General features: G+C 40.5%; 106 protein-coding genes, 2 pseudogenes and 1 riboswitch (2 of these 109 only partly in view). Of the genes and pseudogenes, 37 read left to right on the top strand and 71 right to left on the bottom strand.

The window, feature by feature from the left end; translation table 11 throughout:
* A protein-coding gene (locus ACTWPF_RS06235; RefSeq protein ID WP_443148698.1) for a YheC/YheD family protein crosses the window boundary here: on the top strand, nt 1-1,264 show its 3' portion. Its footprint begins 1,238 nt before the window's first position; only the last 1,264 of its 2,502 coding nucleotides appear in the window; the start codon falls outside the window, past its left edge; the stop codon is at nt 1,262-1,264.
* A gap of 208 nt (nt 1,265-1,472) precedes the next feature.
* Here ACTWPF_RS06235 and hag read toward each other — a convergent pair whose 3' ends face one another.
* Nucleotides 1,473-2,297: a flagellin Hag gene (hag, locus tag ACTWPF_RS06230; protein ID WP_443148697.1), complete on the bottom strand. Its 825-nt coding sequence runs from the start codon at nt 2,295-2,297 to the stop codon at nt 1,473-1,475.
* A gap of 295 nt (nt 2,298-2,592) precedes the next feature.
* On the opposite strand from hag, the gene ACTWPF_RS06225 reads away from it, so the two are divergent.
* The gene (locus ACTWPF_RS06225; protein ID WP_443148696.1) at nt 2,593-3,927 is read left to right on the top strand and encodes a short-chain fatty acid transporter; all 1,335 of its coding nucleotides are present in this window, start codon (nt 2,593-2,595) and stop codon (nt 3,925-3,927) included.
* A gap of 68 nt (nt 3,928-3,995) precedes the next feature.
* On the opposite strand, the gene ACTWPF_RS06220 is transcribed toward ACTWPF_RS06225, so the two are convergent.
* The 27 genes and pseudogenes from ACTWPF_RS06220 to ACTWPF_RS06090 form a co-directional block, all read right to left on the bottom strand.
* Nucleotides 3,996-4,199, bottom strand: a complete 204-nt coding sequence (locus tag ACTWPF_RS06220) for a hypothetical protein (RefSeq protein ID WP_443148695.1) — start codon at nt 4,197-4,199, stop codon at nt 3,996-3,998.
* Between the two features lie 189 nt (nt 4,200-4,388).
* Nucleotides 4,389-4,643, bottom strand: a complete 255-nt coding sequence (locus ACTWPF_RS06215) for a hypothetical protein (protein WP_036575215.1) — start codon at nt 4,641-4,643, stop codon at nt 4,389-4,391.
* 163 nt (nt 4,644-4,806) lie between these two features.
* On the bottom strand, nt 4,807-6,123 hold the full coding sequence (locus ACTWPF_RS06210) for a protoglobin domain-containing protein (protein WP_443148694.1): 1,317 nt from the start codon (nt 6,121-6,123) through the stop codon (nt 4,807-4,809).
* 344 nt (nt 6,124-6,467) lie between these two features.
* The gene (locus tag ACTWPF_RS06205) at nt 6,468-7,424 is read right to left on the bottom strand and encodes an agmatinase family protein (RefSeq protein WP_443148693.1); all 957 of its coding nucleotides are present in this window, start codon (nt 7,422-7,424) and stop codon (nt 6,468-6,470) included.
* 18 nt (nt 7,425-7,442) lie between these two features.
* The gene (putP, locus tag ACTWPF_RS06200; protein ID WP_443148692.1) at nt 7,443-8,942 is read right to left on the bottom strand and encodes a sodium/proline symporter PutP; all 1,500 of its coding nucleotides are present in this window, start codon (nt 8,940-8,942) and stop codon (nt 7,443-7,445) included.
* 242 nt (nt 8,943-9,184) lie between these two features.
* On the bottom strand, nt 9,185-10,318 hold the full coding sequence (locus tag ACTWPF_RS06195) for an endonuclease/exonuclease/phosphatase family protein (RefSeq protein WP_443148691.1): 1,134 nt from the start codon (nt 10,316-10,318) through the stop codon (nt 9,185-9,187).
* Nucleotides 10,319-10,680: 362 nt separating this feature from the next.
* Nucleotides 10,681-10,968 (bottom strand): FIMAH domain-containing protein, encoded by a 288-nt coding sequence (locus ACTWPF_RS06190; protein ID WP_443148864.1) that lies wholly within the window; start codon nt 10,966-10,968, stop codon nt 10,681-10,683.
* Nucleotides 10,945-12,201, bottom strand: a pseudogene (locus ACTWPF_RS06185) (exo-beta-N-acetylmuramidase NamZ family protein); the annotation flags it as partial. The gene ACTWPF_RS06190 and the pseudogene ACTWPF_RS06185, both read right to left, overlap by 24 nt.
* Nucleotides 12,202-12,267: 66 nt before the next feature.
* Complete coding sequence (gene ggt / locus ACTWPF_RS06180) at nt 12,268-14,943, bottom strand: gamma-glutamyltransferase (protein WP_443148690.1); 2,676 nt, start codon at nt 14,941-14,943, stop codon at nt 12,268-12,270.
* A gap of 78 nt (nt 14,944-15,021) precedes the next feature.
* On the bottom strand, nt 15,022-16,485 hold the full coding sequence (locus ACTWPF_RS06175) for a serine hydrolase domain-containing protein (protein WP_443148689.1): 1,464 nt from the start codon (nt 16,483-16,485) through the stop codon (nt 15,022-15,024).
* Between the two features lie 22 nt (nt 16,486-16,507).
* A complete protein-coding gene (locus tag ACTWPF_RS06170) occupies nt 16,508-17,095 on the bottom strand; it encodes a CalY family protein (RefSeq protein ID WP_036575242.1) in 588 nt (195 codons plus the stop codon).
* 32 nt (nt 17,096-17,127) lie between these two features.
* Nucleotides 17,128-17,688 carry a signal peptidase I SipW gene (gene sipW, locus ACTWPF_RS06165; RefSeq protein WP_161464361.1) on the bottom strand — a complete coding sequence of 187 codons (561 nt, stop codon included), beginning with the start codon at nt 17,686-17,688 and terminating at the stop codon, nt 17,128-17,130.
* On the bottom strand, nt 17,660-18,124 hold the full coding sequence (locus ACTWPF_RS06160) for a SipW-dependent-type signal peptide-containing protein (protein WP_443148688.1): 465 nt from the start codon (nt 18,122-18,124) through the stop codon (nt 17,660-17,662). The genes sipW and ACTWPF_RS06160 overlap by 29 nt, the downstream gene beginning before the upstream one ends.
* Before the next feature lie 32 nt (nt 18,125-18,156).
* Nucleotides 18,157-20,205, bottom strand: coding sequence for a glycoside hydrolase family 3 protein (locus tag ACTWPF_RS06155; RefSeq protein WP_443148687.1), 2,049 nt, complete (start codon nt 20,203-20,205; stop codon nt 18,157-18,159).
* A 611-nt stretch (nt 20,206-20,816) separates the two neighbouring features.
* Nucleotides 20,817-21,824 (bottom strand): HAAS signaling domain-containing protein, encoded by a 1,008-nt coding sequence (locus ACTWPF_RS06150; RefSeq protein ID WP_443148686.1) that lies wholly within the window; start codon nt 21,822-21,824, stop codon nt 20,817-20,819.
* On the bottom strand, nt 21,811-22,173 hold the full coding sequence (locus ACTWPF_RS06145) for a PadR family transcriptional regulator (protein ID WP_058949076.1): 363 nt from the start codon (nt 22,171-22,173) through the stop codon (nt 21,811-21,813). The genes ACTWPF_RS06150 and ACTWPF_RS06145 overlap by 14 nt, the downstream gene beginning before the upstream one ends.
* Before the next feature lie 382 nt (nt 22,174-22,555).
* Nucleotides 22,556-23,398 (bottom strand): carbohydrate ABC transporter permease, encoded by an 843-nt coding sequence (locus ACTWPF_RS06140; RefSeq protein ID WP_106897425.1) that lies wholly within the window; start codon nt 23,396-23,398, stop codon nt 22,556-22,558.
* Between the two features lie 36 nt (nt 23,399-23,434).
* Complete coding sequence (locus ACTWPF_RS06135; RefSeq protein ID WP_106897426.1) at nt 23,435-24,328, bottom strand: carbohydrate ABC transporter permease; 894 nt, start codon at nt 24,326-24,328, stop codon at nt 23,435-23,437.
* 79 nt (nt 24,329-24,407) lie between these two features.
* Nucleotides 24,408-25,763, bottom strand: a complete 1,356-nt coding sequence (locus ACTWPF_RS06130) for an ABC transporter substrate-binding protein (protein ID WP_443148685.1) — start codon at nt 25,761-25,763, stop codon at nt 24,408-24,410.
* 66 nt (nt 25,764-25,829) lie between these two features.
* Complete coding sequence (murQ, locus tag ACTWPF_RS06125; RefSeq protein WP_161464703.1) at nt 25,830-26,744, bottom strand: N-acetylmuramic acid 6-phosphate etherase; 915 nt, start codon at nt 26,742-26,744, stop codon at nt 25,830-25,832.
* A gap of 572 nt (nt 26,745-27,316) precedes the next feature.
* Complete coding sequence (locus ACTWPF_RS06120) at nt 27,317-28,171, bottom strand: MurR/RpiR family transcriptional regulator (protein WP_443148684.1); 855 nt, start codon at nt 28,169-28,171, stop codon at nt 27,317-27,319.
* 12 nt (nt 28,172-28,183) lie between these two features.
* Entirely contained in the window at nt 28,184-29,143 is a 960-nt protein-coding gene (locus ACTWPF_RS06115; RefSeq protein WP_443148683.1) for an N-acetylglucosamine kinase, read from the bottom strand.
* A gap of 211 nt (nt 29,144-29,354) precedes the next feature.
* On the bottom strand, nt 29,355-30,377 hold the full coding sequence (locus ACTWPF_RS06110; protein WP_106897429.1) for a LacI family DNA-binding transcriptional regulator: 1,023 nt from the start codon (nt 30,375-30,377) through the stop codon (nt 29,355-29,357).
* Nucleotides 30,378-30,558: 181 nt separating this feature from the next.
* Nucleotides 30,559-32,913, bottom strand: a complete 2,355-nt coding sequence (locus tag ACTWPF_RS06105) for a glycoside hydrolase family 31 protein (RefSeq protein WP_443148682.1) — start codon at nt 32,911-32,913, stop codon at nt 30,559-30,561.
* Nucleotides 32,914-32,942: 29 nt separating this feature from the next.
* Nucleotides 32,943-33,785 (bottom strand): sugar ABC transporter permease, encoded by an 843-nt coding sequence (locus tag ACTWPF_RS06100; protein WP_161464791.1) that lies wholly within the window; start codon nt 33,783-33,785, stop codon nt 32,943-32,945.
* A gap of 5 nt (nt 33,786-33,790) precedes the next feature.
* A complete protein-coding gene (locus tag ACTWPF_RS06095; protein ID WP_443148681.1) occupies nt 33,791-35,089 on the bottom strand; it encodes an ABC transporter permease subunit in 1,299 nt (432 codons plus the stop codon).
* Nucleotides 35,090-35,239: 150 nt separating this feature from the next.
* Nucleotides 35,240-36,520: a sugar ABC transporter substrate-binding protein gene (locus ACTWPF_RS06090; RefSeq protein ID WP_443148680.1), complete on the bottom strand. Its 1,281-nt coding sequence runs from the start codon at nt 36,518-36,520 to the stop codon at nt 35,240-35,242.
* A 267-nt stretch (nt 36,521-36,787) separates the two neighbouring features.
* On the opposite strand from ACTWPF_RS06090, the gene ACTWPF_RS06085 reads away from it, so the two are divergent.
* From ACTWPF_RS06085 to ACTWPF_RS06070, 4 genes are all read left to right on the top strand, one after another.
* Complete coding sequence (locus ACTWPF_RS06085; protein WP_443148679.1) at nt 36,788-38,551, top strand: glycoside hydrolase family 13 protein; 1,764 nt, start codon at nt 36,788-36,790, stop codon at nt 38,549-38,551.
* Nucleotides 38,552-38,834: 283 nt separating this feature from the next.
* Nucleotides 38,835-39,590 carry an SDR family NAD(P)-dependent oxidoreductase gene (locus ACTWPF_RS06080; protein WP_443148863.1) on the top strand — a complete coding sequence of 252 codons (756 nt, stop codon included), beginning with the start codon at nt 38,835-38,837 and terminating at the stop codon, nt 39,588-39,590.
* Between the two features lie 15 nt (nt 39,591-39,605).
* Complete coding sequence (locus tag ACTWPF_RS06075) at nt 39,606-40,037, top strand: MarR family winged helix-turn-helix transcriptional regulator (protein WP_443148678.1); 432 nt, start codon at nt 39,606-39,608, stop codon at nt 40,035-40,037.
* A gap of 59 nt (nt 40,038-40,096) precedes the next feature.
* Complete coding sequence (locus ACTWPF_RS06070) at nt 40,097-40,831, top strand: glucose 1-dehydrogenase (RefSeq protein ID WP_238020624.1); 735 nt, start codon at nt 40,097-40,099, stop codon at nt 40,829-40,831.
* 195 nt (nt 40,832-41,026) lie between these two features.
* On the opposite strand, the gene ACTWPF_RS06065 is transcribed toward ACTWPF_RS06070, so the two are convergent.
* The gene (locus tag ACTWPF_RS06065; RefSeq protein ID WP_106897436.1) at nt 41,027-41,527 is read right to left on the bottom strand and encodes a DinB family protein; all 501 of its coding nucleotides are present in this window, start codon (nt 41,525-41,527) and stop codon (nt 41,027-41,029) included.
* Nucleotides 41,528-41,662: 135 nt separating this feature from the next.
* Here ACTWPF_RS06065 and ACTWPF_RS06060 point away from each other — a divergent pair, with 135 nt between their 5' ends.
* Nucleotides 41,663-43,276, top strand: a complete 1,614-nt coding sequence (locus ACTWPF_RS06060) for an amidohydrolase (RefSeq protein WP_443148677.1) — start codon at nt 41,663-41,665, stop codon at nt 43,274-43,276.
* A 108-nt stretch (nt 43,277-43,384) separates the two neighbouring features.
* Entirely contained in the window at nt 43,385-43,825 is a 441-nt protein-coding gene (locus tag ACTWPF_RS06055) for a cell wall hydrolase (RefSeq protein WP_106897438.1), read from the top strand.
* A 411-nt stretch (nt 43,826-44,236) separates the two neighbouring features.
* Here ACTWPF_RS06055 and ACTWPF_RS06050 read toward each other — a convergent pair whose 3' ends face one another.
* Nucleotides 44,237-44,590: a VOC family protein gene (locus tag ACTWPF_RS06050; protein ID WP_443148676.1), complete on the bottom strand. Its 354-nt coding sequence runs from the start codon at nt 44,588-44,590 to the stop codon at nt 44,237-44,239.
* Between the two features lie 283 nt (nt 44,591-44,873).
* On the opposite strand from ACTWPF_RS06050, the gene ACTWPF_RS06045 reads away from it, so the two are divergent.
* The 4 genes and pseudogenes from ACTWPF_RS06045 to ACTWPF_RS06030 all read left to right on the top strand — a co-directional run bounded on the left by ACTWPF_RS06045 (nt 44,874) and on the right by ACTWPF_RS06030 (nt 48,019).
* Entirely contained in the window at nt 44,874-45,950 is a 1,077-nt protein-coding gene (locus ACTWPF_RS06045; RefSeq protein WP_443148675.1) for an EAL domain-containing protein, read from the top strand.
* Between the two features lie 222 nt (nt 45,951-46,172).
* Nucleotides 46,173-47,316 (top strand): annotated as a pseudogene (gene tnpB / locus ACTWPF_RS06040) (IS200/IS605 family element RNA-guided endonuclease TnpB).
* A gap of 132 nt (nt 47,317-47,448) precedes the next feature.
* A complete protein-coding gene (locus tag ACTWPF_RS06035) occupies nt 47,449-47,580 on the top strand; it encodes a hypothetical protein (protein WP_286162945.1) in 132 nt (43 codons plus the stop codon).
* Nucleotides 47,581-47,686: 106 nt separating this feature from the next.
* Nucleotides 47,687-48,019 (top strand): hypothetical protein, encoded by a 333-nt coding sequence (locus tag ACTWPF_RS06030; protein ID WP_443148674.1) that lies wholly within the window; start codon nt 47,687-47,689, stop codon nt 48,017-48,019.
* Nucleotides 48,020-48,210: 191 nt separating this feature from the next.
* Here ACTWPF_RS06030 and ACTWPF_RS06025 read toward each other — a convergent pair whose 3' ends face one another.
* Nucleotides 48,211-49,035, bottom strand: coding sequence for a DUF817 domain-containing protein (locus ACTWPF_RS06025; protein ID WP_106897442.1), 825 nt, complete (start codon nt 49,033-49,035; stop codon nt 48,211-48,213).
* Between the two features lie 262 nt (nt 49,036-49,297).
* Between ACTWPF_RS06025 and ACTWPF_RS06020 the strand changes: the two genes are divergently transcribed.
* Complete coding sequence (locus tag ACTWPF_RS06020; RefSeq protein ID WP_443148673.1) at nt 49,298-51,358, top strand: thioredoxin domain-containing protein; 2,061 nt, start codon at nt 49,298-49,300, stop codon at nt 51,356-51,358.
* A gap of 272 nt (nt 51,359-51,630) precedes the next feature.
* Here the strand turns inward: ACTWPF_RS06020 and ACTWPF_RS06015 are convergent, their stop codons facing one another.
* Both ACTWPF_RS06015 and ACTWPF_RS06010 read right to left on the bottom strand, forming a co-directional pair.
* Nucleotides 51,631-51,870 (bottom strand): indolepyruvate ferredoxin oxidoreductase subunit alpha, encoded by a 240-nt coding sequence (locus ACTWPF_RS06015; protein ID WP_036575320.1) that lies wholly within the window; start codon nt 51,868-51,870, stop codon nt 51,631-51,633.
* A gap of 99 nt (nt 51,871-51,969) precedes the next feature.
* Nucleotides 51,970-52,296, bottom strand: coding sequence for a CHY zinc finger protein (locus tag ACTWPF_RS06010; protein WP_161464039.1), 327 nt, complete (start codon nt 52,294-52,296; stop codon nt 51,970-51,972).
* 89 nt (nt 52,297-52,385) lie between these two features.
* Between ACTWPF_RS06010 and ACTWPF_RS06005 the strand changes: the two genes are divergently transcribed.
* Together ACTWPF_RS06005 and ACTWPF_RS06000 are read left to right on the top strand one after the other, a co-directional pair.
* Entirely contained in the window at nt 52,386-52,583 is a 198-nt protein-coding gene (locus tag ACTWPF_RS06005; RefSeq protein WP_161464038.1) for a DUF2188 domain-containing protein, read from the top strand.
* Between the two features lie 64 nt (nt 52,584-52,647).
* Nucleotides 52,648-53,157 carry a hypothetical protein gene (locus ACTWPF_RS06000; RefSeq protein ID WP_161464037.1) on the top strand — a complete coding sequence of 170 codons (510 nt, stop codon included), beginning with the start codon at nt 52,648-52,650 and terminating at the stop codon, nt 53,155-53,157.
* A 148-nt stretch (nt 53,158-53,305) separates the two neighbouring features.
* Here ACTWPF_RS06000 and ACTWPF_RS05995 read toward each other — a convergent pair whose 3' ends face one another.
* A complete protein-coding gene (locus ACTWPF_RS05995; RefSeq protein ID WP_161464036.1) occupies nt 53,306-55,477 on the bottom strand; it encodes a DNA topoisomerase III in 2,172 nt (723 codons plus the stop codon).
* Nucleotides 55,478-55,626: 149 nt separating this feature from the next.
* On the opposite strand from ACTWPF_RS05995, the gene ytaF reads away from it, so the two are divergent.
* Nucleotides 55,627-56,229, top strand: coding sequence for a sporulation membrane protein YtaF (gene ytaF, locus ACTWPF_RS05990; protein WP_161464035.1), 603 nt, complete (start codon nt 55,627-55,629; stop codon nt 56,227-56,229).
* Between the two features lie 240 nt (nt 56,230-56,469).
* Here the strand turns inward: ytaF and ACTWPF_RS05985 are convergent, their stop codons facing one another.
* Nucleotides 56,470-57,366 (bottom strand): AEC family transporter, encoded by an 897-nt coding sequence (locus ACTWPF_RS05985; RefSeq protein ID WP_443148672.1) that lies wholly within the window; start codon nt 57,364-57,366, stop codon nt 56,470-56,472.
* Entirely contained in the window at nt 57,363-57,626 is a 264-nt protein-coding gene (locus tag ACTWPF_RS05980) for a hypothetical protein (protein ID WP_443148671.1), read from the bottom strand. The genes ACTWPF_RS05985 and ACTWPF_RS05980 overlap by 4 nt, the downstream gene beginning before the upstream one ends.
* A 123-nt stretch (nt 57,627-57,749) precedes the next feature.
* Here ACTWPF_RS05980 and ACTWPF_RS05975 point away from each other — a divergent pair, with 123 nt between their 5' ends.
* Genes ACTWPF_RS05975 through ACTWPF_RS05960 form a run of 4 tightly spaced genes read left to right on the top strand, consistent with a single transcriptional unit; the run spans nt 57,750 to nt 60,300 of the window.
* On the top strand, nt 57,750-58,124 hold the full coding sequence (locus ACTWPF_RS05975) for a GntR family transcriptional regulator (protein WP_443148670.1): 375 nt from the start codon (nt 57,750-57,752) through the stop codon (nt 58,122-58,124).
* 4 nt (nt 58,125-58,128) lie between these two features.
* Complete coding sequence (locus tag ACTWPF_RS05970; protein ID WP_443148669.1) at nt 58,129-58,983, top strand: ABC transporter ATP-binding protein; 855 nt, start codon at nt 58,129-58,131, stop codon at nt 58,981-58,983.
* Nucleotides 58,980-59,621, top strand: coding sequence for an ABC-2 transporter permease (locus tag ACTWPF_RS05965; protein ID WP_443148668.1), 642 nt, complete (start codon nt 58,980-58,982; stop codon nt 59,619-59,621). The genes ACTWPF_RS05970 and ACTWPF_RS05965 overlap by 4 nt, the downstream gene beginning before the upstream one ends.
* Nucleotides 59,622-59,634: 13 nt before the next feature.
* Nucleotides 59,635-60,300: an ABC-2 transporter permease gene (locus ACTWPF_RS05960; RefSeq protein ID WP_443148667.1), complete on the top strand. Its 666-nt coding sequence runs from the start codon at nt 59,635-59,637 to the stop codon at nt 60,298-60,300.
* Between the two features lie 114 nt (nt 60,301-60,414).
* Here ACTWPF_RS05960 and ACTWPF_RS05955 read toward each other — a convergent pair whose 3' ends face one another.
* A complete protein-coding gene (locus ACTWPF_RS05955) occupies nt 60,415-61,857 on the bottom strand; it encodes a serine hydrolase domain-containing protein (protein WP_443148666.1) in 1,443 nt (480 codons plus the stop codon).
* 581 nt (nt 61,858-62,438) lie between these two features.
* Here ACTWPF_RS05955 and ACTWPF_RS05950 point away from each other — a divergent pair.
* Nucleotides 62,439-63,293, top strand: a complete 855-nt coding sequence (locus tag ACTWPF_RS05950) for a CvfB family protein (RefSeq protein WP_119577441.1) — start codon at nt 62,439-62,441, stop codon at nt 63,291-63,293.
* A 345-nt stretch (nt 63,294-63,638) separates the two neighbouring features.
* Here ACTWPF_RS05950 and ACTWPF_RS05945 read toward each other — a convergent pair whose 3' ends face one another.
* The gene (locus ACTWPF_RS05945; RefSeq protein ID WP_106897455.1) at nt 63,639-63,923 is read right to left on the bottom strand and encodes a hypothetical protein; all 285 of its coding nucleotides are present in this window, start codon (nt 63,921-63,923) and stop codon (nt 63,639-63,641) included.
* A 100-nt stretch (nt 63,924-64,023) separates the two neighbouring features.
* A complete protein-coding gene (locus ACTWPF_RS05940) occupies nt 64,024-64,218 on the bottom strand; it encodes a YwbE family protein (protein WP_182858811.1) in 195 nt (64 codons plus the stop codon).
* 108 nt (nt 64,219-64,326) lie between these two features.
* Here ACTWPF_RS05940 and ACTWPF_RS05935 point away from each other — a divergent pair, with 108 nt between their 5' ends.
* On the top strand, nt 64,327-66,024 hold the full coding sequence (locus tag ACTWPF_RS05935; RefSeq protein WP_443148665.1) for a M3 family oligoendopeptidase: 1,698 nt from the start codon (nt 64,327-64,329) through the stop codon (nt 66,022-66,024).
* Between the two features lie 127 nt (nt 66,025-66,151).
* Here the strand turns inward: ACTWPF_RS05935 and ACTWPF_RS05930 are convergent, their stop codons facing one another.
* A complete protein-coding gene (locus ACTWPF_RS05930) occupies nt 66,152-66,649 on the bottom strand; it encodes a hypothetical protein (protein WP_443148664.1) in 498 nt (165 codons plus the stop codon).
* A gap of 159 nt (nt 66,650-66,808) precedes the next feature.
* On the bottom strand, nt 66,809-67,507 hold the full coding sequence (locus ACTWPF_RS05925; protein WP_443148663.1) for a Crp/Fnr family transcriptional regulator: 699 nt from the start codon (nt 67,505-67,507) through the stop codon (nt 66,809-66,811).
* An 89-nt stretch (nt 67,508-67,596) separates the two neighbouring features.
* Here ACTWPF_RS05925 and ACTWPF_RS05920 point away from each other — a divergent pair, with 89 nt between their 5' ends.
* Nucleotides 67,597-68,367: an HAD-IIB family hydrolase gene (locus ACTWPF_RS05920; RefSeq protein ID WP_443148662.1), complete on the top strand. Its 771-nt coding sequence runs from the start codon at nt 67,597-67,599 to the stop codon at nt 68,365-68,367.
* A gap of 144 nt (nt 68,368-68,511) precedes the next feature.
* On the opposite strand, the gene ACTWPF_RS05915 is transcribed toward ACTWPF_RS05920, so the two are convergent.
* On the bottom strand, nt 68,512-68,970 hold the full coding sequence (locus ACTWPF_RS05915) for a hypothetical protein (RefSeq protein ID WP_443148661.1): 459 nt from the start codon (nt 68,968-68,970) through the stop codon (nt 68,512-68,514).
* A 383-nt stretch (nt 68,971-69,353) separates the two neighbouring features.
* Between ACTWPF_RS05915 and ACTWPF_RS05910 the strand changes: the two genes are divergently transcribed.
* The gene (locus ACTWPF_RS05910; RefSeq protein WP_443148660.1) at nt 69,354-70,139 is read left to right on the top strand and encodes an HAD family hydrolase; all 786 of its coding nucleotides are present in this window, start codon (nt 69,354-69,356) and stop codon (nt 70,137-70,139) included.
* A 46-nt stretch (nt 70,140-70,185) separates the two neighbouring features.
* On the opposite strand, the gene ACTWPF_RS05905 is transcribed toward ACTWPF_RS05910, so the two are convergent.
* The 3 genes from ACTWPF_RS05905 to ggt (ACTWPF_RS05895) form a co-directional block, all read right to left on the bottom strand.
* Complete coding sequence (locus ACTWPF_RS05905; RefSeq protein WP_036575376.1) at nt 70,186-70,713, bottom strand: chromate transporter; 528 nt, start codon at nt 70,711-70,713, stop codon at nt 70,186-70,188.
* A complete protein-coding gene (locus tag ACTWPF_RS05900) occupies nt 70,710-71,285 on the bottom strand; it encodes a chromate transporter (RefSeq protein ID WP_443148659.1) in 576 nt (191 codons plus the stop codon). Before ACTWPF_RS05900 ends, ACTWPF_RS05905 begins: the two co-directional genes overlap by 4 nt.
* An 85-nt stretch (nt 71,286-71,370) precedes the next feature.
* Nucleotides 71,371-72,984: a gamma-glutamyltransferase gene (ggt, locus tag ACTWPF_RS05895; protein ID WP_443148658.1), complete on the bottom strand. Its 1,614-nt coding sequence runs from the start codon at nt 72,982-72,984 to the stop codon at nt 71,371-71,373.
* Nucleotides 72,985-73,141: 157 nt separating this feature from the next.
* Here ggt (ACTWPF_RS05895) and ACTWPF_RS05890 point away from each other — a divergent pair, with 157 nt between their 5' ends.
* A complete protein-coding gene (locus ACTWPF_RS05890; protein WP_036575383.1) occupies nt 73,142-73,591 on the top strand; it encodes an Lrp/AsnC family transcriptional regulator in 450 nt (149 codons plus the stop codon).
* Nucleotides 73,592-73,857: 266 nt separating this feature from the next.
* Here the strand turns inward: ACTWPF_RS05890 and ACTWPF_RS05885 are convergent, their stop codons facing one another.
* The 9 genes from ACTWPF_RS05885 to ACTWPF_RS05845 all read right to left on the bottom strand — a co-directional run bounded on the left by ACTWPF_RS05885 (nt 73,858) and on the right by ACTWPF_RS05845 (nt 85,183).
* Nucleotides 73,858-75,261, bottom strand: a complete 1,404-nt coding sequence (locus tag ACTWPF_RS05885; protein ID WP_443148657.1) for an SLC13 family permease — start codon at nt 75,259-75,261, stop codon at nt 73,858-73,860.
* A 4-nt stretch (nt 75,262-75,265) separates the two neighbouring features.
* Nucleotides 75,266-76,753 carry a tripartite tricarboxylate transporter permease gene (locus ACTWPF_RS05880; protein WP_443148656.1) on the bottom strand — a complete coding sequence of 496 codons (1,488 nt, stop codon included), beginning with the start codon at nt 76,751-76,753 and terminating at the stop codon, nt 75,266-75,268.
* A gap of 12 nt (nt 76,754-76,765) precedes the next feature.
* Nucleotides 76,766-77,224 (bottom strand): tripartite tricarboxylate transporter TctB family protein, encoded by a 459-nt coding sequence (locus ACTWPF_RS05875; RefSeq protein WP_443148655.1) that lies wholly within the window; start codon nt 77,222-77,224, stop codon nt 76,766-76,768.
* 78 nt (nt 77,225-77,302) lie between these two features.
* Nucleotides 77,303-78,313 (bottom strand): tripartite tricarboxylate transporter substrate-binding protein, encoded by a 1,011-nt coding sequence (locus ACTWPF_RS05870; RefSeq protein ID WP_161464549.1) that lies wholly within the window; start codon nt 78,311-78,313, stop codon nt 77,303-77,305.
* A 318-nt stretch (nt 78,314-78,631) separates the two neighbouring features.
* Entirely contained in the window at nt 78,632-79,309 is a 678-nt protein-coding gene (locus ACTWPF_RS05865; RefSeq protein WP_058949198.1) for a response regulator, read from the bottom strand.
* Nucleotides 79,310-79,326: 17 nt separating this feature from the next.
* Nucleotides 79,327-80,913, bottom strand: coding sequence for an ATP-binding protein (locus ACTWPF_RS05860; RefSeq protein ID WP_443148654.1), 1,587 nt, complete (start codon nt 80,911-80,913; stop codon nt 79,327-79,329).
* A 213-nt stretch (nt 80,914-81,126) separates the two neighbouring features.
* On the bottom strand, nt 81,127-82,578 hold the full coding sequence (locus tag ACTWPF_RS05855) for a carbon starvation protein A (RefSeq protein WP_161464483.1): 1,452 nt from the start codon (nt 82,576-82,578) through the stop codon (nt 81,127-81,129).
* 137 nt (nt 82,579-82,715) lie between these two features.
* Nucleotides 82,716-83,441: a LytR/AlgR family response regulator transcription factor gene (locus ACTWPF_RS05850; protein ID WP_106897472.1), complete on the bottom strand. Its 726-nt coding sequence runs from the start codon at nt 83,439-83,441 to the stop codon at nt 82,716-82,718.
* Nucleotides 83,438-85,183, bottom strand: a complete 1,746-nt coding sequence (locus ACTWPF_RS05845; RefSeq protein ID WP_443148653.1) for a LytS/YhcK type 5TM receptor domain-containing protein — start codon at nt 85,181-85,183, stop codon at nt 83,438-83,440. The genes ACTWPF_RS05850 and ACTWPF_RS05845 overlap by 4 nt, the downstream gene beginning before the upstream one ends.
* Nucleotides 85,184-85,316: 133 nt before the next feature.
* Here ACTWPF_RS05845 and ACTWPF_RS05840 point away from each other — a divergent pair, with 133 nt between their 5' ends.
* The 3 genes from ACTWPF_RS05840 (at nt 85,317) to ACTWPF_RS05830 (ending at nt 86,366) form a co-directional block, all read left to right on the top strand.
* On the top strand, nt 85,317-85,568 hold the full coding sequence (locus ACTWPF_RS05840; protein ID WP_443148652.1) for a hypothetical protein: 252 nt from the start codon (nt 85,317-85,319) through the stop codon (nt 85,566-85,568).
* A gap of 120 nt (nt 85,569-85,688) precedes the next feature.
* Nucleotides 85,689-86,168 (top strand): GNAT family N-acetyltransferase, encoded by a 480-nt coding sequence (locus ACTWPF_RS05835; RefSeq protein ID WP_443148651.1) that lies wholly within the window; start codon nt 85,689-85,691, stop codon nt 86,166-86,168.
* Between the two features lie 12 nt (nt 86,169-86,180).
* Nucleotides 86,181-86,366 (top strand): hypothetical protein, encoded by a 186-nt coding sequence (locus tag ACTWPF_RS05830; RefSeq protein WP_443148650.1) that lies wholly within the window; start codon nt 86,181-86,183, stop codon nt 86,364-86,366.
* A 278-nt stretch (nt 86,367-86,644) separates the two neighbouring features.
* On the opposite strand, the gene dhaM is transcribed toward ACTWPF_RS05830, so the two are convergent.
* The 15 genes from dhaM to ACTWPF_RS05755 all read right to left on the bottom strand — a co-directional run bounded on the left by dhaM (nt 86,645) and on the right by ACTWPF_RS05755 (nt 104,247).
* Nucleotides 86,645-87,019, bottom strand: coding sequence for a dihydroxyacetone kinase phosphoryl donor subunit DhaM (gene dhaM, locus ACTWPF_RS05825; RefSeq protein WP_443148649.1), 375 nt, complete (start codon nt 87,017-87,019; stop codon nt 86,645-86,647).
* 3 nt (nt 87,020-87,022) lie between these two features.
* Nucleotides 87,023-87,643: a dihydroxyacetone kinase subunit DhaL gene (dhaL, locus tag ACTWPF_RS05820; RefSeq protein WP_443148648.1), complete on the bottom strand. Its 621-nt coding sequence runs from the start codon at nt 87,641-87,643 to the stop codon at nt 87,023-87,025.
* Between the two features lie 30 nt (nt 87,644-87,673).
* Nucleotides 87,674-88,669, bottom strand: coding sequence for a dihydroxyacetone kinase subunit DhaK (gene dhaK / locus ACTWPF_RS05815; RefSeq protein ID WP_443148647.1), 996 nt, complete (start codon nt 88,667-88,669; stop codon nt 87,674-87,676).
* Between the two features lie 188 nt (nt 88,670-88,857).
* A complete protein-coding gene (glpK, locus tag ACTWPF_RS05810) occupies nt 88,858-90,351 on the bottom strand; it encodes a glycerol kinase GlpK (RefSeq protein ID WP_443148646.1) in 1,494 nt (497 codons plus the stop codon).
* A 12-nt stretch (nt 90,352-90,363) separates the two neighbouring features.
* A complete protein-coding gene (locus ACTWPF_RS05805; protein ID WP_443148645.1) occupies nt 90,364-91,194 on the bottom strand; it encodes an MIP/aquaporin family protein in 831 nt (276 codons plus the stop codon).
* 470 nt (nt 91,195-91,664) lie between these two features.
* Nucleotides 91,665-92,306 (bottom strand): queuosine precursor transporter, encoded by a 642-nt coding sequence (locus ACTWPF_RS05800; RefSeq protein WP_443148644.1) that lies wholly within the window; start codon nt 92,304-92,306, stop codon nt 91,665-91,667.
* 43 nt (nt 92,307-92,349) lie between these two features.
* Entirely contained in the window at nt 92,350-92,838 is a 489-nt protein-coding gene (gene queF, locus ACTWPF_RS05795; protein WP_238019872.1) for a preQ(1) synthase, read from the bottom strand.
* A gap of 78 nt (nt 92,839-92,916) precedes the next feature.
* Nucleotides 92,917-92,963, bottom strand: a riboswitch (PreQ1 riboswitch).
* Between the two features lie 47 nt (nt 92,964-93,010).
* Nucleotides 93,011-93,292 carry a YciI family protein gene (locus tag ACTWPF_RS05790; protein WP_058950853.1) on the bottom strand — a complete coding sequence of 94 codons (282 nt, stop codon included), beginning with the start codon at nt 93,290-93,292 and terminating at the stop codon, nt 93,011-93,013.
* 69 nt (nt 93,293-93,361) lie between these two features.
* Nucleotides 93,362-95,794, bottom strand: coding sequence for a penicillin acylase family protein (locus ACTWPF_RS05785; RefSeq protein WP_443148643.1), 2,433 nt, complete (start codon nt 95,792-95,794; stop codon nt 93,362-93,364).
* A gap of 475 nt (nt 95,795-96,269) precedes the next feature.
* Nucleotides 96,270-98,117: an asparagine synthase (glutamine-hydrolyzing) gene (gene asnB / locus ACTWPF_RS05780; RefSeq protein WP_443148642.1), complete on the bottom strand. Its 1,848-nt coding sequence runs from the start codon at nt 98,115-98,117 to the stop codon at nt 96,270-96,272.
* A gap of 289 nt (nt 98,118-98,406) precedes the next feature.
* Nucleotides 98,407-100,254: an oligopeptide ABC transporter substrate-binding protein gene (gene opp4A / locus ACTWPF_RS05775; protein ID WP_443148641.1), complete on the bottom strand. Its 1,848-nt coding sequence runs from the start codon at nt 100,252-100,254 to the stop codon at nt 98,407-98,409.
* Between the two features lie 154 nt (nt 100,255-100,408).
* Nucleotides 100,409-101,317 carry an ABC transporter permease gene (locus tag ACTWPF_RS05770; RefSeq protein ID WP_443148640.1) on the bottom strand — a complete coding sequence of 303 codons (909 nt, stop codon included), beginning with the start codon at nt 101,315-101,317 and terminating at the stop codon, nt 100,409-100,411.
* Between the two features lie 27 nt (nt 101,318-101,344).
* Nucleotides 101,345-102,307, bottom strand: coding sequence for an oligopeptide ABC transporter permease (gene opp4B, locus ACTWPF_RS05765; protein ID WP_443148639.1), 963 nt, complete (start codon nt 102,305-102,307; stop codon nt 101,345-101,347).
* Between the two features lie 7 nt (nt 102,308-102,314).
* Entirely contained in the window at nt 102,315-103,244 is a 930-nt protein-coding gene (locus tag ACTWPF_RS05760) for an ABC transporter ATP-binding protein (protein WP_443148638.1), read from the bottom strand.
* Nucleotides 103,231-104,247 carry an ABC transporter ATP-binding protein gene (locus tag ACTWPF_RS05755; protein WP_443148637.1) on the bottom strand — a complete coding sequence of 339 codons (1,017 nt, stop codon included), beginning with the start codon at nt 104,245-104,247 and terminating at the stop codon, nt 103,231-103,233. The genes ACTWPF_RS05760 and ACTWPF_RS05755 overlap by 14 nt, the downstream gene beginning before the upstream one ends.
* A gap of 608 nt (nt 104,248-104,855) precedes the next feature.
* Here ACTWPF_RS05755 and ACTWPF_RS05750 point away from each other — a divergent pair.
* The 8 genes from ACTWPF_RS05750 (at nt 104,856) to ACTWPF_RS05715 (ending at nt 113,420) form a co-directional block, all read left to right on the top strand.
* A complete protein-coding gene (locus ACTWPF_RS05750) occupies nt 104,856-106,010 on the top strand; it encodes an acyl-CoA dehydrogenase family protein (protein ID WP_106897495.1) in 1,155 nt (384 codons plus the stop codon).
* Nucleotides 106,011-106,409: 399 nt separating this feature from the next.
* Nucleotides 106,410-107,336 carry a glucose-1-phosphate thymidylyltransferase RfbA gene (gene rfbA / locus ACTWPF_RS05745; RefSeq protein ID WP_443148636.1) on the top strand — a complete coding sequence of 309 codons (927 nt, stop codon included), beginning with the start codon at nt 106,410-106,412 and terminating at the stop codon, nt 107,334-107,336.
* Complete coding sequence (gene rfbB, locus ACTWPF_RS05740) at nt 107,333-108,370, top strand: dTDP-glucose 4,6-dehydratase (protein WP_443148635.1); 1,038 nt, start codon at nt 107,333-107,335, stop codon at nt 108,368-108,370. The genes rfbA and rfbB overlap by 4 nt, the downstream gene beginning before the upstream one ends.
* Complete coding sequence (locus ACTWPF_RS05735) at nt 108,346-109,311, top strand: glycosyltransferase family 2 protein (RefSeq protein ID WP_443148634.1); 966 nt, start codon at nt 108,346-108,348, stop codon at nt 109,309-109,311. Before rfbB ends, ACTWPF_RS05735 begins: the two co-directional genes overlap by 25 nt.
* 263 nt (nt 109,312-109,574) lie before the next feature.
* Nucleotides 109,575-110,264, top strand: a complete 690-nt coding sequence (locus tag ACTWPF_RS05730; RefSeq protein ID WP_443148633.1) for a GNAT family N-acetyltransferase — start codon at nt 109,575-109,577, stop codon at nt 110,262-110,264.
* Nucleotides 110,265-110,266: 2 nt separating this feature from the next.
* Nucleotides 110,267-110,623 carry an EamA family transporter gene (locus tag ACTWPF_RS05725; protein WP_036575453.1) on the top strand — a complete coding sequence of 119 codons (357 nt, stop codon included), beginning with the start codon at nt 110,267-110,269 and terminating at the stop codon, nt 110,621-110,623.
* Between the two features lie 6 nt (nt 110,624-110,629).
* Nucleotides 110,630-111,763: a dTDP-4-amino-4,6-dideoxygalactose transaminase gene (gene rffA, locus ACTWPF_RS05720; RefSeq protein WP_443148632.1), complete on the top strand. Its 1,134-nt coding sequence runs from the start codon at nt 110,630-110,632 to the stop codon at nt 111,761-111,763.
* The gene (locus tag ACTWPF_RS05715; protein WP_443148631.1) at nt 111,723-113,420 is read left to right on the top strand and encodes a DUF6044 family protein; all 1,698 of its coding nucleotides are present in this window, start codon (nt 111,723-111,725) and stop codon (nt 113,418-113,420) included. Before rffA ends, ACTWPF_RS05715 begins: the two co-directional genes overlap by 41 nt.
* Before the next feature lie 333 nt (nt 113,421-113,753).
* On the opposite strand, the gene ACTWPF_RS05710 is transcribed toward ACTWPF_RS05715, so the two are convergent.
* Together ACTWPF_RS05710 and ACTWPF_RS05705 are read right to left on the bottom strand one after the other, a co-directional pair.
* Complete coding sequence (locus ACTWPF_RS05710) at nt 113,754-114,203, bottom strand: hypothetical protein (protein WP_443148630.1); 450 nt, start codon at nt 114,201-114,203, stop codon at nt 113,754-113,756.
* A 79-nt stretch (nt 114,204-114,282) separates the two neighbouring features.
* A complete protein-coding gene (locus ACTWPF_RS05705) occupies nt 114,283-115,053 on the bottom strand; it encodes an SDR family NAD(P)-dependent oxidoreductase (protein ID WP_443148629.1) in 771 nt (256 codons plus the stop codon).
* Nucleotides 115,054-115,291: 238 nt separating this feature from the next.
* Here ACTWPF_RS05705 and ACTWPF_RS05700 point away from each other — a divergent pair, with 238 nt between their 5' ends.
* Nucleotides 115,292-115,343 carry the start of a TetR/AcrR family transcriptional regulator gene (locus tag ACTWPF_RS05700; protein WP_443148628.1) on the top strand. Its footprint extends 560 nt past the window's final position, so 52 of the gene's 612 nt are visible here — the first part of the coding sequence; it begins with the start codon at nt 115,292-115,294; its stop codon lies off the right edge, out of view.

The following is a 115,343-nucleotide window of genomic DNA, read 5'->3' as shown; positions in this document are numbered from 1 at the left end:
TCTCGACGAACTGGGGTTAGATATAGCCTTGGATAATAACGACAGGTTTTGGTTGCATGAAGTAAATAATGGCCCCCAAACCACTTACCATGAACAAGAAAGAGCAGTAAATACTATAGCCTACGCAAAATATATTGCCAAAAACGGTATTGTTTTAACAAACCAATTTAGTAAGGTTAACTACAGAAAGGGCCAATTTAATGCAAAAAAATCAAATTTAGAAATGGCTAATTTAGATAACAAAACCCAAATTGGAATGCTAGTTGATAAGAGCGAAATAAACAATTTGACAGTAGCCTGCGCTTACGTTTCTAATTATGAAAATGTGCATTTCTTCTACTTCACCCCATTAGACATAGACTTTGAGGAAATGTTAATCAGAGGCTACTTTTTTGAAGGAAAAGAATGGGTTCCTAAAATTGTTAAATATCCAGATGTAGTTTATGACCGACTAAGACTTCGAGGTATAAAAGGCTATTCTAATATATATGAGGAGCTAGAAGGTATACCTTTCACCAATGAATTTTTTGGCAACTCAATAAGTAAACTAGAAGTATATAACAAACTAAGTGAAAATAGCTCTTTAAATGAAGTAATTATACCTTATAAGAAAGTTGAAACGCTGACTGACACTATTCACTATATTAATGAATATGGAAAAATAATTCTTAAGCCAGAAATTGGTTCTTTTGCAAAGGGAGTAAACTTTATTTCAAAAGAAAATATAGATCAATACTTTGTCGCCGAAGGAGAACTTGAAAATAGGTATACAGAGTGGGAATTGAGAAAATATCTTAGCGATCTTATAAAGAAAAACAATTATATAGTGCAGCAGTATATAGAAACCAGAACAATTGATGACCAACCATTTGATATCCGAGTTCATATGATGAAAGATGGTAACGGCGAATGGTCCTTTATTAAGATCTATCCAAGAGTAGGTGTAGATCATGCAGTCATTCTACCTTTGAGAAGAGGCGGTTATATTGGGAAGTTGACCAATTTCTTAGATCGGAACTTTGGTGCTGAAAAACAGTCAATCATTGTAAAAGAAATCAAGAAAATTTCACTTAACATTGCAACAAGTTTTGAAGGAACATACTCAACAAATCTTAGCGAAATAGCGTTAGATCTTGCTATAAACAAAGACCTCAAGTTGAAACTTATAGAAGTCAATGTAAACAAACCTGGTTATATGGATTATGATTTTGAACTAGCACAACATGCAATTCCCTATGCTGTTTTTCTAGCAGATAAACGTTAATACTTCCCAGGTTTTGTTAACTAACCAATTTAGTACTTAAGAGAAATAAAATACGTTAAATAAAGGCTATTACCTCAAGTTATTAAGAGGGTAATAGCCTTTATTTTCGTTACTAACTATAAATGAATAGCATAAAACCCCTTGCTGGTATCATAAAAAATGCACCATAAAGGGGTTTTAACAAGACTATAAGTACTGTCTTAATTGATTATTGAAGTAATTGTAGTACTCCTTGTGGCTGTTGGTTAGCTTGAGCAAGCATGCTTTGCGCTGCTTGGCTAAGAATGTTGTTCTTCGTGAAGTTCATCATTTCTTTTGCCATGTCAACGTCACGGATACGAGATTCAGCAGCAGTTAAGTTCTCAGAAGAAGTTCCAAGATTGTTAATAGTATGCTCTAGGCGGTTTTGAGTTGCCCCAAGTTTAGAACGTTCAGCAGAAACTGTGTCGATAGCTTCTTGGATAGTAGTAATTGCTGTATCAGCAGCTTCTTGAGTTGAAATATCAATTCCTTCAGTAGCTGATCTAGCAACGCCTAGTGATTCAGCATCCATTGCGTCAACTTGAATTTTTAAGTTTTGACCTTCATTTGCACCAATATGGAATGTAGCTTCAAACTCTCCACCAAGTAAGTTTTGCGTATTAAATTCAGTGTTGTCAGCAATACGTGTGATTTCTTGAGAAAGTTGATCTACTTCTTTTTGCAATTCTGCGCGGTCTTTGTCTGTGTTAGTGTCGTTAGAGCTTTGTACAGATAATTCACGCATACGTTGAAGGATTGAATGAGTTTCATTCAATGCACCTTCAGCAGTTTGAATTAAAGAAATGCCGTCTTGAGCATTTTTAGATGCCATTTCAAGTCCTTTAATTTGTCCACGCATTTTTTCAGAGATTGCTAGACCTGCAGCATCGTCTCCAGCTTTGTTAATTCCTAGACCTGAAGAAAGTTTCTCCAATGAGTTTTGTGTAGCACCTTGGTTTGCTCCTAATTGGCGGTGTGCGTTAAGAGCTGCAATATTGTGATTGATAATCATAATTTTCTTACCTCCATGTAAGTGTATTTTTTGGGCACGTCCCTGTGTCCCATCTATAACAACACTTGGTGAATATCACCTTGCGTTATTAACTTTGTCAATGTTCGGCCAAAACATTTTTATCATCATGATGACTACATTCCTTATATCGACCGTTTTATAGAATGTTTAAATGTTTTTATAAAAAAAGATAAATATTTTTCTTTTGTGACAAGCATAGGATTCTTTAACAGCGCGTTAATAATCTGTTATCCTATTTGAAAGCGTTTAAAAAATTGAAAGGAGAGTAAAATCTATGAAAAGTATTACGCGGTTTTGTGACCGTATGGTTCAGCGTTATTTGCCTGATGCGTTCTTATTTGCCATTATTTTAACGCTTGCTGTCTTTATTCTTGGTATGATTTTTACGGATAGTTCCTCTGTAGACATGCTGTTTTATTGGGGCGATGGATTCTGGGACCTTTTAGCGTTTGCGATGCAGATGTCCCTGATTGTAGTAACAGGTTATATCCTAGCTAGTACGCCTGTTGTTCGGAATCTTCTTAAGAAAACAAGTACCCTTGCAAACACACCATCTCAGGCCATTTTGCTTGTGACATTTATTGCTTCACTTGCTTGTATCATTAATTATGGGTTTGGTTTGGTGGTTGGGGCATTATTTGCTATCCATGTGGCAAAGCGGGTGCCTACAGTAGATTACCGTGTTCTGATGGCGAGTGCCTATAGTGGCTTTCTTCTGTGGCATGGTGGATTGTCTGCTTCCATCCCTCTATTAATTGCGACACCTGGTCATTTTATGGAAGATACGATGGGGACGGTGCCGGTCACAGAGACATTATTCAGTAGCTTTAACTTGTTTATTGTCTTCTTCCTTTTATTCACACTTCCTTTTGTAAATCGCTTCTTAATGAAATCACGTGATCCGCTAACACAAGGGGACGCACGTCTATGGCGACCAGAGTCAATTGATGGCTCGAGTGAAGAGACTGGGGAAGAGAAAGTAGCTGAAACACCTGCAGAAAGGTTGGAAAACAGTCAGGTATTATCCGTTGTTATTGGAATACTTGGCTTTGCATTTGTGGTTTACTTCTTTATGCAAAATGGGTTTGATCTAAACATTAATATTGTGAACCTCATCATGTTATTTTTGGGAATTCTATTCCACCGTACACCGAGAAGGTTTTTAAACAGTGTGACAAATTCTGTGAAAAATGTAGGCGGGATTATTGTTCAGTTTCCGTTTTATGCAGGAATTATGGGGATGATGGTAGCATCTGGGTTATCAGAACAGATGTCGATGGCATTTGTAAACATGTCTAATTCTTTCACTTTTCCGCTATTTTCCTTCTTGAGTGCAGGACTGGTTAATTTCTTCGTTCCATCCGGTGGTGGGCAATGGGCTGTTCAAGGGCCGATTATGATTCCTGCTGCACTTAAGCTAGGCGTCGATACTGCGAAAACTGCTGTTGCCGTTGCTTGGGGAGATGCTTGGACCAATATGATACAGCCATTCTGGGCACTGCCTTTACTCGCGATAGCCGGGTTAAAAGTACGCGACATTATGGGCTTTTGTGTCTTAATTCTCGTGTATAGTTTTATCCCAATTTCAATTGGTCTTTTATTCTTTTAAACAGAGAATCCTCGGGCAACCGGGGATTTTTCTTTTAAAGCAAAAAAATAAGCCTGCACATGCACGCTTTAATGTTGGTTTTGTTTTAATAACTTCATATCAGCCTTTGTTTCGACAACACTATCACTAAGCACAGAAAACTTGGCATCCAATTTGCGAATGTCTTGCTTGAGTTCTTTTTCTAGATTGGCAACTCGTGTATCTAAATCGGATACCTTTTGTCCCAGCTCTGTAATAGCCTGCATAATATCTCTGTTTGAAATATCCTCCATACTTCTCACCTACTCCTGTTTAGTCTATAACTTAGCTTACCATGATTGAGGGTTCCCAACAAAAAAGCAAAAATTGAAAATAGGCATAATAATCGGGGGCATTTTTCTTTCTCTCTAAGAACAAAATAGGATTATATAGACAGTATTTCTATGAAAAAAGCAAAAAAAATAAGCCTGCAGACGCACGCCCTATTGAATAATTCCTTGGGATAAAAATTTATTAGTGCTTTTTTCAAGCTGTCTCTCTACCACTGTTGCGATTCGTTGGTCTAATCGTACAACATTTTGCTGTAAACCGTTTAATGTAAGTTCTATGTTATTGGCCCTGATTTCTAAACTTAGAAACAGTTCATCCATTTGCTTGCTTTTTGTCTGCAATTCGTTGATTTCTTCTAGTAGCTTTGTGACACTTCGCAACAGATCTTCCATCATTTCTTTGGTCAATCTGTCCCCTCCTTGTATGCATAGAATAGTTTGTAATACAATCGTAACATTTCAACTTATGAGCAACAAGTGTATATAGGAGGATATTTCTATAGGAAGAAAGTAGGTCTATTTATCTGGGATATGAAAAAGGAACTCTTCTCATGAAGAATTCCTTTTCAACTTATCTATCTCGATCTGCCAACAAGCGATTTAATGTATCTGCTGATTCAGATATGGTTGTTGCAGACTGCTCAATTCCACTGATTGCTTCATTAAATACTTCTAGATCATCCTGGATCGTTTCATTACTGCGTTTGGATTTATCCATGCTCGCATCAATTTCTCCAAAAGCGTCTTCTGTATTTTTTAGTTCACTTTTAATTGTATCCAAAAATTCCTGTGCTACTTTGATATTAGAAGAACTGTTGAAGACTTGCTCTCCTGTTTGGTTTACAAGGTCGGTAACATTTGTTACAGAGCTGCCTGTTTGTTCAGCAAGCTTACGCACTTCTTCTGCTACAACGGCAAAGCCTCGTCCATGTTCGCCTGCTCTAGCAGCTTCAATGGATGCATTTAATGCTAACAAATTGGTCTGGTCCGCGATTGATTTCACAATCTCGATGATTTCTTTAATTTTTATAGATGTCGTTTCCAAATTGGTCATTTCCAAAACGATTTTAGCTGTGCTATCCTCTAGCTCTTGCACAGAGGAGCGCATATCAGAAAGTCTGGAAACCCCTTTGTCGGCGGCAGTTTTTGCATTTTGTGCCAGTTCCGTACCACTTCTTGAGCTTGTTGTGATGACGCCAATTTTTTCGGTCATGTCACCAATTGACGCATTTGTTTGTTCAGCTAATGCTGCAAGCTCTGCAGAAGTATGTTCAACTGAATTCAAAATTTCCATCTTGGCTTGTTCTTGTTGATCCCGGAATTCTGCAACTTCATCATCGTATGCTTCCAACACAACCTGTTGTTCCAGGTTGAGTAGTTTATTGACAAGCTTTATGCCAAGTAAGCGATCATCCTGATGTGGGAAGTTTGTTACGATTAAATCAATCAAACCGTCAAATAACTTTTGGAACGAAGCAATATACCATTTCTGGGTAAGGCCAATTTTCACATGAATATGGGCGATTCTCTTCCGGCGTTGAATAAAGGCTTCACTAATTTCTCCTGAAAACATCTCAATAATATGTCTTTCTAATGTCAGTTTCAATTTATCAATAGAACTGTATTCTTCAATTATCGCGATCAGCTTTGGATTTTGTTCAATGCTACCATAGAAGCAGTCTATAATGGTTTTATTATCTGCTTCCACATATGGCTTTAATGCCATCGCTATTGCAAAGTCTTCTCGTTTTAAATCAAGCATTTTTAATTGCTTTTCTAAATCAGATTCTGGTGTTATTTCAATCGTTGGGTTCATTTCACTTGCAGCTTGCTGAAGTGTTTGCTTGTTCTTTTCACTTTTTTGCTTTCTATGTATGGATAATCCCAATATGGTTCCCCCTCTTTGTTCCCTCTACTTTTTATATCGGCATAACTTGTCTCAATTTATAGGTCTATAGACGGATTACTGCATAATTTTTTGATTTCATTTTTGGGGTGCGTGATGCTATTTGCCTCGAGTGGGCTTAGGGGGCGCTGCGTCTCTTTCCAAGGTCGGTGCGTCTTTTTGCAGGAGTACAACGTCTCTTTCTGGGTTTACTGCGCCTTTTCTCGGGGTTACTGCGTCTCTCACCAAGTTTGCGGCGTCACTCTTTAGGATTAATGTTTCATTTCGAGCTTACACGGATTCCTTTACCAAAAAACCACTCCCCCTTAAGGAAGTGGTTCAATTCATTATTTCGCTGCTTTTTCATGCAATATATTCCCTGCTAACGCATAGAGAACAGCATATGTGACGAAATGGGAGGAGTTGTCATTGGGATCCTGTTGTGGGTAAACTTCCACATAGTCCATTCCGCGAATACCCATCTTGGCGAACTCGTGCACAAGCTCCAACAACTCATATGAAGTGAGGCCATTTCCATCTACGGGTCCTCCTGGATTAAATGCAAAATCCAGAACATCACTGCAAATGCTTAGGTAAACAGCTTCTGTTCCTTCGCTGGCAATTTTATATGCTTTCTCTGCTAAAGCTGCAAGATCCTTTGCTTTGCGTACCTCTCTAACAGAGATAGTAGTCGCGCCGACTTCCTTCGCATATTTCCCAGTTTCGGGCGCGTTCCTCGGTCCGTGGATTCCCATATGGACAATGCTTTCATTTCGCACACTTTCACTTTCATAAATGCGGTGAAATGGTGTACTTCTTGCATATAGGTCGCCTTCATATTCTTTATAGTTGTCATAGTGAGCATCCAGATGAATGACTCCCACTTTGCCGTCTACTTCTTCACTTAATGCTTTTACAATGGGATAAGTGATACCATGATCACCACCGAAAGCGACAGGGAATTTCCCCGTTTTCCAAACACCTGAGGCAAAGTCCTCAATTCGTTTCATCGTCTCGATTGTATCTGCTGGCACCACATCTACATCCCCAAGATCGCCAATTGTATAATGGGAAAGCACATCGATGTCATCTAATTCCGGCAAATAGCCTGAATACCGAGCAGAGTTGAAGCGGATAGCCTTTGGTCCGAGCTCACAACCAGTGTAATCTCCCCAGGTTACGGCTCCCTCCCAAGGGACACCGTAAATGAGGACATCGCGATCGGTCACATCATCTTTTCCTAATTTCACTTTTTTTCCATTAAGATAGCAAGGTGTATTGCCGTATAATTTATTTTGACTCATGCTGTATCACTCCTAACGTTATTTTACGCCTGCAACTTTATCGTATTCTTCTTGCATCTCCTTGGAAGGTCCTTTGCCAATCAAACTGAATAAAATAATCGCAATACTTGATAACACAAAACCTGGTACGATCTCGTATAAAGCAGATCCAGTCAATGGCCATAGGAAGACTGTTACGCCACCCACGATAATTCCGGCGACCGCACCGTTTCGAGACATCTTTCTCCAGAATAAGGAAAACAGAACAGCTGGCCCAAACGTTGCACCAAATCCTGCCCATGCATAGCTTACAAGATCAAGCACAGAGCTTGTTTCATTCCATGCAAGCATGATTGCGATAATCGCAATGACAAGAACGGAAATCCGTCCAACCCATACCAGTTCTTTATCAGATGCATTTTTGCGGAAATATCTTCTGTAAAAATCCTCCGAAAGGGCACTGGAAGAAACAAGTAATTGTGAGTCAACCGTACTCATAATGGCTGCAAGTACTGCTGCGAGTAAGATTCCGGCAACCCATGGATTATAAACAACTTGCACTAGCTGTATGAAGACTTGCTCAGAATCGGCAAGAGGCTCATTAAAGGTTACGATACCAAGCATCCCAACAATTAACGCACCATATAGCGGGATAACAAGTCCAAAAGCTACACTGATCAAACGTGCTTTACGAACTTCCTTATGGGAACGGATTGCCATAAAACGAGCTAGGATGTGTGGCTGACCAAAATACCCAAGACCCCAGGCAAGTGCAGAAATAATTCCCACCGCTCCGATCGCCCCTAAAGGCTCCCAAAACACCCCTTCTGATTGGTTATAATCTGTTGCTGAGAACGCATCAATTAAATTGGGGGTTATTTGTCCAAGCTGATTAAATAATTCCCCAAATCCACCAATCTCAATCAAACCATAAATGGAAGTAAATAAAAGTGCTGCCGACATAAGTACACCCTGGACAAAATCTGTATAGCTAACTGCAAGGAATCCACCCAAAAAGGTATAGGAAACGATAATAATGGCACCAACTGTTAAAGCAAAATGATAATCCATATCAAAAGTTCCCTGGAATAATTTTGCACCAGCCACGAGTCCTGAAGCTGTATAGAATAAGAAAAACGCTAAAATAAATGCTGCGGAAATCACGCGTAATAAATGTGACTTATCTCGAAATCGATTTTCAAAAAACTGTGGTAATGTAATGGAGTTATTGGAGTATTCGGTGTAAACACGTAGACGTTTTGCGACATATTGCCAGTTAATCATGGCACCAACTGCCAGACCAATTGCAATCCATAAGCTCCATTGTCCAAGACCTGCCGCATATGCCGCACCAGGCAAACCAATTAAGAGCCAGCCACTAAAATCACTCGCTGATGCTGAAAATGCAGCAACCCAGCTATTTAACTTCCTGCCACCGAGTACATAATCTGATAATGTGTTTGTCATTCTGTACGTAATAATTCCGATGACAATCATTCCAACAAGGTAAAAAATAAATGTTATCAACGTGGCGTTCATTTCGAGTCATCCCCCTTTTCCGTGAAAAAGGTAATCACTGCCCAGACTACCAATAGCGGCATGGGAACGACAAACCAAAATAATGTCCATCCACCAATTGCATATTCCATCGTATTCCTCCTTTGTCTTTATCTATATCATATTAACATAACAATTAGAAAATTTCATTTAATCGGAAATGAGTGTTAATTTATGCAACAAAAAAATAAGCCTTGCTGTTATGCAAGGCTTATTACGTTTCGTTATTGATTCCATTTTTCTGTAAAATAACCTATATCGCTCGACAGTTCTTCCCAAGCTTTATTGGAAATATTCCCTTTTTCTTTTTCATAATCAAGCAATACCGTCATACCCTGCAAATGCTTTACTAGTTTTTCATTCTTCTCTTGCTCTTTATAATAGTTCAGTGCCCGCAAATGGTTGTGTAATAGGGTAGAAGTTTCTGTACCTTGAATATCGCCATGCTCTATAAAGTGGTCAACTAGCCATTCCGTACCTTCTAGATTGTAAGAATGACTTCCTTCTATTAATGAAACCTCGGCAATGACTGGTAGATGATCCGCTGCTTGGCTAGACATCTTAGTAGCAGAATGGACTTCGATTCTTGGTGAAGCAAATACATAATCAATTCTCCGGTCAGGCGAAGCAGCAGGATACGTATACCCATCTTCTTCTACACTCCATTTCCAAGCATCCGCATATTTCTGAAATAATGGTTGAAGTTCAGGTGCTTCAGGTCTCGCGTTCATATCTCCAACGAGAATACTATAGGTATGCGCTGCCATGATTTCTTTCATGTCCGCAACCTGCATTTCTCTTACAATAGGATCTGCCCTGTAGTCTAAATGTGTCACATAAAAAGCCACTTCTGCGCCATCCACATTAATCTGTGCTTCAAGGAATCCTGGTGCAGGTTTAGGTACAGGATCCGGGTCTTGGGTAGATAATCTTGCAATCTCTCTATTTGCAGCGTCGGTAATTGGATATTTACTCAATACCGCTACACCAAATTGCCTGCGTGGTTCCCCTTCACCTGCTGGGTCAAAGTCATAGATTGGGGCAAAATAGTAATCCATATCTAAACGTTCAGCAAGTAACGCCACCATATTATCATTGTTGCTGCGGTCTCCCCAGTGGACATCTACTTCCTGCAAGCCGATAATATCCGCACCTGTATTCTCAATGGCTGTAGCAATTCGATCCAAATTATACGTCCCATCAGTCCCCCTACCCGCTGCAACGTTATACGTCGCCACCTTCAAAGCAGTTTCTTCCAACTGACTTGACCCTTGCACCGCATACGTTTCATAAGAAGGAGAAAGAGATACCCACAGTAATGCCACAAATCCAGCAACAAACAACATCGCCTTTTTCATTAAATCTACTCCCCTCTATTATTTTATAAAAGACAGTATTGGGACAAATGCATCCCCGCTAAATAATAACCCGAACTATAATGCAAATTCTTGAGTAAAGGTTTGCTTAGTTCGGGTTTTGTATGTTTATAAACTAATCTTAGCGTAGGCAGAACACGTAGACTCCTCGAAAATCCAAAGCAATTTTCTTCGTGCGAAGTGAAGCTGTCGGAGCTCTCCTTGTCCTACGGGAAAAGCACGAGCTGAAGACCCCGGAGTGGTGCCCTTTCCACGAGGAGGCTGAGGCCGTGCCCGTGGAAAGCGTAGTGTTCTGCAGAAGCGATGCTGAAAATTATTATCTTTATTGAGCACTGACAATTCTATTAATTCCACATCGCTAACATATCCGTTGCGTCACTATAAAGGAATTCGTAAGCGCTTTCGGAAATGCGTTCAGCTTCTAATTGCTGATCCAATAATAGTAGGAAGCTTTCCATATGCTTTGCCACTTTAGCGGCATCTGCACTTTCCTCATATCTTTCAACAGCGGTAAGATGCAAGTTTAGCTTACGAGCTGCATCATTTTTGAGTTCCTCCGAGTCAACAAATGCTTCAATCAAATTTTTCAAATTAGCTGTGCTGACAGTGTATACAAGATAGTCTCTACGCACTTCTTTAAATGCTTGCAGATCTCCTTTCCACTGATCAACCATTGATTCCACTGTTTCTCCATTCTCTATTGCTTCCCGTACCCAGCCGTTACCAACTAGGTTATCAAAGAATGACACGCCTGCACTGCTTTCAGCACGAAAAGCAAAGTCATTTGGATACATGTCATGTAGTGTTTTTACGATATGCAATCCAGTCACAACAGGGTCGTATGCCTTTTTATCTGTTACATGAATCTGTACCCCATGGCTTAAAGTACCACTATGCTTGGAAAACGTCGGAGTAAAGGAAGCCGCACGGAAGGTCACACCGTCTAGTTCAAGGTTGTTTAATGCCGCTGCATAGTCTGTACTATTTACAAACGGCGCACCGATTAATTCGAATGGCTTTGTAGTCCCTCGTCCTTCTGACACATTCGTTCCTTCTATTAAGGCAGCCCCTGGATACACAAGTGCCGTATCAAGTGTCGGCATGTTTGGTGATGGTAGCACAAACTCAAGCTCTGTATCATCATAATATTGTCCCCGCTTCCAGCCATCCATTTCAACGACTGTCAGATCTGCTCCAATATCAAATTCTTCATTAAATAACTTGGCCAATTCCCCTACTGTCATGCCGTGTCGTAATGGAATTGGATAGTTCCCAACAAAGGAAGCATATTCTGGATCAAGGACAGGGCCTTCGACGCTGTTACCTCCAAGTGGGTTTGGACGGTCAAGCACGAGAAATTCCACATCGTTTTCCTGTGCTGCTTCCATTGCATATGCCATTGTGTAAATATACGTATAGAATCTAGCACCAACATCCTGAATGTCAAATAACAAAACATCCACATCTTCTAGCATCTCTGGTGTCGGTTTTCTAGTCTGGCCATACAAGCTATATACTGGCAAACCTGTTTCTTCATCAATATAGTACTCTACATAATCTCCTGCCTGCGCATCGCCGCGCACCCCATGTTCAGGACCATAAAGGGCTGTAAGTTCAACGTCTGGATCATTATGCAATGTATCGACAATACTGTTTAACTCTTGATCAACTCCTGTTGGATTGGTAATCAGTCCAACCCGCTTCCCTTCGATTAAATCTTTATGCTGTTCAAGCAATACTTCCACACCGAGCTTCAACTCATCACCACCAGCATTGTTATTGTTCTTTAGCTTATCTGCCACTACACCTGACAATGAACCGAGAACAAAGCATAGACTTATTACCAAAATAATCGTCTTCTTCAAGGTTAACGCCTCCCTTATTTTTTTAATAAAGGCTAGGAGGATACAGAACTCCACCCTGCCTTTTGCTTAATTTTGTGCTTTTTGCCAAATCAGCAAAAGAGCCTCTGCATGTTGTGTTATCTCCTCTTTTGCCTGTTCGGAAATTTTTCCATTATCATGTTGAACTTCAAGCAACTGAGTAAGCACCTGCATATGTTTACTTGCTTTATCTAGGCGATCTTGATTTGCAAATCGCTCCACTGCTGTTAAATGGGTAAGCAGGAGTCTTTCTGTTTGCTCATTATTGATTTCTCCATTGTCAGCAAACTGCGCTACTAATTGCTTCAATTTCGATATGGATGGAAGGTCTTCAGCTGAAATGCCAATTGCTGTGCCTTCTCTGGTTGAATCAGCAGCACCACTATACGTTTCATTATGAAGTAAAATACTATTTACATTGCCAATCTCTCTTGGCGTTTCTTCCCAGGAATGTCCCATTTGCTCTAATAGATCACGAATGTTTTCCGGCACCCCATACTCCCAACGAATGCTTGGATAGCTGCTACTGTAAATACGTGGTTCTTCAATCGCATCTTTTAACTCCATTTCATATCCAAGTACATTAACAAGTGTCTGGGTTACGGACGTAATGATGGTGGCGCCACCTGGTGAGCCAACCGTCATATAAGGTTCTCCGTCTTGTAAAACGATAGAAGGTGTCATGCTACTAAGTGGTCGCTTATTAGGCTGCACTTCATTTGCTCCACCTGGAATGGCATCAAAGTCGGTTAGCTCATTATTCAGCATAATGCCATAGCCTGGTACCATGATGCCTGATCCAAACACCTGCTCAATGGTCGTTGTATAGGAAACAAGATTTCCCCATTGATCGGCAACCGTAAAATGCGTTGTTTCTCCATCTACCTTGTCATCTACCTGTGTGACAACCTCTGGTGCTTCCCCGCCCTGATAGTCCCACGGATTTCCTGGCTCTACGTTCGGGTTAGCAGCTTCTGGGTCAATGGTTGCCACTCGTTCTGCTACATAGTCTGGATCAAGTAATCCTTCTCTCGGCACCTCCACATATTCAGGGTCTCCCATATAAGCACCCCGATCGGCATACGCAAGGTGCATTGCTTCCGCCATATAGTGGTATTTCATTGGAGATTTTACGTCATGCTGGGTAAGATCCAATTGCTCAAACATTTTTAACAGTTGAAGCATGGTTAGTCCTCCAGAGCTTGGTGGCGGCATGGATGCAATGTCATATCCTTGGTAATCGCCCCATACTGGTTCGTCCTCCGTCACATCATATCGACTTAGGTCTGCAGTATCCATGCTCCCGCCAAATGCTTGAACCTCTGCAGCAAGCGCTTCGCCAATTTCCCCGTTAAAAAGAGCATCTGATCCTTGATCGCGAATTAACTTAAATGTTTTAGCCAAATCTTCCTGTACAAGGGTATCTCCTTCTTTCAGTGGATTGCCACCTGGTAAAAACACATCCCCAGCAGCTGTTCGGGCTAATTTACTTTCATTACTGGCAATTGCATTTGCTAGTACCCAATTCACAGGAATACCCTGTTCCGCCATATCAATCGAAGGCTGAATTAAGTCTTCCATCGGAATCGAACCCCAGTTATCAAGAGCAGTCTCTAGACCCTTTAAGGTCCCAGGCACGCCAACCGATTTTCCGCTTTGTACACGCTCAGAAAAAGGAATTACCGTACCTGCAATGGCCTCTATATCCCATTCCTCAGGCTCTTCTTCGTTTTCTTCCCATTGACGAACCTTCAGTTCATCATCCTCTACACGGAAACGAAGTGATTGCCAATCTGTTGTACGGTCAAAGGAAACGGTGTCCAACGTAGAGTTTTGACCGTCTTTAGCTTGAATTAATTTTAGTTCACTTGTATTTGTATTGATTTCTACCCCATAACCATTGCGAGCATAGGTAGACCCCGTGGAACGGAACGCGTCTGCACGCAACCATAGGCGAAGTCTTCTATCGTCTCCTGGGTCATCTGTGCGAAAACGAATAAATAATTCGCTATCTTCTACTGACTCCATCACAGAGGTAGCTTGACCGAATGAAGTGGAATTGCTGCCATATGGTGCTCCAAAATGAATGTTTCCTCCTGTTTCATTTAGGCGAAACGCCGTGCCCCGCTCCAACAACTTAAATTTATCAGCGTCCCACGGTGCACCATTCTCTCCTGTAAAATCAGAGCTAAATACATGCTCCCCTGTTACGACATCTTCCACTTGCAGGTCCGCAACATGGAATTCGTTGCCCACTTCATCACTCAGTTCATTTGCCCCAAGTAGAAACTTACCTGGTTCTTCCACGATATTGCTTTTATCAATAAACATATCGGGTGTAGCCCCTTGTGGTGCACGCTCTCTACTATTAATGATCGAGACATCTTCGCTCTGGGCATCATAATACATCATAAAGCCACCACCGCCGATTCCCGACATCATCGGTTCTGCCACATTCAAAGCAAATTGCATGGCGACTGCAGCATCTACCGCGTTACCTCCGCGTTTTAAAACATCTGCTCCGATCTCAGAAGCTAGCGGATGTGCGGAGACGACCATCCCTTTGTCCCCAACATCAATTTGTTCGGGCTGAACCCCTGGATTCTCCGGTTCATATTCCGTATTATCATCAGGACTGCTGACAGCAGAAACCGCAGACACCGGGATACTAAACAACATCCCAATGATAAGCAGGATCGATAATAATCTTGACTTCTTTTTCATGTTTCCCCTCCTTTTCGCGCTTAAAAGGAAACAGTGAGGGGTATCATTGTGCTCCTCACTGTTGCTTATAGCGGATATCTATTGCCACTTCACATTCAAATAAGTTGCTGTACGGACGAGGTCCTCATAGGTTGAGTCATTAAATGCATCTTCCTCGTGTAAATAATCGACTAACTGTTGGAAACCGGCAAGATGCTTTAATACTTTTTCTTGATTCCCTTGCTGCTCATAGCGACTAATTACCGTTAAATGCAAGCCGAGGGATCTAGCTGAGTTCGCATCTATTTCCTCCCTTGTAAGCAATCGTTCTACCATGTCCTGCATGCTTTCTGCACTCCATGCATAAATAGCATCTGCTGTCTTTTGCGATACTTTTTTCCGAATACCGTTGGTAGAAACTGTTTCTCTTGTTGGATGAACACGGTTTGTTAGCAAAATTGTCACTGTCTCGTGATTCGGGCTTACTACAATCGATGTTCCGGTATAACCTGTGTGGCCCAACGTATTATGTTCAGCCAGATCATCCATGTACCATGATTGATTTAATTCCCAGCCCAGTCCTTGGTCTTGGCCAGGATAGGCTTCATTCCAGTTTGTTTTCATCAGTTCAACTGCTTCCTCTGAGAGAATCTCTTCCCCAGCATAGGTGCCTTCTTCAAGCATCATTTGTGCGAAAACAGCTAAATCTGCTGCACTACTGAAAATGCCAGCCTGTCCTGCAACGCCATCCAATGACCAAGCATTTTCATCATGCACACTTCCCCAAACGACACCACGATTTGTCCATGGCTGATATTCGGTAGCAGCAATGCGCGATTTAAGTGATTCTGGTGGATTATACATCGTATCCTGCATCTGTAGTGGTCCCGTGATTTTCCTTTCTACAAAAATATCCTGGCGCTCACCACTAAGGCGTTCAATGAGCACGCCTAGTGTCAGGTAATTCACATCACTGTAAACATAATCGGCACCTGGCGCTTGCTGAAGCGGCTCGTGCAATACAAAATCTAACCTTTCAGCGCGATCCCCTTCCACTTTATCAAGGCGTTCACTAGGACTTGGGGCAAATCCAGAAGTATGTGTGAGTAGTTGCCTGATCGTAACTTCTTCTTTGCCTTCCCCCGTGAATTCAGGAATATACTGTTGTACCGGGTCTTCTAATTCAAATAATCCTTCATCCCATAACTGCATAACAGCTGTTGCTGTAAAAAGTTTGGAAATCGAGGCCATATCAAATATAGTATCTTCCTGCATTGCTACAGGATCTTCCATTTCAGTAAATTGATCATCCGTGTAACGAGCAGCATAACCATAAGCGTCATGTTTAACGACTTCGCCTTGTTTGGCGATATACACGACCGCCCCTGGCATCACCTTATCCGCAATCGCTTGCTCCACCTCTCCGTCAAGATCATCCAAAGGTTGTTGGAGCATTTGCACCGCATTACTAGCAGCCTCCGCCTTCACGGGCGCTACGGGAACAAACAGTGTCAGACAGAGCATGAAAAGGAAGAGCATGGATAGCGCTTGTTGTTTTCTCATCTATAAACGCCTCCTTGTTTAATTACTTATCTTCTCCGGCTGTTTGCTGTGCAGTGAATGTCCATTCTAGGCTTAACGTGTCTCCTTGGAATTCGTTTTGGTCCTCTCCGTTATCTACAAAATTAAATTGCACGACAAGATCATCAATAGTTCCAACTGGTAGTCCATTTTCACCAAGCAGTGGCAAGAAGACATTTTCATTTACTGCTTCAGGTGTCATGGTTTTTAGTTCTGCCAATGTCGTCTGGTAAATTACTTCATCAAGTTTGTCGGCATTGTATAGGAATTCGACCATAATATGTTCGCCGAAATCTCCTGTATTATCTCCAGCAGCATCTGTGACAGTATAATCTGTATCGAGTAATACCTTTTCAATATCAAGTGTGCCGTTATTTTGTAATTCAAAATCACGTACCATCGTATCGCCTGGTTTAATATTATCTACTTCAATAATTTCTGTTGGCGCTGCAGCGAGATCCAGCGTCCCTGCAGCAAATGTGTTACTTGATGTTTCGGTATCACTGAAATACGCAAATGTTCCCCCACTAACTAATGTAAGACCTAATGCTGCTGAAGCAATTCCTAACCCCAATTGTTTTTTAATATTCATTTATAACTTCCTCCCCAATTTTTATATGGTTGCTATTTTGCATCCATCGTTTTTTCCTGTAGCAAATGTTTTACCTGTTTCAATGTCCTTCTAATGGTTATAAAAGCATATCCGAGCAATAGAAATCCTGGCAGAATCATGAGCAGTGCCGCTCCTTCAGGTGACGTGGCAAACTGAAACACATAGCCAACATATGGAATTGTAAACCCGGCATATTGCCCCACGACATTCTCTGATAATACTGGGCTTACATCAGGGCCATTATTAGCATCCCCTTGCGTTATATACTGTTGCCCATTGTTTTCCACCTCTATAATTCGGTGAGTGATCAGTATGTTGTCCTCCGCACGATAGGTGATAACATCGCCTTCTGAAAAGCGCTGCATATCTCCACCGGTTTTCACCGCAATAACGGAGCCAGTCTGAATCCCTGGTTCCATTGACCCGGAAAGAACGGATTTAATTTGATAGCCAAACACATTAACCTCATTACCGGAAGCTTTGGAAAGGCCCACGACGAGTAGAGCACAAAGCAGCACAGCGATGACAATCGTATACAAGATATTACTCATCGTTTTTAATGTCATTTTCATTTTCATTCTCCTCCCCTTCGCTCATCGCGTCCTCTTCCACCGTTTCAGATTCTGTCGTTTCGCTCTCTTCCTCTTCTTCATCAACAGGCTTTTCATTCTCCAGGTTACTTTCCTCTGCTTCTTTTTCTGTATTTTTTTCAGAGGTTTCAGATGTATGATCTTCTTCTGATTGTTCGTCTATGTTCTTCTCTTCAAGCGTTGACCCCTTATCCGTCTCTGCTTGTGTTGTATCATCCTTTTGTGTATGCTCTTCTGCGTGTTGTTCCTCCCCCTCAATCGGTGCTTCTTCAGCATAGGTACCTGCTGTTACGGCACCTTCCACAGTTGAGGTTGCCGTAAAGAAAGCAGACGTGGGAGAATGAACCTGGGAGACGAGCAGAAAGAGCAAGTATAGGATAGTGAAAAAACGCCCCATCACTAGCACAAATCTATGCATACGCATCCCCCTAGTTTGATTAAAAAGTAGATTTATTCCTGCGTAGTCCAGACTTCATGCAATTTCAAGCTTTCTGTTTCTAGATAGCTGTATGCTTTGTCGGTAATCTTGTCGTTATCATGGAAATGAGCAATCAAGTCTTGGAAGCTTTCTAAGTGCTTCACGACCTTATCTCCAAGCTCACGCTCTTCAAATCGTTCTATAGCTGACAGATGTGTTGTAAGCGCTCTGGTCGTTTGGCTATCTGTAATTTCATCTTGTTGTGCCAACTCATCGACAAGCTGCTTCATCCCCTCAGCACTGAGAGAAGTATCTGTATAATCCAGGCTATGCCCGAGGTTATATAGATCTGGAATCGTAACAGGCAGTTTTCCATATGGATTAATATCGCCTACCAGCACGCCAGCTACCGCATTAATTGACACGTCGAGATAGCTATAGGAAGCAACATAACCACCTACCTCTGGAAATACCATCACATCATATGGATTACGATGTGCCGAAACAATTACAGGTTTTCCTGTCTGTTGAAGCGCTTCCACAAATTCACGCTGTCTTTCATTTGTATTCGCCGTATAGGTCGTAACAATAATTTTATCGGCATCTGCTGCGTGCTCTACAGCCTGCTCAATCTGACTGTCTGTCGGACTTGTACCCGTTGCATAGCTACGTCCATCGACACCCTTTTCCTCTAACAATTGATAAAGCAAGGATGGCTTGGCTACTGATGGACCAGTAACAAGTACCTTTTCATCGTTTTGAACTGGTAACACGTCCTCATTTTTAACTAAAGTAATGCTTTTGTCCGCAATATCTTTTGCTGCCTGTAAATTGGCTTCTGTTCCAATATTCTCTAACTTGTCAGGGCTAGTCTGCGTTTCTTCAAACAAGCCATTTTCCATTTTTGCCCGAAGAATGCGATAAACCGACTCTTCCACACGCTCCTCGGAAATTTCCCCGGATTGGACAGCTTCCAGCATGCCATTATATGCCACTTCTACATCTGGTGGATTTAATAAAATATCCACACCAGCTTTAAAGGATTCTACCGGAACACGGTCTGGTGGTACTACGTTGGCACCTGACATACCAAGGCTATCCGTGATAATTAAGCCATCATAACCAAGCTCCTCACGAAGTAAGTCAGTAATGATTGGTTTTGACAATGTTGCCGGAAGTCCTGAGTCATCCAATGCTGGCACGACAATATGTCCTGTCATAATTGAACCGACTCCAGCATCAATTGCTTCTTTAAATGGTTTTAAATCCACTTCATGTAATGTTTCCAAATCATGGTCAATGACTGGAAGCCCATAATGGGAATCTACATCCGTGTCACCATGTCCTGGAAAATGCTTTGCCGATGCGATTACATTCTGTTCTTTATATGCATTAATTTGCGAGACACCAAGCTTCGAAACCAGTTCAGGATCTTCACCAAAAGAACGAATTCCGATAACTGGATTTGCCGGATTCAAGTTCACGTCAACGGTTGGTGCAAAGTTCATGTTAATCCCTAAACTGTTCAGCTCTTTGCCGATGATGTTTCCAGATAGGGCAGCGAACTCCTCAGACCGTGTTGCTCCAATTGCCATGTTTCCCGGAAAAACCGTCCCTGGTTCTGTTACACGTTGGACAATCCCGCCCTCCTGGTCTGTCGAAATAAATAAGGGAATGCCGGAATCCTGCTCGACCGCAATTTCCTGTACACCGTTAGACAGGGACTGCACCTGTTCTGGATCCAAAGGTGTGCCAATGTTGTAGGACCAATTAAAATAAATTAGCCCACCGATATGGTAGTTTTCAATAACCTCTTGAAAGTTTTTCCCACCGCGGTTGTTATTTAAATTGGTGTTCTCGTATCTTGGGTCAGTTGGGGTTTGGCCATATACATGAACAATAAACAGCTGCCCAATTTTCTCTTCTAATGTCATGTCATCTATGATGGCGTTAATCTCATCCTCGTTTACATCCTGCTTTTCAGCAGCTGACACATTTTTCATTCCCCCTGGTATGGGAAGTGTCAGAAGTAGTAAAGCTGCTGACAAAAACGCGATTACCTTTCGTAGCTTCAGCTTCAAGTAAATCCCTCCTTCATTCATTTATTTGATTTCGAGGTTCATTTCCTGGCTCAACATTTCCAAGTCATGAAAACACCGCCCTTCAAAATTTGTCAAAGGTAGGATCCCCCTTGTCCTTAATAGGGTTATCTAGACAATAGCAAAAGCTGTTAAAAAATGTTGTTTAATTATGTCTTAATTTTCTATGTTTTCAAAATTGATATATTGGGACTAGTTATTACCCGAAATGCTAGTAGAGAGGGCGCATCTATTCTTACCAGGAAAGTTTGTCCGTACTATCTCACTAGGTATTCCTACACACTTTTTGCAGATTGATGTCTTTGTGTAAGATTTTCACTTTGGATTTACATATTATTCCACGCGGGGATTCGACAAAATTAGCGTGTTTTTGATGAAGTGTGGCATTTGGTTAGAAGAGAGGATTTTATTGGGGTGGATATGGGTTCAGTTTGATGTGCTGTCGATTCACTTTGATGCGCTCTCGATTCACTTTGATGTGCTCTCGATTCACTTTGGGCGGTGACGATTCACTTTTAATACATGATTTCACATTTTGTAAAAAAAGCCTATTGCTACCTGCTTGAACAGGTAGCAATAGGCCTACAGCGTTATCACTTATTTTTTCTAGCTTTTAAAAATCCATCGATCCCATTCCAGACTAGGCTGAGGATAAGTATGACAATAGTCCAGAATGTTACCCGACTCCAAATCCAATTGACGGTATCATAGCCTTCACTGCCCGCAATAAGGACATTTGCCTCTACCAATTCACTCATGAACGTTGGATTCCAAAAGTCCGTAGCCGTTACCATGAATAGAATGACAGCCATAGAAAGTGTATTTGAAACGGTTGTATATAAAACTAACTTATAGCTCCATTTTCCAAAAGCTAGTTTTAAACATTCGTTTAATATTCCAATCCCTAAGATTAAAATAATGAATACGAGGTAGGTCCCATAATTCTGTTCATTCAAAAAGGGGACAACCCCATTAAATCCATCATGAAAAACCCAAACACCTAAATAATCACTTGAAAAGGAAAACAGAACGATAAAAAACACATAGAAAATAATACTCGTTACGGCTTCACCGCGTTTAACTCGACTATGCTCAACTGGAATCGGTGGCAAGTTAGTTGGTTTCCACTCTTCTTTTTCCCATTGTAAATCTTCCTTTTTCACATTACCCATTAACTCTCCCATAGCAAATCCAAATGTCGTCCACCCGAAAGCCATTGGCAATGCAGTAACAGCTGAAACAATCATATCAACGAAGTGATCTAAAATATTTACTGGATTGATAACGACCTGAATGGCGAATCCAATGCCTATAGAAATTCCTACTACTGCCAATATAACCTTCAATATATATAGGTACGAGTCAAAAAGTTCTGGTCCTATCAGGTATTTTTTGGTGTTGCGATACTTATCGGCTAATTCTTTCGGCCTGCCCAATTCCAGCAGTACTTCTTCTATATCCCTTTCCGTGTAGTGATTTTTTCCGGACCGATCTTCCAGCATGTCTTCAATTAAACCGCGAAGTTCAATAGCAATATCTTTCCTCTGTGATTGTGGCAGCTTTTGCGTAACTGCAAAGATATAACGTTCAACCATCTCCATCGACATCATCTCCCTTATCCTCGATCACATGATTTAAACTTGTCACAATACTTTTCCATTCAACAACGAGCAGATCATATACCTCTTTCCCTGTCTTGCTGAGTAAATAATATTTTCTAGGCCTTGCTTCGTTGGTGTCCCACTTACTTTCCAATAGGCCTTGTTTCTCTAACCTCCTTAAAAGTGGGTATAATGTGCCAGGTTCTACATGGACCCCATTTTCGCCGAGCATTGTCACGAGTGAGTACCCATACTGCGGTTCAGAAAGCTGGCTTAGTACCCCAATCGTAATGGTTCCCCGTCTCAGTTCTTGCATTAGTTTATCTAAATGCTCATGTGCATCTTTCATATGATCAACTCCTGTATTTATTATAGTGTATGAGACACACTATTGTACAGTACATAATAAAGTTTATTGTAAACTATTGTGTTGATAACTATTAGAAATAATGATTTATATTTTATGTGTCCAGTTGGCAGATGGAGAAAAGTTTTGAATGATTAAATGTACTGATTATGTGCGGCATTCGGTGATTTAATGTTGGTACCGCGACTTTTTGGGCTAGCTGCGTGTTTCCAGAGTCCTCACGCTAGTTCGGCAGCTTCTCACGCGGCATTTTCGGATACTCAAGCGTTTCTTCACTCCCCCACGCGACTTCTCCTCATCGTCACGCGCACCCACAATCCAACCATCAAAAAAACACCAATCTCATTTGGATTGGTGTTTTCTATTAACCTTTGATTGCACCTTCTGTCATGCCCTTGGATATACGCCTTTGGAAGATTGCGTATAAGATGATGACTGGTACGATGGCGATGACAAGGCCGGCGAATAATGTCCCCCAGGCATTCGTATATTGTGCTTCACTACTAATAAAATCAATGGCTAACGCAAGGGTATAGTTTTCGCTGGAATTCAGGAATATGAGTGCCATGAAATATTCGTTCCAAAATTGAATGGCGTTCATAATGGTAACGGTGATGATCCCTGACATACTGAGTGGTGTGATGATTTTCCATAATACTTTGTAAGGTGACATGCCATCCATTGCTGCTGATTCCTCTAAAGATTTTGGAATGGTACCAATAAAGCTTGTTAGAACAAAGATGGAAAATGGCAACTGACTTACCGCATACACAATCGCCAGTCCATAAATATTGTCTAATAATCCTAAATCTGATAGTAGGAAAAAGAGCGGGATCCAGCCAAGCACCATAGGAATCATCATGGCGGACACGTAAACGGTAAATAATATTTTACTACCACGGAAGTTAATTCTCTCAATGGCATAAGCAGTGGGGATTGCTAATACAAGCGTTAAAACAGCACCCACTACAGTTACGATTAAACTGTTGAAGACACTAACATCAATATTATAGTTCGTCCAAGCAGTAACGAAGTTGTCAAAACTAAAGGATTCGGGGAATCCCCAAGGGTTTCGATAAATTTCTGCATTGGATTTAAAGGCTCCTAGAAACATCCAGAAAATCGGATACAATACTGCTAATGACCAAAGGATCAACGGAATCCGTATCCCTGTTCTACCAAGGATCTGGCCGACGCTTCGTTTCACAATAAATTCCTCCTCTTTATCGGTAATCCGTGCTAGTTAGTACTCTACTTTATCTCGGCGCATAATGAACTGAAGGATTAAGACAGTCAGCAAGGAAATGATCAAAATCATTACACCGATTGTGGCACCATAGCCGAAGTTATATTGTACAAAGGCCTGCTGGTATAGATAAGAGCCCATTACATGTGTAGCGTTATTTGGCCCACCACCTGTCATGACCTGTACAATAATAAAGGAGCCATTTAATGTGGTAATCACGATATATAGTATGGAGATTTTCACCTGAGGCCAGATAAGTGGGAGTGTTACCTTCCAAAATTGCTGCCATTCTGATGCTCCGTCCAATTCTGCTGCTTCATAATAGCTTTTTGAAACATTGGATATTCCGCCCATTAGCAAGAGCATAAATAACCCAATCCCTGCCCAAACCGATGGTAGCACAAGACTTGGCAATGCCCAATCCTCGTCTCCTAGCCATGGTTTTGCTAAGCTTTCTAAACCAATAAATTCAAGTCCTGAGTTAACTAGACCAAGGTTAGGATTGTAAATAAACGTCCAAAGAATCCCGATAACGACGACACTCATTATATTTGGGAAAAAGAAAACAATACGATAAAATGGCGCTTCCTTTATTTTAAGTTGGGTTAGGGCTACAGCAAAAAACAATGCCATAACCATAATGCCAATTACTTTTGTAGCAACAAGGAAATAGTCATGGATAATCGTATTTGGTATGATTGCATCTTTCACAAGCTTTATGTAGTTCGCCAAGCCAACAAAGTCCTTGTTTTGCGAGGAGCCTGACCAATCAAAAAATGAATAGTACAGACCACTAAACAGCGGATAAAGCGTAAATATGGCAAACAAGACAAAGGTTGGGATTAAACAAAAAGCCAGAAATAGGTATTTTTGCTTTTTTGACTGTACCATCTTATCCCTCTTTCTTTAATAGTTATTTCGAAAAAATGGATCAGCAGGAGAGATGAGACTCCTGCTGATACCTGTTTTCCTATTCGTTACTGCTGCGATACTCGGCAGCTGCCTTTTCTGCTTCTTCTACAAATTCCTCTGCTGTTGAATTACCCAGCATTAGTGACATAAGCGCATTTCCAACCGGTGTTTCTAGATCAGCACTCATTGGATGTGGCTTGTTGTAAATTTGTACTTGTTCTGGATCATTGATCATTGCATTTGCTTCTGTTAAATATGCTGGCACCTTGTCGCTTTGCGTTAGGTCAACCTCTGTAAGGTTCATGATCGCGCCTGTATGCTCTGAGAATGACATTGCATATTCACGTGTGAAAGCAAACTCTACAAATGCTTTTGCAGCTTCTGGATTTTCCGCATTTTCTGCAATAGCAAGTGGACGTAAATCTGGTACAATTGCATACGTCTCATCAGGCGCTTGCATAGGTGATGGGATAAACCCAAACTCGTAGCCTTCTGGAATATCATTTTTCATTTCATTTGGTAACCAGAATCCTACTGGAATAAAGGCATTATCACCTAAAAGAAAATTCATTTGTGATTGGGTATGGTTTAAAGCACCAAGCCCAGAATCAAACATTCCTTCGTCTGCCATTCTTTCTACTCGCTTCATTATTTCAAGAACTGGTTCACTTGTCCAAGCTCCCTCAGCACCTTGGATAACATCTGTTAGCAACTCTTCTCCCCCAGCTGCCCCAAATGCAGGATAAAGTGCTCCACGTAGGAAGTAGTATGGATGCTGACCACTTGTTACAAATGGATCGATTCCTTCACTTTCCTTAATTTCTTCCATCGAACTCATTAGGCTTTCAAAATCTGTCGGAACTTCATAGCCTTTATCCTCGAATTTTGCTTTGTCATACCATGTTCCCCACGTATCAAATACAAGTGGAAGCGTGTAGACATCGCCATCATAATTCGCTGGCTCAACAATAAAACTGTCAACAAGTTTATCTCCGTTTTCTAGTTCAATATCTTGAAGCCAATCTGATAGATTCATAAGCTGCCCATCTTCTACCATTTGTGCTTCACTAGATCCTGCTCCGTCGATATACACGACATCAGGTGGATCATTGGATACCCAACGCGACCGCATTTCTTCGTTAATATTCGGTCCGGCATGCTCGATAACATTTACGTCTGGGTACTCTTCTTTAAAACCTGCAATTACTTCTTTCCACCAAGAATCCCCATATCCACCTACAAAATACTGAAGCTCTAAATCTCCTGAAATACCACCCTCGCTACTACCTGAATCATTACCATCTGAATCTGCCTCTCCACCTGCATCTTCATCGTTCGAGCAGGCGACAGTGAATGCGATTAGCAGCATGGCAACAAACAGAAACAAGATGCGGCTTTTCTTTATTCCCTTCATCCTAAAATCCCCCTTTGTTTAATTACTATTATATGAAACACACGAAGGCTAAAAATGCCGTTCATGTTATTCCCCTATTAAGGACTTGATTGCTTCTCGTACATTACCATCTGTTGCAATTAAGGCAACGTCTATTTCTTGGAGGCTCTTTCCTGTCTTCAACATAATAATGGCTGGTTTTACTTTATAATCGGTTTTTTCCAATGCTTCCTCAGCTGATTCATAACTTGCCTCCGTAATGGCAATCACATTTCTCTTTGCCCTTTCCTTCAGCTTATAGTTGCTTGCATGGACATCGACCATGAGATTCTCATAAACTTTTCCAAGTTTCACCATAACGGCTGTACTAATCATGTTTAATACCATTTTATGTGAGGTTGCAGCTTTCATTCGGGTAGAACCAGTTAAAATTTCCGGTCCTACGATCACTTCCATTGGACAGTCTACAAAACTGCTAATCTCAGAGTCTTTATTGCTAGTAAGCGAAGCTGTAAATGCACCAATTTTCTTGGCATATTTTACAGCACCAATTGGATATGGTGTTCTTCCACTAGCAGTAATCCCAATCACAACATCTGCTGCTGTCACATTGCGTTCTGTAATATCGAGAGCTCCTTGTTCTTCTTGATCCTCTGCTCCCTCAACCGCTTCGAAAAAGGCACCGTTTCCGCCAGCCATGACCGTCTGGACTAATTCCGGTGGCGTCATAAAGGTTGGTGGGCACTCGGATGCATCCATAACACCAAGTCGTCCACTCGTACCAGCACCGACATAGAATAACCTTCCTCCACTTTTTAATGCATTGTATACCTGTGTGACGACTGTCTCGATTTGTGGCAGGACTTTTTCCACTGCTATGGCGACCTGTTTATCTTCCTCATTTATGAGTTGTAGGATGTCGCGAGTTGGCATTCCATCCAGGTTCATAGAATTAGGATTTCTTTGCTCCGTAACCAATCCGGCAAGATTAGATAGGTTCATATGTATATAATCTCCTTATCTGCTAAAAGCTGAAATAAAATTTTAATTGGTGGGGCACTAAATAGAATTAAAGCGCTTTCATACATTTTCTATAAGGAAGCCCGTAAAAAAATTCTTTAATTCTACCGACTTCTTTCATCTGCCAGCGTACTCCATTTTGTCCTAGGTGTCTGTGCAGCTCTTTGTTAAGTTGTTTATAGGTTGTTCAAAAAGTCCAGTAAAAATGACGCATCGAATTTCTTCGTTGGCAAAGGTGAACTTCTACTAATATCGCCCACGTCCTGTGGGCAACGTCGAAGTCAGCACATCCTGTGCAAGCCCGTTCCTCACGTATTAATGCATACGTTCTGGTACTCAAAACTACACCGCCTCGAACTTCTTGGTCCTTTTTATCCTCCTTTTGAATACAATTTTATTATAGGGTGAATGATATTTTTTGTCAATTTTATTTTTAAAATAAGAAATAAAATTTCACACAGCATATAAAGCGTCCTGTTTCTTAAACTTCTTCAGTAAAACTTATCTCTACCTAGCTTAAGTTGGAATCGTTGGACGCTGCTGGATTCTCTTGGTTAATCACGTAAAAACATGACCGCTTCTCTTGATGCATCAAGGTGTTGGATTGTTTCTTCATAATGGTTGGATGCAAGACACATCAATAACATATCAACGACATGTAACTGGGCAATTCGAGACGAGGTAGCCCCACTGCGAAAGGTTGCTTCCTTTGCTGCAGACGTATGTAATAATATATCAGCATATTGGCTAACTAGGGAATTTCCATATTTCGTTATCCCTATCGTTGTAATGTCACGTTGTTTTGCTAACTGAAGTAATTTGGCAACTTCCTGTGTGTCCCCAGAAAAAGATATCCCGATCACGACATCTCCTTTTCCTTTGTTTGCAATCAGTGTTGCTGCTAAATGAATGTCTGAAAAGGAATAGGCATTTTTATCGATTCGCTGAAACTTTTGCTCTCCATCCTTGGCGGCAATATAAGACGCACCCACCCCTGCGAGTACGATAGAATTTGCATTCGCTAATGCTTCTACCGCTTTTTTCAATTGATTCTCATCAATAATGTCCACTGTTTCCTTCAATGTTTGCACTGTGTTCGCTGTCACTTTATCTATAATACTTTTATAAGTTTCATTCGGCTCAATATCCCGGTAAACGGTTGCGTCATCTGTCTGTAGATCCCCGGTTACCCGTATTTTTAATTCCTGAAATCCTTTAACGCCAAGTGATTTACACAACCGGATCACTGCTGCACTGCTTGTATTACTTTTTTCCCCTAGACCGAGTGCCGTGAGATGGATCGCTTCCTGTGGATGGTCAATAATATATGTTGCAACCTTACGCTCTGATGGTGACAGACTGTTCACCATTTCTTTCAAAATCACGAGTCCGCCTTTAACATGCGCCATGACTTCACCTTCTTATTGTGTATTTTTCATCTGCTCTAACATGTTTTGGCTTACTTGAATAGTTGCTTGTTTGTATGCCCCGATTAGCGAACCAGCCACTGGTGGAAATTCTGGTTGCACGAGGATAAGTGGAATATTTTTCAAATAGTCTTTTAAAAGTACTGGCATGACTGCTTTCTCTTGAAAAACACCACCACAAAGCACGACCTTTGTTTTCTCATCACTAGTAAATAGTGTACGATATAGTGACATAATTTGGGAAGCAATGTCTTTGGCAGCCTGTTGTAAGATAGCTTGTGCCACGACATCTTCTTGGGCATATGCTTGAAATACAATGCGGGATAATGGCGCAATAATCGTTTTCGGCTGTTTGGCATTATAGACTTTCTTTATAAGCTCCTGAGGTTGCAATACTTGAAAATGCTCGTAAAGCATTTCAAGCAGAATGGTAGGTTCCCCTCTCCCATCAACCGATTTCAACGCCTCCGTTACGCCTGCTCTGCCTATTGCATAACCACTGCCCTCATCACCAAATAAATAGCCCCATCCGCCAACTCTTCCTTGTTCACCAGCTTCATTCATCCCGTATGTAATGGAACCTGTGCCAGCAATCTGAACGATCCCCGCTCCCCCATATGTCCCCGAATACAAGGCGCAAATAGCATCCGGCTCAACAAAAACAGTTGCATGTGGAAGGAGCTCGGAGAGGATGCTTTCTAATAGGATATGGTTTGCTGGATTGGCTGACCCTGCAATGCCGGCATATACCAATTTCACATTCTCTAGCCGTGTTTTTCCCTCGTTATCCAGTTCTAGAAAAAGAGTTTGAAACACTTGGATCAGCTGTTTTTCGCCGACAGCATTTGGATTACTTGCTCCACTAATAGCCCGCGATAAAATGTTCCCGTTCTCATCAGCCAATACGGCTTGGGTTTTCGTACCTCCGCCATCTATTCCCATATAATACGCCATCTATCTCCCTCCCCTTGATTGCATACTTTACTTTCTTAACAAAATTTTATTTTAAATCCATTAGTAATTATTGAAATATTATTATAACATAAAATTTCATTTACTTTTATAGCAGACAAGTTGAAAATATCAGGAAAGTTTTCAATAGAGAACTGACCTCCCTATCTACCTAAAAAAATAGCTCCATTCCTGAGAACAGAGCTATCTTCCACTATTTTTCTATTTTACTTACCGAATCCCTGTAGACAATTTGATGTGGGATAATAATTCGCTTAGCCGGTTCGTCCTTATTCAGTGTCAATTCAATCAGCGCTTTTGCTGACTGTGCTCCAAGCTGATGGATTTGTACATCCACCGTCGTTAAAGCAGGCCTGGTTATTTCCGATAAATAAACATTATTAAAACTTACCAACGACATATCAAGTGGAACATGGAATCCTAACTCCTCCAACGTACTTAGCACACCTAAACTCATCAGATCATCTGTTACGACAATGCCTGTTGGTTTCACATCAAGTGACAGGAGCTTTTCCACCGCTTCCCTACCACCAGATTTTAAAAACTCAGTGTGCAGTTTATACGCCGGATTTTCTGGAATGCCCGCCTCTCGCATTGCCGCCTCATAACCAGCTTCCCGGTCAACTGTCACAAATAAATCCTTCGCACCACCTATGAAAGCAATTCGTTCATGCCCTTGCTCAATTAGATAGGAAGTAATGTCTTTACCTGCTTTAAAATTATCATTGTCCACATGTGTAATATTGCTTACATTGTCATACGGCTTCCCGACAATAACAAAAGGGAAGTTTGTTTCGATTAAGAAATCCGTAATCCGATCGTTTACACGGGAATATAGGAGAATAACCCCATCAACGTAGCTACCATAAACCATACGTTCCACTTCATTAAAAATTTCTTCCTCTGTATCTCCACTCGATAATGTCATGGAATACTGCATTTTATGTGTAATGGAACCAATTCCCCTTAGTACTTCTGGGAAAAAAGGATTTTGTAAAGATTTATCAGCAGAAGATGGCAGAATTACGCCAATTGCTTTTGTTGATTTCACGACAAGATTTCGGGCGTTTACGTTTGGGTGGTATCCCAGGTCCTTCATTGCTTTGCGAACCTTCTTTTTCGTATCTGGACTTATTCTTGGATTATCGGCAATCACTCGTGACACAGTAGAAGGTGAAACCCCTGTTGCCTTTGCTACATCTTTAATTGTTACCATATACTCACCCACTACTTTTCATTATAGAGGTTGCTCAAAAAATCCGGTAAAAATGACACATCGAATTTCTTCGTTGGCTTGCTTTTCCGTACCTCACGTATTAATTGCATACGTTCCGATACTCAAAGCTACGCCGCCTCGAACTTCTTGGTCCTTTTTATCCTCCTTTTTGAACACGCACTTATAAAATTATCTTCAATTGTTGTTTGTCTTCGTATGTTTTTCCATTTAGTATAACATTTTGATTCGGTTTTAACCCGGCTAGATTAACGTCTACTTCCTTATATGGAGGCGTATAATTTCCTTCTTTATCTAAAATGGTAACATGGATCGCATCTTCCTCTGATTTGATCTCAATATTCCATTTTAAGTATTCGCCTTTTTCGTAAGCAAACGTCTCGCCATCATCATCATAGTACGTGAAGGAGTAGACATCACCTGGGTTACCTGCCACTACATGCATGCTGCGTTGTTTTGTTTCTTTCTCTTGATTTGAAACCCACTTTGTTTGCATAACAGCCGTTCCCTTTTTAATGAAAAGCGGAAGATCCACAAGCTCAGCGTGAACCAAATGGGCACGTTTACCTTCATAAGTTTCACCTGTCGCCCATAGTATCCATTCCCCTTCAGGCAAGTACACCGCACGATCTGTTACTCCTGGCGAAAGAATTGGCGCCAATAGAACATTATCGCCAATCATGACCACATCATTCAGATTGTACGTTCTTTCATCAACCGGGTATTCCATAAATAGCGGGCGCATGACAGGAAGTCCTGTTTGGCTAGCCTTAAAGAATAGACTGTAAAGCTGTGGAAGCCATTCATACCGCATCTGCATATATTTTTTCATGATCGTTTCGTATTTTTCACCAAATTGCCATGGCTCTTGATACGTTGTATTCAGTGCAGAGTGGTTACGGAAATACGGTGTAAATGCGCCAACCTGTGTCCAGCGTACAAGCAGTTCAGGGTTGGTATCATGAGCAAATCCACCAACATCAGGTCCTGTAAATGCTACACCAGACAAACCGAGGTTCATGACCATTGGTAAGGACATTTGTAAATGCTCCCAGAAGCTTCGGTTATCCCCTGTCCAGACAGCTGCGTATCGCTGCACTCCTGAATAACCTGCCCGTGTAAGTAAGAAAGGGCGTTTTCCTTGAAGCTGATCCTTCATCCCCTCATAAGTTGCTTTCCCCATTAACAGCCCATACACATTATGGAGTTCTTTGTGTGTAGTTGGACGGCCATCATTTCGGTGCATGACCGAAGTATCCATCGTTTTCGTTTCGTTAAATACAGCAGGCTCGTTCATATCATTCCAAATTCCCTCAATGCCCATATCTGTATAGAATGCATGCTTTTCGCCCCACCACTTCCGAACTTTCTCTTCCGTGAAATCAGGGAACGCACTTTTACCTGGCCAAACATCGCCAAAATAAATGTCACCTTCAATATATTTACAAAAATTATCCCCTTGTACACCTTCTTGATAAATCGGGTATTCTGCATCCTGCTTTACCCCTGGGTCCACAATTGGAACAACCCGTATACCCATTTCGCGCAGATCTGCGATTAGCTTTTCCGGATTTGGAAAACGATCTCTGTCAAAGGTGAATACCCGGTATCCATTCATATAGTGGATATCAAGATGGATCACGTCGACTGGAATATCACGTTCTAAGAAATTGGCTGCGAGCTCTCTTACTTCCGCTTCTGTTTCGTAACTATAACGTGATTGGTGATAACCGATCGCCCATTTCGGCGGAATCGGCATTCTTCCTGTTAAGTACGTATACTGTTCAAGTACCTTTTTCGGATCCGGACCTGCTAGGACATAATAATCAAGCTGTCCCCCTTCTGCTGAAAAGGAATATCTATCAATCTCTGACTTCATATCAAAAAAGGTACGGAATGTGTTATCAAAAAAGATACCGTGAGCTTTCCCATTCCGTAATGTCATAAAATAAGGAATAGACTCGTATAATGGATCTGTTTCGGGATTATGTGGTGCATATACATCCGTGTTCCACATTTCATATTTTTCACCACGTTTGTCAAGAAAACCACTCTTCTCTCCAAATCCATAGAAATGGTCTGATTCCTCCATTTGTTTCCATACACGTATTTCCCCATTTTGGTCGTATGCCATTCCCCGCTCTTGTTCTTTTACAAGAATTCGAGAGTTTTCATCTTTGACGGTGATCCGCAATGGGTTTTTCTCTATCTTCACTTCAAGTTTCTTTGTTTTAAGAAGCAACACCGCTTCAGAATCCTCTTCTGAAACGGAAACATCTAATGGTGTTACATGTACTGATTTGGAAAGATCCAGCACAGGCTGTGATGTAGGGTTCATCACAACTCTGAGAATGGCATCCGTATAAAAACAAAGTGTCACAAACCCATTCGTACATGCTAGTTGGTACATATTCTGTTGTTTTTCAATGGAAAGAACATTCCCTATATCGAGATAATGTTTTCCAGTCGTATCTTGTTTATTCTCTGGTAGTATGGCAAAGCTTGTATCTTCAAGCATATGGGTTCCTCCTGTTTTCTTTTTGATGTCTACCCTTTTGTAGCTCCTGATGTTAAACCAGATATTAAATAACGCTGTAGGAGTAAAAAGACAAGCGCAATTGGTATTGCGATCAAGATAGAACCGGCAGCAAATCGGGTAAAGTTGGTAGAAAACTGATCATTAATAAAGTTATATAAACCAAGCGCTAAAGTGAAGTTTTCCGGACTTGTTAATACGATTCTCGGCAACAAAAAGTCCATAAATGGCGCCATGAAATTAAATAACGCGACAACAGCTAGGATTGGTTTGGCGAGTGGTAGCATAATTGTCCAAAAGATTTTTAAATGTCCTGCGCCGTCTATTTTAGCTGCTTCATCTAATTCTTTCGGAATCGTATCAAAATAGCCTTTCACGAGCCACGCATTAAATGGAATCTGACCACCTAAGTAAATAACCATTAAGCCAAACAGTGAATCAGTTAATCCGATTGTGTTAAGCAAAATATATAAAGCTACCATTCCCATAAGCGCTGGAAACATTTGCAGTAATAGGAACATATACAAACCATATTTTCTTCCCACAAATTTATATCTGGAAAAAGCATAGGCTATCAATGACGTAATAATGACCGAACCTACTGCATTAACGACTGCGACATACAAACTGTTTCGATACCATATTAAATAGTCACTGTTCGGATCTGTAAATAGCCATTTATAATGTTCCAAGGTCGGTGCTTTGGGAAACAGATCTGTTACGAGCATATTAGATCCTGGGTTAAGACTCATCATGAGAGCCCAAAACAAAGGGTATCCAATAATGACAAACATAATTAAAAAGAATAAATAGATGAACGCTACTTCAATTCTTGATTTCTTTTTCCTCGACATTGCCATTAGTAACGTCCCTCCTCTTTAAATGATGCGGTTTTTCTAAATTGGAAAAAGGCAAAAATAGAAATGATTAATCCCATAATAATCGTTATTGCAGCTGCCATATTATAGTTATTTGTTTCAAAAGTTAACTTATAGACCCAGGAAATTAAAATATCTGTTCCCCCTGCGTTTTGACCTCGAACGGCAGGGTTTCCTTCGTTAAACAGGTAGATTATGTTAAAGTTATTAAAATTCCCGGCATATTGCATAATTAATAATGGAGCTGTCGCAAACAATAAATGTGGCATCGTAATAAAACGTAATTTTTGAAAGCGTGTGCCACCATCCACATCTGCTGCTTCATACATATCCTGAGGAACACTTTGGAGTACCCCAGTAAAGAGAGCAAATACAAATGGAAAGCCTAGCCATGTCTGAATCATAATCAACGCCATTTTTGCCCAATACGGATCTGACAACCATGGAATCATGACTTCAAATTGACTAAGTAGATCACGATTAATTGCCCCAAATGTAGGGTTAAATAGCGCAGAAAATATTAAGATGGAAACGAAAGCGGGAACAGCCCATGGAAGTATTAGTACTGTACGAATTGTCCGCTTAAATTTAATTCTTTTATCGTTTACAAGTAGTGCTAAAAACAAACCTAATACAATTTGCATTGTTGTAGCTACAACCGTCCACACAATTGTCCAAGAAAACACACTCAAAAACGTGTCTTTCCAAATTCCAACGTTTGCCAAGTCTACGAAATTATCAAAGCCAACCCAACTTAATAGATTACGTGGGGGTGCGTTATATTGATTGTAGTCCGTAAATGCTAAAGCCAACATAAATACGAGTGGAACAACTACAATAAATAGAAGTAAAAGCAGTCCAGGTAAGATCATGAAGTAAGGAAAACCATTGTCATAAAAACTAGTCATCCCTTGTAGTAAGGTAGGATTCGGTTTGTTATCCTCCCTTGCCTTTGCATCTTTTCTAGCATCCCGAATGTTATATACATAGATTGCAATTCCGAACGCAAGTACAATTAATGAGATAATACCTTGAATTAATAACTGTATGGAGTGATGATCACGTGGGACCGTACCAAGCGTAAACAACCCCCAAATTCCAATATCGATATAGTTCCATGTTGTGACTAAGAAAGACACTGCTACAAGGAAAATAAGAATACCTTTTAGGAATCTTCTATTATATAGTTGCCCTAGTCCAGGCAAAAGGATAGATAGAAGCGTTGCTAGATTTCGCAGCCGTGTTATACCGGTTTTTCCCTTTGGTTGTTTCGTTGCCATTTGAGTTCCCCCTATATTTTCAACCCGTATGTAAACAACTGTATGGAAAGACGTGAAACCTCTTTCCATACAGTCAATTAATCCCAATTCGTTCAACTAACAATCAGTGGAAGAACGAAACCCACCATTAATTGAAGCTTCACTTTATATTTAATTTGCTCCAGAAGCCTCGATCTGCTCATGAATTGTATCTACTGCTTCTTGTAAAACTTCGTCTACAGGCTCACCTTTAGAAATAAAACTCAATGCATCGTTAAACGGATCCCACACTTGCTGCATTGCCGGAATGCTTGGCATTGGTTCGCCATATGTTGTTTGTTCAGCAAACGCAGAGAAAATAGGATCTTCTGCGATAATTGGATCTTCCATTACATCATCCCTAGCAGGAATCTCACCAGCTGTTTCATAGTAAATCTTCGAGTTATCATAGTTTGTAATGTATGCCATTAGATCTTCTGCCCACTCTTTATTTTCAGAGTAATAGGAAAGCATATAAGATTTTACCCCTACAAATGATTTCGGGTTTTCACCATTATCTAAAACAGGTAACGGCATAGCTGCCAAGTCATCACCTAAAGCCTCTGAATAATCTCGAACCATCCATGGACCATTGATTACACTTGAAACCTTACCTTCTTGGAAAAGACCATTCATAATATCTGGTGTTAAATCCTGCGGAATATATCCATTGTCGAACCAAGATTTAACAAGTTCGCCACCTTTTACTGCGCCTTCATTTGCAAGGCCAATATCTGAAATGTCATAATTTCCGCCTTCATTTGCAAACACGTATGCACCGTTACCTGAGAAGAACGGATACACAAAGTAGAGGTTAGCAGCTTCCATCAAAAATCCAAATTCGTCGTTTGCTGCGTTCGTATCACGTTCTGCAATTGCCATGATATCCTCCATTGATTCTGGAGCTTCTTCAACAAGCGATTTATTGTAGTACATTGCATATGTTTCAATTACAGCCGGATATCCCCAATACTCTTCCTCAAATTGGACAGCCTGCAATGCAGTATCTGTGTAATCGCTTTCTAAATCACCAAAATTAACTGGTTCAACTAAGCCTCTAAGTGCCAAATCTCCAATTCTATCATGCGGCTGGAAAATAATATCTGGTCCATTACCTGCAGGACCTTCCACATCAAGCTTTTCTACTTGTTCAAGCATATCTACTGGAACCATTTCCACTTCAATTCCTGTTTCTTCTGTATATTTGTTTGTAATTTCTTCGACTGCTTCTTGTTGTTTCTCTTCAGCGTTCACCCAAAGCTTCAAAGACTCTGGCTTTTCTGGCATTTCACCTTCTACACTTTCCTCTTCTGAACTTGAACTACTTTCCTGATTTACTTCATCAGGTCCACAAGCTGCTAGAATACTAATGAGTAACACCATTGCGAATAAGTAAATAAATCTTTTCTTCATCTAATTTACCTCCCCTATATCAGCGCGTTAAGTATATTTATGAAATCGTTTGCACAAACGCTGTATCTTTATTATACATTTTTTTAAGGAAAGAACAACAACTTTTTTAAATTTTAAAAAATACTGTAGTATCAACTAAGTTATCGCTTACATTAAACCCAGTTTTATGCTATGCTCTCTACAAATCTACTTCTCTATCAGTATAAGTGTTGTAAATAATTTAGTGACTTATGCGCAAACGTTTGTTCAAAAAGGAGGTTACAACCAATGATAAAAGAAGCAATCTATCATCGCCCCAAAAATAATTTTGCCTATGCATATGATGCGGAAACGCTTCACATTGTTTTGCAGACGAAAAAAGGTGACATGCAAGATGTTCAGCTCATCTACGGGGACCCCTATGATTGGAAGGATGGAAAATGGCAAACTGAAACAAATTCCATGACCCGTTCCGGTTCTACAGACTTATATGACTATTGGTTTATTGCAGTTAAACCAACATTCCGTAGAATGCGATATGGCTTTTTATGCTCAGATGGTGATGAAGAATGCTATGTTGCGGAAGATGGTATCTTTTCTACTCTTCCAACTGAAATTAGCCATTTCTTCTGTTTTCCATATTTAAATAAGGCTGATGTCTTTCAGGCGCCAAATTGGGTAAAAGACACTGTTTGGTATCAAATTTTCCCAGAGCGATTTGCTAATGGGGATGCCTCTATTAATCCTGAAGGCACTCTTCCATGGGGATCTGAGGACCCAACACCTTCAAACTACTTTGGCGGCGATTTTCAAGGGGTTATTAATAATCTTGATTACTTAGAAAGACTTGGCATTAACGGGATTTACTTTACCCCTATATTCAAGGCATACTCTAACCATAAATACGACACCATTGATTATATGGAAATTGATCCGCAATTTGGTGATAAGGAAACCTTCCGTACGTTGATTAAGGAATGTCATAAACGTGGTATTCGAGTAATGCTCGATGCCGTGTTTAATCATAGTGGATACTATTTCCCTCCATTTCAGGATGTTCTTGAAAACCAAGAAAACTCCCAATACAAGGAATGGTTTCACTTATGGGATTACCCAGTTGTTACAGATCCTGCACCAAACTATGATACATTCTCTTTTGTTTCGTCGATGCCAAAACTAAACACGGAAAACAAAGAAGTCCGTGACTATTTACTCGAAGTGGCCCGTTATTGGGTAGAGGAATTTGACATTGATGGCTGGCGACTTGATGTTGCCAATGAGGTGGATCATACGTTTTGGCGTGACTTTCGCCGAGTCGTAAAAGAAGTAAACCCTGAAGCATACATTCTCGGAGAAATTTGGCATGATTCCATGCCGTGGTTACAAGGGGATCAGTTTGACGCGGTTATGAACTATCCATTCACCAACGGGGCAATTAATTTTTTTGCAGAAAACGACATGCAACCAACCACGTTTTCTTATGTTATTAACCGGGTCATGCATATGTATCCGCAAAACGTCAATGAGGCAGCCTTTAATCTTTTGGATAGCCATGATACACCGCGCATTCTAACTTTGGCGAAAGAAAGTGCAGCAAGAGTGAAGCTACTTTATTTATTTCAGTTAACCTTTACGGGAACTCCTTGCATCTATTATGGAGATGAAATTGGAATGAGCGGTGGGCAAGACCCTGGATGTCGTGCATGTATGGAGTGGGATTCAAGTAGGCAAGATCAAGGGCTGTTCCAATTTGTCCAAGAACTCATCGCTTTACGTAAGCAGAATGCGTTATTTGGAAATAAAGCAACATTTCGCTTTCTCCATGCAAATGATGAGAAAAATGTGCTTGTCTATGAGAAGAGATTGGGTAACCAGCAGTTAGTCGTCATGCTAAATAACAGTGAATCTGTATCGCATGTTTCGAAGACTATTTTTGGTAGAGAGCTAAACAATGAGATTTCCCTACCTACGCAAAAAATCGAACATCAAGACAGTGCTTCGGAGTTTGAAGTCCCCCCTTTAGGATGGCGAATTTTTGAAGTGATAGATTAATGAGTAAAAAACTGTCTTGATATAAGTTCTCTAATTAACGCTTCGGAAATACAGAAGAAATTCGAACTAGATTGAATGAAAGACAATCCAAGTTCGGATTTCTTTTTTACTTAAACACTTCCCCCTCTTTTCTTCTTTTTATTTTCAATTGCTTCTATCACCAATAAATTTTATTGATTTTATCTAGTAGTTTTATGTATTTAATTTTCATAATAATCTATACAGTTTACTGCCGAACCTTTATTGTTTATAATGGCATTAAATCTTAGGAAAGGAAGTAATAATCATGCGTTTAGAGGATAAGATTGTGATTATCACTGGCGGTGCTGGTGGTATTGCTACTGGTATGGCCACAACCATGGCCAAAGAAGGTGCCATTTTAGTATTAATTGATATTAATGATGAAGCTGGAAAAGTTGTGGAAGCAAAAGTTAGAGAGATTTCTCCTAAATCAATGTTTATAAAAGGAGATCTTTTTGATGTTGAAAACTTACCTACTATTATTGAAACGGTTGTTGCAAAGTATGGTAAATTAGACGTACTAGTTAATAATGCGCATGCGTCGAAACAAAAGCCGTTCGAAGAAACAACCCAAGAAGATTTTGATTTCTCATTTGGTACAGGCTTTTACCCTACTTTCTACTTGATGAAAGCAGCATTTCCTCATTTAAAAGAGACAGAAGGCACCGTGATTAACTTTGCATCTGGTGCTGGCTTATCGGGCCAACCAACGCAAACCTCTTATGCAGCAGCAAAAGAAGCAATACGTGCTATTTGTCGCGTTGCAGCTAATGAATGGGGGAAATTTAATATCAATGTTAATCTAATCAGTCCTATTGCAAAAAGCCAAGCTGTAGAAAAATGGGCTGAGGACTTCCCTGAAATGTATGAGACAAGCCTTTCCTCAATCCCATTAGGCCGCTGGGGAGAACCTGAAGAAGATGTCGGGCGTGTCGCTGTGTTCTTAGCCTCTGAGGATGCTCGTTATATTACAGGACAAACGATAATGGTAGACGGTGGTTCGATTCAATTGCGCTAATCAAAGGAGAAGCCAATGAATAAACCAACATTTTACGAATTAATTAATATGGTCGAACAGGTAAACAACGCAAATATTATCCAATTTACAGAAGGATTGACTAAACCAATTGGCATTTCTTCGCTTATTGTATTAAGCGAAATTCGCAAACTTGAACAATGCCAACCCATAGAATTATCCAATAAACTCGGATATTCAAAAAGCAGTATTTCTATCATTACTAAAAAATTATTAGATGCTGGCTATATTGAAAACACATTTGATCCACATGACCGGAGAAAAATTTATTTAAGCTTAACAAGCGCAGGCAATGATATGTTACGCGAAGCCGAATATCTTGGTCAGCAATACTATGAAAATATATATAGTGTACTCACTGATGAAGAGTTACTTCAGTATATTGATATTCAAAAAAAGTTACTGAATAAGTTGAAGGGTTCAAAATAACTATTATCATTCCGTTCTGCATAGTTTTTAGCTAATCTAAGACACGGAGGCAAATATAAATGAATCGTTTAGAGAATAAAGTTGCAATCATTACTGGTGGAGCTCAAGGCATGGGTGCTGCCCATGTAAGATTATTTGTAGAACAAGGTGCAAAAGTGGTACTAACAGATTTAAACGAAGAAAAAGGCCAAGCATTAGCTGCTGAATTAGGTGATAATGTGATCTTTGTAAAACAAAACGTTACAAGTGAAGAAGACTGGAATAATGTACTTGCAATTACGGAAGAGAAGTTCGGTCAAGTGAATGTATTAGTTAATAATGCAGGAATTACGATGGCCAAAAGTATTCTAGACATTTCGCTTGAAGAATATCGTCGGATTGTGGATATTAACCAGACTTCCGTATTTATTGGCATGAAAACTGTTGCACCGTTAATGGCTAGATCGGGCGGTGGGTCCATCATAAATATCTCGTCAATGAATGGTTTAGTTGCAGGCGCTGTAGGTTATACAGATACAAAATTTGCGGTACGTGGTATGACAAAAGCAGCAGCCATGAATTTAGCGGCTATGGGTATCCGGGTGAACTCTGTACATCCTGGGGTGATTGCTACCCCTATGGTAGTACAAGAAGATACTAAAGCTGCTGTGGAAACATTTTCTGCACAGATCCCATTAAAACGTGTAGCGCAACCAGAAGAGGTATCAAACATGGTACTATTCCTAGCTTCAGATGAATCGAGCTATTCAACTGGTTCGGAATTTGTAATCGATGGTGGATTAACTGCACAGTAATTTATTTTATTAGAAGATAACCCCCTAATTTAAATTACATTATGGTTATTCAATATAAAATGCCAAGGGTAGCACAGAAAGTAATTTTCAGTGCTACCCTTATAGTATAATCTTTTCTCCCATTTCTTTTCTGCAATGTCTTTGTATTGCGATACAACGGGGTCTTCCTAATGAAGTGTCCCATTTAATCATTCATTAAACGGATTGGTTCTGCTCATCTAAGAAGTTTTCTATTTGCTTCCTGTGATGGTTGTCATGCCAAACAAAGCCGCTAAAGTAATTAAACGCGTTGTGCGGATAGCCAGAGTGCTCGTCAAGCGTTTCGCCATTTAATTTAAAAGTTGTTGTGAAAAATGATTCATCTTTCGCTTTCAACGCTGTAAGTAAAGCATTCCTTGCTTGCTGCTGTTCCTGCAAAATTTGTTTCTGGCTGATTCCTGATTTCGCGTGGGTGGCCGCTTCCTTGTTAAGTTTTTCAATATCGATGCTTTGAATGTCCGCATCTTGCTCCATTTTGGGTAGCATAGCAGTAAGAATATATGTATCCCAATAAGCAATATGTGTCATAATCTCCGCCATTGCCCATTTGCCCTCAGCAATTGGGGTGAAGAAAAGATTCTCCTCAATCTTATATAAGGTTTCCGCCCATTCATTGAATTGCTCCATATCCTGGTAAAGTTCGTTTATTGTATACATACATGTCCCTCCCTTTCTCTTTAACTATTCTATAAAGGGAGAGACAATCCTTCTTTCTAAATAATTATATCTATGTACCATGTTAGGTCCTTCCTTCTTATGGGTATACGGCAATTAGAAGGAGTGTAATGGAATATGAAAATAATCAATAATGTTCGCCTATATAGACCATATGATAAGGAAAACACAGAGGATATTTACCACATTGGTGTGGAAAACGGAAAAATTTCCTTTATTAAAAAGGGATTATCGCAAGAGCAGGGCTCCAATATAGTAGATGGCAAAGGAAAAGTCCTTACCGCTGCTTTTAATGATTCTCATATGCATTTACTTCGGTTCGGCTTTATGAAAAAAGAGATAGACTTAAGGAAGGTCACCTCTTTCAGTGAAATGAAAAAAATTGTCCATAACACCTATGAAGAGGAGAAAATGGAAGAACATGACTGGTTGGTTGGACGAGGATTAATTGACAGCCATTTAAAGGATAAAGACAAACCACTAACAGCAGAGGATCTAGAGGAATTGGAATATAGTAAACCAGCCTATTTCCTCCATGATGATGGACACGAATGTGTACTAAATAAAGAAGCGTTAAACATTGTTAAAGAAGAACCAGATCTTCTCAGAAATCATGAACAATTCATTGAAAAAGATAAAGATGGCCAATGGACAGGAAGATTTAAAGATACTGCCGTTCACTTTATTAAATTTCATTTCCGAAAGAAAGAACAGGAAGAAATTTATAAAGCATTAGAAATGGCAATCCCTCCCCTACTAGAAAATGGTATCTCCTCTGTCCATACGGATGATCTTAACTTTGCTGGAGATTTTGAGAAGCTTTGGAACACATATAGAACCCTGGAAAATGAGGGAAAACTCCTAATCGATGTCTGGCTTCATCATTACATTTTTAACAAAAACGATCTAGCTGACTATTTAAATAAGTGGAAACTCCGGACAGGTGACGGTAGTGACCAAGTGAAAATTGGGGCCGTAAAAATTTTCCTTGATGGTACACAACGCTTGCATACTTCTGCGTTAAGAGAGCCTTATTCAGATAGACCACATACACGAGGTACGTTAATTTATTCGCAAGAGGAGCTTCGTGACATCGTGCAATTAGCTGACGAAAACAATATGCAAGTTGCGATGCATGCTATTGGAGATCGCGCGGTAGAGCAAGCACTTGGCGCTCTAGGTAACGTCGATACCAAGAAACGCAGGCATCGTATTATCCATGCACAGGTTTTAGCACCAGATTTACTACAAAAGCTAGAAGAAATAAAACCATACCTTGAGACCCAGCCCGGCTTCATGATGGATGAACATGATCAAACGTTAAACTGGGTAGGGACAGAAAGAGAACGCTATTGTAATCCATGGAAAACCGTACTAGATAGAGGTATCCCTTTCACATGCAGCTCTGATACACCAATTGGTCCCCTCTCCCCTATACAGGAAATATACGCGGGAGTTAACCGTATGGATTTAGATGGGAAACCAGAAGGTGGCTGGATCCCTGAAGAAAAGTTAAGTGTCGATGATTGCTTCTTTGCTTATACGGTCCGAGCAGCCGAACTGGAACATCGCGAAAACGAAAAAGGAAAAATAGAAACTGGGCATAAGGCTGATTTTATTTTACTGGATACCCATCCTAAAGACATAAAATCAAGTGAACTATATAAACTTCAGGTGTCAGAAACGTGGATAAATGGCAAAAAGGTCTACGATACGTTGGAGCAAAAATAAATATATTACAGACCTGACTAAAATTTCTACTTGTCCATTCGTAAAATTTGTAAAAAGCCTACATTTTAGTAGGCTTTTTTTAATACACTGCTTTTAGAGGTGATAAAAATGGCTAGAGTGAGATACACGGATAGTGATGTTGATTTAGTAGCAAGAATGATGCGAGCAGAAGCAGAAGGTGAAGGTAAACTGGGAATGCTGATGGTTGGGAACGTTATCGTTAACCGTTTAAAGGCCGACTGTTTAGATTTTCAAGATTTAAGGTCCATTAACGATGTTATTTTTCAAATTCAAGGTGGAAATTACTCCTTTGAAGCAGTACAAAAAGGAAACGTCTTTTACAACAGAGCAAGGACTGTAGAAAAAAGATTAGCAAAACAGACCTTAGATTATTGGCGACAACACCCTTCCAAATTTGCGCTTTGGTATTTCAATCCCTATGGTGAATGTCCACCTACTTGGTATGACCAACCCCTCACAGGGCAGTACAAACAGCATTGTTATTACGAGCCAATAGCCGAAACATGCGAAAGTGTTTATAGCTACTAAAAAAATCCCCACTCTACATTTCTACTTTTCTATTGAAGGGAGAAGAAGGTTGGTAAAAATCCTTTCCTCCAAATCAACCCCTTAAAATTTTAAGAGGCTAGGACATAACTAAATTGTCAGTTTTTAAATACAAATAATACTTTATAGCACCGCTTTGAAATAACACTATGCTTTCCACGGGCACGGCTTCAGCTCGTGCTGTTCCCGTAGAACAAGGAAAGCTTCGACCGCTTCACTTCGCAAGAAGAAAATGGGTTTTGATTTTTGAGGGGTCTCCATGTTCTGCCTAAACTAAATTATATTAAATTCATACAAAACCCGAACTAAGCAAATCTTTATACAAGGCTTTGCATTATAGTTTGGGTTATAATCTCTCAGCGATACTTTTGTATGTCCCTCATTTAACTAACATCAACATTTGCAAATCATTAACATATTTCCATCAGGGTCTTGAAAATTAAAATAATGATCATGTTCAATCTCCGTCGTTAGGTTAACACCCTTCTTCTTCATAAATTGAAATGCTTCTTTAATATCTTTCGTATTCAGGTGAAATGCTGGAGTTTTATATACATGGTCCTCTGAATAAATCTTGCTGTCTAGCACAATCCCTGTACCCTCCATTGGTAACACATAAAGATGACCAAACTGTATTTCTCCCACAGTTTTTAAACCTAAAATATTACTATACCAATCTCTTGCTTTCTCTATATTGCTTACCGGAATGAATACAGCTCCAATTTGGTTTTGAATGGGATGAGTCATGAAAACACCTCTTATATTTAAATTTCTACCATCACCATAGTTTGTATATAGACAACTCTTTAATTAACTTAAAATATAGCATATTCCTATAATTTAGCAAACCAAAATAAATGCTGGACTTCTTGCCTGTTTTTTGGCTAGATGTGCCTACAAGTAGATCTTTATCCAGCATCTTCTTAACCATAAAAATCCCCTGAAAAATCCTCTCTCTTTAATAGTAATGGGTCTTCTTATCTGGTATAAATAGACTAGGAAGAAATAGTTTAAGAGAGGTGTACTAAACATGTTTTGTGATATTTGTCAGCCAAAACCAAAAGGTTATACTGTTTATTTTGCTGATGATCAAGATGCACAACCACTTATACATTACATAGAAGGAAAACCAGAGAATACGTGGAGTGCAGTAAATGAGAGAATGTTTTGGGTTATGGAACCTATTTTATTCGATATGATCGATTATGTAGAAGCCCATTTGAACCCTAAAAGCATTTATGCTGTCGAGTCAAACAGAGAAGATCCACTTAAAACGTTATATAAAATGAAACAAATCCATGAGTTTCATATAGAACGGGAGTCAAGCTGGATTGATGAGGTTATCGAGGAAAGCCAACTTCGCACCCATTTCCAACCTATTATAGAAAGAATAAATGAAAGTTCTGAAATTGTAGGGTACGAGCTTCTTTCAAGAGGAGTAGATCAAGATGAAAACATCATCCCTCCTTTCAAGCTATTTGAAGCAGCAAGGGTGAGAAATCGGACGTTTGCTCTTGATCGTGCCTGCAGGCTACAGGCAGTTCGGAACGCTGCTACTTTACCTACTGATAAATTAATCTTTATTAATTTTATTCCAACCGCTATTTATGTTCCGGAGCATTGTCTTGCCACTACCTTTGCTTTGATTAAGAAGCTTAAGATAAAGCCGGAGCAGGTAGTATTTGAAGTAGTGGAAACAGATGAAGTAGAAAATATTGAGCATTTGAAATCCATCTTAAATTATTATCGTGATCACGGTTTTAAATATGCCTTAGATGATGTTGGAACAGGCTTTAATGATCTGCAAAAATTAGCCGATCTAAGACCTGATATTGTGAAGCTTGCCATGGAATTTTCTAGTGGCGTGAGTGAAGACAAAGCCAAACAGGAAGTTGCAGCATCCGTAGTAAAACTCTCACGTGAGATGGGTGCAAAAGCACTTGCAGAAGGTGTCGAAACAGAAGCAGATTATCACTATCTTACTAAAATGGGATATGAATTATTCCAAGGTTATTATTTTGCCAAGCCGAGTCCTACACCCTTGGAAACACTCAACTCAGAAAAAGACGGAAGGCCTGAACACCTACATGATAACAGCAGAATATAATAACACACCTAATATAACTGAGATATAACTCTACCAAAGTGACTCTCTTTCAGGAGCCACTTATTTTTTTATCGGTTTTGGACAAGAAGACTCCATCCTCAAGCTTAGCTAGGGTGGAGATGAATTGTCTGGGTTTCATGTATTACATACAAATAACGAACATTCGTACGTGTTTTTCTGATATAATAGATATAATATTCATATAAGAAAGTTGTGAAAAATATGTCTATTCACAAAGCCTATAAGTTTCGACTCTATCCAAATGCATCACAAGAAGTCTTCATTGCGAAGACGATTGGTTGCTCCCGTTTTGTGTTCAATCATTTCCTGAACCAATGGAATGAAGCTTACACGAAGACAGGAAAAGGCTTGACATACAAGGCTTGTTCCGCCCAGCTTACACAACTCAAAAAGCAATTGGTATGGCTTCAAGAAGTGGATAGCATAGCCGTGCAGTCAGCGCTTAAACACTTGGCTGATTCATATAACCGCTTTTTCCAAAAACAGAATAAAGCGCCACGGTTTAAATCAAAGAAAAACCCGGTTCAGTCTTATACGACAAAGTGCACCAATCATAATATTGCGGTTGTGGGGAACAAACTCAAATTACCAAAATTAGGTCTTGTCAGGTTTGCCAATAGCCGTGAAGTGGAGGGACGGATCCTGAGCGCTACGATAAGACGCAATCCAAGCGGCAAATATTTTATCTCGATCTTGGCTGAAATAGAGGGAAAACCGTTAGCCAAAACTGGTTCTGCTGTTGGAATTGACGTTGGACTAAAAGATTTTGCCGTGCTTTCGGATGGCACCGTATATAAGAATCCGAAACACTTTCGTACATTAGAGTCCCGCTTGGCAAAAGAACAGCGTATTCTTTCCAGGCGTAAAGAGCTGGCGCTAAAGCAAAAACGAGCCTTACAGGACGCCATGAACTATCAAAAACAAAAACGAAAAGTAGCGCGTCTTCATGAGCGTATCAGCAATGCACGGCAGGATTACCTGCATAAAATTTCTACTGTTATTATCAAAAACCACGACATTATTGGTATCGAAGACTTGCAGGTGTCCAACATGCTGAAAAATCATAAATTGGCAAAAGCCATCAACGAAGTGAGCTGTTCACCAGATGCTGGAATACAAAGCGGCTTGGTATGGGAAGCGCGTGATAGCCGTTGCCAGGAATTTTCCGTCCAGTCAGCTTTGCTCCACACCAGATTGTGGCTATCAAAATAAAGCCGTTAAAGATCTCGGATTGCGCCAATGGGTTTGTCCCCATTGCGGCGCACATCATGACCGGGATAAAAACGCAAGCTTGAATCTTAAAAACGAAGCGTTACGACTTCTAACTGCGGGGACGCAGGGATAGCCTAATAACATAACTTTCGGTTGCGAAGGTGTTCTTAGGAATCCCCCACTTCAAACGTTTGTTATGTGGGGTTCATTCAAAGACTTATTTCCTGTATACTTGGGTTATGCAATGAATTGGAGGAGAACAAAAATGAAGGTAAAAATGAATGTACAAACTGCATACCATGGGGATTTGCTCCGTGCGGGGAAAATATATGAAATTGATGAAGCGACTGCAGAACGTTGGATCGCCAGTAAAATTGCGGTAGCGGTAGAGGAATAAAGTGTCTTTTGATTTAGACACACAGCACCTCAGGGTGGGAGAAATTTCCCCTGTAGATACCTTATAGATGCTACGTTATAATGAGTAGGACAAGGAGGTGATTAGATTGAGTGAGGAACGATTTGATCGGATGGAGAATACTCTATCGCAAATTATTACAATGCTAGGTAATGTTATGGAAGAACAAACTGCTATGAAGACTGATCAGGCTACTATGAAAGAGGAGTTAACCACTCTAAAAGACATGCAAGCTGCTATGAAGGCCGATCAGGCTACCATGTGGAAAGAGATCACCGCTATGAAAGAAGAAAACAAGGAGCAACATACTGAAGTAATGGACAAGCTAAAAACCATCGAGGCGGACCAGGAGCATATTTGGGAAAAAGCCGCTCGTAATGAACGAGAGTTTGCGCGATTTAAGAATCAATTCCACTTTTAAAAATCCACAACTAAAAACAAACTACAACTGGAAAACCTCATTTTTCACCCGTTACAAGCTCCAAGCCTGTAACGGGTTTATTTTATCCACAAATAATATTAAAATGTTTTCTAGTTTTCATAGCTAGCAGTTAATTTCTCAAAGAATTTGGTAAAGAAATATATGCCAGATGAACTCGGAATTAAATTATACTAATTTACTTCTTTCCTCTCTTTTACCTGCTTTAAAGTTGCTACGATAAGGAAGCTAACGATCACTAATAAGACCCATGAACTAACCTTTCCTAAATGAACAAGGCTCCATACATCCGTTTGATTTGGATATTCCCAAGCCCCAAAGAACGTTGCTATATTTTCAGCAATCCATATAAAAAATCCAATGAGTACAAAAGCAAGTGCAAGTGGCATACGATAACGAATTCTATTAACCTCGTAGGTAACCCCTGATTTCAAAAAGACAAGAATGATTAGTCCAGTTAAAAACCAACGAATGTCAATTAAAAAATGATGGGTAAAGAAATTCAAATAAATTGCAGATGCTAATGGTATCACTACGATAAACGGTGGCCATTTAACTAAATTAACCTTTAATCTTCTCCACGCTTGGCATAAATAACTTGCCACACTTGCGTACATAAATCCGCTATACAAAGGAACACCAAATATCTTGAAATACCCTTCCTCAGGATAAGACCATGACCCCATGTGCACCTTGAAAATCTCTAAAGCAAGACCAATTAGATGAAACAATGTGATAACTTTTAGCTCATCTCGTGTTTCAAGCCCAGAATGTACCATCCACCACTGCATTAAAAGGAATATAATGAGAAGCCAGTCATACCGTGGCAGAAAAGGAAGTGGAATAATTTGAGTGATTGCTAAAGAGGCAAAAATGACGACTGGGAATAAACATGAAAGTGCTTGTTCCCACCCAAAATGAAAGAGTTGTTTAAAAGAACTCGTAAATCGTACCTTTAACGTCTTATTTTGAAACTCATTTGGATTAATTGAATTCATAATTAGCTCCTATCCTATTTATTCCTAATTGATTTGATTTTAGCATCATATTTATCGATTATCAATATATATTTATTATTTTACTATTATTTATTATTGTTTTCATATATTAAGAGTTGGGGATTTCCATACCTTTTAATAAAAGCATTTTTAATGTAACGCTATGAGAGAAGTATGTAATTATTTACATTACCTCTGAATTAATATAGTGAACTGTGGTAAAGTAACCATAAATATCTAACTGAGGGGAAGATGATGACCTATGACAACTAGCAGCAAACCCAACGGATTAATTAATGAAAAGTCTCCTTATTTATTACAGCATGCCTATAATCCAGTCAATTGGCTTCCATGGGGTGAGGAACCCTTTGCTATAGCAAAGCGGGAAGGAAAGCCAATTTTTTTATCTATTGGATATAGTACTTGTCATTGGTGTCATGTTATGGCACACGAATCCTTTGAAGATGAAGAAGTTTCCGACCTTTTAAACTCACATTATGTCTCGATAAAAGTGGACAGAGAAGAACGACCAGATGTTGATTCGATTTATATGAAGGTATGTCAAATGATGACGGGGCATGGTGGCTGGCCATTAACCATTATCATGACGCCAGATCAAATCCCCTTTTATGCAGGTACATACTTTCCAAAAGAAAGTAAATACGGAATGCCCGGTGTAATGGAGATGCTGACACAGCTGCACAGAAAATATGAAAACGATCCTGCCCATATTTCAGAGCTTACGGAAAGTGTGCGTGCTGCACTGAAGCGAACCGTCATGGCCAAAAGTGAATCGAGACTTACGGAGAAAAGCTGTCAGGAGGCATTCCACCAACTTTCCGGCCAGTTTGATCTTACGTATGGGGGCTTTGGGGATGCTCCAAAGTTTCCTATGCCACATGTGCTTACCTTTTTACACAGACACTTTCAAACAAATGGGAACAATACTGCACTCGATATGGCGAAGAAAACCCTTTACTCTATGGCTGATGGTGGCATTTATGATCATATTGGATTTGGTTTTGCGAGATATGCTACAGATGAAAAGTGGCTTGTCCCCCACTTTGAAAAAATGCTGTATGATAATGCTTTACTCTTAATTTCATATACAGAAGGATTTTCACTTACAAAGGATGAACATTTTAAAAAAATAGCTACTGAAATCATCACCTTTTTACAGCGGGAAATGAAGGGATTAGATGGAGCCTATTATTCGGCAATTGATGCCGATTCTGAAGGTGTGGAAGGAAAGTACTATGTTTGGGGCTATGACGAAATTCTTTCTATACTCGGGGATGAAGCAGGCTCTTTATTTGCAGATGTCTACTCCATTTCCCCTCAAGGTAATTTTGAAGGGGAAAATATTCCGAACCTCATTGGCAAAGACTTAGGGATAGAAGCAGCAAAACGAGGCATCAAGCCTGTGCTGTTAAGCAAGCAGATAGAGGAATCACGACAGAAACTGTTAGAGGTAAGGGAAAAACGTGTATACCCACATGTCGATGATAAGGTCTTAACCTCATGGAATGCCATGGCTATTGCAGCTCTGGCAAAGGCTTCAAGAGTATTTGATCAGGATGATTATTTAGGTTATGCCAAGGGGGCAGTTGCCTTTATTGAAGAAAAACTTATGGATGATGACCGTTTGATGGCTCGGTATCGTGATGGCGAAACGAAGTATAAGGCATATATTGACGACTATGCTTATCTTTCCTGGGCTTACCTTGAATTATATGATGCAACGTATTCATTAGAATACTTGAAAAAAGCGAGAGCTCTAGCAGATAACATGTTGGCATTATTCTGGGATGAGGAAAATGGTGGATTCTTTTTCAGTGGGAATGATAGTGAAGAACTCATAGCTGTTGATAAAGATATTTACGATGGAGCACTTCCTTCTGGAAATAGTGTTGCAGCTGTAATGCTTGCAAGGATTGGGTATTTAACTGGAGAGTCTCGTTACCTTGATAAAGTGGATGAAATGTATTATAGCTTTTATGATGATATAAAGCGTCAAGCCTCTGCAGCGCCGTTCTTCCTGCAAGCTCTGCAGCTTACAGAAAATCCAACGAAGGAAGTTGTGATTATCGGTGCGGAAAACGATTTTGACAGACAGCGTTTAATCCGACAGCTGAACCAGCATTTCCTCCCTCATATCACATTATTGGTTGCTGAAGATGCGGAACGTTTGGCACAGGTAGCCCCATTTGCAGCAGATTATAAGCAAATGGGCAATAAAACGACTGTCTATATTTGTGAAAACTTCGCCTGCCAGCAGCCGACAACAGATGTGGAGAGTGCTTTAGAGGAGATATTGAAGTAGTTTAGGATTGGTGTGTCTCTTTCGGGTAGTGACGCGTCTCTTTGGAGGCAGGTTGCGTCTCTTTCGGGTGATGGTGCGCCTCTTGGGATGGAGTCTGCGTCTCCTTCGGGTGGTGGCGCGTCTCCTGGGATGGGGGGTGCGTATCTTTCAGGTGGTGGTGCGCGACTTTTTAGGATTGACACGCGACTTCACGTAGCTCCCGCGCGACTTTTCAAGAACTACAACAGGCACAAAAAAACCGCTCCATCAATAGATGGCGCGGCTTTTTTTATCTATTTATTCGCAAAGAATTTCTCTGCTTTTTCTAGGAATACTTCTTGTTCTGGTGTTATATCGTATTCTTCTTCTATTGCATCTACTGGGCAGACGGCTTTACATGCTCCACAATCGATACAAATATCTGGATCTATGTAAAACTGGTCTGGACCTTCCTCTATACAATCAACTGGACACACACTGACACATTCGGCTGCTTTCTCCGGTCCGCATGGATCCAATATAACGAATGCCATTTAAGTTACCTCCCTTATCACATAAAAGATAGCTAGTATCTCTTCTATTATGATACATGAGAGGGCAATTGCAAGTAAACAGCTTAGAGCAAATTCCCGTTATTTTTCGAAGTAAAGCTCGTAATGTAGTGCACATCCTGGGTTAAAAGCTGCTTGACAGGAAGGGCAAGCATAGCCTGATTTTAAATAGTCACCAATATTTAGTTCTTTACCACAGGATCCGCAGAGAATAGCTTTATGATCGAATTTCTCCTTTGGCCATACTTCTTTTTTGCCACAACCATATTCCTCATGGCATTTATAACAAGGATAATATTCCTGACAGCAATAAAATTTAATTGCAATCCGGTCTGTGGGACCATGGTAGTGCGTGCAACGTGTTTCTTTATCCAGTGAACCTTTTATCGTAAATCCATGTATATTCAAGAAATTACCCCCTTTATCACGTTTTACTTACTCTTTCAGTGGGAAAAGCTTAGATATAATCATTATAAAGGATAAAGGAGTTTGTCAAAATGAAAACATATAGTGTCGTACCGAATGTAGATGTGTCAGGCTGGTTTGTTAAACTAGAGAATGTGGCCCCAGAAGATGTATACGAGGCAAAAGATGATGCCATCGCCGCCGCAGTGCAAATGGCAAAAGAAAACACACCAAGCATGGTGGAAATCATGGACAAGAATCATAACGTCATAGAAGAAAAACGATTCTAGTAGTTTACATTTCTATAGCGAGGGTACTAGTATACTAAACAATAAAAGGCAGGAGAGATGAACAATGGAAAAAACAAAGAATAACAAAGTTGGATTACTAGTAGGTGCTGGAGCTTTAGCAGGTATTTCCTTCATCCTTCTGAATCCAAAAACAAGAACAAAAGTAAAAGATTCATCCATGAATGCGAAAGATTCTGTTGTAACGTACACTCAAAAAATTAAAGAAGATCCAAATGGCACAAAACAATCTCTTGTTGAAAATGCCAAACAAACACTATCAAGCGCACAGCAAGCACTTGAGAAAGTACAAAACGTTTGGGCTAACGAAGGCCAGGAAATAAAAGAAACAGCTAAAAATATTGTGGATGAAACAAAAGAGCTTGGTGACCAAGCGAAAGATGTAAAAGAAGGCGTGAAGGATGCCAAGTCTGATATTGACGATGCAAGAAACACTGCAATGGATGCTGGTAAAAAGGTGAAGAAGGAAGCAAAATCTACTAATACTTCATCAAAATCCAGCAATTCTAACGAAACGGATCATCATGTATTAGATGAACCAGTAAATAAAATGTAGAAAAGAAGCGCTAAGGGCGCTTCTTTTTTTGTGGCATGTTTTCCCAGCTACTTGTGCCCCTATTTCCCTATTCTAAAAAAGCCTCGTTTCTCTCTTTACTAGAAAGAAACGAGACTTTTACATAACGAGTGTTTCGAATTTAAATTTCTTACTTCTTCAACTTAGCCAACTGCTCTGCCAGGGCATTATTGGTAAAACCTTCATCCTGCTTTTTCAGATACTTGTTAACATCTTTTTTGGAGACTTTATGCTTTTTCTCTTTTTGTTTCCGCTCATTAAAGGTAGACAGTTTTTCTCTGTGGCCACATTTACAGGTAAACATTTGGCCTTCTCCTTGTCCGCGCAGTTCTAAGCGTTTATGACATTTTGGACAGCGGGCATTTGTTTGTTTGGCAATGTTTTTCTTATGCCCACAGGAACGATCCTGACAGACGAGCATTTTGCCGTTTTTATTCTTGATTTCCAACATTAATTTTCCGCAGTCAGGACACTTCGTCCCTGTCATATTGTCATGCTTGAACGTTTCCTGCGTGTTTTTAATCTGCTGTACGACATCTTTGGCATAATCCTTCATTTCAGCGATGAATTTATTTTTATTAAGTTTTCCTTCTGCTATTAGACCAAGCTTCTGCTCCCACTCTGCTGTAAGTGCAGGGGATTGCAGGTCATTCGGAACAAGATCCAGCAATTGACGCCCTTTTGATGTGATGAAAATATGCTTTCCCTTCATCTCCATGTACATACCGTTGAATAGTTTTTCAATGATATCAGCGCGTGTTGCAACAGTACCTAGGCCACCTGTTTGATTAATGGTTCCAGCAAGATGCTTCTCATCTGGCTGCATATAGCGAACAGGGTTTTCCATTGCTTGTAGGAGCGCACCTTCCGTGAAACGCTCTGGCGGCTTCGTTTCCCCTTGTGTACGGGATAGCTGCAGATTGGCGAAGGTATCGCCTTTTTCCACTGCCGGCAACTTCTCTTCGTCCTCTTTGTCCCCATCATCAAAACGATTGTTGTACACTTCTTTCCAACCTTGTTTTTTCACTGTTTTTCCTCTTGCAGAAAAACGTTCCCCATCGATCGTGGCAACTAATGTTACCTGCTCGTATTCAAATGGATCGGATAAAACGGCCAAAAAGCGTTTTACAACAAGATCATAAATCTTGCGTTCTTTATCATCCAGATCAGCCAAAATTACATGCTGTTCGGTTGGAATGATGGCATGGTGATCGGAGACTTTCTCATTATTAACTACAGATTTTGATAGCTTAAATTGCTTGTTTTGTAGCTTTCCAGCAATCTTCGCATACTCATCTACCCCACATGCCTTTAAGCGATCCTTTAATGTTGGCACGATGTCTGTCGTGAGTACTCTTGAATCTGTACGTGGATAAGTTAGAACTTTATGGCGCTCGTAAAGACGTTGCATCAGGGATAGTGTTTGCTTACCGGAAAAGCCAAAAATTCGGTTGGCATCACGCTGTAGCTCCGTTAAATCATATAGCTGAGGTGCATGTTTTTTCTTGTAGGCTTTATCTACTTCCACAATTTTAGCCGGCTTGTTTTTTAATTGCTTATACAAGCCATCTGCTTTTTCTTCTGAAAAGATGCGGGTGTTATTTTTATCATCTTGCCACGTAAGCTTAAATCCTTTGCCAGTCTTTGCTACAATTCCATAAAACATGCGTGGCTTGAAGTCTTTAATTTCCTTTTCCCTAGCTGCAATCATTGCAAGTGTCGGTGTTTGAACTCGCCCACTGGACAGCTGTGCATTGAACTTTGTTGTCAAAGCACGTGTAGCATTAAGTCCAACATACCAGTCTGCTTCAGAACGAGCGACCGCTGCATGGTAAAGATTTTCAAATTTCCCACCGGGCTTCAATTGATTAAATCCATCCCGAATTGCTTTATCGGTTACAGAAGAAATCCACAGACGCTTCACGGGTTTGGTGTTCCGTGCTTTTTCTAGGATCCAGCGTGCTACTAGCTCCCCTTCTCTTCCAGCATCTGTTGCAATGACAACAGATGAAACATCATTTCGGTTTAGAACCGATTTTACCGCATTGAACTGTTTTCCGGTTTTCTTCATTACTACAAGCTTTAGCTGCTTTGGCAGCATCGGCAGGTCATCAAGCTTCCATGTTTTATATTTATCATCATAAACTTCAGGGTCGGCAAGTGTTACCAAATGCCCAAGTGCCCATGTCACAATATATTTTGAGCCTTCCATATAGCCATTGCCTTTTTTATTGCAATTCAGTACACGGGCAATGTCTCTGCCAACAGAAGGTTTTTCTGCTAATACAACCGTTTTACTCATACACAAAAATCCTCTCTTTTTGTTAAAGCGCTCCTTCTACTTTACCACAGAATCAATTGTTCTTGCAGAGCCACTTTGTTGGACAGGAACAGAGTAAGCCACCTCTCCATAAGCTATGGATACAACGAACGTGTAAAGGAATTGGTCGTATGCTTTTCTATACAGGATTATTACTATTAGTTGTTGCAGTAAGCCTTGACGGCTTTGGTGTTGGGATTACGTATGGAATGCGAAAAATACATGTACCTGCTGTTGCTCTATGTATTATTATGCTTTGTTCAGGCGGGATCGTGTTACTGGCCATGACGATCGGGACTGGGATTACCTCCCTCCTATCACCAGATATAACGAGGTTCATCGGTGGCGGGATATTGATTGCGATTGGTTCGCTTACCTTTTATAATAACGTCCGCTCTGGAAAGACACAGCAACAAAACCACAACGCGATTACAACGGTTTTGACTGACCCAAATAAGGCTGACTTAGACAAATCTGGGAATATCTCCTCTACAGAAGCCTTATTACTAGGTGCAGCGCTGGCTTTGGACGCCTTTGGTGCAGGAATTGGTGCATCAATGCTCGGCTATCCATCTGTTTTCACAGCCATTCTTGTTGCCTGTATGAGTGGAGTATTTCTCTTTAGCGGAATAAAACTAGGGCTTTACTTGGCCAAAAATAAACAAATGCAGCAAATGTCACTCCTCCCATCCCTTCTTTTAATTACCATTGGTGTATGTAATATTTTTCTATAAAGCGAAACTTCATTTGGTGGCGGTTACTGCAATGATGGCCAACTAAAAAATCCCGAACGCTTTAGAGGCGTCCGGGATTTTTGTTTTTTTTTACAGCATGGAGATGATCCAGCCTATAACAACGATTGCTCCGATAATCATTAAAATGGTACGTAACATACATTTCATCCTTTCAGTGTAACGCTTAGTTTCTTTTTGTCTCCTGTCTATAGGTTACCCTGTATTAAACGGTAAGAAACATTACGAAACAATGTTAAGGAGTAATGTAATGGTAACAATACTGACGAGCGTTGCTGCAAAGGTGATGCTGGAAACAAGTTCTGGCTCTGTATCAAACTCAATAGCGTACATCGTAGTGGTAGCCGCTGTTGGCATTGCCGAGATGATGATAAGAACAGATGCAATGATCGGATCCATATCCACAATCGCTACAAACCCGAAGGCAATCAGTGGTGCGACAATCATTTTTAATGTGACGGCGGAAATCAGCACGTGCCAATTAAGCTTTAGACCTGTTATGGACGCAAGCTGCATTCCTAGCATCACCATCATGACGGGAATGGCTGCGTCTCCTACCATCGAAAGAGTAGAGTGGGCAGCTTCAGGAACCGGTAAGCTAAATTGCTGAAAGACAAAGGCCAGTATAGCAGCATAGGTGGTCGGCATTTTCAATACATTCAACACCGCTCGCTTCATTCCGCTCGTACTCCGAGAAGCATAATAAACACCGAAGAAGTTATTTTGCAGCGCCTGTACTACCATAATAAAAATCGCAAACGGTACTGCTTCCTGTCCCACACTGAAGAGCACAACAGGCAAACCATAGTTACCAGAGTTCATAAATCCTGTAGCTAGAATAGATGCACTCTCCACTGATGGTGACCATTTAAATACACGTGCCACTATTTTATTTAGAAGAACCATTATAAAAAATAGGACAAAGATATAAATGAATATAATTAAAAAATCACGATCAAACGACGCATCGTACAATGAAACGAAAACAAGTGCCGGTGACAGTATATAAAGCGACACAGCTGAAACGGATTTCACATCAAGTAATCGAATTCGTTGTAATACATACCCTGCTGCAAAAACAGCCATAATTGGCAAAATAACATTTAAAAATAAACTCATGATGACATCCCCACTATAATTTTGTATTTTCCTAGTTTACCATATTTGATTCGTTTAGGACGGGCGATTTGGATGGTGGTGGTTTCACTTTGTGGTGGCTGACGTTTCAGTTCCCATAGCTGATGTTTCACTTTTGGCCTGTTTGGTTTCTCTTCATGCCGCTCACGCTTCACTTTTAGCTCCTCTTGCGCCACTTTTTCTTTTGCTGCTTCTCTTCTCCCTTCCATCGCGTCACTTTTTCCTATTCCTGCGTCAATCACTCCTCCCTTTGCGTCTGTTTAACTTATTCCGGCGTCTTCTCTCCCACAGTAGTTGACAAAGGAACCAAATGTGTATATATTGTATATAATGTATATACACAATAACAAAATGAGGTTTTGTAAATGAATATTCTAATTGCCAGTACGAGTAAAGAGCCATTGTTCCAGCAAATCAAGGAACAGATTAAACAGCATATTTATTCCGGAGAGCTGAAGGAAGGCGATGCGCTCCCCTCCATGCGTGCGCTTGCCAAGGATTTGAAGGTAAGTGTGATTACAACCAAAAGGGCATATGAGGATCTGGAAAATGAGGGATACCTTATATCCTCTGTTGGCAAAGGAACCTTTGTTGCTGGTCAACAGCCCCATGTTTTGAAAGAATGGCAGGTTCGCGAGCTAGAGAATGAGCTGGAAAAACTCACAACAGAAGGAAAACGGCTTGGACTTTCTAAAGATGACTTAATCGAACTGTTGGAGATTTACTATGAAGGAGAGTAGATGCATGAATGCTGTAGAGTTTCATGACGTGACAAAGAAGAGAAAAGATTTTACGCTGGATACAATTAATTTAACGATTCCTCAAGGCTATGTTACCGGATTTATTGGCCCAAATGGCAGTGGCAAAACAACGACCATTCAAATGCTGATGGACCTCCTCCCTCCTGACAGTGGAGACATCACACTATTTGATGAGAGCAATAAAAACCATCGAATGAAGCAACGAATTGGATTTGTCTATGATGAACTTTATATGTATGAGGAATTTAACATTAAGAAAATGAAGTCGTTTATTGCCCCACTTTATGAAAATTGGAATGAAACGCTGTTCCAACAATATTTAAAAGAGTTTGATTTACCATTAAAGAAGAAATTAAAGCATTTTTCCAAAGGTATGAAAATGAAGTGCTCGCTACTTTTCGCGCTAGCGCATGAGCCTGAATTCATTATTATGGATGAGCCAACTTCAGGTCTTGACCCAATATTTCGTAGAGAGTTGCTTGATCTATTACAGGAATTAATGCTGCGTGATAATCAAACGATTTTCCTGTCCACACACATCACCACAGACCTTGAGCGAATAGCTGATTATATTGTTTTCATATATAAAGGCGAAATTATTTTTCAAAAAAGCATGCTCGAAATACAGGAACAGTTCCATATTGTGAAAGGGAAGCGGGAAATGATTGATGCAGATACAGAAACCCTCTTCTCGGGGATAAAAATGAGCCAGCATGGATTTTCAGCACTCTTTGAAGGAGACCCCACTGTTTTTAATGCTTATGGTGATGATTTAGTGATAGAGAAAGCTAGTCTGGAAGATATTATGTACTTCCTGACAAGGGAGGAACCTGAATGATTGCGCACTTGATGAAGAAAGATTTCCATATTAATAGTTTCTATTACGGATTTAATGGGCTATTAATCCCATTATTTTATGTGATGGGATTTACAGAAAGTTATTTTTTCTTTGTGATCATTATTCATTTCCTTTTTAATCTATTCTATTTTGATCATCGTAATCATGTAAATCGATTTATCAGTAGCCTTCCTGTAAAGCTTCATCATGTTGTATTAAGCAGGTATCTGTATTTGCTTTTATTTCTAATCGGCTTTCTTTCATACGTATGGCTTATAGATAGCATTGCTTCTAAGGGGTTGCCTTATTTGACTTCCCCACCTATTGATGCCATAAGTATAACGTTATTGTTTACTACGATTTGTATAGTTGTATCGTTATCTATGCCAATCTACTATCTCGTAACATCTTTTACTAAAGCATTTGTAATTCAGATGGGGCTACTAGTTTTTAGTACCTTTGCTTTCTCAGTCACGCTTGGAAATGATCTCATTACTTTTCACGAACCGATTTTATCTTGGTTTTCCAATTTAATTGAAATCCAACCAATCATTATCCTTGTGGCAATTTCCCTTGTATTCTTATACTTGTCCTATCTTTTATCTGCCTGGATATACACAAAAAAAGCGAAAGTTTGAGAGGAGGATTACCATGCTACACTTTGTTAAATACGACCTAATTATGCCAACTTGGGGAACTTTGCTTACTTTTCTCCTAACCATACCATTGTTCTATGCTGTTATGCTTCCGTCATTCTTTGTTTTCAATGTATATGTTATGACCACCTTGATCGGCTTGTTTTATACAGACCAGCGATCAAAAAGCAGGCTCTATATGTCTAGCCTGCCTGTTAAAAGAGCATCCATTGTGCAAGGTAGATACGTTTCTATTTTAATGGTAGGTATATTCTTTATCTTTTATCAAGGACTATGTGGAAGAATCCTTAGCCTCCTATTCGAAAATAACTACTATGTTTATAGTTGGAAGGATATGCTGGTACTTTTATGTATGGCTGCATTGATAGAAGCAGTGGCTATTCCACTATATTATGGTCTTACTTCCTTCTTAATGGCTACTGGAGGGCTTGCATTTTTATATTTTTTCTCCATTATTTTCTCCCTCCCACCTTTAACAAATGTTTTAGGAATGGAGCAGGAAATCATCTTTAATGACCTTGACCCGGGGTTTGTGTTGCTCGTGGAAAAGTACATTCCTTTCCAGCCATATGTAACACTTAGTTTGGTAACAGCTATCCTTTTTTATCTTTCTTTAAAGCTTTCCGAACTGTTGTTTGTAAAAAAAGCTAAGGTTTCTTGAAAACAATTTGTTCTCGAGAGATTATGTGTTAATTTTACAGATAGAATTAAAAACAGCCTAGAACCTTGTAATTACTGGTTCTTCGGCTGTTTCTGATTGTCAAAAGGTTGTAGTCTAATTCATCGATTCATTACCTTCCTCTACCTTTGAAATTTGTCGGAATGCAACTTCAACCCGATGAATATTTCTATTCTCATTTCTTCTAAAACGAATGGTGGTATTCTGGTCCCTCATGGATGTTAAAAACTGGTCATTCCCAATTGGTTTAAGTACTTTAGTAACAAAGCCAGGAATTGCCACATACAACTCATCATTTTCTAAATAAAACGAGCTTGTCATGCCATCGTTTGCCATGAAAGTTCCTTCAAACTCTTTTAAGCTTTCACATGGTATGTCGACAATCTCGACATCTAAGTGTGAAGCATCAGCAAGCTTTCCTAAGTAACTAGCAAATGCACTAAATAGAAGTTTGGAAGACGGCGCTTCTGCAAGATTTGCAAGCGATATTCCGGTTAATCCGCGTTCTGGAAGAATACCTATTTGAGCTGTTACCCCTTTTATATCACCCCCATGGTGAATGAGCTTATATCCAAAGAAATCTGGAATAATCATGACGCCATATCCGTAATAAGTGTCATGTGAGCATTGCATGTACGGCGTCGTCATAACCTTCACACTTTCAGCGGATAGGATTCTTGCACTTCCAACTTTTCCTTCATTCCGTATGATTTCCATAAATTTGAGCATATCATTCACTGTCGACTTTATAAAACCTGCCGCACGCATTGCTGGTGCATCCCATGGATGATTGGACCTCGCTATCATTTTTTCATCCTCATTAGTTTCCAAGACATATAAGACGGCTATATCTTCATATCCCTTCAAGTCCTCATATTGAAAAACACTATGGTGCATACCAGCAGGGTTGAAAATATTTTCTTGCACATATTGTTCGTACGACATACCACTAACCGTTTCTATAATTGCACCTAAAAGGGCATAACCGTCATTGGAATAACTGAATTCTGTTCCTGGTTCCCCTAGTAATGTGAATTCAGTTTTAGCAATAGCATCCATTAAATCCCCATGCGTATCAATTGTATGAATCGAATCTAATGGATTTCCTTGCTCTGGATCTACTATAAAAGTTGGATCACTTTCCATACTTTTCTTTACTGCGCCCATTAAAGTAGCTAATGGTGGAATGCCTGATGAGTGTGTCAAAAATTGGTGTAGACTTATTTTTTCGGATTGTTCTTCATTAGGCGTCTTAAATTCAGGTAAATAGTTACTGACAGGGTCATGTACGTTAAGCTTCCTCTTCTCCTGTAACTGAAGAATAGCAATCGCTGTAATGGCTTTTGTTATAGAACCTACCCCAAAAACAGTATCCAAAGATAACGGTAGCTTCTCTTCACTGTCGCGGAATCCAAACTCTTTCTTATAACCCAATTCACCATCTTCGGCTATTCCCATTGCAAACCCAGGTACGTTGTATCTTTTCAAAATGTCATCAAAATATTGTTCGAATTCGTGTATCTCCGTTTCTTGTTTCATAAAGTAATCCCTACTCTCTTTTTGTTTGAATGTCTTTAGATACACTTTAATCCTCTCAGGTCGTTTATACACCCTCCGCTAGTTTGGTATTATCTACGACTTCAGACCGATATTCTTATTTGTTATATTGCAAACGAAATTCTTCTTGACAACGTACAGCATTTATGAGATTATAAACGTTGGTAGTAAAAGAAGTAACAGATAAGTGATCTGGCATTCTACAATGTTTATCGAAGATGCTTATTCACACTGGCGCGACTAAGGGGTCGCAAGGACATAAGAGCAGGTAGGGCTTATGTTGCTTAAGTTAGAGAACACCCAGTGGAACACGTACCGCGGTTAAGTGAAATTCTAAAAAACCTTATAAAGGTTTTCGAATTATAAAGGAAGAATATATGGCTTGTAGCCTAAATACGCCTGGAAATCGTATGTTTTCCGAGGTTATAAAAAGAATTTCCCACCCGATCTATTCGGGGTTAATAAAAATTTAAATCTTATGTGTTACTTTGTAAATCAAAGGGGTACTCTTACTAGTGAGTACCCCTTTTCCAATCTTACATAAAATGAAAGAAGGTTTGCTAATGAGTGATTTACCTATAGGTACTATCCAAACAATGGTAGTACTTCGAAAAATTGATACGGGTTATGTCCTGCAAAAAGATCTAGAAGAAGCATTGTTGCACCACAATGAAACGGAAACAGAGCTTGAAGTTGACCAAGAAGTAGAGGTCTTCCTTTACCAGGATAAAAAAGGAAACACGATAGCTACAACAAAACTCCCTTCTATTCAAATGGATGAGTATGGCTGGGCTGAAGTGGTAGAAGTGCTTGCTAATCTTGGAGCTTTCGTTAACATTGGTACAACAAAGGAAATACTTGTTTCCAAAGATGATCTCCCCCTGTTTGAATCCGTATGGCCCGAAAAAGGAGACAAGCTTTTTGTTACACTTGGCAAAGACCAAAGAGACAGATTACTTGCCATCCCTGCAACAGAAGGTGTGATTGCTCGTGAAGTGGAGCTTGCTCCCGACGAATTGTTAAACCAACAGGTTTCGGGAACGGTGTATCATACAAGCAGAGAAGGAGCAGCTTTCCTAACAACTGAAGATTACCGTGGATTTATCCATTACACAGAACGAAAAACAGAGCCGCGCCTAGGTGAGTTTGTAACCGGTCGTGTTATTGAAGTAAGACCTGATGGCACATTAAATGTTTCGCTTCGCCCGTTAAAGCAAGATAGCATGGGCGAAGATGCGGATGCAATTATGGAGCGTCTTGAGCTTAGTGGTGGCGTCATTCCATTTGGTGATAAAAGTGATCCAGAAGATATTCGTGGAACCTTCCAAATAAGTAAAGCAGCATTTAAGCGGGCGCTTGGAAAGCTTATGAAAGAAGGAAAAGTTGAACAGCGTGACGGTAGTACGTATTTAAAATAATGTAGAAAATCCACCTAGCTCTATTGCAGGTGGATTTTATTATTCTAAGGCAAGTATTTCTTTAACTTTTCATCCCATCCAGTAAAAAGCATCACTGCGGTTATCGGCAGTGCTACTGTTACGAGGAAAGGTACTGATGTGGCATTAGAAGACCCGAGGAGGAAAGTAATTAACAGTAAGATCAACACGAATCCGATGTAATGCTTTAAGAATAGCTTGAAGCAATTTTCTTCATCCTTATAACCCCTCTTCCATTTAGTATCGGGATATCAAACTGGTTTTCTTCTATAAAAAAAACCGTAGAAAAGCATTGCTCCTCTACAGGTTCCTTGGTGCGATCATTTTCTATGCCTCTGCGTTTGCAGACGAATCTAGTATAGTTGTGATAAGGATGCCAGCTGCTGCTGCAAATAAGAATGCGATTCCCCATCCACCATAGCCTAGTCCCATAATGTCTGCTTTACCAGCAAGTGCGGCTAGCACGATAAATACCCCACCAGCAAGTGCAACAATAAAGCTTGGGAAATATCCAATATATTTATCTTTTGATACCGCTTTAGAAATAAACAAACTAATCGCGACAAGGATTGCAGCCGTGACGCCTCCAATAGTTAGAACAGTTTCTATCATCTTTTCACCCCATGATTTATGTATAGTAAACTACTTACAGTCTACAAGTGAACAGTTGGAAAGTCAATTGCCGGAAAGATAGTCTAGTTAACTATCTTTCTTAATCATACACTACTCTTCCTACCTGTCCATCTTCTAAGCGAACCTTTATTCCATGTGGATGAAACGAGGATTTTGTTAATAAATCTTTTACAATCCCTGCGGTTCGATTTCCTGATCTTTGATCCTTCTTTAAAATGACCTCAACTTCAAGTCCTGGGTATATATTTTTACGATGTCTTCCATCTATTTGCATTTTAATAGCTCCTCCTACTGACTTCGCTCCATTATATAATAATTTTATTTAGAGAAAAAGGATTCTCCCCTTTTATGTCGAATATTAATAGGATAAAGGAGGGTCATCATGCAAACTTTTGAAAATTACACTTATGAGCGACCAGATATGCCAGCAGAAAAAGAGAAATTCAACGTGTTATTAAACAAATTCAAAGAAGCTTCTTCCTATAAGGAAGCTACAGAAGCGATCGAAGCAATTAATAAGAGAAGAAATACATTAGCTACCATGTTCAATCTTGTCTACATACGTGCTTCGATTGATACAAATGATGCTTACTATCAAAAAGAGCGGGACTTTTTTGACGAGGTAAGTCCAGAGATATCTGAAATGGCAACAGCTTTCTATAAAGAATTGGTCTCCTCCCCTTACCGAGAAGAGTTGGAAAACCAATGGGGTTCTCAGCTATTCCAAATTGCCGACTACCAAATTAAATCCTTCTCACCTGAAGTTATGAATCTATTGCAGGAGGAAAACAAATTATCATCCAGCTATTCCAAGCTTGTCGCATCTGCGGAAGTAGAATTCCAAGGTGGAACGTATACCTTAGCACAGCTGGGTCCTTTTGCAGAGCATAAAGATCGCGCTGTACGTAAAGAAGCAATGAATGCGAGTGCTGGTTTCTTTTCAGAACACGCCGATAAATTTGATGAGATTTACGACAAATTAGTAAAAGTACGTCACGAAATCGCCGTGAAATTAGGCTATAAGAACTTTGTTGAACTTGGCTATGTACGGATGCAGCGAATTGATTATAATGCAGAAATGGTAGACGTCTTCCGTAAACAAGTTCGAGATGTCATTGTACCACTTGCTTCTAATCTTTATAAAAAGCAGGCCGAGCGAATCGGAGTAGATAAGCTGAAATTCTACGATGTTAATTTTGACTTTAAGACAGGGAATGCCACACCAAAAGGGTCTCCTGAATGGATCATCGAAAACGGGAAACAAATGTACAAGGAATTATCTGATGAAACCAATGAGTTTTTCCAATTCATGCTTGATCGTAATTTGATGGATCTAGAGGCGAAAAAGGGAAAAGAAGCTGGTGGATATTGTACCTTAATCGAGGACTACCAAGCACCATTTATCTTTGCTAATTTCAATGGCACATCTGGTGATATCGATGTCCTGACACATGAAGCAGGCCATGCATTCCAAGCGTATTCCAGCAGAAATATCGGAGTGCCAGAGTATTTGTTCCCAACATATGAATCAGCGGAAATCCACTCCATGAGCATGGAATTCTTTACATGGCCATGGATGGAGTTATTTTTCAAAGAGGATACGGAAAAATATAAATATGCACACCTGGCAAGTGGACTACACTTTATTCCATACGGTGTTGCTGTAGATGAATTCCAGCACCTTGTTTATGAGAACCCAGAGTGGACACCAGATGAGCGCAAGCAGGCTTGGAAAAAGCTAGAGGAAACATACCTTCCGCACATTGATTATGATGGAAATGCTTATTTGGAAGCTGGCAGCTATTGGCAACGTCAAGGCCATATCTATGATGTTCCATTCTATTATATTGATTACACATTGGCACAAATTTGTGCATTCCAGTTCTGGAAAAAATCTAGAGAAGACCAAAAGCAGGCATGGGAAGATTACCTACATCTTTGTAAGCTTGGTGGATCTAAATCTTTCCTTGGTCTCGTCGAAGCTGCTAATCTAAGATCACCATTTGAGCAAGGTACAGTGGAAGATACAGTTGCTGTTATCGAGGATTGGCTTGAAAGTGTGGACGATAAAGCGTTATAGGTTATAATGTTTCAGAAATAGTTAAGCAAGAGCCGAATGGTTATTTTCTATCCATTCGGCTCTTGCTATCTTTGAAAAGCCTATTAACTTACAGACAGCAAGTAGAAAGCTTCCCCTTCCATATTTATTAATTCACCGTTCCTGTCATATTTACAGGTGTGTTTTGCTTAACAAATTTCGTAAATACATAACGTACGATCGGGCCCATGATGATAAGCTGTAACGGTAACGCCATGATCAAATTCTTTAAAGCAATCGAAGCATAGTTTACCCATAAGGATGTTTCGCCTAAGCTGTCCATGACCGCCGCCGTTATTAACCCGTAAAGCGACATACATAACACCATTCCAAATACCATCAAGACAGTCATCGTCAAAATTTTATAAATGGGTTTGTCTTGTTTGATAGGTAGTGAAAATGCGATTTTCCGCGCAACAGGCCCCACAATAAATAAATCTAAACTGAATGCAACGATAAATCCTAATAGAAGATTTATAATAATTCCAGTCACTGGTATGGCGCCAAACAGTTCCTGTAAGAATAAATTATAAAAGGTCATCACAATAACCATCCCAGAACACATCATTAAACCAAAATAGAAGCTTTCTTTTTTTGTTGTCGGCATTCTTTCCTCATCCCTTCTCTATAAAATGTCTAGGTTCACGCTCCAGAAACGCTACGCTTTGCCAAGAACACTTCGTTATTATATAGGTTTTAAAATTTCTTCATAAGTGAACATTTTGTGACAGTTTTATATTACCAAGAGAAGTGATGTTTGCCTGTCTCATTCATAACGTATATCATTGGACAATTTCTCTAGAAGTGACCAATCTTGTATTTGAATAAAGTGCCTGTCTTTTGTGATAATCTCCCTTTCAATAAGAGAATGAACTACTCGGTTAAGATGGCGATAGGTTGTACCAAGTAAACCGGCTATTTCTTGCAGATTTGTAGTCTTCAATTCTAAACCAAAGGGATGATCTGCATCAGCAGCTAGGGTGGACAAAAGATAACTCGCAAATCTATTTTCCACAGATGCTAATAAATTCACACGCGAAGCTGTCGTACAGGTTTGTAGCTTGTAAGCTACATGATCTAATAATAAGTGCAGAAGCTTCGGGTTGTCCTGCTCGTACTTTTTTATATAGTCTCGTGGTAAGCCAATTAGCAGGGTTTTCTCCACTGCCTTGATCTGTGATTGAACAGGTACGTTTCGAATGAGTTCAATGTCGCCAATAATAGAAAATGGCTGAACAAACCGCAAAAGCAATGATTTTCCTGTAGCGACACTCGAAGTTACTTTCACTTTTCCATCCACTAAAAATAATAGTGATTCTAATTCTGTACCTTCATGCAAAATGACTTCATTTGCATCATAATATTGGAGAGAAAACGGTGGCTTTTTTTCCAGGTCCACTATTTTGTCTAGCTCATAATTTTGTAAGGCTGTTTGCAGTAGCTTTTCGTCTTGAATATTTTTCATTGTAAACCCCTTTTTAGGACATATGTCCTTCCCATTATAATACAACCTGATATGATGGAAACATTAACATGATTATGGGGGAAAATTTTATGAAATATGTATTTGATTTGGATGGAACCATTTGCTTTAGGGGGAAGCCTGTTTCAGAGGCCCTTTTGGTTGCATTGGAGAAATTAGTAGAACAAGGGCATGAGGTGATTTTTGCTTCCGCAAGACCAATTCGAGATATTCTCCCCGTCTTACCGGCACGTTTTTCTCACTACCCTATGGTCGGTGGCAATGGTTCGCTCGTTGCCAGAAACGGGGAAATCCTTTCAGCTGTGTCGTTTAGTGAAGAAACACTTGCTAAAATCCTAGCCATTATTAACATTAATCAGGTTAGTTACTTAATAGATGGAGAGCGGGATTACGCTTATACAGGACCTGCTAACCATCCCATCTTAAAAAATTTAGATACACAAAACCGCGCAGAAAACGTTCCTTTAAATCAGCTACTATCTATTGTAAAGATTTTATTGTTCGCGTCTGCAGATATAGAGACTATGGAAGAAAAGTTGAACTTATCAGATGTGGTGGTTAACAAACATGGAAATGAAGGAATTTTAGATATTAGTCCTAGTGGTGTTAATAAGTGGCGTGGATTGCAACAGCTGGGAGTAGCAGACGGAGAGTACATTGCATTTGGGAATGATGTGAATGACATTACGATGTTCCAACATGCTTTACATACCGTAATGGTTGGCGAAAATACGCAACTAGCCCCGTTTGCATCGGAAAACCTGTTGGTGCCAGAGATCGAAATCCTGTTGCCGAAAAAACTACAAGAATTAAGTGAGAAGCAGACAACAATAAACATATAACCAATTCATGTTAATAAAGCTTCTTTCTGTTATTCTGCGGGGATTATCAACGTTATTCACATCTTCACACTAGAAAAAGCTTAGAGAAGTTTTTCCTCTAAGCTTTTTATAATTCGTTCCACTTTTAATTACAACAATACTTTATCACTCTTTTACTTCAATAAATTCAACATAAGTATCGTTATTTAATGCAGAAAATAGATTTTTAAAATGACTTACTGCATCCGCATTCGTCATTTCAAAATCAGCATCACTAATTTCTGCTGCGTACGTACTGAACTCTTTCTCACTTTCTTTAACTTTAAAGCTTAGTTTTAATATTTCATTGTCATTTTTAAAATGAAGCAAAAGTACATTGTCATTTAGTTCATATGTTCCCTCTCCGTTTTGAATAGAGCTCGTGAACGTATTTCCATCTAAAAATTCTACTGTCAAAAGAGACGCATATTTATCAGGATCATCAGCATCCCCCTCTGTTGACATGTTTGGATCCAGGGATGGATAACCAAGTTTAAAGGTTTTTCCAGCTAATTCGTCGTTACCGTTACAAGCTGAAAGTAAAAGTACAAGAAAGAGTGATATTAAAATGAATCGCTTTTTCATCATGATCGCCCCATTTTTCTTAATATACAAAATAGTTTTATTACTTTATATACGAACGAAAACAGGAGAAAGTTTCACTCTATTGAACATTAGTTAAAAGAATAAGTAAAAATGTGATTTAGTTGCTCTACCTCTCCAGTATAATCGTTATGTTGGGATTGGAGATGTTTAATTTCCTCACCTATATGAAAAACTATGGTAGAATTTCCTATATAAAGTGAAACTTTAATTAGTGGGGATTTTCATTCTTCCCCCAATGATTGTTAGTTGAACGAATCGGGTTGTTAGCGTCCGTTTATTCACACTTAAAACATCTCTGTTTTACCTAGGAGTTTTACGGACGGTTGCACCGAGATAAACATGTATAGAAGAAGGAGAGCCAGATGACATATAAACTATTATTCCTCGATATCGATGGAACCATTTTAAAACCAGATCACACATACAGTGCATCTACTAAAGAAGCAATTGCAGAAGTAAAAAAACAAGGGGTGGAAGTATTTCTGGCAACAGGAAGACCACTCCATGAAGTAAGAGAGCTTGCAGAAGAATTGGACGTACAATCTTTTGTTGGGTATAACGGTGCTTTTGGAATATACCAAGATGAAATCATCATCAATGAACCTTTAAAAGAAAGTACAATTAAAGAATTCCTTAGACTAGCCAAAGAGCATAATCATGAGCTTGTTTGCTATACGTCCGAGAAAAATTACTTTACATCTCTAACCCATCCAAAGGTGCAGCAATTCATCGATATTTTTAATCTGAAATGGAATGAAGCTCTAACAGAAGACGTAGTAAGTGGTATCCTTGGTGCTACGGTCATGAATTTGAAACCTGCAGATGTAGCATTATATGAGGAAGAAGCAGATATCCACTTGTCCCAAGTTAATGTGGAAGACGTTAAGCATGGCTATGATATTATTCGAAAAAGTGTTAACAAGGGGGTTGCCGTACAACGTATTATGGACCGCTTAAATATAAAAAAAGAACAGACCATTGCATTTGGGGATGGGATGAACGATAAAGAAATGCTCCAAGCGGTTGGTGAAGGTTTCGCAATGGGAAATTGTGCGCCAGAACTTCTACCCTATTCGAAACATCAAACTACCACGGTAACGGAATCAGGGATTGCAAACGGACTAAAACAACTTGGATTGCTGAAATAACAAAACGGGGCTGTGTCATCATTGACACTCGCCCCGTTTTACTTTGCTATAGCAGAAAACCACCATATATCAGTGCCCCAGCAATAACAAATGCCGGATGGACTTTAAGTCGTTCAATCAGGATATAGCTAGCTCCAGTTAAAAATACCGTCTGCCAAATGCCGACTCCTTCATACGATTCGAAGAAAAAACGCCAAGCCATGACCCCTAGTAAAATTGCGATAACTGGCCTCACAAATAAGGTAAGCCTTTTTACCTTTGGGGAATCCTTGTATTTAAAAAGGATGCGCAATAGGAGGATCATTAAAATTAGTGATGGTGCAACAGCTGCAAAAACGCCCACCACTGCACCAAGTATCCCCCCTACATCATAGCCAATATAGCCGGCGAGCTTCGTGGCAATCGGCCCCGGTAATGCATTCGCAAGGGCGAGCATTTCACTGAATTCCTGAACACTCATCCATGCAAAACGACCGACCACTTCGTTTTCAACTAGTGGAATAGATGCAGGTCCGCCGCCATACCCTAGGATACCTGGTATGAAAAAGGCAATAAAAATTTCCCAGTAGATCATGAAGGATCACGCTCCTTCGCACCAGCGCCTTGTTTCGGTTTATCTTTTATAAGCAAGGCAATCGCAAGCAAGCTGGCAATGATAATACCAGGGTGCAAGCCAACGACCTGAATAAGTACAAATAGGATAACTATCATGATCGCCGTTTTCACCCAACCCAGCCCACTGCCTGATTTCGCAATAAACTGCCAGGTGAGAACTGCTAGCATCATACCTACAACAGGGATGACCGCTGCTGTCATTCCCTGCACCCAATCATAGCCTTTAATAGAGGAAAGCGAGCCAAGTAATATGATCATGAGAATAATCGTCGGCACTATAGTCGCCACCACAGCATTTAGCATCCCCCATATACCTGATACTCGGTAGCCAATATAGCCTGCCAATTTCGTAGCAATTGGTCCAGGTAGTGTATTTCCCAATGCAAGCAGATCACCAAACTCTTCATTATCCATCCACTTATATTTCTCAATTACTTCCTTTTGGATTAAGGGAATGGAAGCAGGTCCGCCACCATACCCAAGAATCCCCACTCGAAAGAAAGCTATAAATAAATTCCAATGTGTTTTCATACGTCACGAACCTTTTCAACATAATAAAGTTACGTTTCTCTTTTGTCAGGCCTGGTTTACTCCCAGTCCCTTTCGCATTCTATGCTTACCAGGCGGAAACACTGCCGTCTGTACGTGATTCTGTACCGCCGATTAAAATACCGGTCTCTGGATCACGCCAAATAATTTGCCCTCTTCCAAAGCTATTTGGCTCAAGCTGTATGTGTATTCTGTGTCCCTTATCTGCAAGCCCTTGTGCGAGATGGTGCGGGAAGCGATTTTCGACCTCCACTTGCTTTTCCTTTAACCACTGCCAACGAGGTGCGTCCAAAGCCGCCTGTGGGTTCAAATTAAAGTCAATGGTATTCATCATCACTTGCACATGGCCCTGCGGCTGCATAAATCCACCCATAACACCAAATGGTCCAACAGGCGAATCATCCTTCGTTAGGAAGCCTGGAATAATCGTGTGGTACGTTCGTTTTCCACCTACCAATGCATTTACATGGTCAGGGTCCATGGAAAAATTATGCCCGCGATTTTGCAGTGCTATTCCCGTTCCTGGTACCACAAGGCCGGAACCAAAGCCCATATAATTACTTTGTATAAAGGAAACCATATTTCCTTCCGCATCTGCTGTTGCTAAGTAAACAGTACCGCTGCTGTTCGGCTCCCCCGCTTCAGGTAACAGTGCTTTATCTGTAATGAGCTTCCTGCGTGTTTCCGCATAAACTTCACTTAGAATGTCTGTTGTAGTATGATGCATCGCATCCTCTTCTGTCACGTGTTTTTGACCATCAGCAAAAGCCAATTTGATTGCTTCAATTTGTTTGTGATATGTATCTACAGATTCTTTTTCGTTAAAGGTAAAACCTTTAAGTATATTTAGTGCTTGCAGGGCAATAATTCCCTGGCCATTTGGCGGGATTTCCCATACATCATAGCCTCGGTAATTCACTCGAATTGGATCTACCCAATCTGGTTTATATGCAGCTAGGTCGTCTGCTGTTAAAAAGCCTCCATTTTCCTCAGAGAAAGCTGCAATTTTCTCAGCAAGCTCTCCTTTGTAAAAAGATGCTCCTTTTGTTTCCGCAATAGCACGAAGCGTATTGGCATGATCAGGCGAAGACCAGATCTCTCCTATTTTTGGAGCACGGCCTTTAGGCGCAAAGGTTTTGAACCAATTCTCAAATACTTCATCCGTTAATCTTTCTTTAAAAACTTCATATCCACGGGCCCAAAACTTTCCTAAAGTTGGCGATATTGGAAATCCTTCTTCGGCGTACGTGATGGCTGGTTCTAGAACCTCGGTTAAAGGTAGCTTACCAAATCGCTCTGATAGCTCAGCCCAAGCGCCTGGAGCACCAGGTACTGTAACAGGAATCCAACCATGTGTAGGGATTGTTTCATGCCCCTTCTCTTTTACTGCATCAATTGAAATATTTTGTGGCGAACGCCCACTGGCATTCAGTCCGTGTAGCTTCCCTTTTGTCCAAACAAGGGCAAAAGCATCTCCGCCTATTCCGTTTGAAGTAGGTTCTACAACAGTGAGACATGCTGCAGTGGCGATTGCTGCATCAATGGCATTACCGCCTTTTTTTAATATCTCTAATCCAGCCTGTGAAGCAAGAGGCTGTGATGTTGCCACCATTCCATTCTTTGCATATGTCGCATGCCTTGTAACAGGATACGGGTAGGATGGGTTTGTGAATGAATCCATTTTTTTCGCTCCTTCGTTGTCTGAATTATAAAAACATCATACGTAATGCACAGCAATTTGTCAACACAATAAGAAGGTGATAATATGTTTATACTTACATTTAGATTTATGATTTTAACATATACTTTCATAATGTGGATACAATGGAGGTTCAATGATGAAATATGATGATATTGATAAAAAGCTTTTGGAGGAACTAACTGAAGACGGCAGGTTATCCTATGTCGAACTGGCAGAAAAGGTCGGCCTCTCCCGTGTAGCTGTTAAGGACCGTATTCAAAATTTGAAAGACAAGGGCGTCATTGAAAAATTTACTGTCGTCATAAACTCAGAAAAATTTGGTAAGAATGTTTCTGCCTTCTTTGAAGTAGATGTGGAGCCCAAACAGCTGCAGCAAGTCGCACAAAATCTTGCGGATAATCCACACGTTGCAAGCATTTACCAAATGACTGGACCGAGCACCTTACACATGCACGTCCTCGTGGAAGACTTTCAAAAGTTGGAAGTGTTTATAAATGAAGAGCTATACGCCGTTACAGGCATCACCCGTGTTGAGAGCTCTGTTATCTTGAAGCGATTTAAGAGCAGGACTGGGTTTAAGCTTTAGAGTTGGTTGAGTTGAAGCTCGAGAATGGTGCGGGCGCGACTTTCTCTGGCTGGCGCGCGACTTTCTTGGCTGGCGTGCGACTTTCTCTGGCTCTCGCGCGATTTTTCATGGCTGACGCGCGACTTTCTTGTGCTGGCGCGCGACTTTTCATGCTCTCGCGCGACTTTCTCTGGCTAGCGCGCGACTTTCCTTGCTGGCGCGCGACTTTTCCTTGCTCTCACGCGACTTCCTGTCCTGACGTAAAAAACCAGCATTCAGCTGGTTTTTTACCAATAATAGAGTGTAGAAAGAATAGCGATCCCCATGAAAAAAAGGCTAGAAAATATACTAATGGTGTAGTGTTCCTTTTTACGAAGAATACCTGTGTCATAAGCCAAATAGGTTGTTGTCGTATGTATTGGCAGAACCATCATGCTGCCAATGATTAAAATGATAAGAAACGCAAGTTGAATTGGCGGCAATCCGATCAGCTCCGAGTACGACATGACGATCGGGAAAATCACAATTACTGCAGACGATGGGACGACAAAGAAAAAACGAAGTACAAATACAATGAGTGCAATGATCACTACCTTTATAACAATCCCCGCATTATCAGGAATCAGTTCAACCAGCATCCCTGCCAGCTGCTGAGCAGTACCATTTGCCTCAAGAACGTAGCCCAGCGAAAAGGAAGCACCGAGTAGTAAAAAATTTTCCCAATCAAAGCTGCGTATTGTACGATTGGTGATCAGCCCTATCCTAGGCAACGAATAAAACACAATTAGCAACATAGGTGGAAGTAACAGGGGAACTCGATTTTGATCGGTTACAATCCACGTCAGGATCATAAGTACAAATGCACCTGTCACAATCCAGAATGTACTATTAATTCCCTGGGTCTCTATTTCTTCGTGCTTGGGTATTGGTTCCTTATCTTCTGTATTTCCAACCCTCTTTAAGTAGTTCCAAACTAAAAATGCAAGGATAAATGCCCCAATCCATAATGGAGGTGCAATAAATAGAAACCAGTCCATCCACCCAAGGTTCGCAATTTGATAATCTCGAATTAACTGTGAGGCCAGAATTGGAAAGCCACCACCAGTATAAATGATCATGGTAGCGTTCTGATTCATCATGCCTATTACATAAATACAATACTTCTGGAAAACACTCTTTTCTCTGAATCCGTAAAAGCGATTTAAGCTTACCGTTACTGGCAGCAGCATCTTAAAGCGGGCTACTGCTGAGGGCAGAAAAATAGGCAAAACTGAAATGAACAGTGGCATTCCAATAATGACAAATGACGGCCCTCCTCTGCTGACTTTTAACAAAAATCCCGCAATAACACGATCCATTCCTACTTTTACAAGAGACTTGCTGATCAACGATAGCATGAAAATAAAATACAGCGCAGGTGAAAGAAATCCGATTACGGCTTCTTCCATGGTATCGACCAAGCCGAGTAAAAGTAGCATGGCGAGAATAAGGATACTGCTGGCGCCTGTCGGGATCGGAGCTGCTACCCATAAATAAATGGCGAACAGAAGCAGTAACAATGTTCGCAGTTGTTCTGGGGTGAACTCTCTCCATATCCCTGCATTCAACAAGCCGAACAGGGCAATCGCGGTGATGCATAACAAACTGTAACGAACGATATTTTTAAACAATAGCATTTCTCGTACCCGCATATACTTACGCTCTTCTACTTCGGATAACACGAATCAATGGAAAAACGAAAGAAAGCATGGCAACAATTAACAATGTTAACGCAATTGGATCTTGGACAAATACCGTAAGACTACCATTGGAAATGGTTAGGGACTGCCTAAATGCCTGCTCCATCATGCCACCAAGAATAAACGCGAGAATAAACGGTGGTGCCGGAAATGAAAACAATCTCATTACAAAGCCGACGACCCCAAAGAGCAATAACATATACAGATCAAATGTATTAAAACTAATGGCATAAACGCCGATGATACTAAACATGATCACAAGGGATATCAATAACGGCCGTGGTATTTTTAATATCTTTGCGAAATACGGAATGAGAGGCAAATTTAAGATCAGCAAGAAGACATTCCCTATGTACATACTTGCAATAATACCCCAGAAAATCTCCGGCCTATCCGTCATTAACAGTGGACCTGGCTGTACACCTAGCACAAGAAAGGCACCGAGCATCACTGCAGTTGTACCAGACCCAGGAATCCCCAAGCTCAATAACGGTACAAACGCTCCACTGGTTGCCGCATTATTGGCTGTCTCTGGGGCAGCCAGTCCTTTGACGGATCCTTTGCCGAATTCTTCAGGATTCTTTGATAGCTTCTTCTCCGTAATATAAGAGATAAAAGATGCTATCGTAGCACCAGCACCTGGCAAAACGCCAAGAATAAATCCTAGAAAAGAGTGGCGTGTTACCGGGCCGCTCATGTCTTTGAAATCCTGTTTACTGAGACGCATACTTCCCAACTTATGTGCATTTTCCTGTGAAAGATCTTTTCGTTTAATAATTAGCGTACAAACCTCCGCAAGTGCGAAAAGTCCGAGTGCAATGACTAAAAAATCAATTCCTTCTAATAGGTTTACATTCCCAAACGTAAACCGCTGTGTTCCTGTTTGTGCATCAATACCAATTGTGACAATCATAAATCCCGCCACAGCAGATATAAGTGCTTTAATCGTACTACCTTCAGACAAACTTGAAATAGCTGTAAGGCCCATCAGCATTAGGGCGAAATAGGCAGGTGGACCAAACGAAATTGCCACACTTGAAAGCATGGGAGCTAGTAGCATAAGCAGAATAACACTAACCGTACCACCAATAAACGAACTGATCGCCGCTATGGCCAATGCTTTTCCGGCTTTTCCCTGTTGTGCCATCGGATAACCATCAAATGCGGTTGCCACTGCTCCAGACACACCTGGGGCATTTAATAAAATCGAGGATGTTGATCCGCCAAATATAGCTCCATAGTATACACCTGCCATCATAACTAACGCAGGCGCCGGGTCCATTCCAAACGTAATTGGAATCATGACCGCGATGGCACTTATAGGGCCCAACCCAGGCATCATTCCAATAAAAGTACCTACAAAAACACCAATCATAACAAACAACAAGCCTTCCAAACTGAAAGCCACTTGAAACCCTGCTATAATTCCTTCTAATGAACCCATCTAGATTCCTCCTTAAAACGGCCATAATCCTTGTGGCAGACTTATGTTAAGAAACTCTGTAAACATCCCATACATACATAACGGAAATAGGATAGACACAAGGGCATTGCTTAGATGTTTTTTATACCCTAGAAACCACGAACAAAAGAAAATAAACAACATTGTCATTAAGACGAAACCCATTAATTCCAAAAAAAGAATATACACAAAAATAAAGGAAAAAACAGCAAGCAGTGCTCTTATATCCTTCATAGGGATTTTTCTTCTCGCCTTCTGCTCTTCTGTTTCCGAGTCTTTCGAAAAATAGAGGCAAGATGCCAATAGGATTAAAAGAATGCCAAGTGTGATGGGGACTATATCTGCATCAACTGGCACATAGGCATACGAAGGAAGCTGAAATGCGAGAATCAAATAACCAATCCCAACGGCTATTAAAACTAAACTAATTCGTTGATTCACTGTTTTTAACATGCTTACACCACCTGGTTTGTGAAATAGATAGAAGTCAATGATCTAAAGACAATCACTGACCTCCCTTAATATGAATTGCTACTCGCCAAGTCCTAATTCATCAAGTAATGATTGTATTTCTCCCTTTTTTTCATCAAGGAATTGCTGGTATTCCTCACTATTCATGTACATTTCGTCCCACCCGAACTGTTTGCGTATATCTGCAAAGGCCTCTGAATCGCTCAATTCTTTAAACTTTTCTTCATAGTAGGCTACCGCCTCTTCATCCATGTTTGGTGGTCCAAAGAATCCTCGCCAGTTAACAAACGTCGCATCAATCCCCTGTTCTTTAGCTGTTGGGAAGTCTTCCAACACTTCACCTTCCAGTCTTTCCTCTGAGGTTACCCCAAGAACTTTGATTGTCCCCGCTTTGACTTGCTCTACTGTTTCAGAAACGCCAGTGGAGAAAACATCCACACTTCCATTTAAAAGTTGAGTCAAACCGACTCCGTCTTGGTCTGATACGTATTTAATTTTTGTCACGTCAACCCCTGCTGCCTTGGCAATTTGAACAAACTGAATGTGATCCATACTTCCTGGTGACGATGTTCCAACCACTGTTATACTGGAAGGGTCTTTCTTCATATCATCAAATAGTTCATTTAAGTTGTCCCATTTGGCATCTGCCGCTACTGCAAATGCTGCATAATCGGCTATCACGTTAGCAATCGGAGTAAAGTCTTCATGACCATATTCCGATTGTCCATTTAACGGGATAAAGAGAAGTGGCGGGGAAGCAACAAACATATTGTATGGACTTCCCTCTTGCCCAGCTACATAAGCCCAACCGACTGCACCGCCACCACCGGCTTTGTTAACCACACCAATATCACTGTCTATGATTTCTTCTTCCGTAAAGACCTTTGCTGCCATTCTGGCTGTAGTATCCCAGCCCCCACCTGCCCCAGCAGGTGCGACTATCTCAATTGGCTTCTCAGGTTTCCATTCTTTGGACCCCTCTGTTCCACTTGCCTCTTCATCGCCTCCAGAACAGGCTGCTGAAAAGATAAGTAGCATGACAAATACGACGCCTATAAAAACCTTCTTCATAAAATTTCCTCCTCTTTTAATCAAAAAATTCACATAATTATTACTTACCACTCACTATAAAGTAGGATGATCCTAATGTAACCGTTTCCAAAATAATGGGTAATAAGTTTTTTCTATACGTTTTGGTCATTTTGTTCATGGGTCTGTGAGGGAAAAATAAGTCCTGGTGATGCAACATAAAAAAAGCGAACACGATAGTATTCGCTTCAGGGTTAGCTTAATTAAGCCAGCCAATATAATAAGCTTCCAACGGACTGTTAATTAATTTGAGTGGTAAGGTAAATATTCTTCGGCGTGATGATTGTTCCTTTCTAATGACTACTTTTTAACATGATATTTTCTTTCTGGCCTTCCTACTACGCCATATTCCAATTCTGCTTTGATCTCTCCCTCGGTGATAAGGTATTCGAGATAGCGCCTTGCAGTCGTTCGGGAAGTGCCAATTTCCATACCCATTTCTTCTGCAGTTACCCCGTTGTTTAAAGTATGTATGCGTTGCTTTATCTTTTCTAGTGTAAGAGGGTCAATACCTTTTGGTGTTTGCTTTTCCATAATTGACACGCTACTTCCATAGCCGAAATAATCATCAAGAAAACTCTGGTCCAACTCCTTTTGTGCTGCAAGTTTCCCCTTTACTTCTTTGTACCGTTCCATTGTCTCCATGAATCGCTCCAGTTTTACGGGTTTCATAATATAGTCAAATACCCCGTTGCGTAACACTTCCCCTACGATTTTCGCTTCGGTAGCGGCAGAAATCATAATAATGTCCAATTGTTTGTTTAAGGATCGAATGGTTTGTAGCAGTTCTGACCCTAAAATATCAGGCATATAAATATCTAGCAGTACAAGATCTATTTTCTCTCTTTCTATGATTTCCAAGGCTTCTTTCCCATTTAGCACTTTTTCGACTACTTGTACCCCCTCTACTTTCTCTAAAAATTCTTCATGGATACCGGCAATCCGGTAGTCATCTTCCACAATAAGTACATGTATCATACGGCTCCCCCCTTTTTTCAACGGTGAACACTAGGAATGAACACAGTAAATACCGCTCCCCCATTCGGTTGCGTGTGCACTTCCAAATGCCCTCCCAAGTCTTCTACTGTTTCTTTTACGATGGCTAGCCCATATCCATGTGCCTGTTCATGATGTGTTTTTGTAGTGTATCCCTGCTTAAAGATCCGGTCTATATTTTCGTCAGGAAGACCTGGTCCATTATCCGCAATCTCAAATACGATGTCTTCTCCCAAATCGGTTGCAAAGAAAACGATGTGTTTTTCTGTCTGGTCTGCTACCGCTTCCAGGGCGTTATCGATTAGGTTTCCCAATATGGTTATAAGCTTAGCAATATCCACCTTTTCGGGCAATGGTTCGAGATAACTGTTTTCATCGATTTCAAACGTTACCTTTTTCTCTGAAGCTTTTCCGATTTTCCCAAGTATTATGGCTTGTACGGTACGATCATTTATCTGGTCAAGCAGTACTTTATGCTGGTTTGCAGCGAGCTGTGACTCTTTTTGAATAAGTTCAATTGCGTCCTGGTAGTGACCAAGCTGTAACAATCCTGATATAACATATAATTTGTTAGTATATTCATGGGTTTGCGCACGAAGATCTTCAGAGTATTGTCTGACCTCTGATAATGTATTAATCATCTCATTTAATTCTGTCTTATCCCGAAAACTGGAAACTACTCCTACCACCTCATCACCATCTATGATAGGGGTGCGATTAACAATGACCTGCCGTTTATTCAGTACAAATTCTTCATCTTGCCCAGTATTGTTGGAAAGCAACACATCATACATTTTCGTATTTGGAAAAACATCCTCAATTTGCCTACTTTCCATATCTGCTTGTAAACCTAATATTTTCTTTGCTGAACCATTCATCAAGCTTATTTTCCCTGTCTTATCCATCGCAATAATCCCTTCTCTAATACTGGAAAGAATTGCAGTTCTATCTCGGTACAAGGAGGCAATTTGATGTGGCTCCAGTCCTAGCGTATCCTTTCTTATGTTTCGAGCTAGCGCGATACCTCCACCTATACCAATGAGAACGACGAAGAGAGAAGCTCCGCTTATTTTCACCAATTTGCTAAATATCATGGAACGAATATCCTCCACCATAAAGCCAACTGAAACAATTCCTACAACTTCTCCCTCGTCATTAAAGATCGGTGCTTTTCCCCTTAATGATGGACCAAGACTTCCTATTGCTTTTGAGGTATAATACTCTGCATCTATTAAGGCCCGGTCATTATCGCCCCCGACCATTTTTTTGCCAATCTTTTCGATATCAGGATGAGCGACGCGGACACTTTCTTTATCCCCAACCACGATAAACTCTGCCCCAATAAACTTCCTAATTTCTTCTGCTATGGGTTGGATAATGTTCGCGGGGTTTTCGTTAGCAAATGCAGCTTTGACGGAAGGCATAAAAGAAAGAGTAGTAGCAACTTGTAGCGCACGCTCTCCTACTTGCTCCTCCACATCCTTCGATTCAAAATAGGCATTAATCGCGGTTAACAAAAGTGTGACCAACATAATCAGAGTGATAATAAGCACTAGGACCTTTGTTTGGAGAGAAAACCTAGGCATAGACATTCCCCTTTCTATGAGTCTATATCTACTTGCAATTCATCTATGTAATCGCTTTATCATATCATGGTGAATGTATACTGAAAAGTGACTATTTTAATGAAAAATAGTCTGGTAGTATTGGCTGGAAACGACTAGAATTTTTTAGAGAAAACGAGTTTTCAGTGTTTTTTTATCTAAAAAAAGGTATCAGGTCTCCCTGATACCTTTTCATTATGCTGACTTTTTCCAGCTTGTAATATCTTCTTCTAATGGTATGTTGTTTCTCCGAGCCTTTACTGCTGCAAAGAAGAAGGTTATGACAAGTGCGATCGTAATAATCGTTGCGCCGATATATGAAATATTCATCGGTAAGCGGAAGCCTATTGGAGCATTTAGTATATAGGTCATGGTTGCCATTAGCATAAACGTACCTGGAATTAAGGCAATCCAATAATTCTTCTTGGCAATGAACAAATACATGGATCCGACAAACAAGGCGATTACTGCTGTTGACTGGTTTGCCCAAGAGAAATAGCGCCATAACAGGTTAAAATCAATTCGGGTAAGGGCAATCGATATAGCGAATAATGGAAGTGCGATCCACAGACGATTGATTATTTTTTTCTGTGGGAAACGAATATAATCTGCAATAATCATACGTGCGCTGCGGAATGCTGTATCTCCTGACGTGATTGGCAGGATAATAACTCCAAGTACTGCCAACGTACCACCAATAGCACCAAGCATTAAGGTAGAAGCTTCACTTACAACAGCTGCTGTTCCGCCATTTGCAAGCAGTTCGTTTAGGCCAACTGGTCCGTCGAAAAGACTCATGGCTGCTGCTGCCCAAATCATGGCGATGATTCCTTCTGCGATCATCATGCCGTAGAAAATTTTACGACCTTGCTTCTCCCCTTTTGTGGTACGAGAAATGATTGGCGTTTGTGTTGCATGGAATCCAGAGATAGCTCCACAGGAGATTGTTAAGAATAACAATGGAAAGATTGGTGCATTATCCGGATGGAAATTTGCCAATGTAAGTTCCGGGATTGGAGCACCTGTTACAATCATTCCAACTGCCACGCCGATTGCACTAATTACGAGCAAGGCACCAAAGATTGGGTAAACTCGTCCGATAATTTTATCAATTGGTAGCAGAGTTGCCAGTAAATAATAAACAAAAATGGCGCCGATAATATATCCTAGTGCAACCCAGCCATTCATTAGATTATAAAGTAAATCTGCTGGTGCGGTTACAAAAACAGTAGCAACTAATAATAGCAACAACACAGCGAAACCGTTTACAATATGTTTCATAAATCTACCTAGAAATTTTCCAGCAAGCTCAGGTAAATGGGCTCCCCTGTTTCGGATGGAAATCATTCCTGTTAAGTAATCATGTACAGCTCCGGCAAAAATACAGCCCACCACGATCCATATGAAAGCAACTGGTCCGTATAATGCGCCCATTATTGGACCAAAAATCGGACCAACACCAGCTATATTTAATAATTGAATCAAAGAATTTCGCGGTGTACTCATTGGCATATAGTCTACACCATCACCACTTGTGTAAGCAGGTGTAACCCTCTCCTCTTTCACTCCAAATATCTTTTCTACTATTTTTCCATACGTGAAGTACCCTATAATTAAAAGTAAAATACCAGCTAAAAATGTATACATAATATTTCCCTCTCTTTCCGATGTATGCGATTACATACAGTGTAAGACATAAACCAGTGAAAGGGCTTTATTCAGCGTAAGATGTTACAAAGGGAGGTTGAAACGCATTAGCGGATAATCAAGATGCACAGCTAGTCTCACAGTTCCAGCTTACTGCGAAGTGCTTTAACATAGTTACGACTCACCGCTAATGCTTCTTCTTTCCCTTCTAACTTTAATTGGTAGGCACCATTAAACCATGGTGTCAGCATTTTTACATAGGCAAGATTCACCACATAGCTTTTATGTATACGAAAAAATTCAAAACCAGCAAGCCTTGCTTCCAAATCTTTTAAGGTGGTACGAACGTGGTATTCCTTATCATCTGTTAAGATCTTGGTAAACTTTTCTTCACGGGACAAATAAAGAATATCGTCTGGATTAAGATAATGAATTTCCCCATTCGTTTCAATCGACAGCTTTCCTTTCGCTACTATGGTCTGCTCATCGGCAGTAAACAACCGCTTTTCCACACGGGAAATCGTTTCCTGTAGCTGCTCTTCTTCATAGGGTTTTAATAGATAATCAAGCGCCTCAAGGCGAAAAGCGTCTGCCGCAAACTGTGGGTATGCTGTTGCAAAAATGATGAGCGGTGCTTTCTTTAATTCCTGTAATACTTTGGCCGCTTCCATCCCGTTCATTTTCGGCATCTCGATATCTAGAAAAACAACGTCTGGCTTCAAGGTAAGACTCTTCACAATCGCATCCTCTCCCGATTCCGCCTCCCCTACTACGCGAATATGTTCAAAGTCACCTAACAGGTGGACTAGTTCCTCGCGTGCGTAGCGCTCATCATCCACAACGAGTACATCAATTTGTTTCATTCATTCATTCCCCCCATTCCAATTGGCAGATTTAAGCTAATTCTAGTACCATGACCTGGCTTGCTATCTATTTGAATGCCTGCCCGCAACCCAAACGTCATCGTTAATCGTCTGTTGACATTATACAAACCAATACCTGTCCCTGTTTCGGATTCAAGCTGTGTTTCGCCTAAGTTCTTTAGCTTGCTCTCTTTAATCCCTACCCCATTGTCTTCAACTATAATGACGATCCTGTCCTTTTCTCGCTTAATGGAGATATGGACAAGTGCGTCTTTTTCCATTTCCTTAATTCCATGCTTGACCGCATTTTCGACTAGTGGCTGCAGTGCTAAAGGTGGAATATTGTTATCAAGTACCGATTCGTCGATGTCGTAGGTGACGTGTAATTTGTCTACAAACCTCGATGATTCGATTTCCAAGTATGCCTTCACATGCTCCAGTTCTTGTCTTAAGGAAACAATCTCAGCGGTCGTTCCAGCTAGGTTTTGCCTAAAGAAATGGGAAAGAGACATTAAAAGCTTTCGTGCCTTTTTTGGATCGGTACGAATTAAGGATACAATGATATTTAAGGAATTAAACAGGAAATGTGGGCTAATTTGCGCCTGTAATGCTTTAATTTCTGCCTCTTTTGCTAACTGGTAAGCTTTTTCGGTGTCTGCTAGCTCTACCTGTGTACTTAACAAAGAGCTGAGACCAGAGATAAGCTCCAAATTTACATTGGTGATGTGTTTTTCCGACTGGAAATAGACCTTCAGTGTTCCGATAACTTCATTACGGCTTTTTAATGGCGCCATGACGACGGCACCGAGCGGACAACCTTCCACACTGCAATGAATTGTTTCATCATTGGCGACGACAAGTTTTCCATGCTGAATTACCTCTTTTGTGAGTTTCGTGCGAATCGGTGTATTTGCTACATGGTGATCACTTGCCAGTCCGACATGCGCCAAAATAAGTTCCTTGTCGGTAATCGCAACGGCACTCGGATTTATTTCTTTATATAAAATCGAACAGACAGCTAATGCCGATTGGTTGGTCATCCCCTGCCTCAAGTAACCGATCGTCTGCTCAGCAATGCGCAACGTTTTTTGAGCCTGCTCGGCGCTTGCATTTTCTTTTTCTTTTACAACATTTTGCACAATTAACAAGAAAATTGCTGTCCCAAGGCCGTTTGCCAATATCATGGGAATTCCAATGATCTGTACTAGTGTCCACGCCATCTCAAATGGTTTGGAAAGAATTAAGATAATAAGCATTTGAACCGACTCTGCAAGTGCGCCAATCAAAAATGCTGTTGGGAGCTTTAAATATTTCCCTTTCTTTCTGAAGTAACCAGCCATAGCGCCAGCAATGACACTGGCTAAACTACAGGAAATAGCAGTAAAACCGCCGAGCGTTAGGCGGTGGATCCCTGCTATAAGTCCAGCTCCTATTCCTACTCGATAGCCTCCTAAAAGGCCAGCAATGACTACCCCTATCACACGAGAATTGGCGATTGCTTCCTCTGCAGCGAGATCCATTGTGACACTATTAAATAGTAGAGTCCCTGTGTTAAGGGCCACACCATAATACGTTCCCATAATGCCAAATAACCCAAAAAAGAGAATGGCAGTAAACTGCTTTCTATTATTTAGCTGATCTTGATGAATCATGTCCTGGAAAAAGCGAAAACGTGTCAGCACAAAAGCAACTGCTACCAAAATACCAATTCGCTCTAGCATCGTTATGAGTAAATCAATCAATGCTCGCACCTCACTAAACATCCGTAAAATAAATTCTTAGCTTATCATATCACATTATCAAATACGATCTTAACAAGCAGCGACAAAATGGTATCATGGCATTAGGAAAATTTATCCGAGGAGGTGTAATTGTATGAAATTATTTAGCGCTATTTTTTTCAGTAGCATTTTAGGGTGGATCTTAATCCCCTTTAATGTATTTGGTATCGCAATTGCATTTGGCATTATCGCAGGGTCGCTATTCTATGGTAATAGTCAGTTACTATCTATTAAAGAAAAACTAACAATGATTAGTAAACACCTTGATTTAAAAGAGGAAAAAGTTGAGGTGAGTGATGAAGAGATTGAGAGAGAATTAGAAAGTTTTTCTAAGAATAGAGGATGATTGATGAAGTGTTTTCCTCCAGAAATCTAATGATGCACTATACCATTCAATTAATTTGAATTGTAGAAAGAAAGTGAATAGAATAATACTATAAATTGCATACGCTGGGGGAGCATTTTCATGATCATTCGAGAAATAGAAGTAAAAGATAACCAAAGAATAGAACATATTATCAAACGTTCATTAGAATCATTAAATTTAGACATTCCGGGAACAGCCTATTATGATCCACAACTAGCAAGCTTGGCGCAATTTTACCAGCAACAGGCAAAGGCTAATTATTGGGTTGCTGTCAATGAACAAGACGTGGTCGTCGGTGGTGTTGGCATTGGTCCATATGGACAGTCCGCAGACGTGTGTGAACTTCAAAAGCTTTACATCGCACCAGAAGCTCAAGGAATAGGACTCTCAAAAAAGCTGATGGGCGTGGCCCTTACATACGCGAAGGAACATTATTCATATTGTTACTTAGAAACATTAGATAAGCTCGAGGTAGCGAATTCCTTATACAATAAATTAGGCTTTGAGCTACTTGATAAAGCACTAGAGGGATCTGATCATGATGCAATGGATGCTTGGTATATAAAAAAATTGAAATAAGAGGGATGAATAATGAATAAGTATTTAAAAAATGTGCTGGCTATCGTAGTAATTTCTGCTTTGTTACTATTTGTATTTAATTACTGGCTTGGTATTAATCTAATTGGACAAGTCATTATTCTGTTAGTTGGGATTTATGCAACTTATCTAAATATACACGCGCTAGTGGTGGAAAAGAAAGATTCCAGAATTGGATAGGATCCAATAAGAAACATGTCATTTTTGGGAAAGGATTTTTTACTTTCCTGTTCGTGCCAATATCCTTATATTTGATAGAAACGCTTGAACTAGACCCAAAACTTCTTTATATTTGGCTAGTAATTATGGCTAGCATAACCATTATAAATGGTATCCAGGTTAGAAAGTTTATGAAGTAAGGTCAATTTCACATCCTCTTTTTTCCCTTCGCTAATCCATTTTATCAAAAAAAACAGCCTCAAGGATTTCCTCCCCTGAGGCTGTTACTCTATTTTATTTTAAAATGCTTTCTTTACAGCGTCATGCACTTCTTGCAAGGTTTTCCCCATGCCTGACTCCACTGCTGCTACATAAGCCCCTTCAACTAAAGGACCTTCGACAAGGAGAGCCTTCTCTGTCTCGTTCATTTCGATTGCCATTTCCGCATTCATCTTCGCGCTACCGATATCGTAAAATAACAGCACGCCTTCTCCCTTGTCTGCTTCCGCTATCGCCTCTGTGATTTTCTCAATGCTAGTACCAATCTCATCGTCATCCGTACCACCGGCTGTTTCAATTGGTACGTCTGTCATTACCTGGCGAATTAAATCTTTGAGACCTTCCGCTATTTTAGGGCTATGAGAAATCAGGACAATACCTACATAAGAACTCATCAATTATGCACGCTCCTTCAGTACATCACTTAATGCATCGAATAAATAGAAGGAAGAGGCAGAACCTGGATCAATATGCCCCTGTGACTTGTCTTTAAAATAAGCGGCACGCCCTTTTGTGGCCAGCATATCCTTCGTATTCTCCATTGCCTGCTTTGCTGTCTCTGATAAAACCTCTGCTGTAAAATCTTGCTCTTCCGTGAGCGCTTCGGAAACCGGGTACCACACATCAACCATGGTTTTTTCTCCAGCTTCTGCCTTACCACGTTGTTTTACCCCTGCGACTGCCTGTTCTATCCCGTTAACAAAAGCCTCATATGAGACCGTTTCGGCACCTTTCACGGCAGTCGAGAGTTTTAAAAAGGCTGTTCCAAATAATGGGCCAGACGCACCACCCACTTTTGACATGAGCGTCATGGCAACATCTTTTAGCACATCTGCAGGTGTCTCATAGGTTTCCTTTGTTACCTTATTTTCGACTTCTTGAAAGCCCCTTGCCATATTAATCCCATGGTCGCCGTCCCCTATCGGTTGATCCAATGTCGTTAAATAAGGTTTGTTTTCCTGCATTTTTTCATTTGTTTTTTTCATCCAGTCTACTATGAGTTGTACGTCTAATCCCATTGCGAATTCTCCTTTCTTTGTTGACCAATATTAGCTACGAAAAGCAGGAGCATCTGAATCGGCATCCAGCAATGTTTTTAGCTCATCATCCAGCTTGAGTAAGGTGACAGAACATCCTGTCATCTCAAGTGCTGTCATGTACTCTCCGACAAATGTCTTGTACACGGTAATACCTTTCTCTTTCAGTATTTCCTGTACCCGTTTATTTACAATGTACAGCTCCATTTCTGGTGTAGAGCCCAGCCCATTGATCATCACAGCAACATCTTCGCCTGTAGTATAGTCAAGATCTTGTAAAACTTTTGCGGTTAATTCCTCTGCTATTTGGTCTGCGCTGGCTATTTCCTTTCGCTCTATCCCAGGCTCGCCATGGATTCCAATGCCGATTTCCATTTCATCGTCTTTTAATTCAAAGCTTGGACTCCCAGCTGCCGGGACAGTACATGGTTTTAACGCCATCCCCATGGAACGGACGTTGGCAACCACCTTTTCTCCAACCTGTTTTACTTCTTCTAAAGATCCACCAGACTCTGCTTTTGCGCCTGTAATTTTATGAACAAAGACTGTTCCAGCAATTCCTCGTCGGCCAGTCGTAAACGAACTATCTTCTACTGCAACATCATCATTGACGACGACATACTGCACATCAATACCTTCAGCTTCTGCTAGTTCTGCTGCCATTTCAAAGTTTAAAACGTCTCCCGTATAATTCTTTATAACAAGAAATACGCCTGACCCACCATCTACTGCTTTGATCGCTTCCAATACTTGATCTGGTGTTGGCGAGGTAAACACTTCACCTGCTACTGCAGCATCAAGCATTCCTTTTCCAACATACCCAGCATGTGCTGGCTCATGGCCGCTTCCTCCGCCACTGACAATCCCTACTTTTCCTTGGACAGGCGAATCTTTTCTAGCAAGAACCATTGTCTCAGGTACTTGCTTTAATGCTTCTGGGTAGGCTACTACCATTCCTTGCACCATGTCTTGTACAACTTGATTTGGATCGTTAATAATTTTTTTCATTATCTTCTCTCCTCTTCCATTAAAATTTGCAATGAATCAAGCAATCATGCACGTTAGCTATTAATGTGCTTCTTTTCGATTTCTTTTACTCAGTCAATTTCCATTGGAGATGAGAAAGAGGAAGACTCTACTTACCTTTGTTTATAAAGATAAATGGAGCTTCCCCTTTCTTTTCCCTTTACAGGTTTCTATTTAAACGTTCTTGTAGCCTCGACCGCTTTCTCCCAACCAGCATAAAGGCTATTACGCTTTCCTTCTGTCATAGCTGGTTTAAATGTTTTCTCGATATTCCATTGTTTTGCGATTTCCTCTTTATCTTTCCAATACCCTACAGCTAAGCCAGCTAGATAAGCTGAGCCAAGTGCGGTAGTTTCTTGTACATCTGGGCGTTCAACAGGTACATCCAGCATGTCACTTTGGAATTGCATTAGGAAGTCATTTTTTACTGCTCCACCATCTACACGCAATGTTTTAAGATCAATACCGGAATCTTTGATCATAGCATCCAATACATCTTTTGATTGGTAGGCAAGTGATTCTAGTGTTGCACGAACAAAGTGATCTTTAGTCGTACCACGTGTCAATCCGAACATAGCACCCCTTGCATCACTATCCCAATAAGGTGTACCAAGTCCTACAAATGCTGGCACCATATAAACACCATCAGTAGAATCTACATTTTTAGCAAGCTGCTCCGTTTGTGGTGCGCTTTCAATAAGTTTTAGACCATCACGTAGCCACTGAATAGCAGAACCTGCGACAAAGATACTTCCTTCTAGTGCATATTCTACTTTTCCATCAACACCCCAAGCAAGCGTTGTTAACAAGCCATGCTCTGATTTAACGCCTTCTTCACCAGTATTCATTAACATGAAACAACCTGTTCCATATGTGTTTTTCGCCATTCCCTTTTCAAAGCACGCCTGACCAAATAATGCTGCCTGTTGGTCGCCCGCTATACCTGCAATTGGCACCTCATGGCCGAAGAAATGGTAAGAAGCAGTATGTGCGTAAACTTCAGATGATTGCTTTACCTCAGGTAGCATGCTTTTTGGAACAGTTAAAATATCAAGCAATTCATCGTCCCACTTTAGATCATAGATATTGAACATAAGGGTTCTTGACGCATTAGAGTAATCGGTAATATGTGTTTTTCCACCGGAAAGCTTGTAAACAAGCCAGCTGTCGATCGTTCCAAATAACAGATCGCCATTGTGTGCTTTCTGTCTTGCGCCTGCCACATGATCAAGGATCCATTTTACTTTTGTTCCAGAGAAATACGGATCAAGTAGTAAACCTGTTTTCTTATTGAAAAGTTCATTGTGTCCTGCTTCTCTTAGTTCCCTACAAATACCTTCTGTTTGTCTTGATTGCCAAACAATCGCCTGATAGATTGGCTTCCCTGTGTTTTTATTCCATACAACTGCAGTCTCACGCTGGTTCGTAATTCCAATTCCAGCAATGTCTGTCGGCTCTGCGTCTGCTTTACGAAGCACATCCGCGATACAAGCTAGAACAGATGTCCAGATTTCATTGGCATCATGCTCCACCCAGCCTGGCTCCGGGAAAAATTGCTGAAATTCCTTTTGTGCTGTTTCTACGATTGCTCCGTCATGATTAAATAAAATAGCCCGTGAACTCGTTGTCCCTTGATCAATGGATAAGATATACTTTTTACTCATTATAATTCCCCCTTAAGAAATTTTTTGTTCTACTTTGTTTGCTGTACTTTTTCCTTTTTTCAATTCAGCATTCGCTGCACCAATGAATAGGATTGCTACCAATGCGCTCATTATCCAGAAAAGAGCACCGAAGTTTCCTAGAAACATAGCATTATAGAATGCTGCTCCGTAGATACCTCCAAGAATTGGTCCTACAACTGGAATCCAAGAATACCCCCAGTCAGAACCGCCTTTTCCTGGTATTGGAAGAAGCGCATGTGCGATACGTGGACCCAAATCCCTTGCAGGGTTAATCGCATAGCCTGTAGCTCCACCAAGTGACATCCCAATGGCAATGATAAGTGCACCCACGATAATTGGATTCAACCCTTCTGTGAATTCGTTTGCACCAATGAATAAAAGTCCCATTAATAAAGCAAATGTTCCAACCATCTCACTAATTAGATTCGAGAATGGGCTACGAATTGCTGGATCTGTAGCAAATACGCCCAGCTTAGCACCTTGATCTTCCGTTTCTTTCCAATGTGGTAAATAATTAAAGAATACTATTGCTGCCCCTATCATGGCACCAATTAATTGTGCTGTAATGTATAATGGTACATCGGCCCACGGAAATTCACCAATTGCGGCAAATCCGAGCGTTACGGCAGGGTTTAAATGTGCTCCTGAAAAATTCCCAACGGCATAAACACCTAAAGCAACAGCAAGACCCCAGCCAATTGTAATGACTACCCAGCCAGCACCTTCTGCTTTGGTTTTCTTCAAGACGACGCCACCTACTACACCGCCACCAAAAATGATTAAAATCATCGTACCAATAAGTTCTGCTAAAAACTCGGACATGTAAAACACCCCTTTATGTTCATTAATAGTTAATCGCCAACGGTAAAAGACCCACACTTTAACAGACATACTCCTAGCAAGGAATATCTATTAAAGTGTGGGTCTCCATATCTCCGCCACATAATTAACTTGTGCTTTCATCATAAACCAAACTGAAAGCGGTGTCAATTAAATTTAATAAATTATTCCTAGATTATTAGATTTCTTTCTTACTAACCTCATACCTTTGTACCGTATACCAGTCTTTACAAGCAGAAAGTCTTACATGGACTGCCCCCCTTCTATCTCAAATAAGGTACAAGCGTTATTAGTTTATGTAACTAGATTAAAAATAATACCGTAGCTATCTCATGATTTAAGTGGTGTTTTCCCGCAAATAACGACATATATTTCCCGGGAAATGAAACATTTTTGTAGTGCAAGTTTCCTAGATTGTCTATGCTCCAAGGCATAAAAAAACCATTCCAATGTTAGGAATGGTTTACAAGTAAATCGCTCGTTTCGGCTTTATCTTTGTCACGCTTAGCTAGTCTGACAAGAAGATACACAATAGGAGTATCTACAATGGCAACAAGCAGTTTAAAACAATATTGTGTGGCAATCATTCCAAGTAAAACGGCAGTTGGCACTGTTCCCCAGAATGCAATGGTGATAAAGATGCTCGTATCCACCAGCTGACTCGTCATTGTGGAGAGATTGTTACGTAGCCATAGCTTACTATTACCATGCTTCTTTTTTAGGCGATGAAACAAGCTGACATCCAAGTGCTGACTGGCCAAATATGATAATAGACTCGCTAGCATCACACGGAAGCTACCACCTAGAATGGTTTCGAATTCTGTCTGTACTGTAAAGACTGGTGCCGCTGGTAACTCGATTGCAATAAATACAAAAACGAGTACGAGGATTTGTGTCAGAAAGCCTGCCTGAACTGTTTTCCTTGCAGCTTGCTTCCCGTATACCTCCCCAATAACATCCGTGATAATAAAAGTAATTACATATACAATAACCGCTGCCGGTAAAATAAACTCTCCGATTGCAAAGAGTTTTACACCTAGAATATTTGACACTATTAATAGTCCTGCAAATAAAGCATTTAGATATAAATACATTTTTTTCTCTCCTCTTTGATGAGAAGAACTTAGCAACCCTCTATTATCGATTGTCTACTTTTTCTGGATAAAGATCATGATTCATTAGTCGTTGCTCTGCCATTTTTTCATACTTTGTTCCTGGCTTCCCATAGTTACAATAGGGATCGATCGAGATGCCACCACGAGGGGTGAATTTACCCCACACCTCAATATACCTAGGATCCATTAAGTTAATCAAATCGTTCATGATCACATTAATACTGTCCTCATGAAACCCACCATGGTTACGAAAGCTGAACAAATACAGTTTTAGAGCCTTACTTTCTACCATTTTCACATCGGGAATATAGCTTATGTATAAGGTAGCGAAATCTGGCTGTCCTGTCATCGGACAAAGCGTCGTAAATTCAGGACAATTAAATTTCACAAAGTAGTCTCTGTCCTGATGGTTGTTTTCAAAGATTTCTAGCACATCAGGATTATAGTCAAACGCATAAGTTGTTCCCTGACTTCCAAGCAGTGTTAGTTCGGAAAGATCTTGTTCTTTCATCGTATTTACCTCCTCTTACTATTTTTCACATCAAAAAAGCCATGTACCTACTAAGGCACATGGCTCGATTCGCATCATCTGTCCTTAGTTTTTTATAGAGGGTTTAAGCTAAGAACCTCTCGCATTGTTACCTGACATATTATATCGATTGGCCATAACACTGTCAATGCAATTATGATTGTGGTTTGTCCCCTACAAGCACCATTGTCCATTCATGCACTTCATAATTTCGTGCACCTTTTTCAACATACGGATCTGCTTTAACTAATGCTTCTGCTTCTTCTAGACTATCAGCCTGGTAAATGACAAGTCCACCAGCACCGTCTGTAAATCTACCTTTGGCAAATACCTTTCCCTGTTCCTCCATCTCTTCCAAATAGGCTAAATGGTCAGGACGATACGTTTTACTTTTTTCCTCATCTTTCATTGGCAACGAAGCCGCATAGTAGTTCATTATGTTCTCCCTTTCTCTTTCTAGCATATCTCTTATTTTGTCGTTTTTCTCTCCACATAGCAAGTGGAATTATTCTGGCTTCAAAGTTAGTTCCTCGCCATTGAATGACTTAAGATTTGTTTCATGATAGTTTCCGTACACCCAATCTTCCAACTGGTCATCATACCAGTCACTTTTAAAATGCCCGGATTGCCCTGGACCGACGATATGATAGCCTTTCTCCATGTCATTGGAATCAATCACAAATCGCCAAGAAGCCCCGTGATCGACCATCCCTGTCTTTTTCTCATAGCTTGCTGCCATTGGTGTAACACTACTTCCCCCGACTTCCATCGGCTTTTCATTATTGAAGAAAAAGGCCAGGACAGGATTGATTCCAAAGAGTGGATGGACAAATTGAATCTGGTGATAGTCTCCCCATCGCCATTCATTTATCGCGTCCCCATACTCTTCCTTTAGCTTCTCTATCGTTTTACTAAATGTTTCTCCCAATAGTCCTTCTATCCCGCCCTCCTCCTCGACCCAAATAGAAGTATCTCCACGAAGCGCGGTTCGTAACAATTCATCTGTTGTTTGTCCTTTACCAGAAAACATGCCCATCATGTTGCGTGGTATATCTTTATATAATCGGTTTTCGATCTCCTCCATCCAGTGGTGATAAAGGAGGGCTTGGGAACTTTCGACATCATCTTCATAGTCCCATTTTCGTAACAGCTGGATAGCTTGTTGCTCAGTGTCCGTAAGATCTGTTCCACTTAAAGTCTCTGCGAAAAGCGGGACAAATTCTCTTGCTCGTAAATTTTTAATATCCATCTGTAATGCCATCATGTCTTCTGCTGTTAGGTTTGTTCCTGCTTCTAACACTTCAGAAATACGTTCATACCTGTAAGGTTGTGCCCAAACGTTGCTTATATGGTACGGATAACCGTCTCCAGTAATTTTATTGTTCGCTGTGGCAATATAGCCTTTTTCCGGATTCACTACACGAGGCAGCTCATCAAACGGAATAAATCCTTTCCAATCATTTTCTGCTTCCCATCCGGCTAATGGAAGCAAAGCATCTTCCCCATCCTCATAAATGGGAATGTTTCCGTTAGCCTTATAGGCAATGGTGCCATCCTTGTCGGCAAACACAAAATTCTGTGCTGGAGCAAGGAACTTCTCTAAACCTGTTTCGAATTGCTCCCAATCAGCTGCTTTATTGATAGACAAAATCGCTTCCAGCTCTGTTGTCGCATCCAAGGCTGTCCATCTTAAAGAAAGAACGGTATCTTTGCCTGTGTCCTCAGTAAATTCGGAAATAATTGGACCGTGCCTTGTTTCTATCACGTCATAATCGATTGTTTCTTCATCTTTTACCTTAATTGGTTCTTCAATAACATTTGCTTCTTCCCAGCTATCTTCATAAAGAAATGCTCTGTCGTTATCCGGGCTACGCTTTTCGACATATAGCTGTTGTACGTCTGGTCCTGTATTGGTTACGCCCCAGGCTATATTATCGTTATGGCCAAGAATAATACCCGGTACTCCAGCGAAAATCACACCACTTACATTCATTTCCTCTGCTTGTAAATGCATTTGGATCCAAATCGAGGGTGTTGCTAATCCCAAATGCGGGTCATCCGCAAGCAGGGGCATGCCTGAAGCTGTTTTATCACCGCTAACCACCCAGTTATTGCTCCCATTAAACGTATGAGGGATGACTGCCTTCTCAAAACTACTAGCAATATCCAGTTCCCCTTCCCCGATAATAGTCGGCTTATCTTTCGGGTATGCTGGGAAAAGTTCTAATGCCTTCTCCTCCTCAAATGTTTCTAATAGGTAGTGATTAAAGGCTTGGCTTTCCCAATGTCCGCCTAAATCGAATGCCATATACTTTCCAATCGTTAGGGAGTCTAATGGTGTCCATTCAGCTGGCTTGGACCCCATCAAGGTAAACTCAATTGGTAAACTGTTTTCTTCAATTGCTTCTTCAATATAGGCATTGACGCCATCTGCAAAGCTCTGGAGCACAGCTTTGGATTCGTCGGTATATAGCTCATATGATTTCTCAGCCGCTCTTCTTAGACCCAAAGTACGGAAGTATTTATCATTGTCCACTGCTGCTGAACCTACGATTTCACTTAATGTCCCTGAAGCTTGACGACGCGACATTTCCATTTGAAAAATCCGGTGTTGAGCCTGCACATAGCCTTGAGCCATATATAAATCATGCTCTGTGGTTGCGCTAATATGTGGCACTCCTTGTTCATCTGTTACAACTGTTACCTCATTCTGTAATCCTGCCAGGTCAATTTCTCCATCAACTTGTGCCAGAGAACGATTTATGTATGCGTTTACAAAAAATAAGGTAATAAGTAGAATAATTATGATTATGCCAGTAGTTATCAGGACGCGCTTTTTCCATTTTTTCTTTTTTGTTTCTTGGATTACTTCTATACTTTGTGCCTCCACCGTCATTCCCCCATTTATATTTTCTCTATGATATAGCTTATTCGCCATAATTTAGAATAATCCTGCTCACTAGAGGTTTGGTCGACTGGAGATCTTGTGTAGTGATATGAGGAGAGTCTGTTTGATTGATTGGAGTGCGCATGTTGATGATTGGCGCTCCTGTTTAATTGACTGGAGTGCGCAGACCGTTGATTGGCGCCCCTGTTTAATTGATTGGAGTGCGCAGACCGTTGATTGGCGCCCCTGTTTAATTGATTGGAGTGCGCAGGCCGTTGATTGGCGCCCCTGTTTAATTGATTAGAGTGCGCAGGCCGTTGATTGGCGCTCCTGTTTAATTGATTGGAGTGCGCTGGCCGTTGATTGGCGTCCCCGTTTGATTGATTGAAGTGCTCGCGCCGTTGATTGGCGCTCCTGTTTAATTGATTGAAGTGCTCGTCTTGTTGATTGGCGTTCCCGTTTGATTGTAAGCCACGCTAATACCTCTCTATTAAATAAAACCCTGCACTTATGCAGGGTTTTAAACTTATTCGGATACAGTCACGTTATACTTCCGCAGCCAATAATCAATTTGACATAAATGAGCAATGAGTTGCGGCCCTTTCATAAGCTGACCATACCATGGATCCTTAAATTCCTTACCTTCACTTTCCAAAATGGCTTTCACTTTCTCTCTATCCATGAATTCAAAAAGCCGGGCATTTTCATCATCTAAAATTTCTTCCATCCAAGTAACGACTGCCTTCGTGTACTCTGGTTGAAATGTTTTAGGATATGGGCTTTTTTTGCGATATAGCACTTCATCAGGTAATATGCCCTCCATGGCTTTTCGTAAGATCCCTTTTTCTCTATCTCCAACCATTTTTATATCCCATGGAATGTTCCAAACGTATTCTACAAGCTTGTGATCTGCAAAGGGTACTCGGACCTCTAGACTGGCTCCCATGCTCATCCTGTCCTTACGATCAAGCAGCTGTGCCATAAACCAGTGCATGTTCAAGTAAAAGAGTTCTCTACGATGTGCATCCTCTTCCGTCTCTCCCTCCAAGCGTGGGGTCTCTGCGATCGTTTCCTGATAGCGATTTTCTACATATGTTTTAAGATCAAGCTTTTCCTGCCATTCTGGGAGTAATAGATCCACCCTAGAATCAAGGGAGCGCATCCAAGGAAAGCTTGCTTCTTCACTACTAGGAGGGTTATGAAACCATGGGTAACCACCAAAGATCTCATCAGCACATTCTCCTGATAAACTCACCGTTGTATGCTCTTTTATTTTGTGGCAAAACCATAACATGGATGAATCAATGTCTGCCATGCCAGGTTGGTCACGCAAATAAACAGACTCCTTCAAGTGGTCCGCAAGTTCCTTTCCGCTTATCACTTCATCATGGTGATCTGTTTTACTATAAGCAACCATTTTCTTTATCCACGGTTGATCACTTGATGGTTGGAACTTACTTGCAACAAAATGCTCGTCGTTTCCCTCATAATCTATCGAAAAAGTAGTAAGCTGTTCTTGTCTCAGTTTTTCAAAATGCTCTGCAGCGATTGCTGTAATCGCGCTGGAGTCTAGCCCACCTGATAAAAAGGTTGATACGGGTACATCAGCAACGAGCTGACGTTGCACTGCATCAACGAATAAATGTCTTACTTTTTCTGCTGTTTCGTCCAATGAATCGGTATGTTGTTTACTCGTTACATTCCAATAGCGCCATACCTGTAATCCTTGTTTAGAATAGGTCAAGGAATGACCTGCTCGCAACTCCTTACAGCCTTTAAATAGGCCATGCCCTGGTGTACGTGATGGTCCTAGTCCAAATACTTCTGCAAGACCTGATTTATCCACTTCCGGCTTTACATCCACATGTGCCAAAATTGCCTTCAATTCTGACCCAAACACAAATTTTCCTTCTGCTTCATAGTAAAAGAGCGGTTTTACACCAAGACGATCACGGCTCATAAAAAGTTGATTTTTTTCTTCATCCCAAACTCCAAAGGCATAAATTCCATTTAAGTGGTCTACACACTTTTCCCGCCAGGCAATGTAGGCAGTGAGCAGAACCTCTGTATCAGACGTAGTCTTAAATTGGTACCCTTCTTTAATTAAGTCGTTTCTCAATTCTTCCGTATTATATAGCTCTCCATTATAAACAATTGTAAATTGGTAGCCATTTGCCTTTCTGGTCATAGGCTGTACGCCACCTTCTAAATCCACAACAGACAAGCGTTTATGTCCAAAGGCAGCATGAGGATGGAACCAATACTGCGTATCATCAGGTCCTCTAAGTGACAGGGTATTTGTCATATTTTGTATTATGGTTTTATCTGAACGTGCAAATGTATGCCAATCTACATAGCCGGCAATCCCACACATAGTGCGTCATCCTTTCTCGTTGCAAAAATCTATACAGACCATCCTATGCATGTGGGCAAAAAAGTATGCGTGCCCTTAAGTTATCATGCTATGTAGATACGGCTACGAAATATGCATATATGTATAAATTCGCTTAGAAAAACTCGGTTCGTCCTTTAGCTAATGTGTATGTTTTTCTTATACTCGGTAACTCAAATCTTCAACTTCGTCGATTTTACTTCCTTGCTGAAATTTTATACTTTCTCAATGTACAAAAAAAGAAGACCCGTAAAGGATCTTCTTTTTTATGTTATTCAGCTGTAGGTGCTTCTTCAGCAGTTACAGTAATTTCGTGTTTATCAGGAACCCCATCGAAGGCAATAGAGTAGTTTTGAACACGGTTATTAACAGGCACTAACAATGCACGGTATAATGTAGGGAATACCGGTACTTCCTCAACCATGAACTCCTGCCATTCGTTGTAAACTTTTTTACGATGTTCTACATCAAATGATTTCTCAGAAAGTCCTTCTGCAAGTAACTCGTCATTCTTCTCACTAGCGTAACGAGAGAAGTTAAAGAGAGCATCGCGACCGTAAAGACCAGCTGGACTTACATCATTCCCAACGCCCCATGCACCTTGGAAAATGTCTACTGCTGGATCATCGTCACCATTTTGTCCAACACGATCATAGAAAGTATTGAATTCTTGTAAGCGACCATCTAAAAGTTGAACATTTAGACCAACAGCTTCCCAAGATTGAATATAATAGTTAGCTAGTGGTTCAGCAGTGTCTCCACCTGACATAGAAGCAAAGTTTATTACCAATTCTTCGCCTTCAGGATTTTCACGCATACCATCGCCATCTACATCTTCATAACCAGCTTCGTCAAGAATCTGTTTTGCTTTTTCAGGATCATATTCTACACCAGGATTTTCAGCATCATGGAATTCAGGATGAGATGGTGGAATTAATGTAGTTGCATTCCAACGTAACCCGTTATAGAATTGCTCTCCTACTGCGTTATTATCAACAGCATGCCACATTGCTTTACGCAAGTTTACATCTGCCATTTTTTTACTATCATCTGGAGCCACTTCTTTTGCATCAGCGTCCCAAGTACCTAGCTTGAAGCCAATATACGTATAAGCCATATCAGTTTGTCCAAGGTATTCAACATTAGACATGTCTGCATTATCAGGGTATTGATCTACAGGGAAGCTATCTACTGTATCTACTTCACCTGTTTTAAGTGCTTGAACTACAGTACTTGGATTAATAACTTTTACTGTAACACCATCAAGCTTTGGTTCTCCTGCCCAGTAATCGTCATTTTTTACCATTGTTACGGACTCACCAGGTACGATACTCTCTACTTTAAATGGTCCAAACCCAATTGGATTTTCACGTACTTCTGGTGCTTCGATCATGTCAGCAACCGGAATATCTTTAAAAATATGTTTTGGTAGTGCATAAGCCCATATCCCACCAGTTAATAGCGATGGTGTAGACTCAATGTACGTAACCTTTAATGTTTTTTCATCTACTACTTCTACACCGGAGATACTATCAGCTTCACCATTGTGGTAAGCTTCCATTCCTTCAATGTTAGTGAAATCTTCCCCATAACGTACGCCTGGGTATTCCGGGTCACCAATTACTTCAAAAGCAAATGCCCAATCTTCTGCAGTAACAGGCTCACCATCATGCCAATTTACGTTATCACGAATGGTGAAAGTGAAAACTTTCCCGTCTTCATCTACTTCATAGGTTGCTGCGCCATCGTTTGTGTACAGGAAGTTTTCATCCCATGATAGTAATGACTCATCAAACCAACTAATGATTTCTGCATCATATGTTCCAGAATAGAAATTCCAGTTAAGCGTTCCTTCAAAAGCGGTGTCTGTAACAAGACCAAAGTTTAACTTTCCGCCTTCAATTGCTTCCCCTTCACTTGTTTTTTCGGTAGTGAAGTCTTCGATGGAGTATAGCCCATCATCTTCTTCTGCTTTTTCCTCTGATCCACCTTCTTTGCTTCCACCTTCTGAGTCAGAGCTTCCACTCTCCTCAGAATCGCCACCGTTACATGCTGCAAGCGCAAGCAACAAAACAAGCATAAGTGCAAATAGCGCCTTACTCCAACTTGCTTTTGTCATCCTAATACCCTCCCTTTTTTTGCCTTTCTTTTGTGCAACAGGCCGATAAGATAAATCGGCCCGCTACAATATATACTCAACATTTCTATGTTTAGTCATAGAAACGCAGGTAACAATGTTTAAATATTGCGAATATACGGTGTAACTAAGTGACTTACCCTCTTCTTTGCCTTGCATCTGTGGCACGCTTCAATGCCTGTCCCACGTTATTTACAGCTAACATCAACACTAATATTAGTATTGCAGCTGGAACCCAGATCCACCATCTAAATTCAAGTGTTTGCGGGTTTGTAGCATAGCTTAACAGTGTACCTAAACTAGGCGTACTCTCTGGAAAACCAAATCCTAAGAAGGATAAACCAGATTCTAGCCCAATGTTTGCAGCAAGGTTTAGCGTCATTGTTACAATAATTAAAGAACTTAAATTTGGTAACACCTGTGTCATCATGATTTTAAAGTTTGACGACCCCAATGTCTTGGAAGCTTGCGCATAATCCAGTTCTTTTTCCTGTAGTGCTTTTGAACGAATAAGTCTTGCGATTCCCATCCATAAAAATGCAGTCATAATAAGAGAGAATGAGAGTACACTATATTTTGGAACAATAGCTACAAATACAATAACAACCATGAGAAAAGGTAGTACTAAAAAGAAATCTACAATACGCATCATAATGTTATCAACAGTACCACCGAAATAGCCTGATACTAAGCCATAGAGAACACCAATCACCCCTGTCATTAGAGTTACGAGGATTCCGATTGATAGCGAGTTACGTGTACCGATTATTAACTGTCCAAATATATCTCTTCCACCATAATCGGTTCCCAGAATAAATTCATCACCTGGTGGCTCATGGATTGAAAAAAGGTCCACTGTTACAATTTCATCTTGATTTAGAAATAGCGATATACCATATACGAACAAAGTAATTAAAACAAGTAATATTAAAGAAAACAATGCGATCTTGTCTCTCACAATTTCGCGCCATATGATACTAAAACCAGTAGGGCTTTTCGTAGCGACCTGCGGAGTACCATCGACTTTTACTTCTTTTGATTCCATTTTTTTCACCTCAGAGTCAATCGATTTCTATTTTATGCGGATACGCGGATCAACAAGACTTAAGATTATGTCGGAAATTAACGCTCCTAATATCGAGGCAATTCCGAACAATAATACAACAGATGTTACAACACTGTAATCACGTTGCGTGATCGACTCAAGAAACAACTGGCCCATTCCGGGGTATCCAAATATATTTTCCACAAACACCGTACCACCTATTAAACCTGTGATCTCAAAACCGAAGAATGCAGCAATTGGTAATAGCGAGTTACGTAGAATATGACGATTATAAACTCTGGATTCAGAAGCACCTTTTGCTCTTGCTGTTATAATAAAATCTTTTTGCTTTGTGTCTACAATCTCATTTCGTAAATATTGGACGGTATTAACTGTTGTAATTAACGCCATCGAGATGGCTGGCAATAGTAAATGCTGAATTTTACTAACTACATATTGAAATGTACCTGGTTCTGTACCTGGTGCTACACTTCCACTTGTCGGAAACCAACCTAACTGATATCCGAATATCCATAACATTACTAGTGCAAAGATGAATAATGGCGTGGCGAATCCTACATATGTATAACTTGTAATTAACTGATCAGCCCAAGAATCATTGTATCGTCCACTTGTAATTCCAAGGGGGATTGCGATGAGATACGTAATGATTAATGTAGCAACAGATAACCAGAAGGTATTAACAAGCCTTAGTTCAATTAAATCTGTTACAGGCATTTTGTATCTAAATGATTGACCAAGGTCTCCTTGTAAAGCACCACTTATCCAATCTGTATACTGTACATACCATGGATTATTTAGTCCTAATTTCTCACGCTGTGCTTCTATTGCTGCAGGATCAATGTTCGGATCTATTAGACCAGACAATGCATCACCAGGCATCATTTGCGCCATTAAAAATATTAGAACACTTAAAAGTACAATTTGGGGGAATGTTATAAAAAGTCGTCTAACTATGAATTTCCACATGTTCTATTCAACCTTTCTCCGGCAAAGCTACTAAGTGTGTATCGGATACGGATTGTAAGCCGTAAGCCAAGCCGTCGTTATCAAAATAGTCATTATATGATTGCTCGTATTCCGTTTGTACTTCCTGTCTAAATTGCTTTTTCTCTTCCCGTTTTTTCGGGTCAATATCCGGAATCGCAGCAACCAATCTTTTCGTGTATATATGTTGTGGATTGTTGAAAATATCTTGCTTCGTGCCTGATTCTACATAACGGCCCTTATACATAATGCCGATCTCGTCACACATATGTTTTACAATCCCTAAGTCATGACTAATAAATAAATAGGTTAAATTTAGTTCCTTTTGTATATCCTGCATAAAGTTCAGTACCTGTGCTTGTACAGAAACATCTAGGGCAGAAACTGGTTCATCGGCAATGATTAGTTTTGGTTTCAAGGCAATTGCTCTTGCAACCCCAATCCGTTGTCTTTGTCCACCGGAAAATTCATGTGGATACTTCAAAATACTCTCGGGACTTAGTCCAACTTGCTCTAATAGTTCATGAACACGTTGTCGTTCTTCTTTTCTTGAGAGCTTTTCATAATTTCGTAATGGCTCTGCAATGATATCGAGTACGCGTTTTTTTGGATTCAAGGAAGAATATGGATCCTGGAAGATCATTTGAATGTCTCTTCGTGGATCAATCGCCTTGCCTTTTATATTCAACTCTTCGCCTTCATATGTGATGTTGCCTTCGGTAATTTCATTTAATCCGACAATTGCTCTACCTGTTGTCGTTTTCCCTGATCCGGATTCACCAACTAGACCATACGTTTTACCTTGTTCGATTTCAAAGGACACACCATCAACAGCTCTGATTGCACCGATTGTACGATTAAATAATCCACCTTTGATAGGGAAATGTACTTTTAAATCTTCTACTTTAAGAAACGCCATTTGCTTGCTCCTCCTTGCTCTCATCTGGGAAGTAAAAATGGTTATGACATGTACAGCGAACAAAGTGACCTGGCGTTACTTCATGTAGCTCCGGGTTTTCTTCATGGGCTGATTCATCAACCCAAGGAATACGTGCAGCAAATCGGCAGCCTTGACGTGGCAGATTTTGCAATGATGGTACAATTCCTTGAATTACATGTAATTTGTCCTGTGCTTCATCCTCAGATGGCATGGAATTTAACAACGATCTTGTGTACGGGTGAAGAGGGTTATCAAACAATGCCCCTACTTCCGCAATTTCTACGATTTGGCCTGCATACATAACTGCAACCCTGTCAGCCATTTCCGCAACAACACCAAGATCGTGTGTAATGAGAATAATTCCGGCATTCATGTCCTCTTTTAAGTCACGAATCAAGTCCAGTATCTGTGCTTGAATGGTTACATCTAGGGCAGTTGTTGGCTCGTCTGCGATAAGGAGCTCCGGCTGGTTGGCGATAGCGGTCGCAATGATTATCCGTTGTCGCATTCCACCAGAAAGCTCGTGTGGAAACTGATCATAGGTATGATCCGGACGAGGAATACCTACTTTATTGAGTAAATCAACTACCTTATTTCTACGCTGTTTTGTTGACATATCTTTTTTATGGAGAAGAATTGCCTCTGCAATCTGATCTCCAACTGGCATCAATGGGTTTAATGCGGTTAAGGGATCTTGGAAAATCATGGCCATGTCATCACCGCGTAACTTATTTAGTTTAGTAGGTGAAATATTGGCAATATCTGCATCCTTAAAATGAATATTTCCTTCAATTTTGGCGCGATTATGTAATCCCATAACTGAAAATGCAAGAGCACTTTTACCGGAACCAGATTCACCTACGATTCCAAGTACTTCATTCTTATTCAGTGTCAACGTTACATCATCCACTGCTGCATAATAGTCATCTTTTATTCTAAATGAGGTCTTTAGGTTTTTAATTTCTAACAACTCTTTACTCAAATTAATCCCCCTACAAATATTTCTATAGTTTTATATATTGGCCTGATAGTCAGTAACTCGTGCTAATTTTGGTTATCGAATGAACGTTCTGAATATTTAAGGTAAAAAAATACGGTTACGTTGACTGTATTTCCATTTTCGCCGCTTTTTCTATTCTTCTGAAAATTTAAAACATTAAAGGAGTACCTCGACGTTTTATTATCCCATATGCTCACTCACTTCAAATCAGCATTGTTTTATATACCTTTGAAATCTATAAAATTTGATAAAGTATGTGTAAGAAATAAATTCTTAATAAAAACTTAATAGATTATATGTGATTATAAGTGAATATTTTCAAAAAAGCAATAGCTTCTCATACAATTTCTAGGTATAAATTTCTATATTTTGTGGAATCCTGTCATTTGTGAGGACTTTTATCTAGTAAGTTAAACATGCTAGTATTGTAGAAAAAGCGTTATATACGTCGATTTTCAGAGGATTTTACCCCATTTTCTCTACTATTCTTCCCCTCTCTCTTATTAGGCTCTTTCTTTTGTAAATTTTCGCACTGAATGGAATAATATATATAATCCCAAGTAATTTTATAGACATTAGGAGGAAATAAATTGAACCTACTTGATTTACAAACAAAAGAAGCACGCCAAAAAGCATTATTAGAGATAATTAAACCATTTAAAGAAAGAGCTACTAAACACGATGAAGAAGCAAGTTTTCCGTTTGAGAATTTTCAAGAGCTCAAGAATGCACGCTACACGGCACTTACTGTTCCACAAAAATATGGTGGTGCAGGTATTTCGTTGTCTGAGTTATTGTCCCTGCAGCAGCTTATTGCCGAAGCTGATGGCTCCACTGCACTTGCAGTTGGGTGGCATATGGGGATTACGAAGCACCTTGGAGAAAATAATGTCTGGGACGAAGCAACATATCGTCGTTTTGCTGAAAATGTCGTCAAAACTGGCGCCTTAATCAATAATGCTGCCTCTGAACCGGCAACAGGCAGCCCAACACGAGGTGGCAAACCTGAAACCACTGCAACATTGACAGCTGATGGTTGGGTACTGAACGGACGTAAGACCTTCACTACGCTAGCCCCTGTTTTGGATTATATTGTGGTCAGCGCCTCTATCAAGGACCAAGACAAGGTAGCAAATTTTCTCGTTAGACGTGATTCACCTGGTGTTCAGGTTGAGGAAACATGGGATTCTATTGCCATGAGAGGTACTGGTAGTCATGACTTAATTCTAGAGAATGTCCCTATTAATAAGGATGACTTGGTAGAAAATCTAACACCAGGCAAAAAACCTGCAGCTGGGTGGCTTCTTCATATACCTGCTTGCTACTTAGGAATTGCACGTGCTGCTCAACGCCATGCAATTGAATTTGCTACTAGTTATTCTCCTAATAGTGTGGAAGGCACCATTTCTGACTTGCCTAATGTAAAACAGAAACTCGGTGACATCGAGCTAGCATTAATGGAGAGCACTTATTTCTTACAAGCTGTAGCGCAGGAATGGGACTCGGCTACTGATGATGCTCGCAACCAAATGAAACCGACGCTTGGTGCCGTGAAGCTTTCTGTAGTGAATAAAGCACTTGAAGCAGTTGATTTGGCAATGCGTGTTGCAGGCGCAAGGAGTCTCTCACGGAAAAATCCGCTGCAACGCTATTATCGCGATGTTAGAGCAGGCCTTCATAACCCGCCAATGGATGATATGACAATCATGCAGTTAGCAGATAAAAGCATAAAAGAAAACGAATAGTTTTGTTGTAGCCCCTCTGGTTTGCGTTGCTGATCAGAGGTGTTTTTTTGTGGATGGGTGGTGTTGGTTGATTGAGTGGTGTTCTTGGTTGATTGGACGAGTATGTTGGTCGATTGAGTAGCGTTCTTGGTTGATTAAGAGGACTTGTTGGTTGATTGGAGACGGCAATCTTGGCCGAAATTTGCTCACTTATCGGCCGATGCTCCTACTTTCTAAAACGATGTGCTCACTCAACTGCCATCTCCCCATCTCCCCCTCCCTTCCAAAATAGTAAACAACCCTCTGCAATAAGATTGCAATCTAACTGTAAGATTAACTTTCTTCAAAAACGGTAATAGTATACAAGATTTACTATGTTCATTTAACACAGGTTTAAATTTAGCCAAAGGGGTGGAAAACATGAAAGGTATCATCTTAGCCGGAGGAAGTGGGACGCGTTTATCTCCCAGTACGGACAGCATCAACAAGCATTTGCTTGCAGTATATGACAAGCCGATGATTTATTATCCGTTATCTGTTTTAATGCTTGGTGGAATAAAAGAAATCATGATTATCAGTACACCTGAAGATACTTCCCGATTTGAGGAGCTTCTTGGTGATGGTTCTTCCCTTGGTATAACACTGAAATATAAGGAACAACAGAATCCGAAGGGGATACCTGAGGCTTTGACAATTGCCGAGGAATTCATTGGTAAGGAACCTGTAACCTTAATGCTTGCAGATAATATTTTTTACGGGCAAGGCTTCACAACCCTGTTACGAAATGCAATCAAGCATCACCGGCATGCAACCGTTTTTGGCTACCGTGTTAAAGATGCTCGTCGTTTCGGTGTAGTTGAATTTGACCACAAGCAAAAAGCAATCTCTCTTGAAGAAAAGCCAAGTAATCCAAAGTCTGACTTTGCCGTGACAGGTCTCTATATATATGACAATAAAGCGGTTCAGCTAGCGAAAAAGCTCAAGCCTTCTGCTCGAGGAGAACTTGAGATTACCGATTTAAATAAAGAATACTTAAAGCGTGGACAGCTAGATGTGGAGCTACTCGGCAGAGGTTTTGCCTGGATGGACGCCGGGACACACGAATCCCTATTCGAGGCTTCTGAATTTGTGAAGATTACCCAGCAACGTCAAGGGTTTAAGCTTGCTTGCTTGGAGGAAATAGCATATTACCTTGGATATATCTCACAAGATCAACTCTATAAGAAAGGGAAGTCCATGGAAAAGAATGACTACGGGCAATACTTACTAGAAATTGCCGCTCGGAAACACACACAACAATACTGGGATTCAATTGATCGAAATCCTATGCTGGGGCTGGTTGAATGAACAAACAAAAACCTGTGTTGCTTATAACGGGAGGCGCTGGATTCATTGGCTCCAATTTCCTGCGTTATATGCACGAAACCTATCCATATTACCATCTATTAAACTTAGATAAACTTACGTATGCTGGGAATACTTCGAATCTAAGTGAGCTTGAAACTTCTCCCACCTACACGTTGATAGAGGGAGATATCGCGGATGAACACTTGGTCCAACGCCTTTTTGATCAGTATGATATTCACGGTGTCATTCACTTTGCGGCAGAGTCCCATGTGGATCGCTCTATTGAAGATTCCAAGCAATTTGTCGAGACCAATGTCTTAGGCACCCTCGTTCTCTTGCAGGCAGCTAAACAAGATTGGGAGAAAAAGGGCGTTCTACAAGTAAGGCGTTTTCACCAAATATCAACAGACGAAGTCTATGGATCCCTTGGTGAAACAGGGAAATTCTCTGAAGACACACCGTATGATCCGCGAAATCCCTATAGTGCGTCTAAGGCGGGGGCAAATTTAATGGTCAGGAGCTTTGGTCATACGTATAACATGAATGTCGTTATTTCAAGCAGTTCTAATAATTACGGGCCAAGACAACATACAGAAAAGTTGATACCAACCATTATTTCTAAAGCACTACAAAATGTACAGATACCGATTTATGGAGACGGGAAAAATGTCCGCGATTGGCTCTATGTAGACGATCATTGCCGCGCTTTGGATCTTATTTTCCATCAAGCTCCCCCCTTCTCCACTTATAACATTGGAGGCGGCAATGAAATACGAAACATCGATATTGCAAAAGAAATTTGTAGCATCCTAGATGACATAAAACCAGAGCTTTTAAAAGAAACAAAGCTTGCTAGTTTTCAAGATTTAATCACACATACACATGATCGACTTGGCCATGATCGCCGATATGCCGTGGACGATTCCAAGCTGCGCAAAGAGATAGGCTGGGAGCCGAAGGAAGCATTGTCCACTGGATTACGTAAGACGGTTCAATGGTATGTGAACCAATGGGAAAGTGTAGCATCGCCATGATTTCGGTTGTCATCCCCGTCTATGGCTGTAAAACCTGTCTTGACGAACTAAGCAGCCGGCTTGCATCGACCTTTGCAACAATCCCAGTCGACTATGAAATCATTTTTGTAAATGATGCAAGTCCTGATGGGGCGTGGATGAAAATAAGTGAGCTACATGAAAAGAATCCCCATATTAAAGGGATTGACCTTGCACGTAATTTCGGGCAACATCATGCCATCACAGCAGGACTCGACCATGCACAGGGTGACTGGGTAGTGGTGATGGACTGTGATTTACAGGATCGTCCAGAAGAAATTCCGAAGCTTTATGAAAAAGCACTTGAAGGCTATGATGTCGTTTTCGGACGGAGAGTTCAGCGTCATGACGGACTGCTGAAAAAGGCGTCCTCCAAACTCTTTTACCGGGTTTATGATTATATTACAGGTCATACATCTGACCATACGGTGGCCAATTTCAGCATCAATTCCAAAAAGGTAGTAGAAGGTTTTAAAAGCATGCGCGAGCAGAGCCGCTTTTTCCCGCTATTCATTCAATGGATGGGCTACCCATCTGTCTCGATTGAGGTAGAACATAATGAGCGGAGAGCGGGAAAATCCTCCTATAATATAAAAAAACTGGTCCGTTTGGCTACAGACGGTATTATCTCGCAATCAAATAAACCGCTGCGGTTATCGATTCAATTTGGCTTCTTTATTGCCAGTATTTCATTTTTATATGGACTTTACTTGTTCTTTCGCTACTTTTTCCTAGCAGAGCCCGTGCAAGGCTGGACCAGTGTCATGGTGTCCATCTACTTTATTGGCGGGCTAATGTTCTGTAACCTCGGCATCCTTGGCCTTTATATCGGGAAAGTATTTAACGAAGCAAAAGATCGACCACTATATCTCATACGCGACACTACTGAAAACAAAAGCGGAGAACGCCGCTTAAAAACGTAGCGACTGCGCCTGGCCATGCCAGGTGGCTTCAAGTTGCCACGCAAAGTGGCTGTTTTAATGGAGCAATCCCCTTACGAGATAAAGGAATCACGATGAGGTACGAATCGATGATGACTTTCACCCTCCGGGTATAAGTGGGACTAGGCCTCTGGTTTTAACCAGTCGGCAAGTCTTCTTTATTACAGGGCGCTTCGGGAAGTTGCCTAGTTTTTGGCGTTCGGAGCTAGATGTAAATACACAGACAAGGAAAAGGAGCTGATATGATGGAAAACTATTTGCAGCCTACCCCATGGGATAAACGAAACTTTCATGTTGAAACATATGAAGTAACCTCTTTAACAGAGGAAGCGTTAAAGCAGACAAATGAAACGGAGGGCCATTTCACCTTAAAAACGGATCCGCTTGCCAACAAAGAAAATCTTCGTAAGTATGGTTTTTACTATGTAGATACATTAATTGAACCAGTTTGCAAAAAGGACGATTTACGGGTAGTGGAAAAGGAAGGGATTGAATTGTCTAGAACCTTTCCTACTGATGAGATCATTGCAATAAGCGGAGAGGCTTTTTCAGGAGGACGGTTTCACCGCGATCCGGAAATTCCAAATTTCATGGCAGATAACCGTTACCGAAATTGGGTAAAGGACTTAATTGACGAAGATAAGATCATTGCTCTTTATTATCAAAATGAGCTAGCGGGGTTTTATGCCTACCAGGATGACAAGGTGCTGTTGCTCGGTATCCATGAAGCATTTCGCGGTAAAGGATTAACAAAGGCGTTTACCAGTCTTGCCGTCCAGGAGCATTTCCGTTTCAGTGAACTTGAAACGATTCGAACTTCCATTTCTCCTTCCAATCTAGCATCCTTAAATCTCTTTTTATCACTAGGGTTTAAGATGAGAGGCGCGGTGGATATCTATCATAAACTAAATGGTTCACTGCCAGTAGGTGTCTAGATATGGGCTATCTTTATATACTCGGCACCATTTCCTTTACGGTATATGGTCAACTCATTTTGAAGTGGAAGATGGATCAAGTCGGTGAATTACCCGACTCCTTCGTGGAAAAATTCACGACATTGCTCCAGCTGCTGCTAAATCCATGGATCATATCCGGCTTTCTATCAGCCTTCTTAGCAGCATTATGTTGGATGGCAGCCATGACGAAATTTGATATTAGTTATGCTTATCCATTTATGAGCCTTTCATTTGTCCTTGTATTTATTCTCTCTGCATTTCTATTTCAAGAACCGGTCTCCATGCAAAAAGTCATCGGTTTTTCTTTCATAATTCTAGGCATTATTGTGATGAGGTGATGTAAAATGATTCCATTTAATATTCCATGTGTGACAGGAAAAGAATCTGTCGCCATCCAACAAGCCATAACCGCACAAAAACTATCCGGCAATGGGTCTTTCGGAAAAAAATCCTGTACTTGGCTAGAAAAAAACCTGTCATGCGAGCGCGCTATGCTAACACCATCGTGTACTGCTGCCTTAGAAATGACAGCAATCCTGGCAAACGTTGGGCCAGGGGATGAAGTCATCATGCCATCCTATACCTTTGTCTCGACAGCGAACGCTTTCGCATTACGAGGAGCAACAATTCGCTTCGTTGATATTGATCCAACTACAATGAATATAGACCCAGTGGCAGTAGAAGCAGCGATTACCTACAAGACGAAAGCCATCGTGGTTGTCCATTATGCTGGCGTTGCTTGTGATATGGACCGCATTTTGCAAATTGCAGAGGGGCACGGTATTTTTCTTATTGAAGATGCTGCCCAAGGGCTGATGAGTACATATAAAGGAAAGGCTCTCGGAACAATTGGCCACATGGGAACCATTAGCTTTCATGAAACGAAAAACTACACATGCGGGGAAGGTGGGGCTCTGCTGTTAAATGACCCGCAATTAATTGAACGAGCGGAAATTCTCCAGGAAAAAGGAACGAACCGCTCGCAATTCATTCGTGGCCAGGTGGATAAATATACGTGGCGCGATGTCGGGTCCTCTTATCTATTGAGCGAGCTCAATGCCGCCTATCTTTCTGTCCAGCTTGACCATGCAGAAGAAATAAATGAGCAGCGCCTTGCCAGATGGGAAGATTATAATCAGGCACTAAAGCCACTGATGGAGGACGGCGAAATTGTCTTGCCACATATCCCCGACGAGCATGTTCATAATGCGCATATGTTTTATATAAAAGCAGACAGTGAAGCGACACGTAATGAGCTAATGGATTATTTAAGAGATCAGGATATTATGGCAGTCAGTCACTATGTACCGCTCCATTCCTCTGTTGCTGGTAAAAAGTACGGCAAGTTTATTGGAGAAGATACGTACACAAGCGTTGAAAGTGCCAAACTTCTGCGTCTGCCGCTATATTATGGATTAAAAGAAGAGGACGTCGCCTATGTGGTTAAAGCCATTCAACAATTTTACGATTTTAAATAAGGTACTTATCGGGATAGCACTATTGATCATCGCTGCTTATGTGGCGCCATACTTTATACTTGGCGAGGATGCCCACATTCGGGTCCACGACAACATGGACTCAAACATTGTCTGGTATAAACTGTTAGCTGAAAGTGGCCAGATTTTCACTCTAACGGACACCCATTTGCCCAATGTCATTAACGGACTGCCAAGAAGTGCGCTGCCTTCAGGCTTTGATGCACTGGTATGGATGTACACTTTATTTGAGCCGATGACAGCCTATGCAATTGGCCAAACTCTCATGCGTCTAGCCGCCTTTTTCGGTATGTACTTCTTGTTAAAGCATCATGCCATTCGTTCTGATAAACAGCAGGTGCTTTGTATTGGGGCCGCTTTAGCATTTTCCTTACTCCCCTTTTGGCCTTCTGGCATGCTGTCAATTGCTGGACTGCCCTTAGCACTGCATTGTTTTCTCATGATTCGGAGGAAAGGAAAAAGTGAAAAAATCTATTACTGGATCACGCTTGGCCTCATTCCCTTTTTCTCCAATTTTGTTTTGTCATTTGTGTTTTTCCTTGCAGTGATGGGTCTTGTTTGGCTTATTGACTGGATTAGGGATAAGCGAAGCAATTGGGTATTCTTTTCGGCCATAGCGATGATGGCTACCATTTATATCGTGAAAAATTATTTACTTATTTTCTCTATGTTTTTCGAGTCCGGTTTTACGTCACATCGTAATGCACTGGACCTTGGCCATAACTCCTTTGAACGAAGCATGGAACTGACCTTGGAAAATTTCCTGTATGGACATACGCACGATATGGCTGAGCAGTTTCTCATTATTTTGCCTGTTATTGGCTTTGCCTTCGCGCTTGCTGCTTATCGAAACATCAAGCCGTACTGGCTACTTAGCTTGTTTTGCTTTAATTTCCTGCTTTCCCTATGGTATGCCTTTTGGTACTGGGAAGGATGGCGTATCGTGAAGGATAATGTGATGGTGGCAAATACGTTTAATTTTGCTCGGATCCATTTCTTTGACCCAGCTATTTGGTATATTTGCTTTGCGCTAGCACTTGCGATTATCTGGAAGCATATGCGTCTTGGAAAAATCATCGCGATTGTGCTGATTGTCGCTCAATGCTATCATCTCTTCCCTTTTAATGAAGAGAATAAATATAGCGAATTTGATACACCAACCTTTAAAGAGTTTTATGCAGAACCTTTGTTTAATGAGATAAAAGAGTATATCGGAGAAGACCCGTCTTCTTATCGGGTTGTCAGCATTGGCATGCATCCAACAATTGCTCAATATAACGGGTTTTACACATTAGACACCTATAATAACAGCTTTCCTCTGGAGTATAAGGAAGCATTCAGGGAGGTTGTTGCCGGGGAGCTTGAAAAAAGCCCATCTCTTGAAAACTATTTCGATACATGGGGCGGAAGACTATACATGTACGTAGCAGAACATGGGGAAAATTACTTGTTTACAAAGGACCGTAATGATCCTATTGAGAAACTGGATATTAACACCACTGCTTTAAAAGAACTCGGTGGAGATTATATTCTTTCCGCGGTGCCAATTGAAAACTACGTCGAGCTTGGACTAACGTTTGAAAGCGAATTTGAAAAGGCTGACTTACCATGGGAGATCTTTTTGTATCGGGTGGATTAGGCGAGGACTAAGGTTATTGTTTGGATGATTATAGTGTTATTTTACGTATTACACTGCAGATACTTTGAAGACAGCTGGCGAAGTGATTCTATCAGCGAAGAAAACACACGAAGACTCCAACGGGAGGAAAGGCATAGGTGAGGCCTACTTAAGGAACAAAGGCTAAAAGCGCCACATCCTGGGGCAACGCCTTCGTGACCAACGTCCTGTTGGCCCGAGGCTCTCCACCCCCCCGCGGAGACCGAGTGTATTTGCGAAGCAGTAAGAAAGGATAGATCGTATTATCTTCAATGTTCTCTATTTTTATTGCTTTATTTAATTCTTGTCATTGTTCTAGTTTTTTTTATAGTTCCATAGAATCCTCCATTGTCCATCTACCTCGGTTGCATATACATGTTGAACGATAGTGAAATTACCAAAATCGCCTTTGAACTGTTGGTTAACCTGTACTCTATATACAACAGCAAAAGAATTGCTTGTTTCATCCATGGCCCAATCCTTCAGTTTTTTGGTTTTTTCCAATGTAAAACTGAAGTCCTCTGTACCAAGATAGCCCATAAATAATTCTCCTCTTACCTGGAGATATTCCTTCTTATCCATTTTTTCCTGCATGAAAGGATGGAACAATTCCCAAGAAAGAGAGTAAACGCCTGCCTTTTCATACTCATAAAAATTCTCTACAGCCCGTTCAGCTTGATTCTTCGGTGAAAACAACTGAAATAAGAGCACGATAATCGTAATTAAGACGACTCCTGCAACAACAAGGACAATTCCTTTCTTCATAGAAGCGCTCCTCCACGAACATGTTATCCATACATTCTATTCGTAGAAGAGCACTGATATTAATTAAATTGACAAGCTATTAGGTTGCAAGTGATCCGCCGTCTACTGGATAGGTTGCACCTGTTACGAAAGAGGCTTCATCTGAGGCGAGGAATAATACGACCTGGGCTACTTCTACTGGCAAACCATAGCGTTTCATTGGCACACTTGCCTGGATTTGTTTTCGCACGTTCTCTATATTATCTGGTGACATGTTTTTTTCAATATTTCCCAGCATTTGGGTATCGATCGCAGCTGGGGCCACCCCATTAATACGAACTCCAGTACCAGCATGTTCTAGTGCTGCTGTTTTGGTTAAGCCGACAACAGCATGCTTGGAGGCAATGTAAGGCGCCATTCCTGCGCTACCAATAAATCCTGCATTGGAAATTGTATTGACAATCGATCCACTTCCCTGTTCTTCCATGACTTTTAAGGCATGCTTCATGCCAAGGAATACACCATAGACGTTGACTTCCATGACTTTTTGGAAGGCTTTATAATCACTTTCTTTTATCGATACGAAAGGGCCTTCAAACCCAGCATTATTGAAAAGGACATCTAGACTACCGAATTTTTCCGTTGTCTCTGCGACATACCGTGCAACATCTTCTTCATTTGTCACATCTGCTTTAACTGTTAGTATTCTATCATCACCAAGTTTCAGCTCTTCCTTTGTACTCGCCAATGCATCTTCATTCATGTCTACAAGTACAATATTTGCCCCTTTGTCAGCAAAGGCCTTTGCTGTAACCTTTCCAATTCCACCAGCACCACCTGTTATGACAACTGCCTTGTCGTTAAAATCCATGTCGTTTCCTCCTTCATAGAAATTCTCCAAGACCACTCGCAGGAAAATATGTTAGAATATTCTTATTAAGTCTTTTTATCGGGTTGCACTCCCACAAGCAAGAAAAGAAGTTCTTTTGTCTTATTATAAAAGTCACAGGTTACATGGTTCAATCCGCAATAACCGCAAAAGTGTATGCGCTTTCAACACTTCTGATTAATTTGTTGTTTTTCGTTGTCTTTGAGGAGGGAAAGGTGTCATGAAAGAGTTAAAAAAAGCAGACCGAAGAATTCGTAGAACAAAACGTACGT

The organism is Oceanobacillus sp. M65 (genome assembly GCF_052246275.1).
Lineage (GTDB): Bacteria > Bacillota > Bacilli > Bacillales > Amphibacillaceae > Oceanobacillus_B > Oceanobacillus_B jordanicus.
This window is presented reverse-complemented; position numbering and strand designations above follow the sequence as displayed.

What these genes read in the sequence shown, in the direction of transcription:
- hag (WP_443148697.1), bottom strand. Translation starts at nt 2,297, where the DNA reads ATGATTATCAATCACAATATTGCAGCTCTTAACGCACACCGCCAATTA.
- ACTWPF_RS06225 (WP_443148696.1), top strand. Translation starts at nt 2,593, where the DNA reads ATGAAAAGTATTACGCGGTTTTGTGACCGTATGGTTCAGCGTTATTTG.
- ACTWPF_RS06220 (WP_443148695.1), bottom strand. Translation starts at nt 4,199, where the DNA reads ATGGAGGATATTTCAAACAGAGATATTATGCAGGCTATTACAGAGCTG.
- ACTWPF_RS06205 (WP_443148693.1), bottom strand. Translation starts at nt 7,424, where the DNA reads ATGAGTCAAAATAAATTATACGGCAATACACCTTGCTATCTTAATGGA.
- putP (WP_443148692.1), bottom strand. Translation starts at nt 8,942, where the DNA reads ATGAACGCCACGTTGATAACATTTATTTTTTACCTTGTTGGAATGATT.
- ACTWPF_RS06195 (WP_443148691.1), bottom strand. Translation starts at nt 10,318, where the DNA reads ATGAAAAAGGCGATGTTGTTTGTTGCTGGATTTGTGGCATTACTGTGG.
- ggt (WP_443148690.1), bottom strand. Translation starts at nt 14,943, where the DNA reads ATGAAAAAGAAGTCAAGATTATTATCGATCCTGCTTATCATTGGGATG.
- ACTWPF_RS06175 (WP_443148689.1), bottom strand. Translation starts at nt 16,485, where the DNA reads ATGAGAAAACAACAAGCGCTATCCATGCTCTTCCTTTTCATGCTCTGT.
- ACTWPF_RS06170 (WP_036575242.1), bottom strand. Translation starts at nt 17,095, where the DNA reads ATGAATATTAAAAAACAATTGGGGTTAGGAATTGCTTCAGCAGCATTA.
- sipW (WP_161464361.1), bottom strand. Translation starts at nt 17,688, where the DNA reads ATGAAAATGACATTAAAAACGATGAGTAATATCTTGTATACGATTGTC.
- ACTWPF_RS06160 (WP_443148688.1), bottom strand. Translation starts at nt 18,124, where the DNA reads ATGCATAGATTTGTGCTAGTGATGGGGCGTTTTTTCACTATCCTATAC.
- ACTWPF_RS06150 (WP_443148686.1), bottom strand. Translation starts at nt 21,824, where the DNA reads ATGGAGATGGTTGAACGTTATATCTTTGCAGTTACGCAAAAGCTGCCA.
- ACTWPF_RS06145 (WP_058949076.1), bottom strand. Translation starts at nt 22,173, where the DNA reads ATGAAAGATGCACATGAGCATTTAGATAAACTAATGCAAGAACTGAGA.
- ACTWPF_RS06135 (WP_106897426.1), bottom strand. Translation starts at nt 24,328, where the DNA reads ATGGTACAGTCAAAAAAGCAAAAATACCTATTTCTGGCTTTTTGTTTA.
- ACTWPF_RS06130 (WP_443148685.1), bottom strand. Translation starts at nt 25,763, where the DNA reads ATGAAGGGAATAAAGAAAAGCCGCATCTTGTTTCTGTTTGTTGCCATG.
- murQ (WP_161464703.1), bottom strand. Translation starts at nt 26,744, where the DNA reads ATGAACCTATCTAATCTTGCCGGATTGGTTACGGAGCAAAGAAATCCT.
- ACTWPF_RS06120 (WP_443148684.1), bottom strand. Translation starts at nt 28,171, where the DNA reads ATGGCGCATGTTAAAGGCGGACTCGTGATTTTGAAAGAAATGGTGAAC.
- ACTWPF_RS06115 (WP_443148683.1), bottom strand. Translation starts at nt 29,143, where the DNA reads ATGGCGTATTATATGGGAATAGATGGCGGAGGTACGAAAACCCAAGCC.
- ACTWPF_RS06110 (WP_106897429.1), bottom strand. Translation starts at nt 30,377, where the DNA reads ATGGTAACAATTAAAGATGTAGCAAAGGCAACAGGGGTTTCACCTTCT.
- ACTWPF_RS06105 (WP_443148682.1), bottom strand. Translation starts at nt 32,913, where the DNA reads ATGCTTGAAGATACAAGCTTTGCCATACTACCAGAGAATAAACAAGAT.
- ACTWPF_RS06100 (WP_161464791.1), bottom strand. Translation starts at nt 33,785, where the DNA reads ATGTCGAGGAAAAAGAAATCAAGAATTGAAGTAGCGTTCATCTATTTA.
- ACTWPF_RS06095 (WP_443148681.1), bottom strand. Translation starts at nt 35,089, where the DNA reads ATGGCAACGAAACAACCAAAGGGAAAAACCGGTATAACACGGCTGCGA.
- ACTWPF_RS06090 (WP_443148680.1), bottom strand. Translation starts at nt 36,520, where the DNA reads ATGAAGAAAAGATTTATTTACTTATTCGCAATGGTGTTACTCATTAGT.
- ACTWPF_RS06085 (WP_443148679.1), top strand. Translation starts at nt 36,788, where the DNA reads ATGATAAAAGAAGCAATCTATCATCGCCCCAAAAATAATTTTGCCTAT.
- ACTWPF_RS06075 (WP_443148678.1), top strand. Translation starts at nt 39,606, where the DNA reads ATGAATAAACCAACATTTTACGAATTAATTAATATGGTCGAACAGGTA.
- ACTWPF_RS06070 (WP_238020624.1), top strand. Translation starts at nt 40,097, where the DNA reads ATGAATCGTTTAGAGAATAAAGTTGCAATCATTACTGGTGGAGCTCAA.
- ACTWPF_RS06065 (WP_106897436.1), bottom strand. Translation starts at nt 41,527, where the DNA reads ATGTATACAATAAACGAACTTTACCAGGATATGGAGCAATTCAATGAA.
- ACTWPF_RS06060 (WP_443148677.1), top strand. Translation starts at nt 41,663, where the DNA reads ATGAAAATAATCAATAATGTTCGCCTATATAGACCATATGATAAGGAA.
- ACTWPF_RS06055 (WP_106897438.1), top strand. Translation starts at nt 43,385, where the DNA reads ATGGCTAGAGTGAGATACACGGATAGTGATGTTGATTTAGTAGCAAGA.
- ACTWPF_RS06050 (WP_443148676.1), bottom strand. Translation starts at nt 44,590, where the DNA reads ATGACTCATCCCATTCAAAACCAAATTGGAGCTGTATTCATTCCGGTA.
- ACTWPF_RS06045 (WP_443148675.1), top strand. Translation starts at nt 44,874, where the DNA reads ATGTTTTGTGATATTTGTCAGCCAAAACCAAAAGGTTATACTGTTTAT.
- ACTWPF_RS06035 (WP_286162945.1), top strand. Translation starts at nt 47,449, where the DNA reads ATGAAGGTAAAAATGAATGTACAAACTGCATACCATGGGGATTTGCTC.
- ACTWPF_RS06025 (WP_106897442.1), bottom strand. Translation starts at nt 49,035, where the DNA reads ATGAATTCAATTAATCCAAATGAGTTTCAAAATAAGACGTTAAAGGTA.
- ACTWPF_RS06020 (WP_443148673.1), top strand. Translation starts at nt 49,298, where the DNA reads ATGACAACTAGCAGCAAACCCAACGGATTAATTAATGAAAAGTCTCCT.
- ACTWPF_RS06015 (WP_036575320.1), bottom strand. Translation starts at nt 51,870, where the DNA reads ATGGCATTCGTTATATTGGATCCATGCGGACCGGAGAAAGCAGCCGAA.
- ACTWPF_RS06005 (WP_161464038.1), top strand. Translation starts at nt 52,386, where the DNA reads ATGAAAACATATAGTGTCGTACCGAATGTAGATGTGTCAGGCTGGTTT.
- ACTWPF_RS06000 (WP_161464037.1), top strand. Translation starts at nt 52,648, where the DNA reads ATGGAAAAAACAAAGAATAACAAAGTTGGATTACTAGTAGGTGCTGGA.
- ACTWPF_RS05995 (WP_161464036.1), bottom strand. Translation starts at nt 55,477, where the DNA reads ATGAGTAAAACGGTTGTATTAGCAGAAAAACCTTCTGTTGGCAGAGAC.
- ytaF (WP_161464035.1), top strand. Translation starts at nt 55,627, where the DNA reads ATGCTTTTCTATACAGGATTATTACTATTAGTTGTTGCAGTAAGCCTT.
- ACTWPF_RS05985 (WP_443148672.1), bottom strand. Translation starts at nt 57,366, where the DNA reads ATGAGTTTATTTTTAAATGTTATTTTGCCAATTATGGCTGTTTTTGCA.
- ACTWPF_RS05975 (WP_443148670.1), top strand. Translation starts at nt 57,750, where the DNA reads ATGAATATTCTAATTGCCAGTACGAGTAAAGAGCCATTGTTCCAGCAA.
- ACTWPF_RS05970 (WP_443148669.1), top strand. Translation starts at nt 58,129, where the DNA reads ATGAATGCTGTAGAGTTTCATGACGTGACAAAGAAGAGAAAAGATTTT.
- ACTWPF_RS05965 (WP_443148668.1), top strand. Translation starts at nt 58,980, where the DNA reads ATGATTGCGCACTTGATGAAGAAAGATTTCCATATTAATAGTTTCTAT.
- ACTWPF_RS05960 (WP_443148667.1), top strand. Translation starts at nt 59,635, where the DNA reads ATGCTACACTTTGTTAAATACGACCTAATTATGCCAACTTGGGGAACT.
- ACTWPF_RS05955 (WP_443148666.1), bottom strand. Translation starts at nt 61,857, where the DNA reads ATGAAACAAGAAACGGAGATACACGAATTCGAACAATATTTTGATGAC.
- ACTWPF_RS05950 (WP_119577441.1), top strand. Translation starts at nt 62,439, where the DNA reads ATGAGTGATTTACCTATAGGTACTATCCAAACAATGGTAGTACTTCGA.
- ACTWPF_RS05945 (WP_106897455.1), bottom strand. Translation starts at nt 63,923, where the DNA reads ATGATAGAAACTGTTCTAACTATTGGAGGCGTCACGGCTGCAATCCTT.
- ACTWPF_RS05940 (WP_182858811.1), bottom strand. Translation starts at nt 64,218, where the DNA reads ATGCAAATAGATGGAAGACATCGTAAAAATATATACCCAGGACTTGAA.
- ACTWPF_RS05935 (WP_443148665.1), top strand. Translation starts at nt 64,327, where the DNA reads ATGCAAACTTTTGAAAATTACACTTATGAGCGACCAGATATGCCAGCA.
- ACTWPF_RS05930 (WP_443148664.1), bottom strand. Translation starts at nt 66,649, where the DNA reads ATGCCGACAACAAAAAAAGAAAGCTTCTATTTTGGTTTAATGATGTGT.
- ACTWPF_RS05925 (WP_443148663.1), bottom strand. Translation starts at nt 67,507, where the DNA reads ATGAAAAATATTCAAGACGAAAAGCTACTGCAAACAGCCTTACAAAAT.
- ACTWPF_RS05920 (WP_443148662.1), top strand. Translation starts at nt 67,597, where the DNA reads ATGAAATATGTATTTGATTTGGATGGAACCATTTGCTTTAGGGGGAAG.
- ACTWPF_RS05915 (WP_443148661.1), bottom strand. Translation starts at nt 68,970, where the DNA reads ATGAAAAAGCGATTCATTTTAATATCACTCTTTCTTGTACTTTTACTT.
- ACTWPF_RS05910 (WP_443148660.1), top strand. Translation starts at nt 69,354, where the DNA reads ATGACATATAAACTATTATTCCTCGATATCGATGGAACCATTTTAAAA.
- ACTWPF_RS05905 (WP_036575376.1), bottom strand. Translation starts at nt 70,713, where the DNA reads ATGATCTACTGGGAAATTTTTATTGCCTTTTTCATACCAGGTATCCTA.
- ACTWPF_RS05900 (WP_443148659.1), bottom strand. Translation starts at nt 71,285, where the DNA reads ATGAAAACACATTGGAATTTATTTATAGCTTTCTTTCGAGTGGGGATT.
- ggt (WP_443148658.1), bottom strand. Translation starts at nt 72,984, where the DNA reads ATGGATTCATTCACAAACCCATCCTACCCGTATCCTGTTACAAGGCAT.
- ACTWPF_RS05890 (WP_036575383.1), top strand. Translation starts at nt 73,142, where the DNA reads ATGAAATATGATGATATTGATAAAAAGCTTTTGGAGGAACTAACTGAA.
- ACTWPF_RS05885 (WP_443148657.1), bottom strand. Translation starts at nt 75,261, where the DNA reads ATGCGGGTACGAGAAATGCTATTGTTTAAAAATATCGTTCGTTACAGT.
- ACTWPF_RS05880 (WP_443148656.1), bottom strand. Translation starts at nt 76,753, where the DNA reads ATGGGTTCATTAGAAGGAATTATAGCAGGGTTTCAAGTGGCTTTCAGT.
- ACTWPF_RS05875 (WP_443148655.1), bottom strand. Translation starts at nt 77,224, where the DNA reads ATGTTAAAAACAGTGAATCAACGAATTAGTTTAGTTTTAATAGCCGTT.
- ACTWPF_RS05870 (WP_161464549.1), bottom strand. Translation starts at nt 78,313, where the DNA reads ATGAAGAAGGTTTTTATAGGCGTCGTATTTGTCATGCTACTTATCTTT.
- ACTWPF_RS05865 (WP_058949198.1), bottom strand. Translation starts at nt 79,309, where the DNA reads ATGATACATGTACTTATTGTGGAAGATGACTACCGGATTGCCGGTATC.
- ACTWPF_RS05860 (WP_443148654.1), bottom strand. Translation starts at nt 80,913, where the DNA reads ATGCCTAGGTTTTCTCTCCAAACAAAGGTCCTAGTGCTTATTATCACT.
- ACTWPF_RS05855 (WP_161464483.1), bottom strand. Translation starts at nt 82,578, where the DNA reads ATGTATACATTTTTAGCTGGTATTTTACTTTTAATTATAGGGTACTTC.
- ACTWPF_RS05850 (WP_106897472.1), bottom strand. Translation starts at nt 83,441, where the DNA reads ATGAAACAAATTGATGTACTCGTTGTGGATGATGAGCGCTACGCACGC.
- ACTWPF_RS05840 (WP_443148652.1), top strand. Translation starts at nt 85,317, where the DNA reads ATGAAATTATTTAGCGCTATTTTTTTCAGTAGCATTTTAGGGTGGATC.
- ACTWPF_RS05835 (WP_443148651.1), top strand. Translation starts at nt 85,689, where the DNA reads ATGATCATTCGAGAAATAGAAGTAAAAGATAACCAAAGAATAGAACAT.
- ACTWPF_RS05830 (WP_443148650.1), top strand. Translation starts at nt 86,181, where the DNA reads ATGAATAAGTATTTAAAAAATGTGCTGGCTATCGTAGTAATTTCTGCT.
- dhaM (WP_443148649.1), bottom strand. Translation starts at nt 87,019, where the DNA reads ATGAGTTCTTATGTAGGTATTGTCCTGATTTCTCATAGCCCTAAAATA.
- dhaL (WP_443148648.1), bottom strand. Translation starts at nt 87,643, where the DNA reads ATGGGATTAGACGTACAACTCATAGTAGACTGGATGAAAAAAACAAAT.
- dhaK (WP_443148647.1), bottom strand. Translation starts at nt 88,669, where the DNA reads ATGAAAAAAATTATTAACGATCCAAATCAAGTTGTACAAGACATGGTG.
- glpK (WP_443148646.1), bottom strand. Translation starts at nt 90,351, where the DNA reads ATGAGTAAAAAGTATATCTTATCCATTGATCAAGGGACAACGAGTTCA.
- ACTWPF_RS05805 (WP_443148645.1), bottom strand. Translation starts at nt 91,194, where the DNA reads ATGTCCGAGTTTTTAGCAGAACTTATTGGTACGATGATTTTAATCATT.
- ACTWPF_RS05800 (WP_443148644.1), bottom strand. Translation starts at nt 92,306, where the DNA reads ATGTATTTATATCTAAATGCTTTATTTGCAGGACTATTAATAGTGTCA.
- queF (WP_238019872.1), bottom strand. Translation starts at nt 92,838, where the DNA reads ATGAAAGAACAAGATCTTTCCGAACTAACACTGCTTGGAAGTCAGGGA.
- ACTWPF_RS05790 (WP_058950853.1), bottom strand. Translation starts at nt 93,292, where the DNA reads ATGAACTACTATGCGGCTTCGTTGCCAATGAAAGATGAGGAAAAAAGT.
- ACTWPF_RS05785 (WP_443148643.1), bottom strand. Translation starts at nt 95,794, where the DNA reads ATGGCGAATAAGCTATATCATAGAGAAAATATAAATGGGGGAATGACG.
- asnB (WP_443148642.1), bottom strand. Translation starts at nt 98,117, where the DNA reads ATGTGTGGGATTGCCGGCTATGTAGATTGGCATACATTTGCACGTTCA.
- opp4A (WP_443148641.1), bottom strand. Translation starts at nt 100,254, where the DNA reads ATGACAAAAGCAAGTTGGAGTAAGGCGCTATTTGCACTTATGCTTGTT.
- ACTWPF_RS05770 (WP_443148640.1), bottom strand. Translation starts at nt 101,317, where the DNA reads ATGGAATCAAAAGAAGTAAAAGTCGATGGTACTCCGCAGGTCGCTACG.
- opp4B (WP_443148639.1), bottom strand. Translation starts at nt 102,307, where the DNA reads ATGTGGAAATTCATAGTTAGACGACTTTTTATAACATTCCCCCAAATT.
- ACTWPF_RS05760 (WP_443148638.1), bottom strand. Translation starts at nt 103,244, where the DNA reads ATGGCGTTTCTTAAAGTAGAAGATTTAAAAGTACATTTCCCTATCAAA.
- rfbA (WP_443148636.1), top strand. Translation starts at nt 106,410, where the DNA reads ATGAAAGGTATCATCTTAGCCGGAGGAAGTGGGACGCGTTTATCTCCC.
- rfbB (WP_443148635.1), top strand. Translation starts at nt 107,333, where the DNA reads ATGAACAAACAAAAACCTGTGTTGCTTATAACGGGAGGCGCTGGATTC.
- ACTWPF_RS05735 (WP_443148634.1), top strand. Translation starts at nt 108,346, where the DNA reads ATGGGAAAGTGTAGCATCGCCATGATTTCGGTTGTCATCCCCGTCTAT.
- ACTWPF_RS05730 (WP_443148633.1), top strand. Translation starts at nt 109,575, where the DNA reads ATGGAAAACTATTTGCAGCCTACCCCATGGGATAAACGAAACTTTCAT.
- ACTWPF_RS05725 (WP_036575453.1), top strand. Translation starts at nt 110,267, where the DNA reads ATGGGCTATCTTTATATACTCGGCACCATTTCCTTTACGGTATATGGT.
- rffA (WP_443148632.1), top strand. Translation starts at nt 110,630, where the DNA reads ATGATTCCATTTAATATTCCATGTGTGACAGGAAAAGAATCTGTCGCC.
- ACTWPF_RS05715 (WP_443148631.1), top strand. Translation starts at nt 111,723, where the DNA reads ATGTGGTTAAAGCCATTCAACAATTTTACGATTTTAAATAAGGTACTT.
- ACTWPF_RS05710 (WP_443148630.1), bottom strand. Translation starts at nt 114,203, where the DNA reads ATGAAGAAAGGAATTGTCCTTGTTGTTGCAGGAGTCGTCTTAATTACG.
- ACTWPF_RS05705 (WP_443148629.1), bottom strand. Translation starts at nt 115,053, where the DNA reads ATGGATTTTAACGACAAGGCAGTTGTCATAACAGGTGGTGCTGGTGGA.